This window comes from Ureibacillus sp. FSL E2-3493, assembly GCF_038077515.1.
Lineage (GTDB): Bacteria > Bacillota > Bacilli > Bacillales_A > Planococcaceae > Ureibacillus > Ureibacillus halotolerans.
In genome coordinates this window covers 3,425,001-3,540,343 of sequence record NZ_JBBOPK010000001.1, presented here as the reverse complement: position 1 = coordinate 3,540,343, position 115,343 = coordinate 3,425,001, and the positions used below count along the sequence as shown (strand labels likewise).

The following is a 115,343-nucleotide window of genomic DNA, read 5'->3' as shown; positions in this document are numbered from 1 at the left end:
GTTTTGATTTATTTTTTGAACATGATGATCAAAAAGGGTTTATTGAAGTTAAGGGAGTTACTTTAGAAAAGGATGGAATGGCGATGTTTCCTGATGCTCCTACAACAAGGGGAACTAAGCACGTGTTAGAGTTGATAAAGGCAGTGTGTGAAGGATATAGTTGTACCATTTTATTTATTGTCCAATTAAAAGGATGCCATGGGTTCACCCCTAATAGAAAAACAGACCCAGCCTTTGCAGATGCTTTATTACAAGCATACGAACAAGGGGTACAGATTTTAGCTTATGATTCGATTGTTAAAAAAGACGGATTAGTATTAAACGAATCACTTCCAGTCTATTTAGCATAAGAAGTTGACGAGAAGAAAATCTATTTATACGGATAAAGGAGGGAGCCCGATTTAAAAGCCCCTCCTTTCATCATTATTTGAAAAAAGATACTTTTTTTAGTACAGCACAAACGGGAATTGCAACAACGATTCCGACTACATTTTGTACAATGTTTCCTGGAATAGAGGCTACTGGGACAATCCAGTTATGAAAAAGAATCCCCTCACAAATATAATAGCCTGCTAACATAACCGGAACGGAAAGGATAGCTGCAATTAGATTTAAAGTAACGCTACCTCCATTACGTCCTTTCGACCAAGCAATTTTCCCAACAACATATCCTTGTAAGCCGCGGGCAACTAAAGTAAAAGGTGCCCATAATGTCCAGCCTGAGATTAGATCAAATAATCCCATACCAACAGCGCCAGCAATCGCTCCTTTTTTAGGACCGAAAAGAATGGAGGCGATAAAGAGCATCGCTGTTCCAAGGTGGACTAAACCACCATTTGCCGTAATGGGTAGTTTAATATTTAAAAAAACCGTCGCAACAAAGACGAGGGCTATGAGCATTGCGGATACAACCATATCGAATGTTTGGGAACGTGTATTGGACTGGTTTTGTATTTTTTGCATAATGGTTACCTACCTTATTTAATGTTACAGATAACATAGCAAAGGACTGGTATTTATAAAAGTATCAATTTTTTTAAAAATACAGTGGTCAGTTTTAATCTAGAAAAATATCACTTGTAAATAATAAATGAAATTAATTTCAAATTTCTCAATAAGTTTTCGTAATGATTCGGTAAATCTACAACCTGAAGTCGTTATAAATATGTCGAAAATAGGAAAAACGAGAAGGAACTTTTAAGGAAATTTCTCCTTATTTTATACTTTTTAAAGTAATGAATAGTAATCAAAAATTAGTTGAATAGTCCTTGTTTTTGAAATGAGATAAAATAGTAGACTTGTAAATTATTATAAAAATGAAGGGAATTTAATACTTTTCTCCCTTATCTACTAGTAGTTTATAGAGCGCTAAATTATGCTGATAGAATTGATGATAGGTAGAACGATTTATTTTTATTACATTGTAAACTTGTATCCTATTCTATTTGTTGAATTATTCATATAATTGGTAACTTCTAACTATTGTCCTTTTACCACTTAATACTTATAAGTATTTTAATAAATGGTACCAATTATTCAAATTACCAAAATATTGAAAGTTACTTACAAAATTAGACAGAAATTAGCTTTTCAATCGAATATAGTTATTGTTAACAACTAGAGATTATGATGACACCTTTGTTTTCTGTTTGCCTGGATTATCGTTTAGGAAGGAGGGACAAGGTGTTTTTTTAGTTGAACGTCAGGTGAACGGGTCGTTGTTAAAAATCGGAAGGAGGAGAATATGTGAAAAAGAAGAAACGTTCAACCAAAGCGTTTAATATTACAGCATCTTTACTCGTAGCGTTTTCCCTTATCGCACCTAGTGTTGCTAGTGCGGAATCGACAAATAAACTTCATGAATCTTTACGAGAATCAAGTGTAAGTAATGTTCTTGCAAAGGATAAAATTAGTGACCGTTTGCTAACTAATTTTAAAGATGAAGAGAAAGTAACTTTCCTTGTAAAATTTAAGGATAAAGCAGAGGCTCAAGAAGTAGCGAAAGAAGCAAGAAAAACTGCAAAGGAAAAGAAGTTATCCGCTCAAAATGCGAAATTAGTACAACGTTCAGCTGTTGTCTCCGAATTAAAATCAACTTCCATCGAATCACAACGATCAGTCATCGATTTTCTTGAACAAGAAGCGAAAAAGGGAAATGTAGATGATTTTGATTCTTACTACATTGTTAATGGGATGGCAGTAACTGCAACTAAAGAGATTGCAGAAAAGATTGCTACTTTTGCAGAAGTTGAAAAAGTACTTCCAAATGAAACTCGACAATTAGAAGCAACAGTCGTAGAAGATGCTCCAGCACCAGCATCAGAAGTTGCCAATGTCGAATGGAATGTCTCACGTGTAAAAGCTCCTGAAACTTGGGAGATGGGTATCGATGGTTCCGGTACTGTAGTGGCAAGTATTGATACCGGTGTTCAATGGGATCATCCAGCATTGAAGGAAAAGTATCGTGGTTACAATGCTGCTACTGGTGAGGTCGATCATGATTATAACTGGTTCGATGCAACTGCCGGCCAAGACGAACCTTATGATGATCAAGGCCATGGTACCCATGTAACGGGAACAATGGTTGGTAGCGAACCAGATGGAACAAATCAAATAGGTGTTGCTCCAGGTGCTAAATTTATTGCTGTTAAGGCATTTACTGCAGCTGGAGGTACAGATGCAGACCTTTTAGAAGCGGCAGAATGGATTTTAGCTCCAACGGATTCTGAAGGCAATGCCCGTGTCGACCTAGCTCCAGATGTTGTAAACAATTCTTGGGGTGGTGGACCTGGTTTAGATGAATGGTATCGAGATGTCGTGATTAACTGGCGCGCAGCTGAAATTTTCCCAGAATTCTCAGCTGGAAATACAACGTTATCAAATCCAGGTGGTCCAGGATCTGTTGCAGCTCCTGCCAACTACCCTGAATCCTTTGCAACAGGTGCAACGGATATTAACAATAAAGTAGCGAGTTTCTCCCTGCGTGGACCTTCTCCATATGATGAAATTAAACCTGATATTTCAGCCCCTGGTGTAAACATTCGTTCATCTGTACCTGGTGGAGCCTATGAAGGTGGATGGAATGGTACTTCCATGTCAGGTCCTGCAGTGTCTGGTGTAGCTGCACTCCTTCGTCAAGTAAATGCGAATATAACTGTCGATGAAATGGAAGAAATTCTATTAAACACGGCAACCCCATTAACAGATGAAGAGTATCCGGAATCTCCAAACCACGGTTACGGTTATGGTTTAGTAGATGCTTATGCAGCTGTATCTTCCATTATTTCTGGTTTAGGAACAATTGAAGGACAAGTGACGAAACAAGGTGAAGATACAGAAGCACCGACTTTCGAGCATGTTGCACCTGAAGAAACTTTTGAAGGAATGGATCTATCTTTATCTCTATCTATCTCAGATAATATTAGTATTTCATCTGTAGAGTTAAATTATACAGATGAAAATGGTGATGTCCAATCAATCGAAGCAGGTCGTCTTTCTGGAGATTATAAATCTGGAGAGTTTGGCGTTGTTGTACCAGGTAGCTTAATTACGGGCTCATCTTTCACGTATTTCTGGACAATTAATGACTTTGGAAATAATGAAGTGACAAGTGATGAGTATACGATTGAAGTAAAACCGGGTATTACGACAGGTTACTTTACCGATTTTGAAAGCCAACCGACTGGCTGGTATTCGTTCGGTAATGCAGATAGCTGGGAGTGGGGTGTACCGACATCAGGCCCTGGTAACGCTGCATCAGGTGAAAAAGTATATGCAACAAATCTAGAAGGAACCTATGATAACAACATGAATGCAACGCTAGTGATGCCTCCAGTTGATTTACCAGAGGGCAACGCTTATTTACAATTCAAACATTGGCATAATTTTGAGAAGTCTTCTACAGGAAGAGCTTGGGATTACGGTCATGTTGTCATTTCAACAGATTTAGAAAATTGGACGCAATTACTTCAAGTAAACGGTGTCTCTGATGGCTGGTTAAGTGCAGAAGTTGATTTATCGGAATACGCTGGTCAACGAGTATATATTGGGTTTAATTCATACTCAGACGGTAGTGTGTTACGCGACGGCTGGTATATTGATGATGTAGCGTTATCTGATTCGTCACTGTCTAAGAAACAGTTAGGCATCATTAAGGAGGTAAAAACAGAAAAAGTACCAAAACTAACTAAAAAAGAAAAAGCTGTTGAAGCAGAAAAAGAAAAAACAGATAAGCCTATCGATCCAAAAACAATTAAACCGGTATTACCTGAAAAGGCACCGGGCCCTATTGTAGAAGAAGTGGCGAATCCAACCCTACTTCCATTAGGAGCACAAGTAAGTGTTCTTGAATCAGGACGTTCTGTTTATACAAATCCAGCAGATGGTTCCTACTCTTTAACTCATAGCGCCGGTGATTTCACAGTCAAAGCGGAAGCTTACGGATTTGCATCGGAGCAACAAACAATTGAGTTAGAGGCAGATAGTTCAGTTTCTGCAAACTTTACGTTGGAAGAATTACCACAAAATACAGTGACAGGTTCCATTACTGATCAACAAACGGGAGAACCAATTGAAGGAGCAACGATACTTCTTGTAGAAGATGCGAATATTGCACCAGCTGTAACAGATACAAATGGTGGCTATTCGATTACTGCATATGAAGGTGACTATACGTTGAAAGTTGTTGCAGACGGTTACCATAGTCAAGAAGTAGCGGTTTCCATCGATGGCGATGGTGCAACGATGGATATTAGTCTGGAGCCATTCTACACGTATCCTGGTGGAGAAATTGGCTATGATGACGGTACTGCTGAAAATGCCCGTGCGTTTTATGATGCAGGAAATGGCTGGGCAGTGAAAATGTCTCTCCCTGAAGGCGAAGAAAGTGGGATTGTAACGGATGGGGTGTTCCGTTTCTGGGATACGTCATTCCCAACACCTGGAGGTACTGAATTTAAAGTAGAAGTTTGGGATGCAACAGGAGCAGATGGTGCACCAGGTAAAAAAATCGCTGGACCAATCGATGCAACGGCATTGCGTAATGGTGAATGGACTGTTGTAGATTTACGTGAACATAATATTATTGTAAACGGGGATTTCTACATGGTTTACATTCAAACTAAGCCAAATCCTAATACACCTGCTTTAGCAACTGATGAAGACGGTGAAAATGCGGCGAGAAGTTATCAATTTGTTTCCGGTGCTTGGACTCCATCTCCAGCAGAGGAAGGAAACTATATGATTCGTGCCCGTGTTAGCTATGAGGTAGATGCACCAGTAATTACTGGGCCAACTGATAGCTTTATTACAAATGAAAAAAGTTTAACCGTAACAGGTACTGCTTCTCCGACAACAACAATTGAATTAAAGCATAATGGTGAGACTGCAGGATCGGTTGTTGTAGAACAGAATGGACAATTTGAAATTCCAGTAACGCTTGCTGAAGGTCAAAACGAGTTACAAGCAGTTTCAACTTTAGACGGCCGTACAACTGGAGAGTCTGCGCCAATTTCCGTTACGTTAGATACAGTGAAACCAGCTGTTGCGATTACTGAACCAACAGATGGCAGCAAAATTAATCGTGAGACGGTAACGGTAAAAGGTACAATAGAAGATGCTAATTTAGAATATGTTAAAGTAAATGGACAAGCAGCATCTGTTAAGGATGGTCAATTCTCAAAACGTATTATTTTAGAGAACGGATCAAATGAAATTAAAGTAGTTGCTCAAGATTTAGCAGGAAATCGCATAACAAAGAAAATGACAGTAAGTGTAGACTATGATGCACCAGTTATTGAAAATGTGAAGCCTGCGGAAGATCTTTACATTCAAACAGGTAAAAGTGTCATGATTGAATTTGATAGTGAACCAGGACTACGAGCTACGTTTATGGTGCATATGCCGTTAACAAATACAAAAGCTCAGGCTCAAAATGCAACAGAGCTTCCTTTAATGGAAATGAGTCCTGGTCATTACGTTGGCTATTATACAGTACCATCAGGAGCTGTCGCTGACGGTGCCCAAATTGAGGTAAAGGCTGTTGATAGCTTTAACAATGAAACACGCCAGAAAGCAGCAGGTAAACTTTATATCAACGTAGAGCAGCCAGCTAAAACTACTGATGTAAAAAAAGATACATCAGATAAAAAAGAAGAGTAATTAAAAATAGTAAGTACCATCAAAGAATCATTCTTTGGTGGTATTTTTTATTAAAAACGTTTTTTCCTTAAAAGGAGTCATACTTTCAAAATAAAAACTTTTGAATTGGACAAAATACAATTTGAAGAGTTTGAATGAGGATTTTAAAAATGCTCATTTTTACTTTTCACGACATATCAATGAGGAGGATAGCTATGCCAAATGTAGAAGTAAGCTGTGCTGTATCGAACTGTATTTTCCATAAAAAGGGTAATCTTTGTGGAGCAGAAAAAATCCAAATCGATATGGATTACCATTCCAAAAATAGAAATACAGAGTTTGCTTCGGATCTTGATTTCGATAAGATTACAGAAGAAGCAAATCATTCCCAAGACACATGCTGTAAAACGTTTGAACCAAAAAACGAACGTGAAAAATAAATTGAATTTATTTAATTCAATTTGTTACGACATGAAGGCAAGGCTGTTCGAACATTGAGGTTGTTGTAGGGACTAAAGGGATTTTTCCTTTAGTCCTTTCTTATATGGTTATGTATGATGATATGAGAACCCATTTAAACGAAAACAAAAAGAGAGAGCTGTCACGATGAAAGAAGTTATTTTAAAAAAATTGATGGAATTAGAAGAGAAATATTCTATAAAAATTTTGTATGCCGTCGAGTCGGGAAGCCGGGCTTGGGGATTTGCAGCAGAAAATAGTGATTATGATGTTCGCTTTATTTATGTTCATCATCCAAACTGGTATCTTTCCATTGATCCACAAGGAGTAGGTTCGAAGAAAGACAGCATGGAATTCCCAATAAATGATTATTTAGACATTAATGGCTGGGAGATAACGAAAGCGTTACGTCTTTTTAGAAAAAGTAACCCGACCATTTTAGAATGGTTGAAAAGTGAAATAATTTATTATCAAAATGATTTTTTTGTTGAACAGTTGCGTTTAATGCAATCAGATGTGTTTTCATCGACTGCTAGCCTACATCACTATTTGAATGTAGCGAATAATAACTACAAAACATATCTTCAACGTTCTACAGTGAAAGTTAAAATCTATCTTTATGCCATTAAGTCTTTACTGGCCTGTAGATGGATTGAAAAGTTCCAAACAGTTCCCCCTATCGCCATTTTAGAATTGCTGCCTATGATGGACAATAAAAAAGCGAAATGGGAAGTGGAACAACTGTTGAATCGAAGGAATTCAGAGGTAGGAATCGAATTAATAGAACCCATTCCCGTTTTGAATCATTATATAAAAGATGAATGTATGCGTATAAAAAGTTATATTCAGACGGTAACGGAAGAACAGAAGAATTCTACGGAGAAGTTAGATCACTTATTCAGACAAACTTTAAAAAAGGTATGGACTTTAAATGAATCTTGAGTGAGTGTTTCTGAGTATGAAAAGAATCGCCCCACTAGATACTATAATCCAGTGGGATGATTCTTTATTGAACGAGGTACTCCTCTTTAAGTTCTGAAATGGCTACTTCAGAACGTTCTTCGAGGGAACGTCGTAAATAACAGTAGCCGTCTTCCCATCGTCATGAAGTTTATCGATCCACACGGAAACACCATTATAGCTGACTTCATATTCCTTTGGGGAAGCATATATTTCTTGGGCACGATTGTAGTCCAATTGAATCCCTCCTATTTTTTGTTTCGAGTGTTATGTTTCGTATTTTCAACTAAATGGTGAAGTTCATCTAACTCTTGAGCAACTTCTTCTCGCATCTTACCAGGAGCAATTTTTTCTGTTTTTGGTGTTTGTGGTAAGGAAGCTTTATTTGTACCTTTGCTTTTACTATCATCTCTTCCCATAAGAAGTTCTCCTTTCGATTGGATTCCTTCTTAATATGGCTTAGGAATCGTTTTTTATCACAAAAAAATACACAACAACTAGTGTTGTGTACGCATTTTTTACTCTAACGGAATTCCTGCTTTTATTGAAAACTCATCTACTTGATATAACCATTCTCTAAGCAACCTTCTTGCTTCATCCAAACCTTGATTCGCTTCAGTCATTGTGTCCATACTTTGCTGTTCTATAGCGGAAATCATTAAAGTAAAGGAATTATATTGAATATTGGCTGCTTCAATATACTTTTCATGGAGAGCTTGAATTTCCTTGTTTTCCGGCATAATTGCTTCTAAGTCCGCAACAAATTGACGATAGCCAGGAATGACTTCATCTAAAAGGGTATAATATAAAGCTTCATCATTCGTATAATTTACACCGGTTACACTATCATATAAACCGATAATTCTTTCTTCTTCTACTGCTAGTAACATCATTTCATCTAAGTAATCTGAAAAGGCTTGAGCAAACTCTTCATCTGTACTCGGAGCAGTAGTCTCACTGTTTGAAGAAGTACCGGTCTTAGTTTCAGTTTCAATCTTAGAATCTGTTTTCGTTTCAGTAGTTGTTTCTTCATTCTTCGATTCTTTAGATTCTTCCTTTGAATCGGAAGTACTACAACCAACTAAAAAAACAAAGGTTACCATTGAAAGAAAAAGTAATAATCTTTTCATGTGACTCCTATCCTCCAACGAAATAAAAACCGCTGGATATGCTTTTTTGTAAATTGCATTCTTTATAGGATATTCAAAGTTTTGAAATGTGTTACTGATTTTTCCAATGGATCCCCTGTTTAAATTGTTAAAAACATTAAAAAAGCTGGATGAGGCAAATTTTTTTATGCCTGATTCCAGCTAAAAATATTTCATATTTGATGATTTCCCTTTAATAATTCATAGTTTATTCTTTTCGAATGGCAAAGTTGGAATTTAATAAAGCCCAATTTTGTGGATAATCATAGCCTAATGCCCAATAACTAATTCCTCTTAAGTTATACTGTTTAACCATGTCAAATTTTGCTTGGGCGCTACGTGCATCTTCAAACCATACTTCATGCCCTTGTCCTTGTTCATCAACATAGCGGAAAAATGGAGATTGGGCGGTATTATCGTATTGAATCGTTGCATTATATTGGGTAGCACGTCTAATGGCTTCTTGAGGACTAAAGGTTTCAGCCGTTGCACCTTCAACATGAGGGATTTTCCAATCCCTTGCATAAATTTGAAAGCCTAAATAAATTTTATTAGCTGGCATAACAGAAAGGGCGTATTCCACAACCCTTCGCATCTGGTTGGCTGGAGATATCGCTTGTGGGGAAGCCCCTCTCCACCCCCATTCATAGGTCATAAGAATAACGAAATCCACTATTCTTCCATGGGCTTCATAATCATGGGCAGTATATAATAAGCCTTCCTGTTCTCCACTTGTTTTAGGTGCGACAGCGGTAGAAACAAAATAACCCCTAGGATGCAATCGATCAACAGCCAATTGAAGAAATTGGTTATAGTTTTCCCGATCCTCCGGTAAAACATATTCAAAGTCGATATTTAACCCTTTATAGCCCTTTTCATCCATCAATTGAAGTACATTTGAAATCAGTTTTTCACGCAGTTCAGGATTGGATAAAATAGTATTAGCTAAGTTTGTGCCAGTAGATGTTGTGGATAAATTCGTAATAGCTAACATAGGGGTTACATTCTGGGAGTTAGCAGCGTCTATCATCAATTCATCTTCAAAGGGCTCTAATGTACCATCTTCTTTAATCAAATAGGCAAATGGGCTTAAGTAGGTGAGCAAATAACCTATTTCATTGACGGTTTGAGCTGCTTCTTCATCCTTTTGATAAGTATATGCATTGACTTCAATTAAAGGTTTTCTTCTTGGAATAATTAATGGTGTCCCGATGTAAATGAGGTTTTGATTTTGTAATGAATTAGCGTTAAGGATGGATTGGATCGTTGTACCATATTGATTGGCTATTTGATATAGTGTTTGACCTGGTTGGACATAGTGGATGGTTGGTGGAATGTATATAGTAACGCCTGGGTACAAAAAATTGGGGTTCGTTATTTGATTAATAGTTAAAATGGATTGAATTGGAATACCGTAACGTTGGGCTATGGACCATAATGTTTCCCCTGCTTGAATGGTGTGCGTTTCTACAGCTGTTGGGATGACTAAAGCCTGACCTATTAATAATTTGTTTAGATCCGGTAATTGATTTATTTGTTGAATTGCATTTATCGAGACATTATATTGATTCGCAATTTCCCAAAGCGACTCGCCAGAACGGACAACATGAATGAGCAATACATAGCCCCCTTAGAAATGCTAGAGTAAAATAATATATGTTTTCTATAGGATCATTCATGAATAATAACTATAAAACGACATTTTTCAATAAGAAAACTACTTCGTTTACTTTAACGAAGTAGTTCAGCCAAGAAATGATCATTAGTTTCCTTTTTTCATAATAAAACTTAAATGTCTTCCTGATTTTTTATTTTCTCGATAGGAAAAGCCATCTGGATGATGGAAAGTACATGTTAAATCCACTTTAACGTTTTTCGATGGAATTCCAACTAGTTCACATTGTTTTTTTACAGTTTGTTGGTTATCGATATGGTATTTGTTTGTTTCATCTTTAAAATAAATAAACTCATCGGCGTAACCTAAATCCTTGAACTTTTTGTAAACATCTTCATCAACTTCAAATCGATCTTGACTTATAGCAGGTCCAAGTATGACCTTTATATCATTCGGGTCATTTTGTTCGTTATTAATTAAGTGGTCGAATACTTTTAATGTAATTTCTTTAATAGTCCCCTGCCATCCAGAATGTATAACTCCAATAAGTCCGGTTGTTTCATTATAAAAAATAACTGGTACGCAATCTGCTGTAAAGGTACAGAGCAGTGTATTCGGTTCATACGTATAAAGGGCATCCGTGTTAGAAATCGCATCATCTACACTTCTTGCCCCCCTACCCTTATCTTCCACAGTGACATGATGGACATTGGCACTATGGGTTTGATTAGCACAAACGAAGTCTTCCACATCACAATTTAAAAAAGATGCTAATTTTAATCGATTGTTCAGTACATTATCGACCTTTTCACATACATGTAAAGCCATGTTATTTTGTTCAGGTTCTTCTTGATCTTTTAATGTAGTCCCCATTATGAATTGAGGGTTATTTAAATATATTCTCGTTTTCATTCCATCACCCCATCCCCATCATATTATATAAACAGTCGTTTCATCAAAAAATGAATCTAGAGAAAGATTCATAGATTCCTATTTATGTTCAAGTTATGGATAGGATTAACTTTTTAAAATGACAATTTGAAAAGAATATACCTATCTAGCTTACTTTTATCATAGACATAATTTCTAAAAACTATTCATTTTTTGCCAATTAAATTTTTAATTGGTTGCCAATTTCCAACTGAAAAATTTTCCTATTACAAAATGGTATCAAATTTAACGGAAAAGAATATTGGAAAAATAAGAATTTATATAGAGTGATAGGTCAAAATACTTTCTTTGAAACAGTTTCGTAATAATCTATCCATAATTTTATTAATGATTTTCTCTATTAATCTCTTGTACTATAAAAATACATAAAACAGGAGGTATATATCGATGTTTAAAAACTTGAAAAAAGGCGTTATCGCTACTGTTCTTGGAGCATCTCTATTAATACCAGCAACCGCTTTAGCGGCTAATTCATATACAGTAGTGTCAGGAGATTCCCTATGGAAGATTGCAGTGAAAACTAAAACTGGAGTGCAAGAATTAATCGATGCGAATCCACAGTTAGCGAATCCTAACTTAATTTACCCAGGTCAAAAAATTAACGTACCTGAACAAGAAGGACAAGCAGTAGAACAAGAAGTTGTACGACTTGTAAATGTAGAACGTGCCAATGCAGGTCTACCTGCTTTAAAAAGTGATTGGGAGCTTGCTAGAGTAGCGGAACATAAATCACAAGATATGGCAGACAAAAACTATTTCAGCCATACTAGTCCGACTTATGGATCACCATTTACAATGATGAAAAACTACGGTATTACATATAAATCTGCTGGTGAAAATATTGCTCAAGGGCAAAGAACAGCTTCAGAAGTAGTAAAAGCATGGATGAATTCCGAAGGCCATCGAGCAAATATTTTAAATAGAAATTTCACCCACATTGGTGTAGGTTATGTTGCAGATGGTAACTACTGGACACAAATGTTTATTCAAAAATAATATAAGAATTGAAGTCGGGAACGATAGGTTCTCGGCTTTTCTATTTATTAAAAAAGGTGACCCATAAAGGGACACCTTCTTACTTCGTATTAATCTTCTCGAATTTCGTTACGTTTTTTCTTTAACATTTTAGAAAGCGTTTCGTAAACAATTGGAACGATGACTAAAGTTAATAGTGTTGAACTTAATAAACCGCCGATAACAGTGATTGCAAGGTCTGCAGACATAAGACCTCCGCCACCACCAATACCAATTGCCATTGGTAACATAGCACCGATTGTTGCGATTGCCGTCATTAAGATTGGACGTAAACGAGTTGCACCCGCTTCAAGAATAGCTTCACGCATGGATAAACCATCACGTTCCATATGAATAATACGGTCTACAAGTACGATTGCGTTTGTTACAACGATACCGATTAACATTAATAGACCCATCATTACTTGGACAGAAATCGTATGTCCTGTAATAAATAATCCAAGGAACGCACCAATTACAGTAAATGGTAATGAGAATAGAATTGCAAATGGTGCTAAGCCTTCACCGAATGTTACAACTAAGATGAAGTAAACAATACCGATTGCTGCAATCATGGCTATTCCTAGTTGAGTGAATGTTTCAGCCATATCAGCTGCCACACCTGCTACACCAGTCGTTACACCTTTTGGTAAGTCAAGGTTTTCGATTTTTTCATCTGCTTCAGATGTTGCAACCGAAATATCATCACCAATAATCGTACCTGAAACTGTTGTATAATATTCACCAGCTGAACGACTTAATGTATTTAAAGTTGTTCCTTCTTCTACAGTTACTAATTCAGATAATGGGATTGCAGTTCCTGTAGCTGTTGGAATTTCCGTTTCTAATAGTTGTTCTAAAGATTCTGGAGCCGTTTTTGCTTCGCGTTGAACAATAACTTCAATTTCATCTCCATCATTTTCAACCGTTGTTAACACTTCTTTTGTGCCAGAATTATTTAAAGCCATTACGATTTGAGCAGTAGTTAAACCATATTGCAATACGTGCTCTTGATCTACTTTAAACACATTTTCAACATATGGATCTTCCGCATCGCTCGTTACATCTTCTAAGTTATCCACTTCTTTTAAAGCATCTTCTACTTGGTTAACAGCCGTCATTAAATCATTTAAATCTTCGCTGTATAACGTGTAGCTTACTTCATTTGAAGACATAGCTGATGTACTAAAGTTTTGTGATTTCCATTCTCCGGATTGACCGATGTTAAACACATAGTCTTCAATTTCTTCTCTTACTTCTGGGAAGTTTTCCATTTCGTCATCAAAGATTAGGTACATTAATGCACCGCCTCCGCCACCCATCATCATAGCCGATGGATCAGCACTTTCTGAATCTGTAATGGATAATTGAAGAATATCAATGTCATCACGTTTTAATAATTCTTGTTCTACTTCCTTAATGTTCGCTTCAGTTTCTTCCATTAACTCTCCAGTTTTAGGTGTATAAGTTAAATACATAACTTTCTCTTCTGCAGAGCCCATGAAACTAAATCCGATTAAAGGAGTAAGGGCAAGGGAACCAGCTAAAATAATAATCGCAATTACAGAAGTAATTACTTTATGATTTAATGTTTTTTCTAATACGCCTTTATACCATAATGCAAGTTTACCTACTTCTTTATGACTCTTTTCTGTTTTCTCACCATAAAGCTTTTTACGGAATAAGAAGTGGGATAACGCTGGTACGATTGTTATCGCAACAAGCAATGACGCACCTAATGCGAATGTCATTGTTAATGCGAATGGCATGAATAATTCTCCAACCATTCCACCTACGAAAATAAGAGGTGCAAATACAGCAACTGTTACTAATGTAGAAGAAAGAATTGGTTTGAACATTTCAATTGTCGCTTCCCGGATTAGGGCACGACCATGAAGTTTTTCATTTTTTAAGTGCATACGACGATAAATGTTTTCTACTACAACGATGGAGTCATCGATAACACGACCGATCGCTACCGTAATGGCACCTAACGTCATAATGTTTAACGTAATATCTAACCAGTTTAATAGCAATAAAGCCATAAAGATAGAAACTGGAATTGAAATGATTGAAATAATAGTAGATTTAAAGTCGCGTAAGAATAAAAGAATTATTAATACGGCGATTAAACCACCGAACACTGCTTTTTCTACCATTGAGAATACGGAATCTTCGATTGGTTCAGCTTGGTCTAACGATATATCGACCTGTAAACCATCAATTGCAGCTTCTTCTTCTTCAATTAAATCTTTTACAGCGTTTACTACAGTAACCGTGTTTGCTTCTTGGCCTTTAACAATTTGGATTGCAATGGCATCTTCGCCATTTGTACGAGATACGGATTGAACTTTACCAACCGTTTCAATTGTCGCGATATCACCAAGTTTAACAAAAGGTACTGGATTATCAGCTGTAGGTGTTACTGGAATAAGCATTTCTTTTAACTGATCGACGGTTTGAATATCGCCGTCAACTGCTACTGCTTCTTCACCTTCAACAAATTCATATAGACCTAAAGATAGGGCCATGTCACTGGATTGAACCATTTGTTTAACAGTATCTTCTGTTAACCCAAGGGAAGCCATTTTTTCTTCGTTATAAGTGAATTCAACTTCCTCAATATGCTGCCCAGTGATAGTAGCTGAAGCTACACCATCAATTTTTTCGATTTTTGGTAATAGAATATCTTCAACTGTTGAAGTTAATTCAACAATGTCTTCTTCTGTACTACTAATTGAAAGAGCAACAACTGGCATCATATTCATACTAATGGCCATAATAGAAGGCTCTTCCACTTCTTCTGGTAATGTAACATTATCAATCGCGGATTCTAACTGACGTTTTTTCTCATCCATATCAACGCCGTAATCATATTCAATTTGAATTTGGGAAACGTTGGATGATGAGTTTGAATATACAGCTTTGACATCTTCAAGACCTTCAACTGCTTTTTCCATCGGTATTGACAGTTCATCCATTACTTGTTCTGGGGTAGCACCAGGGTATACCCCCATTACAATTAAATAAGGAATGGAAATGTCAGGTATGGATTCCATCTTCATTCGCGTCCCTGAATAAATACCTGAAACTGTAATGATAATAGTAAGTAACCATACAGCAAGTTTATTTTTCAGGACAAAATTTACTAAACCTTTCACCTTTACACCTGCCCTTAATTGACTCTTGTATTACAGTTATTTATACTAATGACTAATTAGTCAGTTGTCAAACAAATGGGGTAGGAGTGTTTTAAGTGGTAAAAAAACAACTCATTATGGAGAAAGCGCTGGAATTATTTGCTGAAAACGGTTTCGAAGCGACATCGGTACAGCAAATAACTGAGCGTTGTGGTATATCGAAGGGAGCCTTTTATCTTCACTTTAAATCGAAGGATGAGCTCATTCATAGTTTAATTGATCAGTTTATGAACGGTTTTATAGCAGAAATTGAACGGGTGGTCAGTGAAAGGCCACCGGAAGATTTATTATTTCATTTCCTATATGTCACGTTCGGTGAGTTTCAACAGCAAGCAAACTTTGCAAAAGTATTTGTTAAAGAACAGGTTCTGTCCTTTAATCAAGAACTTTTAGATAGAATGCACATGTATATGACGATGTTAAATAAAATCGTTCTAACAATCGTTCAAAGGCAGTTTGCACATATAAATCATCAGATGCATCTTGATATTTTATTTACGATTAATGGACTAATGAAGGGGTATTCAGAACTATTCTTAATAGATAATTATGCAATCGATTTGAACAAATTGTGCCAAACAATTGTCGAAAAAGTGACAATTGTTGCTGAGTATTCTAAAATTCCTTTTATAACACCAGAATATTTAATCAAAACGGATGTACACCCAACAATTTCAAAGGAACAACTTAACGAATTATTAATGGAAGTACAAGGGGAGATACATGAAGATTCTGTTGTCCAAGAATCTTTAATGATGTTGCAGCAAGATTTAAATAACCCTAAATTAAGTAATACGATTGTTCAAGGGTTACTAAACAATATTCGAGGAAATAGCCATTGTATATGGGTTGCCTATTTATATCAACAATATTTAAAGGACAAAGAGAATAATTAAAAGGAGCTTCTATTGTCAAAGGACGATAGAAGCTCCTCTATTTTATTTCTCATTTAATGTACTATGTTTTCTTCCATATAAGAAGTAAAATACAAAACCGATTACAAACCATATTCCACATGCAATCCATGTATTTATTGATAGCTGAGTCATTAAAAATAAACAAGCTAAGAATGATAAAATTGGTAGCACGGGGAAGAATGGCACTTTAAAGCCACCTGATGAAAGAGCGTTTGTATTTTTCCGTAAGAAAATAATACCTAAAGAAACGATTGTAAAGGCGATTAAAGTTCCCATATTTACTAACTCTGCCAGAGTACCTAGCGGGATAAAACCGGCGCAAAAGGCTACTACTAATCCGAAAATCCATGTATTAATAACGGGTGTGTTATGTTTTGGATTTACTTTACTCATTACTTTTGGTAGTAAGCCATCTCGACCAATGGCAAAAAGTAATCGGGAACCGCCATAAATCATGACGAGGATGACGGTCATCATACCAGTAACAGCACCTAATGAAATTATACCAGCAATCCAATCTTGTCCAACAAGATCGATCGCAAAGCTAACGGGATTACTTACGTTAAGAGTCGTATAAGGAGTGATCCCCGTTAAAACTAGAGACATAGCGATATAAAGTAAGGAACAAACTAATAATGAACCAATGATTCCGATTGGTAAGTTCCGCTGTGGATTTTTTACTTCTTCTGCTGCAGAAGATACTGCATCAAAACCTAAGTAAGCAAAAAATACAAGTGCTGCACCAGAAACAACCCCTTCTACACCAAAGGGCATGAAAGGTTGCCAGTTATCCGGTTTTACATAAAACATTCCAACAACGATGAATAAAAGAATCACACCTACTTTAACAAAAACCATAATTCTATTTACTTTTGCTGATTCTTGCATGCCTAGCGTTAATAAATAGGAAATAATCAATACGATTAAAATAGCAGGAAGGTTTATAAAAGTCCCTTCTGCTAGGTTAAATGGCCCTGAAAGAACGGTAGGGATGGAAATGTTTAATCCTTCTAATAATGAAATTAAATAGGATGACCAACCAGTCGCAACGGAAGCAGCGGCTAATCCATATTCTAATACTAAAGCCCAACCGACAAACCAAGCGATAATTTCCCCAAATACTACATATCCATACGTATAAGCGCTACCTGTTACGGGGATGGCAGAAGAAAATTCAGAATAACACATCCCAGCAAGGGCACAAACAAAAGCGGCTATTAAAAAAGAAAAAACAATAGCAGGTCCAGAATGACTGGCAGCTACTGTTCCAGGGAGTATAAATATACCTGTTCCAACAATTGCACCAACGCCAAGTAAAATTAAATCAGTGGCTCCTAATGTTTTTTTCAGTTGGCCTTCGCCATGTTGATTTAATAAATCGTCTAACCTTTTTTTTCTAAATAAATTCGACAATATTAACACCTATTCTTTTTGAATTATGAAAAAAATATTACTATGAAACTGAAAGTGGGTCAAATATATATTAAAATCAAGTCGAATTTTAACGGAAACATAGTTAATTGCATTCATTTTTTGCAATAATTTTACTATTTTGATCATCTGTTAATAATAAATTTTTTTGACCGTTCATAATGGAACTTCCCATTGGTGCACATAATAATGGCACCAAAGGAGATGTTCTTTATGAAATTTGGTGATAACAATGAATGAAGAGAAGGAATTAACACTAGTTGAGCATTTAGAGGAATTAAGAAAACGATTAATCATCATTTCTATAACATTTGTTTTATCTTTATTATTAGGCTTTTGGCTAGCTCCTAAAACATTAAACTTTATAAAACAGCAGCCAACCGCCACCGTTGTAGATTGGAACATATTCGGTTATACGGATGGGCTCATGATTTATGTGAAATGTGCCCTTATTTTAGCCCTGCTCATTACATTGCCAGTGACTTTATGGCAAATTTGGCTATTTGTAAAACCAGGATTAACAGAAAAGGAAGCGAAGGGTACCCTTTTTTATATCCCAATTTCATTTTTACTATTTTTATTAGGAATTAGTTTTAGTTACTTTTTATTGTTTCCTTTAATGGTCAATTTCTTATCGAATGTGAACACGTCAATTGGTGCAATTGAAACATATGGAATAAAACAATATTTCACATTGTTATTTCATATCGTACTTCCAGTAGGACTCGTTTTTGAATTACCGGTTGTTATATTATTTTTAACCAATGTCGGAATAGTTACGCCCGATAAATTAAAGCGAATGAGGAAGGTTGCTTATTTTATTTTAATTATTATCGGAGTATCTATTTCACCTCCGGATTTTCTATCGGATTTTATCATCGTTGTCCCATTATTATTACTATTTGAGATAAGTATTGGCATATCCAGTTGGTCCTTAAAAAGAAGAGAACGGTTGAACGTCACTTATGAATAAACCATTTAAGGAGGAGTTAAAATGGCAAGTATCGGTGTTCCAGGGCTAATTATCATTTTAGTATTGGCATTAATCATCTTTGGTCCCGCTAAATTACCTCAACTAGGTAAAGCGGTTGGAGAAACTTTAAAAGAATTTAAATCATCCACGAAAGGTGTAATGGATGACGATCCTACAGAAGTAGAAGAAATTGTTGAAACAAGGTCTAAGAAAAAATAATAAAATGCAACGAAGCCCTTCCATATGGATAGGGCTTAAAATGTTTTATATTAAAATTATGTAAATTCCTTTGTTAATGCATTTTCCCTATTATAAAATCTTGCTATGATGAATGGAAAATAAGAGTGGAGATTAACATAATGAACGAGAACAGGACGACATTAAAAACTTGTATCGAAATTTTTTTAGTGTCTTTAAAATTAGGACTAACCTCCTTTGGTGGTCCTATTGCCCATCTAGGATATTTCCATGAGGAATATATTCGTCGTAGAAAGTGGTTAGATGAAAAATCCTATGCGGATTTAGTTGCTCTATGCCAGTTTTTACCTGGCCCTGCTAGTAGCCAAGTTGGTATAGGTATCGGCATCATGCGTGGTGGCTTATTAGGAGGAATTATCTCATTTCTAGGCTTTACGATGCCCTCTGTAGTTGCTCTAATTATTTTTGCTTTAATCGTTGGAGAACTAAATGTAAGTAGCATGGGATGGATTCACGGTTTAAAAATTGTTGCAGTAGCAGTGGTAGCCCATGCCATTTTAGGGATGGCAAAGAATTTAGCACCAGATTTGACTCGAAAAGCTATTGTGATTTTGGCCTTAGCGGTCGTTTTACTATGGCAAACGGTATATGCTCAAGTTGGCGTTATAATAATAGCTGGTCTAATCGGATATTTATTATATAAAGAAACAAGTGAGGATCATGCGGCTAATTTTCAAGTACCAATTAGTAAAAAACTAGGCCTTTTTTGTATTACTTTATTTTTTGGTCTTCTCATCTTATTACCAATTTTAAGGGAAGTGATTGCTTCTCCTTTCATTGCGATGTTCGATAGTTTTTATCGAGCGGGTTCTCTTGTTTTTGGAGGTGGACACGTTGTATTGCCTCTCCTTGAGCGGGAGTTTGTTCCGACAAATTTCATTAGTGAAGAGGCATTTTTAGCTGGTTATGGAGCAACCCAAGCCGTTCCTGGACCGTTATTTACTTTCGCTGCATACATTGGTGCTGTCATGGATGGGTGGTTTGGAGGCATTTTAGCTACTATTGGCATCTTTTTGCCGGCATTTTTACTTGTTCTTGGTATATTACCGTTTTGGGATATAGTACGACGGAACAGTAAAATGAAAGGAGTTTTTATGGGTATTAATGCGGCTGTCGTAGGGATTTTAATTGCCGCCTTTTATAACCCGATTTTTACTTCATCTATTGTAGAATCAATTGATTTTGTTTTTGCTGTTATTCTTTTTAGTATGCTTTCCTATTGGAAGATGTCACCGTGGGTTGTTGTTGTTACCGGTATAATTGGTGGGACATTGTTATCTATGATGTAAAAAAAGAGGCTGGGACAAAACCCACCTCTGAAATGAAAAGCCGGTGAAATTTTACGATAAGTAAAATTTCACCGGCTTTGATTATTTTAAATAAAAAATAAGGACCACTTCTGATAAAATTAAGTCACCACAACAAAATTATACAGAAAGAAGGATCCTTATGTTTAAAGATTATAACATGAATCAACTCATTTTGCCTTTAGATTTAGAAGTAAAATTACAAAATAATGATATTGCTTTCCATATCCATCATCTAGTTGAAAGTATCCCTCATGAAGCGTTCGAACCATTTCTACGAAATGAGGGGTGTCCTGCCTATCATCCACGTATGATGCTTAAAATTATCTTATGTGCCTATACACAATCTATCTTCTCAGGACGGAAAATTGAAGCCCTATTAAAAGACAGTATCCGAATGATGTGGCTAGCCCAAGGATATGAACCAAGCTACCGTACAATCAACCGATTCCGTATTCAACCAGAAGTGAAAGATTTAATTCGTCAATGTTTCGTTCAATTCCGTTGCCAATTGATTGAAGAAAAGCTTATTGATCAAGAAGCGATTTTTATCGATGGTACAAAAATTGAAGCAAATGCGAATAAATTTACGTTTGTTTGGAAGAAAACCATTGAAAAATATCACCAAAATTTAATTGAAAAGTCAAACCAGCTATACAATGAGCTACTAGAGAGTGAAATCATACCTGAAATTCAACGTGAAAGCGATAAACAGTTATCATTGGAAGAACTCGCTCAATTAGTTCAAAAAGTGGACGATGTCGTAACTGAATATGATAAACAAATTGAAACATCATCAGATGTTCTAGAACGAAAAGCCTTAAGAAATAAACGTAAATACCCGAAACAATTACGCAAGCAGTTGATTGATTTTGTCCTACGTAAACAAAAATACGAAAGAGACTTTGAAATCTTTGGTACACGCAATAGCTATTCTAAGACAGATTCAGATGCGACGTTTATGCGAATGAAAGATGATTATATGCAAAACGGACAATTAAAAGCTGGATATAATGTACAAATCGCAACGGAAGGTCAATATACGCTTGCTTATAGTATATATACAAATCCAACAGATACACGTACGTTAATTCCATTCTTAGATGAGATTGAGCAGCATTATTTTGAATTACCAAAACACATTGTCGCAGATGCAGGTTACGGTAGTGAACAAAACTTTCATGATATCCTTTCAAACAGAAAACGAGAAGCTCTTATTACTTATAGTAAGTATTTGAAAGAACAAAAGAAAAAGTATAAGCAAAACAAATTTAATCCCGACAACTGGACGTATGATGAAGAAACAGATACATATACCTGTCCAAATAAAAAACGTCTTGAATTTCAATATTATTCTGTTCGTAATGACCGTACAGGCTTCCAACGGAAGCTTAAGATTTACGAGTGTGAAAACTGTTCGGGATGCCCATTCCGTTTATCCTGTACCAAAGCAAAAGAAGGCAACAATCGAAAACTACAGGTGAATGAAAAATGGGAACAGCAAAAAGAATACGTAAGAGCAAAGCTTTCAGAAGAGAAAACAAGTGCCATTTATCGAAGACGCAAAATCGATGTGGAACCAGTTTTTGGATTCTTGAAGGCTAATTTGCGTTTCACTCGATTTTCTGTACGAGGAAAATCGAAGGTAGAAAACGAAATGGGCCTCGCATTAATGGATGTAAATTTAAGAAAATTCACGGCCATTAACTAAAGAAAAAGAAGAATTTACGCACAAAAAAAGAGAAAGGTGAATTTGAGTTTCCTCAAATTCACCTTTCTCACTATTTGAAGCTAGTTATGTCCCAGCCTCTTTTTTTTATTGACCTTGGTAAATGTGAATAAGGTCGTTATTTTGTCCCCTAGCAAAGACATCAGTTCGATTTGGTCCCCAAGAAACAGCAGCAGGAGCACTAGTTAACGTCCCACCGATGGACTCCCAACTATCCCAACGAGATCCGTTCCAGGAACGTTTATAAAGTCGATTACCAGTACCTCTGATAAAGACATCCAATCGATTAGATCTACGGGAAGAAACGGTAGGAGCGCTTGTTAAAGTACCGCCAAGGTTTTCCCAATCACTCCATCTTGTACCGTCCCACCATTTGTGGATCAATTGATTATTTTGTCCTCGAGCAAAAACATCGATGCGGTTTGGTCCCCAGGAAACAGCAGTAGGTTCAGAAGCTAAATTGCCGCCAAGATCTTCCCAATCTTCCCATCGAGTGCCGTTCCACGTTCTTTTATAAAGTCGGTTGTTAGCGCCTCTAACGAACACATCGAGTTGATTTGAACGGCGTGATGAAGCAGCAGGACCACTTGTTAAAGTACCGCCAAGACTTTCCCAATCACTCCATCGGCTGCCGTCCCACCATTTGTGGTAAAGGGCATTATCAGTACCACGAACAAACACATCAATTCGATTTGGTCCCCAAGAAACAGCAGCAGGAGGAGAAGTTAAAACACCGCCAAGGTTCTCCCAACTACTCCAACGAGTGCCATCCCACCAAATATGGTAAAGGGCATTATCAGTTCCTCTTCCAAAAACATCTAAACGATTCGGTTGCCAAGAAGCAACAGCAGGAGCTCCTTGAAGTGTCCCACCAAGGCTCTCCCAATTGGACCAACCTTGACCAGGGCCCGGGGATGGACCAGGTCCAGGTTGCGCACCTCTAAGTATATTAAGAGTAATTTCAATAACTCTTGTTAATACTTGGTCAATTGTGTTGACAGGTAAATTCATTGAGCGAATGAGTAAATTAAACCAAGGTGTTTCCCTTTGGAATAGCGAGTAGATTTGACTAGCAGATTGGTTAAGATTTGCTTGATTTCTTGTAAAGTTAACGACAAAGAAAAACATTGCTTCCACTAACTGACGGTCTACTCCAGCCTGTGTTAATTGTGTAAAAAGATTGTTATTTTGGGCGCGAATTGTTTGCATAATTTGTTGAACTGTTGGTCGTCCAGTAAGTTGAACATATTGGACTTGTGCTTGATCGTATGGAGATGGGTAAGGGTATGTGGGTACAGGACTCATTGGAACATGCTGAACATAATAATATGGATATCCATAATACATGACGTTAAAAATCCTCCGTTTTTGATTAGTGTATGCATATGCACTAAATATGGGAATAAAATTATCGGGTTAGGCAATTGAACTGACAAAACGGGGAGTTTTAATTACCTTCTTTTTTATTTGAAAACCATGAACGTAAAGGGCGTTCTAAAGGGGTAATGTTAATAATGAAGTAACAAATAATTAAAATTAAAATAATTAATGAAAAAATGAGCGTATCTATTGCATGCTCATGATCGACAATGACAAGTCTTACCATCGCTGTAATACCTATATATAAGAAATAACGAAGAGGAAAGTGATAGTCCTCCTTAAAATATTTTACAATCATCGTAATAAATTCAAAATATAAAAAGAAAACGAGAATGTTAGCGAGGAAGAGCTTGTAATCACTACCTCCATCTAGCATCAGGATTTTATAAAAATCCACCAATTTCTTAATTAGAAGAAATGCCAAAAAGAAGGTTAGGATGATAAGACAAAGATTTAAAAACCACTGTAATACTTTAGGGATGATTTTAACCGATACATTCCATTCAAACTTTTTTATTTTCAAGCCCTCCTTTTTTACATTTTTAAGCGTTTAGAAGTTGGAAATTGCTATTTTGAAAAACCAACTGTTGTCAAATAGTCTATGAAGATAGGAGCTTCAAAATGATAGGTTTTATTTTAGTTCCACTAAATAGGGAAACGGACAACCGAGTTCATTTTATATAGAGCATATTTACATTTAAAATGGAATATCTTATATAAACATGAGATGGTGTAATACATAGGTGGAATGATTGGGCATGAGATAGAGATAACAAAATTATCGAAGTTTAGTCACTAATAACTTACAGTTGGTCTATGTGGAAGGATGGATAAGAAAATATTAATTATCCGTAATATAAATAAATACAAGTCTATAAACTGAAATTCTATTTTTATATTAATAAAGTATAAATTTATATCTATTATACAAATAAAATCATAAAAATCAAAATTTACTAAAAAATCACACTAGACTAAATAAAAAGAATGTTTTACAATCAGAAAGTCAAATATATCGAAGAAGACTAGTGAAACAGCTATATTATTCAGAATATTTTGATTAACTATTGATGTTAAGAATTCTGAATATTATAATTAGTAAAAAAATAGACTATGAAACAATTTAGGGGGAGAAATAAATGGCAGAAAAGAGAAAGTTAAAGAGATTTGCATCGGTATTTCTAGCTTCATCTTTAATCGTTGGGGCGCTAGCAGCTTGTAGCTCTAATGAGCAAGGGACTTCATCAACTGGAAATTCATCGGAAGAAAATAGTGATGTAATTAAAATCGGTGCCAACTTAGAACTTTCAGGTTCAGTCGCTTCTTATGGCTCATCAATTGGACAAGGTGCTGAACTAGCTGTAGAGGAAATCAATGAAGCTGGTGGTATTGATGGAAAGAAAATAGAGCTAGTAAAAGTAGATAACAAATCTGATAACGCTGAAGCGACGAACGCTGCAGTTAAATTGGCAACACAAGAAAAAGTGGTCGCAATGATCGCTCCAGCAACTTCTGGTAACGTAATTGCAACAACTCAAATTGCCAATAAATATAAAATTCCAACGGTTACTGCATCTGGTACTGCGCCAAACGTAACAGAAAATGAAGATGGTTCGATTAACGAATTCGTATTCCGTACATGCTTTATTGACCCATTCCAAGGAATCGTTGCAGCGAATTTCGCAACGCAAGAATTAGGTGCTAAAAATGTGGCAATTTATGCGGACAACGCATCTGACTATGCAAAAGGTCTAGCTGCATCATTTAAAGAGCAAATTGAAGCGAACGGTGGAACTGTTGTAGCAGAAGAAGCTTATGTAGCCGATGATACAGACTTTAATTCTACTTTAACTCGTATAAAATCTGCCAACCCAGATTTCATCTTTATCCCTGGATATTATGAAGAAGTAGGGTTAATCGTAAAACAAGCTCGTGAGTTAGGTATCGAAGCACCACTTATGGGTGCTGACGGATGGGATTCCCCAACTCTAGTAGAACTCGCTGGTAGCGAAGCTCTAAACAACACATTCATTACAAACCACTATTCATCCCAAGATCCAGATGAAACAATTCAAGGATTCGTAAAAGCATTTGAAGGGAAAAATAATGAATCGCCAAACGCATTCCATGCCCTTGGTTATGACACAGTTTACTTCATTAAAGATGCGATCGAACGTGCAGATTCAACAGATGGCGAAGCAATTCAAAAAGCTTTAGCTGAAACAAAAGATTTAAGTTTAATTACAGGTACATTCTCAGTTGACGAAAAACACAACCCAGTTAAATCCGCAACAGTTCTAGAATATGTAGACGGTGAACAAAAGTTCAACTCTAAAGTTAATCCGTAATATTGCGTTTATAACGATAAAACAAAGGGGGGCGAACTGGCCTCCCTTTTTATCACTAAAGAAATTTAATTAAATGGCCATTTTATAAATTCGCTTTTCGTTTTTACGAACGAATAAAAGCCTTACTTAAAATGGAAAAAGGAGTGAGATCTCATGGAATGGATTCAACAGTTAGTGAATGGTATATCAGTTGGTAGTATCTATGCACTAATCGCATTAGGATATACGATGGTATACGGTATCATAAAGCTCATTAACTTTGCTCATGGTGATGTGTTCATGTTAGGGGCTTTTATCGGCTTTTTCGCCATTACAAGATGGGACGTAGGGTTCCTTCCAGCACTTATCATTTCGATGGTACTTTGTGCAATTATTGGTGTCATTATTGAACGAGTAGCGTATAAACGATTACGAAGTGCAACACGAATTGCAGCCCTTATTACTGCAATCGGTGTGTCCTTTTTAATTGAATATACAATGATTTTCTTCCGAGGAGCATCACCGGAAGCGTATCCTGAAGTATTGCCGAATACATCAATTGACATTTTTGGAGTAAGTATTAGCTCTAAATCTATTTTAATTTTAGTTGTTACGATCATTTTAATGATTTTATTGCAATTTATTGTACATAAAACCAAAATCGGAAAAGCGATGCGAGCTGTATCTTTGGATGCTGATGCTGCACGATTAATGGGAATTAACGTTGATAATACGATATCAGCAACCTTTGCCATTGGATCGGCTCTAGCTGGTGCAGCAGGGGTTATTTTCGGGGCTTATTACACGAGAATCGAACCATTAATGGGGGTTTTACCAGGATTAAAGGCCTTTATCGCAGCGGTACTTGGTGGTATCGGAAATATTCCTGGTGCAATGGTTGGCGGTTTAGTTTTAGGTGTAGTTGAAACGGTTGTTAGTGCTTTCGGTTTTTCGTTATGGCGCGATGCAGCAGCTTTCATCATTTTAATTTTAATACTCATTTTAAAACCATCGGGTCTATTCGGAAAAAATACCCGAGAGAAAGTGTAGGTGACTGGTATATGAAAAAATCAAAAGCCTTTTGGGTTTATATTATTTTTGCGCTAGTAATCTATACAATTGTACAAGTTATGATTTCAGGTGGATCGTTAGATTTATATTATCAAAATATATTAATACAAATGTGTATAAATATTATGCTAGCTGTTAGTTTGCATATTGTAATAGGAATTACAGGGCAATTCTCCATCGGACATGCTGGTTTTATGGCAGTGGGAGCTTACTTCAGTGCCATTGCGACAATGAACTTAGGGTTACCATTCACCGTAGCATTAATTATTGGTGCGGTAGCAGCAGGATTAGCCGGGTTACTAGTAGGAATTCCAACGCTACGACTTAAAGGAGACTATTTGGCAATCGCAACCCTTGGTTTTGCTGAGATTATTCGAATTGTCTTCCTAAATATTGATTACGTAGGCGGAGCGGCAGGTATGGTCGTGACGAATATGACAACGTGGACATACGCCTTCGTTGGTGTAGTTCTTACAATATTAGTTATTTCGAATTTTACAAATTCAAGACATGGTCGAGGAGCTATTTCTATTCGAGAAGATGAAATTGCAGCTGATGCTATGGGAATAAACACAACCTACTATAAAGTTGTTGCTTTTACAATCGGTGCTATATTCGCTGGGCTTGCTGGTGCGATTTATTCCCATAACTTCTTTATTATTCAACCGACAACATTTAATTTCTTAAAGTCCTTTGATATTTTAATTTACGTTGTATTAGGTGGTTTAGGAAGTCTTTCGGGGTCTGTTATCGCAGCAATCTTTTTAACGATTGTTTCGGCTTATTTATCGAACTTCCCTGAAACGCGTATGATTATTTATTCTTTAGTTTTAATTTTAGTGATGTTATATCGTCCTACGGGATTAATGGGTACAAAGGAAATTACCCACTTATTTAAATTTGGTAAAAAGGGAGGTTCTAAAGTATGACGAGTAACCTTCTTTTACAAGTAGATAATGTAGGAATTCAGTTCGGTGGCCTTAAAGCAGTACACAATGTAAATATGCATTTGAATACGGGAGAGTTAGTCGGTTTAATTGGCCCTAATGGAGCTGGGAAAACGACAACTTTTAATATGTTAACGGGAGTGTATCAGCCGACGGAAGGGGTCATTACCTTTGACGGGAAAAATTTGAAGGGGCTAAAACCTTATCAAGTAACAAAATTAGGTATTAGCCGTACATTCCAAAATATTCGTTTATTTAAAGATTTAACGGTTTTAGATAACGTGAAAGTGGCAAACCACAATTTAGCGAAGCATTCCATTCTCTCATCTATCTTTCGATTACCTAGTCATTTTAAAGGGGAAGAAAAGATGGATAAAGAATCGATTGAATTTTTAAAAATATTTGGATTAGATGTTTATAAGGATGAATTAGCAAAGAATTTACCTTATGGGATGCAACGGAGACTGGAAATTGCCCGGGCCCTTGCAGCAAAACCTCAACTCCTGTTATTAGATGAACCAGCTGCGGGGATGAATCCTCAAGAAACTCACGATTTAATGGAGCTGATTGCTTTTATCCGAAAAGAATTTGATTTGACAATTTTGTTAATCGAACATGATATGCATTTAGTAATGGGAATTTGTGAGCGTATTTACGTATTAGATCACGGTCAATTAATCGCGGATGGAACACCGGAAGAAATTCGTAACAATCCAAAGGTAATTGAAGCCTATTTGGGAGAGGAGGTCATTGAATAATGCTTAAAGTAAACAACATTGATGTATTTTATGGAAATATTCATGCATTAAAAGATGTCTCCATTGAAGTAAAAGAGAGTGAAATTGTAACGTTGATTGGTGCAAATGGTGCTGGTAAATCAACATTATTAAAAACATTATCAGGTCTATTAAAACCAAAAAGTGGGACAATTTCTTATCTTTCTCAACAAATTAATGGGAAACAAGCACAATCCATCGTAAAAAGTGGCATTTCTCATGTTCCAGAAGGACGAAGAGTCTTTTCGAATATGACGGTAGAGGAAAATCTTGAATTAGGTGCTTATTTACGCAAAGATCGTGATAGCATTAAAAAGGATATAGCCAATGTTTATGAACTATTTCCTATATTAGGAGAACGCCGTAAACAACAATCAGGGACGTTGTCTGGTGGGGAACAGCAAATGTTAGCGATGGGTCGAGCTCTAATGGCAAAACCGAAATTGTTATTACTAGATGAGCCATCCATGGGGCTAGCACCTTTAATTGTGAAACAAATTTTTGAAATTATTCAAATGGTTAATCAGCAAGGAACAACAGTATTATTAGTAGAACAAAATGCGAATATGGCATTATCAATTGCTGATCGTGCATATGTGATTGAAACAGGTAAAATCGTTTTATCGGGGACAGCGAAAGAGCTTCAAGAAAGTGAACAAGTTAAAGCTGCTTATCTCGGAGCATTATAACCGACGGTATTTGATTAATGGAAAAGGCAGAAATGTTGAAAGTAAAACATTTCTGCCTTTTGTTTTTATTAATTCTTTTAAAACCACGTGCTCTGCACGTGTGAAAATATACTTTTAGAGTGGTAATGGAGATGGAATTAAAAACTCCTCTCGATATAATGAAAATGGCCGTCAAACCAAATTCAAATCGAGAGGAGTTTTGCTCAATGTCGAGCGACAATAGTTTATCACACACAAGATGGAATTGTAAGTATCACATAGTTTTTATACCAAAATACAGAAGGAAAGTAATCTACGGTGAATTAAGAAAAGACATCGGAGCGATTTTAAGACGTCTATGTGAAATGAAAGACGTAGAACTCATAGAAGGACATGCAATGCCAGATCATATACATATGCTGGTTAAAATTCCTCCAAAATTATCCGTATCACAATTCGTAGGCTATTTAAAAGGAAAGAGTTCTTTAATGATTCACGATAGACATGCAAATTTAAAATATAAACACGGAAATCGAACGTTTTGGGCAAAAGGATATTATGTCACTACAGTAGGTCTTAACGAAAAAGCGGTAGCAAAATACATTAGGGAACAAGAAGCTGAAGATCGATTACGTGATCAAATGACGAGTAGAGAATATATAGACCCATTTAAACGAGATTAAAGAACAAATACGGTTGACGGTCAATTAAAAAAGCCCCTTTAGGGGCAGTTAGTAAGGAGCCCTTATAGGGCGTTACTAAAACCGCCTGTTTTACAGGCGGATATTTATTTTTTAGGTGTGTAGTTTAATAGTTGAAATAGCTCTACCTTTTCTTTTTCTGTTAAGTCTCTCCACTGGCCAACCTTTAAATTGCCAAGATGGATATTCATAATTCGAATTCGCTGTAATCGTTTTACGGAATAACCAAGGGCTGAACACATTCGACGAATTTGACGATTTAAACCTTGCTCCAAAATAATTTTAAATACATGGGATGATACTTTTTCAACTTTACAAGGTAATGTTTTTGTATCTAAAATCTCAACACCTGATGCCATTTGTTTTAAAAAGGATGTTGTAATTGGTTGGTCCACTTGTACAACATATTCTTTTTCGTGATGATTTTCGGCACGTAAAATTTCGTTTACGATATCACCATCATTGGTTAGCAGTAGTAACCCTTCCGATTCCTTATCTAGTCGACCAATATGGAAAATGCGTTTTGAATGTCCAACGAAGTCAACGACATTACCTTTCACATGTTTTTCTGTTGTACTAGTAATGCCAACGGGTTTATTTAATGCAATATATACTAATTCTTCTTCTTTTTTGACAGGTTTGCCATCAACGCAAACGACATCCCCGTCCTGAACTTGACTACCTATTGTAGCCAGTTCACCGTTAATCGTAATTCTACCTTCTTCAATCCATTTATCTGCACCACGACGAGAAACAACGCCTGTTTCGCTTAAAAATTTATTTATTCTCATAAAGTCTCCTATAAATGTAATAACTTAAGTATACAATAACAACGCTTTTTTGAATAAAACGAATACTACTTTTCAACTCTTATCCATATCTATTTTTGCCCGTTTCCATGTTAATAAACTTCTCTATCATACAATTAGCAACGTACTTATTAAATAAAATTCGTCGATTTAAAATTATTCTATTTATTTTATAAAAAAATCTATTTTTCTAGTTCTATTTTTAGAATAACCGTCATATAAATTAGTAATACCTTTTGATAAATGGGGGAAGTCAGCACGAAAGGGTATTGGCTTTAAAGATATCATAATGAAGGGGAGAAATTAAAAATGAGCGTACTAACATTGGCTTATGCATTTCCAAACACAGAAGGAGCAATTGTAAATTTCAAAGACAAGTATGATAACTTTATCGGAGGAGAATGGACGCCACCAGTCAAAGGTCAATACTTTGAAAATATAACGCCTGTTACGGGAAAAGTATTTACACAAGTAGCACGTTCAACAGAAGAAGATATCGAACTTGCTCTTGATGCAGCTCATGCAGCGAAGGAAGTATGGGGGAAAACATCCGTTGCAGAACGCGCAAAAATTTTAAATAAAATTGCTGACCGTATGGAAGAAAATTTAGAAATGTTAGCTGTCGCTGAAACTTGGGAAAATGGTAAAGCTGTACGAGAAACATTAAATGCAGATTTGCCGTTAGCAATTGACCATTTCCGTTACTTTGCGGGGGCAATTCGAGCGCAAGAAGGTGGCATTAGTCAAATTAATGACGATACAGTAGCTTACCATTTCCATGAACCTATTGGAGTAGTAGGTCAAATTATCCCTTGGAACTTCCCACTTTTAATGGCTTGCTGGAAACTTGCACCAGCGTTAGCAGCAGGAAACTGTGTCGTATTAAAGCCAGCTGAGCAAACTCCTGCATCCATCATGGTATTAATGGAATTAATAGAAGATTTATTACCACCTGGTGTATTAAATATTGTTAATGGCTTTGGTTTAGAGGCTGGAAAACCTTTAGCATCTAACCCACGAATCGGGAAAATTGCCTTTACTGGTGAAACGACAACTGGTCGTTTAATTATGCAATATGCATCCCAAAATATTATTCCCGTTACCCTTGAATTAGGTGGTAAATCACCAAATATTTTCTTTGAAGATGTGATGGAAGCAGATGATGAGTTTTTAGATAAAGCGATTGAAGGATTTGTATTATTTGCGTTAAACCAAGGCGAAGTATGTACTTGTCCTTCCCGCGCATTAATTCAAGAATCCATTTATGAGAAGTTTATGGAACGAGCATTAAAACGTGTAGAAGCAATTAAAACGGGTAACCCGTTAGATCCAAATACAATGATGGGTGCTCAAGCCTCTTCTGAACAAATGGAGAAAATTTTATCGTATATCGATATCGGTAAACAAGAAGGAGCAGAAGTATTAATTGGTGGAGAACGTAATCAACTAGGGGAAGACTTTACGGATGGTTATTACGTAAAACCTACTGTATTTAAAGGAGATAACAGCATGCGTATTTTCCAAGAAGAAATTTTTGGACCAGTAGTAGCTGTTACAACTTTCAAAACGAAGGAAGAGGCGTTGGAAATCGCTAATGACACACTTTACGGTTTAGGAGCAGGAGTTTGGACTCGTGACATTAACACAGCTTACCGTATTGGTCGCTCAATAGAGGCTGGTCGTGTATGGACGAACTGCTACCATGATTATCCTGCTCACGCAGCATTCGGTGGTTATAAAATGTCTGGTGTAGGTCGAGAAAATCACTTAATGATGTTGGAGCACTATCAACAAACGAAAAACTTGCTTGTTAGCTATAGCCCGAATAAGCTTGGCTTCTTCTAAACCATTTAACTTTGAAAGGGGATTTCATGTGGTTGAACGTGTAATCGCTACAGATGCTGCCCTTGAATTAATTGAAAAGTTAAAAGCGAAACATGGACCGATAATGTTCCATCAATCGGGTGGTTGCTGTGATGGTTCTTCCCCAATGTGTTACCCTGAAGGGGATTTAATCATTGGAAATGCCGATGTGTTGCTCGGTGAAATTGGTGGAGTGAAGTTTTACATGCATAAAAATCAATTCGATTATTGGAAGCATACACAACTCATTATTGATGTTGTGGACGGTCGCGGTGGTATGTTTTCATTAGAAGGAGTCGAAGGAAAACGGTTCTTAACTAAATCTAGGGCATTTAATGCTGAGGAATTAGCCCAATTAAAATAAAGGATAGACCTTTTGCTAAATGAACTGCCCCCTGTCAAGTAGACAGTGGAAATAATAAAAATAGAATTAAGTGGCTTGGGTCCTATACTCCATAGGGCTTAAGCCGTTTAATCGTTCTTGGTATCTTTTGTGATTATAAAATTACTTAATTCGTCAAACGCATCAAATTTATATAAATAATACTTCTCGCACTTTAATGTTCCCCAAAATGACTCCATTGGTCCATTATCAATACATCTCCCTACGCGTGATATACTATGTGTCATCTTCGCCTCATCAATTCTTCTCTTAAATCCATGTGATATATATTGATACCCTCGATCACTATGAATTAACGAATGTTCATTATGTAAGGTAGCGATTGCCTGATCTAACGTCGTAAATACCAAATCATTATTGTTTGAATGTCCTAATACGTAACTAATAATTGAACCATCATAATGGTCTAAAATAGCACTTAAATAGGCTTTCTTTGTACAACCGTATTTCAACTCTGTTACATCAGTCACCCATTTTTGATTAGGTTTATTTGAAGTAAATTCACGATTTAATAAATTCTCTGCAACATGTTGGGGAGTCGAACGAATATAACGTTTCCGTTTTCTACGAATAACGGATTGTAATCCAGCTACCTTCATTAAGCGATAGATTCGTTTGTGATTATAATGCTTGTTAAACCTACGGTTCAAATTTAGCTTCATACGGCGGTAACCATAAATCCCTTCAACTTGCTTGTAAAGAGCTTTCATTTCTTTGATGATTTTTTCATTTTCACGTTCTCTAGCAGTAGGTGTTCGATTTAGCCATTATAATAAGCTGAACGTGCAATTCCTGCAATTTTACAGAGGAGCGAAACAGAAAATTTCTCTTTAGTATGTAATTCTTGAATAGTCTATACTTGTCCATTGATTGAATTTGACTTAACGTCGCCTCCTTTCGACTTCCTCTAACTTTTTTAAAATGGGCTGGATGTTCCTTTCCCCGTATCTTTCATTGCTCTATGACCATTATACTTTTTAATCCATTGTCTCAAAACAGATTTACTAGATATCTCATACTTTCTTGTCACTTCTCTCAATGAATAATGATAGATAATCCTGAATAGCTGCTTCCTTTAACACTTTCGAATATGGTTTCCAGCTTTTAGCATTTTCTAGACCTTCTGCTCCTAAAGCTTCGTATTTATCTCTCCAAATCCTTATCGTCTCCTGATTAACATTAAACATAGATGCGATTTCATTTACTGAATAAATTCCATTTTCAAGTTGAGTTAATATAGCTAATTTTTATTCTCTGGAATGTTTAATTCTAGCCATAAAAAAGACTCTCCCTAGGTAAACAGATTTTATTTGTTATCTGTCTACCCGAAGGGGAGCATATCAAAGAATTTAGCAAGAGGTCTTTTCATTTTTGAAACGAATTTTCATCTCATCTCGTATAAAAGGTAAGGAGTGATTAAAAATGAGTGACGAACAATTTATAAAAGCATTTATAGATAACTATCATCGGGTTTTTAATTATACAGGGGGTCAGGACCCACAACTGACGATGTTTCTTGCAAGTACATATACATTTTCAAAAAAAGAATTTAGTGGGGTAATCTTACAAAAAATAATTGACGAAATCGAGGAAAAAACAAAATCCTCCTCGGTACGCCTTGATTTGAAAATGAAGTATAAATTGGCCATTCAATTTTCACAACAAAACAATATGGATGAAACAATTCAATCATTCATAAAGAAAGATCAATTGTTAAAAGAAGTTAAATTTAAAAATACCCCCCACCGCGCTTTAGCTGCTCTTTTTTTACAGGAAGATGATAGGGAACATGCCATTAGGGCAAAACAATTGTTTGATGAATTAAATCGTCAACAACGGATTTTAACGTCTAATGAAGATGTTCCATTTGTAGTGTATTTATCTTCAGATATGAACGAACAACCGAAAACGCAAGCAGACACCATTGTAAAATACTATAACGAATTAAGAGAAAATCATTTTACGATGGGGAATTCTCTTCAAGGGTTAGCCCAAATTTTGACTGTCTATAGTTCCGACTATAATGAAGTCTTATTGCAATATGTCGTACAATTACGGGAAGAATTATTAAAACGGGATATTAAAGTGAAAAGGATTCATTATCCATATTTAGGTGTATTAGCTCTAGCTGCTACAAATGAGTCGAAAGTAGATGCGATTGTCTCATTACATCATCAATTTATAGAGATAAAAGAGTTGAAAAGTAATAAATCATACGCCCTTATTATCGCTATAAAAAAGGTGATTCAAGATGTCCTTGAAATACAAGAATTAATTGAAATGACGCCTTTATCGGATCTTACTGGACTGTTAGATATCGCAGACATTCTTGTAGATTTGGTTGGATTTTTGCCGCCTGGCTTATCAGATGTAGTGGATTTTTTAAATTAACTACAAACTTTAGAAGAAGTGGATATTACCGAACAGTGTTACAATGGGGTTATAACGATGAGGAGAGTGGTATCTATGGAAAAAACAAAATTATGGATAAATGGTGTTTGGACAGATGCTAACGATGTTTACGCGTTAACAGCTCCTTATTCAGGGGAAACTATTGCAGAAGTGGCGAAAGCTTCTGTAGAGGATGTAGAACGAGCAATTGAAGGTGCTCATAAAGCCTTTCAATCTTTTAAAAAGACGACTGCTTATGAGAGGGCAGAAATTTTATATAAAGTGGTAGACATTATGCGCGGTCGTAAAGAGGAACTTGCAAAAATTCTAGCTTCTGAAGCTGGAAAGCCTTTAACGACGGCATTAATTGAAATTGATCGTACGATTTCAACGTATCAATTTTCAGCAGAAGCAGCAAAACAATCAATGGGTGAAACGGTTCCCCTTGATGCTGCACCAGGAACAAAGGATCGAATCGGCTATACGAAACGGGTTCCAATTGGTGTCGTTTCGGCGATTACACCCTTTAATTTCCCTTTCAACTTAGTTTCTCACAAATTAGGACCTGCCTTTGCCGTAGGGAATACAGTAGTGTTGAAGCCAGCTACTCAAACACCTTTAAGTGCATTAGTTATGGCAGAGATCTTTAAAGAAGCTGGTTTACCAGATGGGGCATTACAAATTGTTACAGGGTCAGGGGGAGAGTTAAGTGATACATTAGTAACACATCCCCTTGTGAAAAAAGTGACGTTTACTGGTAGTAGTGCTGTTGGACTTAAAATAAAAGAAAAAGTCGGATTGCGTAAGGTGACATTAGAACTAGGTTCAAATTCAGCACTTATTGTTGAACCTAGTACGCCAATTGAAAAGGTAGTTTCTCGATGTGTCGGTGGGGCCTTTGGATTTTCAGGGCAAGTTTGTATTTCGTTACAACGAGTATATGTACACGAATCGATATATGAACAATTTACGACTGCTTTTGTTGAAGAAACGAAGAAGTTGAAATTAGGAGATCCTCTAGATCCATCAACAGATGTGAGTGCAATGATTAATCCTAACGAAGTAGAACGTATCAAACAATGGATTGAAGAGGCGAAAGCTGCAGGAGCTGTTGTTGCGACAGGCGGAGAATTTACACAGCGAACATTAACGCCGACAGTTATGACGAATGTTCAACCGGATATGAAAATTGTTTGTCAAGAAACCTTTGCACCAATCGTTTCCATTGTACCTTATCAAACATTAGATGAGGCGATTGCATTAGTGAATGAATCCGATTTTGGTTTAAATGCTGGAATCTATACGAATGTTTTAACGGATGCGATGAAAGCTGCTGATGAAATAGAAGCTGGTACAGTTGTAATCAATGATATTCCAACTTTCCGAGTTGATAATATGCCTTATGGTGGTGTAAAAAGTAGTGGCTACGGTAGAGAAGGGGTTAAATTTGCGATTGATGAAATGACCGAATTGAAATTCATCACAATTAAAACAACCATTTAAATAATAGTTCTCGACTTTCGTTTTTTTAGGGTAAAATGAAATTAGGTTATCAAATATTAACATCAAGAGAGTAGTAACTATGGAGGGTTTATCATGAGCAATGCAGTGCCGATGAGTCATTCTCGTTCTTTTCAAACACACTTAGTTTTACCACCTGATACGAATCATCATCAATCTATTTTTGGTGGAAGAGTATTAGCTTATATCGATGAAATAGCAGCCATTACCTCTATGAAACATGCACGATCTGAAGTGGTGACAGCATCCTTTGATTCCGTTGATTTTATCTCTCCGGCTTATGCAGGTGATATTCTAGAACTAGAAGCAATGGTAACTTCCACAGGACGATCTTCAATGGAAGTTTACGTTCGAGTAATGTCACGAAATATTAAAACAGGGGTAGAAAAATTAACGACTGAATCCTTTGTGACCATGGTCGCCGTTAATAAGGAAGGGAAACCTATCCCGGTACCTAGTGTTTACCCAGAAACGGAAAGGGAGAAGCAACTGTTTGAAACAGGACATACTCGCAGGCAATTACGTCAAGCAAAAAAGGAAAGTACACAAAAGCGTCGACTGCTTTTAGAAAATGAATAAAAAAACAGGACCTTCTTATATAAAATGTACCCTATAAGAAAGACACTTGAAAAAAGGTCTCTCTTATAGGGTACTTTTATTTATAATGAAATAAAATAAATGGTTGATGGAGCGGAAGAACATGTCGAAAAAGTTATTTACAGATCAAGAACAGAAATTACTCAAGAAACATCCTTATGTAAAAGCAGTGAGTGAAAAAGCAATAACATATACAGATGAATTTAAAGCAAGAGCCATTAAAGAATATGAGGAAGGGAAATTTCCACTTCAAATTTTTGAAGATGCAGGATTTGATATTGATATCGTAGGTAAAAAACGTGCAAAGTCTGCTTTAGAGCGATGGCGTGCTGCTTATCAAAAGAATGGTGTAGCTGGGCTTGTGGATACACGTAAACACTCTTCAGGACGTCCACTTGAGCGAGAATTAAGTATAGAAGAAAAGTACGCAAGGTTAGAGGCGCAAAATGCATTATTACGTGCAGAAAATGAACTACTAAAAAAGATCGATTTAGCAGAAAGGTTGTTGATAAAGAAAAAGAGAAATTAACAGCGGAACAAAAATTTCAGTTGATCCAGTATGTGATAGAAAAACACCGCTTAAAAAGAATGGTAAGCTACCTTTGTAAATTAGTTGGAGTCTCTCGATCGGGCTACTATCGTTATTTTTCAGAAGAAGCACAACTTAGTAGACAAGCTAGTGATCAGGCAGATGAGACAGTCAAAGAAATCATTTTAAAAGCGTTCAATTTCCGTGGTCGTAAGAAAGGTGCACGTCAAATTAAAATGACGTTAGAAAATCAGTATCAAATTACATATAACCTAAAGCGAATTCGTCGTATCATGAAAAAGTTTCAAATCATCTGCCCCATTCGAAAAGCAAATCCATATCGAAGAATGGCCAAAGCAACGAAAGAACATAGAACTTTACCAAATCTATTAAACCGTAAATTTAAGCAAGGAATCGCTAGAAAAGTATTATTAACAGACATTACATATTTGAGTTATGGAAAAGGAAAACGTGCCTACTTATCCGCTATAAAAGATGCCGAAACCAATGAAATTTTAGCATATGAGACATCGGATAAAATTACACTAGATATTGCATTAAATACATTAAAGATGTTGAAAAAGAATGGGATAAAATTGGCCGATGGCGCATTCATTCACTCTGATCAAGGGTTCCACTATACCAGCCCCCAATTTCAAAAGATGGTAAAGAAAATGGGACTAGAGCAATCTATGTCACGTCGTGGAAACTGTTGGGATAATGCCCCACAAGAATCGTTTTTTGGTCATTTTAAAGATGAAACAGACTTTAAATCGTGTGAAACATTAGAAGAAGTAAAAAGAGAGATTAAGAGTTATATGACTTATTACAATCATTACCGAGGTCAATGGAACTTAAAAAAGATGACGCCTGCACAATACAGTCACCATCTTCTTCAAGTTGCTTAAAAGCCTTTTTTAAAAATGTCCTTTACAAAGGGTACACTTTAATAGAGAAGGTCCTTTCTATTTAATCTGTTAATTCGTGAACAACATTTAGCAATGAATCGGAAGAAGCGGATACTTGGTCTACACTTTCGGTTAATTCGTGGATTAGTCTTGAAATCTCAGTAATGTCTTTAGTTGTGTTTGTATATTGTTCTTTAATCCCTGATACAGCTTTGGCTATAGAATTAAAGGATTCCTCAAGACTACGTTGTGTTTGTACACTCTTTTGCACTTGTTCATCCACATTGCCTACTGATGAAGTCATATTTTCGATATTTTCTTCTGTTTCGCGAATTAAGTGAGAAACATTTTGAACTGCGCTCTTCGTCTCTTCGGCTAGTTTACGAACCTCTTCAGCAACAACTGCAAAGCCTTTTCCATGCTCACCAGCCCGTGCAGCTTCAATGGAAGCATTTAATGCTAATAAGTTTGTTTGATCGGCGATACCTGTTACTAAACCAACGATTTCTGTTATTTTCTGAGAAGAAGCTCGTAAGTTGATCATCGATTTTTCTAACATATTGACTCGTTCTAAAATAACATTCATTAACTCTGTTTGTGTTTCAATATGTGCTTTTCCATAATTTGATTTTTCTTCTGTATCCGCTACAAAATCTAGTCCTTGTTTTGTTGCTGTAGCAATACTTCCAGATTCCGAAGAAATGGCATGTAATGAAGCAGTCGTTTCTTGGCTGATAGCATGTAATTCTTCAGCAGTATTTTGTACTGTGTTCAATAAGGAATGTTTCATATCTTCCACAATCTGACGAATTCGTTGTTGTTCCGCATCGTAAGCTTGAATAACTAATTGTTGTTCCAAATTAATGATTTTCGAAAAGGCATTAATCGCTTTTGTCGTATCTTCTTTTGAAATATCTAATCCATTAACAAAATGGATAAATGTAGTCATTAATGATTGGAAGGAGCTTATATACCATTGGGATTCTAATCCAATACGTACATGAGTAGCGGCAATTTTTTTTCGTTCTTCTATATAGTTGCTATTAATACGACTTTCAAAAATATCGGTAATATGTTTTGTAAGGGTTACTTTTAATCGTTCAATTTTCGAATGTTTATTAATAATCCCCATTAAATGATCGCTTTGCATAATTGCTGCATAAAATTGATTCACCATTTCTGGAATAAATTGTTCAGTGAAAGGTTTTAATTGTCTTAAAATCGCTAATTCTTCTTTTGTTAATTTAATTAATTGAATTTGTTTAGTTAAGTCTGGGTACTTTGCAACATCTAGCTCGACTTCGTTTATGTATTTTTCAACTTCGAAATAGTTTGCTAACACTTTTTGTGAATTACTTCTGAAAATAGCCATCCTTTTATCCATTCCATTCCATTATGTATTTACCTATATTATCGTTCTATTTTCATAGATTGTAACAATAATATATTGAAAATATTATGAAATTTTACATAGATTGTTAGTTGGATTAAATTATGAAATAGTAACCTAACTATAGGGCTAATTTGTATTTTGTTTTTATCCCATGTAAAATACGAGTAGTTTATGATGTAACTAACGTGGAAAAGTGAAGTAAATATTTATAGAAAAGGAAGTTAAAGATGGAAAAGCACCGCTTTAAATTTGTTATCCCAACAATGGTCATTGTTGCTATAGGCTCTATTTTCATGTTAAGAAACTATTTTCAGGAAGTTTCAACCCGTGATAGTGTATTACTTGTAGTAATAGCAACTATCTTTTCTGGAATGATTGCTTATTTATTATTCCCGTATAATAATGAAGAAAAACCAGATCCAAAGCCAGAAAGTAGTAAGAAAAAAGTATCCAAATAATGAATTATGTTGATAGACCGCTAGTTTTACTGGCGGTTTTTTATTTTTAAATAAGGTTTATTCGTTTGAAAAAAAGTGAAACTATTTAGTACGAACTTCGTAAATATACTATAACTATAAAAACGAAACGAAAGGTTGATTTATAAATGGATAATAAATGGGCAAAGGTAATCATACATGCAAGTGCCTTTTTGATGCCTGTACTTATTCCAGTCCTATTCTGGCTACTAAGTTCAGAACATGAAATTAAAAGAATTTCGATCCAAGCTTTACTATTCCAAGGTGTTATGTGGATTTTAAATACTATTTCAATAATCTTTAGCTTTTTAATTATTGGAATTCCGTTTTTAATTGTCTTCGGAATTATGACGGTTGTTGTTCCGATTATTGGCATTGTGAAAGCGTTAATGGGTGAAAATTGGAATTACCCGATTGTTGGTCGTTGGGTATAAAAATAGGTTTAGTTTAAGTGAATAAAAGGAATACTAAGAAATAAATCCAAAATTAACCAGAATGGTATGTGGAGACTATTTCTTAATCCTTCGCTCAAAAAGCTAAAATGAGGGTGGTCTCAACTATTAATGAGACCGCCTTTTTTATGGATATAAATAGGATAGCTATAAAATAATTTAAACGCTATTCGAACGAAAAAATAGTATAGGCATTTGATTTGCATTTTGATTTTGATGTTAATATAATATAGTCAAATATAGTCAAAGTCAGAAATGGATGGGGTGAGGTATAAAAATGAGAAATATATCTGACATCATTGAAGGGTATTTGAAACAAGTTATCGAATTAGGTGGTCAAGGACATATTGAAATCAAACGAAGTGAATTGGCGGATAAATTTCAATGTGTACCATCGCAAATCAATTATGTTATTAATACGAGATTTACCGCCGAAAGAGGCTACTTAGTTGAAAGTAAACGTGGTGGTGGGGGATATATTCGAATTTTACGAGTAAGAGCTCATTCTAAGATTGATTTGATTGAAGATATGATAGACCAAATTGATAACGGTGCTACCCAATCGATGGCAGAGGATATTATCTATCGTTTGATCGATGAAGAAGTCATTTCTAAACGGGAAGCAAAATTAATGCTTGCTGCAATTGATCGGTCGACTCTTCGAATACAATTGCCGACGAGGGACCAATTGAGGTCATTGATTTTAAAGTCTATGTTAACAACATTAAAATACGATAAATAGGAACAATTGGTAATATAAAGGAAGTTCATTACTTATTTATTACTTTCCATACTTATTTGATAAAAGAGGTGAGGTCATGAATTGTGAACACTGTAAGGAACGTCAGGCTACAGTAACGGTTACACAAGTAATTAATGGCCAAAAAAGCGAAAAACACTATTGTGAGGTATGTGCACAAAATTTTCATCCTTTCAATTTAGATTTTCATAAAGAAGAACAAATTCCAATTCATCAACTTGTTTCCAATTTATTTGGTTTACCAGTGTGGAATAACGGGGTAGAAAAGGTCCAATCGACAAGTCAGAAAGCAACTGAATGCCCAAAATGCGGTTTTACTTTTCGTAAGTTCTTGAATGAAGGGAAGCTTGGTTGTCCACAATGTTATGAAACTTTCAGTACACAGCTTCCACAAGTATTAAATAAAATTCAAGCTGGAACAAAGCATAGCGGTAAAGCTCCGGGCAAACCAAGTCATCATAACGAGTGGATCAAAAAACAAATTGAAACAGCTCGAGAACAACTACAATTAGCGATTGCAGATGAACGTTTTGAAGATGCTGCCAAGCTGCGGGATGAAATAAGAGATATGGAACGCAAGCTTGATCGTGGAGGTGTTGATACACCATGAATTTAGAACATTTTTTGAAAAGTGAGGCGCCAGGCTGGATGGATGTTAAAGGTCTTGATGCAGATATTGTATTAAGTACACGCATTCGATTAGCAAGAAACTTAGATGGATATCGTTTCCCTTTAAGTTTTACGGATGGGGAAGCACAACAAATTGATGACGTTGTCACACAAGCTTTAATGGCGATTAATGACGAGCATAAGTTTTCCCATTTTACAATTAAAGAAATGCCTTCATTGCAACGTCAAGTGTTAGTTGAAAAACATTTAATTAGCCCTCTATTAGCTAAAAAAGAAAAGTCAGCTTCCGTTCTTATTTCAAATGACGAAACGATCAGCATTATGGTAAACGAGGAAGATCATTTACGAATCCAATGTTTAGCTCCTGGATTACAGCTTTTAGAAACATATGCAGAGGCTTCGAAATTGGATCATCAATTGGAGAAACATTTACCATATGCGTATAATGATACATTTGGTTATTTAACAAGTTGCCCAACGAATGTTGGAACAGGACTTCGTGCATCCGTTATGATGCATCTACCTGCCCTAACGATGTCTAAGCAAATTAAGGTTGTTACACAAATGCTAGCCCGCTTAGGAATGGTTGTAAGAGGGATATATGGAGAAGGTAGTGAAAACCTAGGAAACATTTATCAAATCTCCAACCAAGTAACTCTTGGAAAGTCGGAAGAGGAAATTTTAGAAGACTTACAAAATGTAGTTGTCCAAATTATTAAAAATGAACGAGGCGCACGAGAGGCATTATTCAAAAATTCTCGAATAGTATTAGAAGACCGCTTTAATCGCTCATTAGGTATTTTAAAATATGCGTGTATTATGACGAGCGAAGAAGCTGCTGCTTGTTTATCCAATGTTCGCCTTGGAGTGGATTTAGGAATCATTAAGGAAGTTCCATTACATGTTTTAAATGAGTGTATGATCCTCATACAACCCGGCTTTGTACAACAATATGCCGGTACAACTCTTCAAGCAAGTGAACGCGATATGTATAGAGCAAAACTTTTACGTGAAAAGCTTAATACGAACAATCAAAAGTTAATGGGAAAAGGAGAGGAAAGATATGATGTTTAACCGTTTTACTCAACGTGCACAAAAAGTATTGCAATTAGCACAAGAAGAAGCTATTCGTTGGAAGCACGAATCTATAGGAACAGAACATATTTTACTTGGCCTTATTCGTGAAGGCGGTGGAATTGCAGCAAAAGCATTAGAAGCAATCGATGTAAGTCCACAAATTATTGAATCAGGCATTGAGGAGTTAGTGGGGAAAGGTTCAAAAGATGTCGGTCCAATCGTTCATTATACTCCAAGAGCTAAAAAGGTAATTGAATTATCGGTAGATGAATCTAGAAAATTAGGTCATGCTTATATAGGAACAGAACATATATTACTTGCTTTAATCCGAGAAGGTGAAGGAGTAGCTGCTCGAGTTTTAGCGAATGCGGGTGTTAGCTTAAACAAAGCTCGTCAACAAGTTCTTTTATTACTTGGAAACAATGACGCAGCTCAAAACTCAACAAACCCAACTCAATCGGTAAATACACCGACTTTAGATGGATTAGCTCGTGACTTAACGGCCATTGCCCGTGAAGGTTCATTGGATCCAGTGATTGGCCGTAGCAAAGAAATTACACGAGTAATTGAAGTACTATCCCGCCGTACGAAAAACAACCCTGTATTAATTGGTGAACCCGGGGTAGGTAAAACGGCTATTGCAGAAGGTCTTGCACAACAAATCGTCAATAATGAAGTACCTGAAACCCTTCGTGATAAACGGGTGATGACATTAGATATGGGTACTGTTGTTGCGGGTACTAAATATCGCGGTGAATTTGAAGACCGCTTGAAAAAAGTAATGGATGAAATTCGCCAAGCAGGTAACGTAATTCTTTTCATTGATGAATTACACACATTAATCGGTGCTGGCGGTGCAGAAGGTGCTATTGATGCATCGAATATTTTAAAACCTTCATTAGCCCGTGGTGAACTACAATGTATTGGGGCTACAACATTAGATGAATATCGTAAATACATTGAAAAGGATGCAGCGTTAGAACGTCGTTTCCAACCAATTCAAGTAGATGAACCAACTGTAGATGAAACAATTCAAATTATTAAAGGTTTAAGAGATCGTTATGAAGCGCATCACCGTGTGAAAATTACGGATGAAGCAGTAGAAGCGGCAGCAAAATTATCTGATCGATATATTTCCGATCGTTTCTTACCAGATAAAGCGATTGATTTAATCGATGAAGCAGGTTCAAAAGTACGCTTACGTTCTTTCACAGTGCCACCAAACTTAAAAGCTTTGGAAGATAAATTAGAAAACGTTCGTAACGAAAAAAATGCGGCAGTTTCAAGCCAAGAGTTTGAAAAAGCGGCTGCCCTTCGTGATACAGAACAAAAAATTAAAGATGAATTAGAGCAAACAAAGAAAACATGGAAAGAAAAACAAGGTAAAGAAGAGTCTAAAGTGACTGTTGAAGACATTGCAATGGTTGTTTCCATGTGGACTGGAATTCCTGTTTCAAAAATTGCTCAAGAAGAATCAGCGAAATTACTAAACTTAGAAGAAGAATTGCACAAACGTGTCGTTGGTCAAGGAGAAGCGGTTGAAGCGATTTCTCGTGCTATCCGCCGTGCCCGTGCAGGGTTAAAAGATCCAAAACGACCAATCGGTTCATTCATTTTCCTAGGTCCTACTGGTGTTGGTAAAACAGAACTTGCCCGTGCTCTAGCAGAAGTAATGTTCGGCGATGAAGATGCAATGATTCGAATCGACATGTCAGAATACATGGAGAAACATTCGACTTCCCGTCTTGTAGGTTCACCTCCAGGTTACGTTGGATTCGATGAAGGCGGACAGTTAACTGAAAAAGTTCGTCGTAAACCATACTCTGTTGTATTGCTGGATGAGATTGAAAAGGCTCACCCAGATGTGTTCAACATTTTACTTCAAGTATTAGATGACGGTCGTTTAACGGATTCAAAAGGTCGTACAGTAGACTTCCGAAACACGGTTGTTATTATGACTTCTAACGTCGGCGCAGATGCCCTTAAATATCAAAAATCTTTAGGTTTCGGAATTGGTGATAATTCTGCTAACAAATATAAAGATATGAAAGGGACAATGCTTGAGGAATTGAAAAAAGCATTCCGTCCTGAATTCTTAAACCGTATCGATGAAATGATTGTGTTCCACTCTCTAGAAAAAGACGAATTAAAACAAATTATTTCATTAATGGCAAACTCTTTAACAACTCGCTTAAAAGAGCAAAATATTGAGCTTGAGTTGACAGATGCTGCATTAGAGAAAATTGCAGAAGAAGGATACGATCCACAATACGGAGCTCGTCCATTACGTCGTGCCCTTCAAAAACATGTGGAAGATCGTTTATCCGAAGAGTTGCTAAAAGGTACGATTTCAACAGGTCAAAGTGTTGTGATTGACTATGTTGATAATGAATTTATCGTCTTACCCAAAAGCGAAGTTCTTTCAAATTAATGCATAATTATAGGTGGTTGACTTAATTTCTAGTCAACCACCTTTTTAATATGGAAGGATTTTACGTGGGGAAATATAAGGAACTTTCAAAGGTTGTCATGTACAATGAACATAAGATTACTAATGAAGGAGAGACGATATGGTAAAAAAGAAAACGAAATTCTGTTGTAACTCCTGTGGCTATGAATCTCCAAAGTGGATGGGGCGTTGTCCGGGCTGTGGTGGATGGAACACGATGGTTGAGGAAGTAGAAGTAATAACGAAAGGTCCTCGAGGTGCTTTTCAACATTCAAATTCCATCTCGCAAAAAGCCACTCCTATTATCAATGTAGAAACTTCGGATGAACCGCGTGTTGAAACCGAAATGGAAGAGTTAAATCGGGTGCTAGGTGGAGGGATTGTTCCGGGATCCCTCGTATTGATTGGCGGAGACCCTGGGATAGGGAAATCAACTTTACTGCTTCAAGTATCAGCCCTTTTATCCAATAAAGGTCATCGTTTATTGTACATATCCGGAGAAGAATCAATGCGTCAAACAAAGTTGCGGGCGGCAAGAATTGGTGTGAAATCTCCTGAGCTATATATCCTTTCCGAAACGAATTTGGAATTAATTAACCAATCAATCGAAGAAGTACAACCTAAATTTGTTATTGTCGATTCCATTCAAACAATTCATCATCCAGAAGTTACAAGTGCTGCTGGTAGTGTCTCTCAAGTTCGTGAATGTACTTCGGAATTAATGCGCATTGCTAAAACAAAAGGAATCGCCATTTTCCTAGTAGGCCACGTAACAAAGGAAGGGCAAATTGCAGGTCCAAGATTACTAGAACATATGGTAGATACAGTTTTATATTTCGAAGGGGAACGGCATCATACGTATCGAATATTGCGCAGCGTAAAAAATCGTTTTGGTTCGACGAACGAAATTGCAATATTTGAAATGGTTCATGCAGGTTTAAAAGAAGTTTCTAACCCTTCAGAGCTGTTTTTAGAGGAGCGTTCCCACGATGTAGCAGGTTCGACCATTGTTGCTTCTATGGAAGGTACAAGGCCGATTTTAGTCGAGATTCAATCACTCGTCACACCGACTAGTTTTAATTATCCTAAACGGATGGCTACGGGAGTAGAACAAAATCGGGTTCAATTACTTATGGCGGTTTTAGAAAAACGAATGGGGATGCTTTTACAAGCCCAAGATGCCTATATAAAAGTAGCGGGTGGAGTTAAACTAGATGAACCAGCGATTGACTTAGCTGTTTTAACTTCCATCGTTTCCAGTTTTAAAGATCAACCAGTTAAAGGTACAGATTGTTTTGTTGGCGAAGTAGGGCTAACTGGTGAGGTTCGACGGGTTTCAAGAATTGAACAACGAGTTCAAGAAGCAGCGAGACTAGGTTTTAAACGGGCATTTATTCCAGCTTCCAATTTAGGGGGATGGGATTATCCGAACGGTATTCAAGTCATTGGAGTAGAAACAATCAATGAAGCATTAAGAGCGTGTTTCCAAGACTTGTAGCCATTCTTTTTAGTAAAAAAATAATAAATGGAGTATGCCTATACAATCATTTTTAGTGTATAGGCATTTTTCCGTTTGATTTTGGTTAGAAATAGACATAACTTAACATATAAGTAAAACAGTAGCTAATTTTTCCAAATGAAAAATTAGCTGATGTATTTATAGGGCAAACTATACTGGAACTATGTATAATTGTTATTAAAGAAAAGGAGGTGGAAGTATGTTAAAAAGAGTAATACAAATTGCTTTCTTATTAATTGGAGGGGCGTTAGGCTTTGTTTTTTTACCGCCATTATACGAATTCATTAATTTATCATCTAATCCTTGGCTTAACAATCCATATGTATCCATATTACTAGGAGCAATCTTGTTATTCCTTTTATCATTCTCGTTATCAGACTACTTTGTTAAGTTGATTGAGTGGATGGAAAACGTGTTATTTAAAATCCCAGCAGCTGATCTATTGTTTGGGACATTTGGACTTATTGTAGGGTTAATTGTTGCGTTTTTAGTTGGGTTTGCCATTGAACGTATTCAGATTCCTATTATTACGGAGATTATACCGATCTTATTATCAATTATCCTTGGTTATTTAGGTTTCCGTGTAGGGTTTACAAAGCGGGATGAACTATCGCAAATGTTTACGAAATCAAGTTCCCTTCCTAGGAAAAAACAACTGGATGTATCAACGCTCCAAGTAAATGAAGTGAAGACAAATTATAAATTGCTTGATACAAGCGTCATTATCGATGGGAGAATTGCTGATATTTCATCAACAGGATTTATTGAAGGTGTGCTAATTGTACCTCAATTCGTTTTAACGGAACTTCAGCATATTGCCGATTCGTCCGATACGTTAAAGCGTACCCGCGGTCGAAGGGGTCTTGATATATTGAAAAAACTTCAAGATGAACGGGCAACAACCGTGCAAATTTCAGAAGAAGACTTTGAAGATGTCCAGGAAGTTGATTTAAAACTAGTACGTCTAGCGAAAAAGATGGGAGCACAAATTTTAACGAATGATTTTAATCTAAATAAAGTTTGTGAGCTACATCATGTGGAAGTACTAAATATAAATGATTTAGCAAACGCCGTAAAGCCGGTTGTAATACCTGGAGAGGAAATGCAAGTGGTTGTGATTAAAGACGGGAAAGAGCACAATCAAGGCGTCGCCTACTTAGATGATGGTACGATGATTGTCGTAGAAGGTGGACGTAGCTATATTGGCCAATCGATTACGGTAACAGTAACAAGTGTCCTGCAAACATCTGCAGGGCGTATGATATTTGCAAAACCTAAGGATGAACAAGTAGCGTAAGCAACTTAGGTTTTTTGAGATTAGGAAGTGGATATGTGAATTACGAAGTAGTACTCCCTGCAGCTGGCAGTGGTAAACGGATGGGCGCGGGGCAAAATAAATTATTTTTATCCCTTGGGGGTAAACCAATTTTAATTCGTACTTTAGAAGTTTTTCAAAATGATGATAATTGTACAGGTATTTGGTTAGCGGTAAAGGCTGAAGAACGGGATTATATTCAACATTTGTTGGAAGAGTATGGCATAACAAAGGTAAAGGGATTGCCAAATGGAGGCGAAGAGCGACAACACTCTGTATATGCTTGCATTAAAGAAATGGAACAAGTTGATATTGTGCTTGTTCATGATGCTGCTAGACCATTTATTACAAAGCCTATTATATCCCGTCTCGTAACGGAAGCCTATGAAAAAGGGGCAGTAATTGCTGGAGTTAAGGCAAAAGATACGATGAAGAAAGTAAACAATGGTGTCATTGTTGAAACAGTTGATCGGGAAAGTTTATGGATGATTCAAACGCCTCAAGCCTTTCGTTTTGAATTGTTAAAGCGGGCAGAAGAAGAGGCTGAGGCAATCGGCTTTTTAGGAACCGATGAGGCAATGCTAGTTGAGCGTTTAAATCATCAGGTTTATATTGTAGAAAGCACCTATGAAAATGTAAAAATAACAACAAAGGAAGATTTAGTTTTCGGGGAAGCGATATTAAGGCACCGTAACGAGCTAGGAGGATAATGATGTTTAGAGTAGGACAAGGATTTGACGTTCATGCGTTTGCAGAAGGACGTCCATTAATTTTAGGTGGGATTACAATTCCCCATGATCGCGGATTGTTAGGGCATTCTGATGCAGATGTCCTATTACATACTGTGACAGATGCGGCTCTAGGCGCTATTGGGGAAGGAGATATCGGACATCATTTTCCAGATACAGACCCGGCGTTCAAAGACGCGGATAGCGCGAAATTGCTAGAGTACATTTGGAAAATTGTTGAAGATAAAGGGTATGTTTTAGGGAATGTGGATTGTACAGTTATGGCTCAGCGTCCAAAGCTTGCGCCATATATTGAGCAAATGCGGAATCGAATCGCCGAACTATTAAATGCCGAACCTACCCAAGTAAATGTAAAAGCAACTACAACAGAAAAGTTAGGATTTACTGGACGTGAAGAAGGAATAGCTGCAATGGCGACCATTTTATTAATCAAAAAATAAAAGTTTCACGGACTAGTTGGAAAAAGTTCTATCGGAATACTGGATATAACTTCAACTACCTTTCTTTTCATTCTGATTTTAGAGTGGTAAAATGTACAAGATTAATCAAGGACGTTCAGTTTTTAAAAAGTTATCGTATTTTTAAAAAATGGTTATAACTGAACCAATTTAGGAGGCACTTATTTTATGACGAAGGAAGTTCGCGTTCGTTATGCGCCAAGTCCAACAGGTTTTTTACACATTGGTGGGGCACGTACAGCGCTATTTAACTATTTATATGCAAAACACCATAACGGTAAATTTATCGTACGTATTGAAGATACAGATATTGAACGAAATGTAGAAGGCGGAGAAGCGTCCCAACTAGATAATTTGCGTTGGTTAGGGATTATTCCTGATGAGTCGATTGATATTGGTGGACCGTATGCCCCTTACCGTCAAATGGAACGATTAGATATTTATAAAAAACATGCCGAAGAATTGTTAGAGCGCGGAATTGCTTATAAATGTTTTTGTACTTCAGAAGAGTTAGAAGCTTCCCGTGAAGCGCAACGAGCAAAAGGTGTTGCTGCACCTACTTATGACGGAAAATGCCGTCACTTAACAAAAGAAGAGGTAGCTGCGAAAGAAGCGGAAGGAATTCCTTATACGATTCGTATGCGTGTTCCTGAAAACACAACTTATCGCTTTAATGACTTAGTACGTGGTGAAGTAACGTTTGAGTCAAAGGATATTGGTGATTGGGTAATTGTGAAAGCAAACGGTATCCCGACTTATAACTATGCTGTTGTATTAGATGACCACTTCATGGATATTACCCATGTATTCCGTGGGGAAGAACATTTATCGAATACACCAAAACAGATGATGATTTTTGATGCTTTTGGTTGGGAATACCCACAATACGGCCATATGACATTAATTGTTAATGAAGATCATAAAAAATTATCTAAGCGCGATGAATCGATTATTCAATTCGTTACCCAATATAAAGAACTTGGTTATTTACCAGAAGCGATGTTTAACTTCTTTGCCCTTTTAGGTTGGTCACCAGAAGGAGAAGAAGAAATCTTTACAAAAGACCAATTCATCGAAATTTTTGATGAAAAACGTCTTTCAAAATCACCATCTATGTTCGATAAAAATAAACTAACATGGATGAACAACCAATATATTAAAAAGCTTTCCCTTGAGGAAGTAGTAGAATTATCATTACCACATCTTCAAAAGGCTGGTTTACTTCCAGAACAATTAACGGAAGAACAACAAGCGTGGGCTACAGCATTAATCTCTCTATATCATAACCAAATGAGTTATGGTGCTGAGATCGTTGAATTATCTAGCCTATTCTTTACAGAAGAAATTGAATATGATGAAGCTGCGAAAGAAGTTTTAGCAGGGGAACAAGTACCTGAAGTAATGGCTGCATTCAAAGCGCAACTTGAAGCACTTGAAAGTTTTGACGCGCCATCGATTAAAGCAGCAATTAAAGCTGTTCAAAAAGAAACAGGCCATAAAGGGAAAAATTTATTTATGCCAATTCGTGTTGTAACGACTGGTCAAACTCATGGTCCAGAACTTCCGGATTCCATTGCTTTAATTGGAAAGGAAAAAGCGATTGCACGCATTGAGAAATTCGTAAAATAACGAACTTGCATTTTAGTTGACTTTTCAATTACCTATTGTAAAATGTATTTAACTTTGCAAGAAGAAACTATACGTGAAAAGATATAAATCATTTTAAAGCGTTGATAAGGAGAAGTACGTAAAAAATGTTTTAAAGAGAGGGTCATCACCGGCTGAAAGTGACCTAGACCGCTATTTTACGGAAATGCACCTTTGAGTACTTAGCTGAAATGTAGTAGGCTAGTCGGTTCGTCACCGTTAATGGACTTTTGAGTGGAAAGTAGGGACTTCTAGTATGGGTATCTTGCTTTCAATCAGAGTGGAACCGCGCAGTAGCGTCTCTGTCTTTCTTATGGAAAGATAGGGACGTTTTTATTTTGGGGGAAATATCAAAACTATAAAATGAGAATGGTAAGGGGTGTTCATCGTGTTTAAAAGAATTAAAGAAGATATTGATAACGTATTTGAAAACGATCCAGCAGCTCGCAGTGTGTTAGAGGTTGTATTAACTTATTCGGGTCTCCATGCGACTTGGGCTCACCGCATTGCCCATTGGTTTTATAAAAGAAGATTTTTCTTCATTGCACGTGCTATCTCACAGATTAGCAAATTTTTCACTGGGATTGAAATTCATCCTGGTGCCAAAATTGGCCGCCGCTTCTTTATAGACCATGGAACTGGTGTTGTCATTGGTGAAACTTGCGAAATAGGTGATAATGTTATTTTATATCAAGGTGTAACATTAGGTGGTACAGGGAAAGAGAAAGGAAAGCGTCACCCAACGTTAAAAGATAATGTATTAGTTGCTTCAGGAGCAAAAGTATTGGGATCAATTACGATTGGTGAAAATAGTAAGGTAGGAGCAGGTTCTGTTGTGTTAAAGGATGTTCCACCTAACGCGACTGTTGTAGGTATTCCAGGGAAAGTAGTTATTCAAGATGGTGTAAAAACAACAACGAATAAGAAGCTTGACCATCAAAATATCCCTGACCCAATAAATGATCGTTTTGTGAAGCTTGAAAAGGAAATAAAAGAATTAAAACAACAGCTAGTGGAATCTCAAAAGGAGAGATAGAATTGACTATTCAAATATTTAACTCTTTAACGAGACAAAAGGAACCCTTTGTCCCGCTTGAAGAAGGAAAAGTGAAAATGTACGTATGTGGTCCGACAGTATATAACTTTATTCATATTGGGAATGCTCGTCCTGTTATTGTTTATGATACTGTTCGCCGTTATTTCCAATATAAAGGCTATGATGTGAAATATGTTTCCAACTTTACAGATGTGGACGATAAAATCATTAAAGCAGCAAATGAATTAGGCGAAGATGTTTTTGAATTAACGAATCGCTTTATTAATGCTTACTTTGAAGATATTACAGCTCTTGGTTGCCACAAGGCTGATGTTCATCCCCGCGTAACGAATCATATGGATGATATTATTTCTTTCATCGGTGTTTTAATTGAAAAAGGCTACGCTTATGAATCTCAAGGGGATGTTTATTACCGTACACGTAAATTTGACGGCTATGGTAAACTGTCCCATCAATCGATTGATGATTTAAAAGTTGGTGCCCGTATTGAAGCAGGAGAGAAAAAGGAAGATCCTCTTGATTTTGCATTATGGAAAGCAGCAAAACCTGGTGAAATTAAATGGGAAAGTCCGTGGGGTGAAGGGCGACCAGGTTGGCATATTGAATGTTCTGTTATGGCTCGTGAACATTTGGGTGACACAATTGATATTCATGCTGGCGGTCAAGATTTAACATTCCCGCACCATGAAAATGAAATAGCCCAATCGGAAGCTTATACGGGGAAAACATTTGCTCGTTATTGGATGCATAATGGGTACATTAATATCGACAACGAAAAAATGTCAAAATCACTTGGTAACTTTGTATTAGTGAATGATATTCGTCAACAAATTGACCCACAAGTTTTACGATTCTTTATGTTATCGGTACATTATCGTCATCCCATTAATTTTGCACAAGATTTAGTAGAGTCAGCACGTTCTGGATTAGAACGTCTTCGTACTGCCTATTCCAATGTACAATATAGACTGGCATCTTCAGCAAACCTTTCTGATAATGGTGACGAGTATATCGAGAAAATCAATGAAGTGAAAAAGCAATTTGAACTGGCTATGGACGATGATTTTAATACGGCCAATGGGATTTCTGCTTTATTTGAACTTGCTCGTATTGCGAATACTTACTTAAACGAAAGTAATACAGAGGAACGTATTTTAAAAACATTGATTGAAACCTTTGATACACTAGGTGACGTCCTAGGTATTAAATTCTCAACAGAAAATGAACTTTTAGATGAAGAAATCGAAGCATTAATTGAAGAGCGAAATATGGCGCGTAAAAACCGTGACTTTGCTCGTTCCGATGAAATCCGAGACCAACTATTGAGTATGAATATTATTTTAGAAGATACTCGTCAAGGTACACGTTGGAAACGAGGTTTATAGTATGACGCAACTTCGGATAGCAGATGTAAAGCAATTAAATGCATTAGCATTAGCATATATGGGAGATGCTGTTCTTGAACAACGAGTTCGAGAACATCTTCTCTTAAATGGGAGAGCAAAACCGAATCGATTGCATAAGGAAGCAACGAATTATGTTTCTGCTAAAGCCCAATCTATGGTTGTTCATCGTTTAATCGAAGAGCATTATTTAACTGAAGAGGAACTCGCTGTATTTAAGCGAGGACGTAATGCAAAATCAGGTTCTGTTCCAAAAAATACGGACGTTCAAACTTATCGAAATAGTTCGGGTTTTGAAGCGGTACTAGGAAGCCTTTATTTAACGAAGCAAATTGAGAGAGTAAATGAAATTATTGACTATGCCATTACAATCGTTGAGCAATCGAAGGGAGCATCTTAACATGAGTGAACACAACGGCGAAATGATTGCTGGAAAAAATCCAGTTCTTGAAGCGCTTCGGTCTGGACGTGAAATTAATAAATTATGGATAGCAGAGGGAGTCAAAAAAACTGGAGTCAATGAATTGTTAGACTTAGCACGTGAGCGCGGTGTATTAGTTCAATTTGTTCCTAAGAAAAAAGTTGATCAATTGTCGGATGCGAACCATCAAGGAATAGTAGCTTCTGTGGCAGCTTATCATTATGCAGAAATTGAAGATTTATTTAATGCGGCTAAAGAAAAAAATGAAGATCCGTTTTTCCTCATTCTTGATGAATTGGAAGATCCCCATAATTTAGGTTCGATTATGCGTACTGCAGATGCAATAGGGGTTCACGGTATTATAATTCCTAAAAGACGGGCAGTTGGTTTAACAGCAGTTGTTGCAAAAGCTTCGACTGGTGCAATCGAACATGTACCAGTTGTTCGTGTAACGAATTTAGCTCAAACAGTTGATGAATTGAAAGACCGTGGTGTTTGGATTGCGGGGACGGATGCAAAAGGATCTGTAGATTATCGCAAAATGGATGCGACGCTTCCGCTAGCTGTCATTATAGGCAGCGAGGGTAGAGGGATGAGTCGATTACTAAAAGAAAAATGTGATTTCTTATACCATTTGCCGATGGTAGGTCATGTAAATTCATTAAATGCTTCAGTTGCTGCTGCCTTATTAATGTATGAAGTATACCGTAAACGACAAGAAAAGAATGGATAAGAATTATGCAAACGATTTTGATTGTTGATGGTTACAATATGATCGGCGCATGGAAAGAATTGCGGCCTCTTCGGGAAACAAACTTTGAAGAAGCCCGCAATCACTTGCTTGATCTAATGGCGGAATACAGAGCTGCCCTTGGCTGTCGAGTAATTGTTGTGTTTGATGCCCACCTAGTTCCAGGTGCTCAACAAAATTATGTGAAAAATGCAGTTGAAATAATTTATACTAGAAAAAATGAAACTGCCGATGAATGTATTGAAAAGTTAACAAATGAACTAAAGGGTAGAAAAGTCCAAATTTATGTTGCCACTTCCGATTTAACAGAACAAAACGTTATTTTCGGAAATGGCGCTCTACGGAAATCGGCTCGTGAATTAGAAATTGAAATGGCAATTATCAAATCGAATATTTCTCAAGAAGTAAAAAAAATGACGAATGAAGAAAAACCGAAATCTAGAATTCAATTATCAGAAGAAGTAGAGTTAGCTTTTGAAAAATGGCGACGGGGTTTGAAATAACTGATTGACCTATATTTTCCAATTCCGTTATACTGTTCCTATGACAATACAGAACGTTCTGGGGTGAGGCCAATGCTAAAAAGTAATCAGACACAAGTGTTGCAACGATTTGAAGACCTTTCAGATGAACAACTGATTGAAGAAGTGCATCAAGGTAATACAGAAGCGTTAGATTATTTAATTACGAAATATCGTATGTTTGTTAAAGCGAAGGCACGCTCTTATTTTTTAATTGGAGCAGATAAGGAAGATATCATTCAAGAAGGAATGATAGGTTTATATAAAGCGATAAGAGATTTTAAAGGGGATAAGCTGTCGTCTTTTAGAGCGTTTGCGGAACTTTGTATTACTCGTCAAATTATTACAGCTATTAAAACAGCTACGAGACAAAAACATATTCCGCTAAATTCCTATGTATCTCTTGATAAACCAATCTATGACGAAGAATCAGATCGTACCTTGATGGATATCATCACTAGCTCTGAATCGGATGATCCAGAACATTTAATGATTAATCGTGAGGAATATTCCCATCTTGAAGAAAAAATTGGCGAAATATTAAGTGAATTAGAACAACAAGTGTTATCCTTATATTTAGATGGACAATCCTACTTTGAAATATCAGAAGAGTTAAATCGGCATGTAAAATCGATCGACAATGCTCTTCAACGGGTAAAACGTAAATTGGAGCGTCATCTAGAAATAGGTGAGATAAGCTAGCGGTACAGCACCACTTGTTGACAGCAAAACTTTTAGGTGGTAGTCTTTAAAAGACAAAATGCCGAAATAGGTGAATTTTCAAGATGGCAAAGAAAATTGTTTTATGTTGTGAAAAATGTAGCTCTCGAAACTATTCGGTTCCTGAAAGAGTTGGCTCAACTGAACGACTAGAATTGAAAAAGTTTTGCTCACATTGTAACGAACACACTGTACACAAACAAACACGATAATTATGTAGTAAAGTCAATTGAAACATAGAATAGATGATTTGTTCGGAGGTTAAGCTAGAATGGGCAAGATTAAACAGTTTTTTCAAAATGTAACGTCTGAAATGAGAAAGACAAGCTGGCCAAAAGGTAAAGAGCTTACAAAATATACGATTGTCGTAGTTTCAACAGTGATTTTTATGGCAATATTTTTTGTGTTAGTTGACTTAGGCGTTTCAGAACTATTCCGTTGGTATATAGATTTATAATAATACGATGTTAATATTTCGAAAATAGCCCGTCTTTCAATGTTAACGGGTTTTTTTCATTTGTTTTGTTAATTGTATTATTTATGGTAAACAATTTATAAGACTTCGTCAGTGTATATGTGATAAGTGAAGGAGGGACGGACGACTAGTCCGAAAACGTTATGGAGAAAAGATGGTATGTAGTTCATACTTATTCAGGATATGAAAATCGTGTAAAGGCAAACCTTGAAAAACGTGTAGAAACGATGGGGATGCAAGATAACATTTTCCGTGTTATCGTACCTGAACATGAAGAAACGGATTTAAAAGATGGTAAAAAAAGAACGGTAATGCGTAAAGTTTTCCCAGGTTATGTATTAGTTGAAATGATTTTAACGGATGAATCATGGTATGTAGTACGTAATACACCGGGTGTAACAGGCTTTATTGGTTCTTCTGGTGGTGGTGCAAAACCAACACCTTTATTACCTGAAGAAGTAGATCGTCTATTACGTCAAATGGGAATTACGAAGAAAACAGTTGGCGAGTTAGACGTTACAGTTGGTGAAGTAGTCGAAGTTTTAGACGGACCATTTGCTCATTTCCAAGGTAAAGTAGAAGAGATTGATGCTGATAAAGGCAAAATTAAAGTAACAATTGATATGTTCGGTCGTGAAACGAAAATGGAATTAGACTTCGAACAAATTCAAAAAATTTAGGTTTATAAATGAATGTTAGGAACTTACTTATATCTATAGAAAATCGCCATAATAAGCGCGATGATAAACTATCGAAAAGTTATGTTGCCGAAATTGCTTTATAATTTCACTTGCTTATATAAATTAAAAGTGGTATCATTTCATAGGTCAGACCGTCTAAATGATAGTTTGTCAAATTAAAGTTAATCTTTTAATGTTATCGGCAATTAGCTGACAGACAGATATTTGAGTGGGAGGGGCAACCCAATTACCACATCACGGACTTAAGGAGGTGTGTCTCGTGGCTAAAAAAGTTATTAAAATTGTAAAACTTCAAATCCCTGCTGGTAAAGCTAACCCAGCTCCACCGGTTGGTCCTGCATTAGGTCAAGCAGGTGTAAATATCATGGGATTCTGTAAGGAGTTCAACGCTCGTACTGCTGATCAAGCTGGTTTAATTATTCCAGTAGAAATCACAGTTTTCGAAGACCGTTCTTTCACTTTCATTACAAAAACTCCACCTGCAGCAGTATTACTTAAAGTTGCAGCAGGTATCCAATCTGGATCAGGTGAACCAAACCGTAAAAAAGTTGCAACGGTTAAACGTGATAAAGTTCGCGAAATCGCTGAACAAAAAATGCCAGACCTAAACGCTGCATCAGTTGAAGCAGCTATGGCGATGGTTGAAGGTACAGCACGAAGCATGGGTATTGTTATCGAAGACTAATCGTTAACAAGTCCTGGTTACTTGATGATGAAGGCTTTTGTTTTGGAGGTTGCGGTAAGTTCTTTTTTGAACTCGCAACCTCTATTCGTGGGAGGAATATCCGCTAAAACCACAATCAAGGAGGAAAATATAATGGTAAAAAAAGGTAAAAGACTGCAAGAAGCAGCTAAATTAGTTGACCGTTCAAAATTATATAATGCTGAAGAAGCTATCGCTTTAGCAAAACAAACAAGCACAGTAAACTTCGACGCAACTGTTGAAGTGGCTTTCAAACTTGGTATCGATACTCGTAAAAACGACCAACAAATCCGTGGTGCAGTAGTACTACCAAACGGAACTGGTAAAACTCAACGTGTATTAGTATTCGCTAAAGGTGAAAAACTTAAAGAAGCTGAAGCTGCAGGTGCAGACTATGTAGGCGATGCAGAATACATCAACAAAATCCAACAAGGTTGGTTCGATTTCGATGTAATCGTTGCAACTCCAGATATGATGGGTGAAGTTGGTAAACTTGGTCGTGTATTAGGACCTAAAGGTTTAATGCCAAACCCTAAAACTGGTACTGTTACTTTCGATGTAACAAAAGCGATTCAAGAAATCAAAGCTGGTAAAGTAGAATACCGTGCTGACAAAGCTGGTATTATCCACGCTCCAATCGGTAAAGTTTCTTTCGATACAGAAAAATTAGTAGAAAACTTCTTAGCTGTATTTGATGTTATTCAAAAAGCTAAACCAGCTGCAGCTAAAGGTACTTACATGAAGTCTGTTAATGTAACAACTACAATGGGACCATCTGTAAAAGTTGATACTACTAGCGTAACTGTACGATAATATAGATCGTTTGAAATAAAATATATATGTTGACAACGCTCCTCTTTCTTGGTAAGATGGATGACGTTGTGAATATCCATTTGTACCGTAGACAGTAGGGGTGCTTGCACTTAATTATCCTACCGAGGACATCGAAATCGGATTCTTTTTTAGATGATGAATTTTCCGCCTCTAGTCTACTCTATTGACTAGAGGCTTTTCTTTTGTCGGTATAAATGACCCATTCTAATAGGAGGTGTCAATCATGGGCAATGCAATTGAAACAAAAAAAGTTCAAGTACAAGAAATCGCTGAAAAATTCCAAGCTGCTTCTTCTGTAGTAGTAGTGGATTACCGTGGTTTAACTGTTGCTCAAGTTACAGAACTTCGTAAACAACTTCGCGAATCAGGTGTTGAGTTCAAAGTTTACAAAAACACTTTAACTCGTCGTGCAGCTGAAATCGCTGGTGTTGCTGGAATTAACGAATTCTTAACTGGTCCAAACGCTGTTGCGTTCTCTAACGAAGACGTAGTAGCTCCAGCGAAAATCATTAATGAATTCGCTAAAAAGAACGAAGCGCTTGAAATCAAAGCTGGTATTATCGAAGGTAACGTTTCTTCTGCTGATGACGTTAAAGCACTTGCAGAACTTCCATCACGCGAAGGTTTACTTTCAATGCTTTTATCAGTTCTTCAAGCTCCAGTGCGCAACTTCGCACTTGCAACAAAAGCTGTTGCAGAACAAAAAGAAGAGCAAGGCGCTTAATCGCAGCCTAAACTTCAAACAAATTAATTTCGGGCAAGTAGCCTAATAAAATAACCATATCCATATAGGAGGAAAATAAAATGAACAAAGATCAAATCTTAGAAGCTATCAAAGCTATGACAGTTCTTGAGTTAAACGATTTAGTAAAAGCAATCGAAGAAGAATTCGGTGTAACAGCTGCTGCTCCTGTAGCAGTAGTAGGTGGCGCTGGTGCAGCTGCTGCTGAAGAAAAAACTGAATTTGATGTAGTACTAGCTAACGCTGGTGACCAAAAAATCAAAGTTATCAAAGTGGTTCGTGAAATCACTGGTCTTGGCTTAAAAGAAGCTAAAGAAGTTGTAGATAACGCTCCAAAACCATTAAAAGAAGGCGTATCTAAAGAAGAAGCTGAAGAAATTAAAGCTAAACTTGAAGAAGTTGGCGCTTCAATCGAAGTTAAATAATTTCTCCATTTACCTATTTTCAATAAATAAAGAAAGCTCGTCTATTTTGACGGGCTTTCTTCATTTTCTTTGAGGAGGGCACGGTTCGATGTCTGAACATTATTATTCAAAAAAGCCTCAAACTGAAAGTAAACCACGCCAATGGAAATTTACATTACTCGGACATACTTTCTTATTTGAAACAGATTCGGGTGTTTTTAGTAAAAGCGAAGTAGATTTTGGATCCCGTGTTTTAATTGAAACTTTTCAACTTCCTGAAATAGAAGGTGCTATTTTGGATGTAGGCTGTGGATATGGCCCAATTGGGTTATCGATTGCTAAACAAAATCCAGATCGTACAATTTATATGATGGATATTAATGAAAGGGCAGTTGCGCTAGCGAATAAAAATGCGCAAATAAACGGAGTTCAAAATGTACGTATTTTTGAAAGTGATGGTCTTGCTGCTGTTGGAGAAGAATTGCCGATTGCCGCAATTTTAACTAACCCACCGATTCGAGCTGGGAAAGATACGGTCTTTAAATTTTATGACGGTGCTTTCGAGAAATTAACGGTTGGGGGAGAGCTGTGGGTCGTCATTCAAAAGAAACAAGGTGCTCCATCTACAGTAAATCATTTAGAAGAAAAGTTTGCAGAAGTAGAAATAGTCGAGAAGAAAAAAGGCTATTGGATTATACGAGCAAAAAAATAATTAACCATTCATTGTAAGAATGGAAATAAATGAGTATAAGATATAAAATATTGACTTGACAAAATGGCTATGATAACATAATAAAATGCAAAATTATTATTTTGTGGGAGTTTGCCCTTTTGTATGCAATATATTTTATGTGGGTATACTTACCATGAATAAGTTTAGTTTAACCGAAAATGAGATCTAAGAAAAGACTCGTTTTCTTTTTGTCTTTCGAAATCATACACTATTTAGTTGATTTTGCAAAGACCTATTATCGCTTTAATGAGGGGTGAATGAGTTGACAGGTCAACTAGTTCAGTACGGACAACACCGCCAGCGTAGAAGCTTTGCGCGTATTAAAGAGGTGCTGGAGCTTCCGAATTTAATTGAGATTCAAACAGCATCTTACGAGTGGTTCCTTGAAGAAGGGTTGCGTGAGATGTTCCGCGACATTTCTCCAATCGAAGATTTTACAGGCAATCTTTCACTTGAATTCATCGATTATAGTTTAGGTGAGCCTAAATATGATGTTGATGAATGTAAAGAACGCGACGTAACTTATGCTGCACCATTGCGCGTAAAAGTACGTCTCCACAACAAAGAAACAGACGAAGTAAAAGAGCAAGATGTCTTCATGGGTGACTTCCCATTGATGACAGAAACAGGCACATTTGTAATCAATGGTGCCGAACGTGTTATTGTTTCACAATTAGTTCGTTCTCCAAGCGTTTACTTCCACGATAAAACTGATAAAAACGGTAAAAAAGGCTTTGGTGCAACTGTAATTCCAAACCGCGGTGCTTGGTTAGAGTACGAAACTGATGCAAAGGACGTAGTGTATGTACGTATTGACCGTACACGTAAACTTCCAGTAACAGTATTATTACGTGCTTTAGGGTTCGGTTCAGATCAAGAAATCATTGATATTCTTGGTGATAACGAGTATTTACGAAACACGCTTGAAAAAGATAACACTGATAGCACTGAAAAAGCGTTATTAGAAATCTATGAGCGTCTTCGTCCAGGTGAACCACCTACAGTTGAAAGTGCAAAAAGCTTATTATATTCTCGTTTCTTCGATGCTAAACGTTATGATTTAGCAAACGTTGGACGTTATAAAATGAACAAAAAGCTTCACATTAAAAATCGTTTATTCAATCAAACGGTTGCAGAAACTCTTGTCGATCCAGAAACAGGAGAAATTTTAGTTGAAAAAGGTACTACACTTGATCGTCGTACTTTAGACCGTATTATTCCTTATTTAGAAAATGGAATCGGCTTCCGTACATTATCCCAAGTTGGTGGGGTATTAGAAGAAGACGTAACGATTCAATCAATTAAAATCTTTGCACCAAATGATGAAGCGCAAAAAGAAATCAATGTTATTTCAAACGCTTATGTAGATGAAGAAGTGAAAAATATCACACCAGCTGATGTGATTGCATCGATGTCTTACTTCTTTAACTTATTACATGGTGTAGGAAATACAGATGATATCGACCACTTAGGTAACCGTCGCTTACGTTCAGTAGGTGAATTGTTACAAAACCAATTCCGTATCGGTTTATCCCGTATGGAACGTGTTGTACGTGAACGTATGTCTATTAATGACACTGCGTCTATCGTACCTCAACAATTAATTAATATTCGTCCAGTTATTGCATCGATAAAAGAGTTCTTTGGTAGCTCTCAATTATCGCAATTCATGGACCAAACAAACCCGTTAGCTGAGTTAACTCACAAACGTCGTCTTTCTGCTTTAGGACCTGGTGGTTTAACTCGTGAGCGTGCAGGTATGGAAGTACGTGACGTTCACTACTCTCACTACGGTCGTATGTGTCCGATTGAGACTCCAGAGGGTCCAAACATCGGGTTAATCAACTCACTTTCTTCTTATGCAAAAGTAAATAAATTTGGTTTCATTGAAACACCATATCGTCGTGTTGATCCTGAAACAGGTCAAGTGACAGATCAAATTGATTACTTAACTGCTGACGAAGAAGATAATTATATTGTTGCGCAAGCGAACTCCAAGTTAAATCCGGATGGAACTTTCGCAAATGATGAAGTTTTAGGTCGTTTCCGTGGGGATAACACAGTATTCAAAAAAGACCGTGTTGACTATATGGACGTTTCGCCTAAACAAGTAGTATCTGCTGCCACAGCGTGTATTCCATTCTTAGAAAACGATGACTCTAACCGTGCGCTTATGGGTGCGAACATGCAACGTCAAGCTGTTCCTTTGTTAAACCCAGAGGCACCATTTGTTGGTACTGGTATGGAACACGTTAACGCTCGTGACTCAGGGGCTGCTGTAGTAAACAAATACCACGGTATTGTAGAACACGTTGAAGCACGTTCTATTCATGTACGTCGTATTGAAGAAATTGATGGGAAAGAAGTAAAAGGTGAATTAACGAAATACAAACTTCAAAAATTCACTCGTTCGAACCATGGTACTTCAATTAACCAACGCCCAATCGTAAAAGTTGGCGATCGTGTTAAACCGAAGGACATTTTAGCCGATGGTCCATCAATGGAAAAAGGTGAACTTGCCCTTGGACGTAACGTTTTAGTTGCCTTCATGACATGGGAAGGGTTCAACTATGAAGATGCCGTTATTATGAACGAACGTCTAGTAAAAGACGATGTTTACACTTCTGTTCATATTGAAGAATATGAATCAGAATCTCGTGATACAAAATTAGGACCTGAAGAAATCACTCGTGATATTCCAAATGTCGGGGAAGATGCACTTCGCAACTTAGACGACCGTGGAATTATCCGTATTGGTGCTGAGGTTCGTGATGGCGATATTCTAGTAGGTAAAGTTACACCTAAAGGGGTAACGGAGTTAACTGCTGAAGAGCGTTTATTACATGCTATCTTCGGTGAGAAAGCTCGTGAAGTACGTGATACTTCATTACGTGTACCTCATGGTGCTGGCGGTATCGTTCTAGATGTTAAAGTCTTCAACCGTGAAGATGGCGATGAGTTACCACCAGGCGTTAACCAATTAGTTCGTGTTTATATTGTTCAAAAACGTAAAATCCGCGTTGGGGATAAAATGGCCGGACGTCACGGTAACAAAGGGGTAATTTCACGTATTTTACCTGAAGAAGATATGCCGTTTATGCCAGACGGAACTCCTGTTGACATCATGTTAAACCCACTTGGTGTACCATCTCGTATGAACATCGGACAAGTTTTAGAGCTTCATTTAGGTATGGCTGCTCGTTACTTAGGTCTTCATATGGCAACGCCAGTATTTGATGGAGCCAACGAAGAAGATGTTTGGGAAACAATGGAAGAAGCAGGTATGAACCGCGACGGTAAAACAATTCTTTATGATGGTCGTTCGGGTGAACCATTCGACAACCGAGTTTCAGTTGGTATCATGTACATGATCAAATTAGCTCACATGGTTGACGATAAACTTCACGCTCGTTCAACTGGACCTTATTCACTAGTTACGCAACAACCACTTGGTGGTAAAGCGCAATTTGGTGGTCAACGTTTCGGTGAGATGGAGGTTTGGGCACTTGAAGCTTACGGTGCTGCATACACTCTTCAAGAGATCTTAACGATTAAATCCGATGACGTTGTTGGTCGTGTGAAAACTTATGAAGCAATTGTTAAAGGTGAAAGTGTTCCAGAACCAGGTGTTCCAGAGTCTTTCAAAGTATTAATTAAAGAGCTTCAATCATTAGGTTTAGATGTGAAAATGTTAACAGTTAATGATGAAGAAGTTGAACTTCGCGATTTAGACGATGAAGATGAACTTCAACCAACAGATGCATTAAACATCTTACCAGCTAGTGAAAAAGAAGATGCTGTAGAATCAATGGAATAATTATAATAATTGGGCAGGAGAAAGATTTTCTGCCTGCCCATTATTAAAATACATTATTAATTTTTAAAATTAATGTTGAGCTTCGGAAAGTCTCAGAGGACTTATACTAAAGGGAGGTAGGCTCCTTGATAGATGTTAATGAATTTGAATATATGAAAATCGGTTTAGCTTCACCGGATAAGATTCGTTCATGGTCATATGGAGAAGTAAAAAAACCTGAAACTATTAACTATCGTACTTTAAAACCAGAAAAAGACGGTCTGTTCTGTGAACGTATTTTCGGACCTACAAAAGACTGGGAATGTCACTGTGGTAAATACAAACGTGTGCGCTATAAAGGCGTAGTTTGTGACCGTTGTGGTGTAGAAGTTACTCGTGCAAAAGTTCGCCGCGAACGTATGGGTCATATTGAACTAGCAGCACCTGTATCTCATATTTGGTATTTCAAAGGTATTCCAAGCCGTATGGGACTTATTCTTGATATGTCACCACGTGCATTGGAAGAAGTTATTTATTTTGCATCATACGTTGTAATCGAACCAGGTGATTCTAGCTTAGATAAAAAACAACTTTTATCTGAAAAAGAATACCGTGCATACCGTGAAAAATTCGGTAACAGCTTCGAAGCGGCAATGGGTGCAGAAGCAATTAAAAAACTTCTAGAACAAATTGATCTAGAAGAAGAAACAATTTCATTAAAAGAAGAGTTGAAAACTGCTCAAGGCCAACGTCGCACACGTGCAATTAAACGTCTTGAAGTAATCGAATCATTCCGAAACTCTGGTAATAAACCAGAATGGATGATCTTAGATGTACTACCTGTCATTCCACCTGAGCTTCGTCCAATGGTGCAATTAGACGGTGGTCGTTTTGCTACTTCTGACTTGAACGATCTATATCGTCGAGTAATTAACCGTAACAACCGTTTAAAACGTCTACTTGACCTTGGTGCACCAAGCATCATTGTTCAAAACGAAAAACGTATGTTACAAGAAGCGGTTGACGCATTAATTGATAATGGTCGTCGTGGTCGTCCTGTTACAGGACCTGGTAACCGTCCTTTAAAATCCCTATCACATATGTTAAAAGGGAAACAAGGTCGTTTCCGTCAAAACTTACTTGGTAAACGTGTAGACTATTCTGGTCGTTCCGTTATCGTAGTAGGTCCAAACTTAAAAATGTACCAATGTGGTCTTCCAAAAGAAATGGCAATCGAGTTATTCAAGCCTTTCGTTATGAAAGAACTTGTTGAACGAGGCCTAGCTCATAACATTAAAAGTGCAAAACGTAAAATTGAGCGTATGCACAACGAAGTATGGGACGTTTTAGAAGATGTAATCCGTGAACATCCAGTGTTACTTAACCGTGCACCGACTCTTCACAGACTTGGTATTCAAGCATTCGAGCCAACATTAGTAGAAGGCCGTGCGATTCGTCTACACCCATTAGTATGTACAGCTTACAACGCTGACTTCGATGGTGACCAAATGGCGGTTCACGTTCCATTATCAGCAGAAGCACAAGCGGAAGCTCGCTTACTTATGTTAGCTGCTCAAAACATCTTAAATCCAAAAGATGGTAAACCAGTTGTAACTCCATCTCAAGATATGGTATTAGGTAACTATTACTTAACGCTTGAGCGTGCAGGAGCTCGTGGTGAAGGTTCTGTATTCTACGGTACTGACGAAGTATTAATTGCTTACCAAACTGGTAATGTACATTTACACACTCGCATTGCTGTAAAAGCAAGTTCATTAAATAACCCTACGTTTACAGAAGAACAAAATAAACAGTTCTTATTAACAACAGTAGGTAAGGTGATTTTCAACGAAATTCTTCCTGAATCATTCCCTTATATTAATGAACCAACAGCTGTGAATTTAGAACAAAAAACACCTGAGAAATACTTCACAACGTTAACAATTGATGAAGAAACGTTAAAAGAGCTAGAAGCTACTGAAGGTTACAATGAACTTTCAGAAAATGAAAAAGTAGAAGCACAACGCCAAGCTGTGTTACAAAAACACTTTGCTTCAGTTAAAACAATTAGCCCATTCCGTAAAAAATTCTTAGGAAATATCATTGCGGAAGTATTTAAACGATTCCATATTACAGAAACGTCTAAAATGCTTGACCGTATGAAAGACCTAGGATTTAAATATTCAACTAAAGCTGGTATTACAGTTGCTATTTCAGATATCGTTGTATTACCTGAAAAAGTTGAAATTTTAGAAGAAGCACAGAAAAAAGTAGATAAAGTAATGGTTCAATTCCGTCGTGGTTTAATTACGGAAGAAGAACGTTATGATCGTGTCATCTCAAGCTGGTCTGCGGCGAAAGATGAAATTCAGTCTAAACTGATGGACTCTTTACCAGATACGAACCCAATCTTCATGATGAGTGACTCTGGTGCCCGTGGTAACGCATCTAACTTTACACAACTTGCTGGTATGCGTGGATTAATGGCCAACCCAGCTGGACGTATTATCGAACTTCCAATCAAATCTTCATTCCGTGAAGGTTTAACAGTATTGGAATACTTCATCTCTACTCACGGTGCTCGTAAAGGTCTAGCCGATACAGCATTAAAAACTGCGGACTCAGGTTACTTAACTCGTCGATTAGTAGACGTTGCCCAAGATGTCATCGTACGTGAAGACGATTGTGGTACTGACCGCGGCTTAACAATCGGTGCTTTAATGGAAGGCACTGAAGTAATTGAAACTTTAGAAGAGCGTATTATTGGTCGTCATACGAAGAAAACAATTCGTCACCCTGAAACAGGTGCGGTTATTTTAGAGCGTGATCAATTAATCACTCAAGATATAGCTCGTGAAATCGAAGATGCTGGTATTAAAGAAGTGACAATTCGTTCTGCATTCACATGTAATACAAAACATGGTGTATGTAAAAAATGTTACGGTATCAACTTAGCAACTGGTGAAGAGGTTGAAGTAGGTGAAGCGGTAGGTATTATCGCTGCTCAATCAATCGGTGAACCAGGTACACAATTAACAATGCGTACATTCCATACTGGTGGGGTTGCTGGTAACGATATTACACAAGGTCTTCCACGTATTCAGGAGATTTTCGAAGCTCGTAATCCTAAAGGGCAATCGGTTATCTCTGAAATCTCAGGTACTGTTTCTGAGATCGAAGAAATTCGTGAAGGCTTAAAAGAAATTACAATCCAGGGTGAAATCGAAACACGTAAGTACCAAGCGCCATACAATGCTCGCTTAAAAGTACAACTTGGTGATGTGATTAAACCTGGTCAAGTTTTAACTGAAGGTTCTATTGATCCAAAACAATTATTAAAAGTTAAGGACGTAGCAACTGTTCAAGAATATTTATTAAAAGAAGTGCAAAAAGTATACCGTATGCAAGGGGTAGAAATTGGAGATAAACATATTGAAGTAATGGTACGCCAAATGCTTCGTAAAGTTCGTGTAATTGAAGCAGGTGATACAGAGTTATTACCAGGTTCATTACTTGATATCCACCAATTCACTGAAGCAAATAAAGATGCAATTATTAACGGTAAAGTTCCTGCAACTTGTCGTCCTGTTATCCTAGGTATTACAAAAGCATCTCTTGAAACAGAATCATTCTTATCTGCTGCATCATTCCAAGAAACAACTCGTGTGTTAACGGATGCTGCTATTAAAGGTAAACGTGATGAACTTCTTGGTCTGAAAGAAAATGTTATTATCGGTAAACTAGTTCCGGCTGGTACTGGTATGCAACGTTATCGTCAGATTCGTATCGAAGAAACTGAAGCAGTTGAAGAACTGACATCTGCAGAATAAATATACAATTCAAATGTATATTTCATATAAAAATCTTCCGGGAGAAGGGTAATTCTTCCGGAAGGATTTTTATAAAAATATTTGACAGTTTAAATTGATAGTGTTAATATACTTAAGGTTGATAGTTAACTGTCTGTACTTTGGAGGATATGAAAATGTCTTATGAAAGAGTAGAACAGGCCAGTAAAACAATCATAGGTACAAAGCAAGCAGTGAAAGCAATCCGCGCTGGTCAAGTTATAGAGCTTTTTGTAGCACTTGATGCAGACAGTTGGGTAACCGATCCAGTAATTGTTCTTGCAAAAGAAGTCGGCGTACCAGTGAGTCTCGTCGAGTCTAAAAAAGAACTTGGCAAAGCTTGTGGTATTCATGTTGGAGCTGCGGTTGTTGCAATTACTGCAAGATAGTTTTTGTGTAAAAACACAAAGACTTTGTTTTTACCCTAAAAATGAACCACCTGGATGTGTGGTATTAAGGAATAAATGAAGGGAGGAAAAACCGATGCCTACAATTAACCAATTGGTACGTAAGCCTCGTAAATCCAAAGTAACGAAATCAAATTCACCAGCGTTAAACAAGGGATATAACAGCTTTAAAAAATCTTTAACAGATGTTAATTCTCCTCAAAAACGTGGGGTTTGTACTCGTGTTGGTACTATGACACCTAAAAAACCAAACTCAGCGTTACGTAAATATGCTCGTGTACGCTTAACTAACCAAATCGAAGTTACAGCTTACATTCCTGGTGAAGGTCACAACTTACAAGAACACAGCGTAGTATTAATCCGCGGTGGACGTGTAAAAGACTTACCAGGGGTACGTTACCATATCGTACGTGGTGCTCTTGATACTGCTGGTGTAAACGGCCGTATGCAATCTCGTTCTCTATATGGTACAAAACGTCCAAAAGAGAAAAAATAATTTAATTATTTGAAATGATGTATGCCTTTTTAATCGTGACGGTTTTTGAATTATTTAACGTGCGCACGGTTCAAAATCTAAACGACTATATTGCGCCTAATTAACGCAATACATAAAAGGCGACTTGATACTATAAAATAGATATTTGTTGAAAGGAGGAAAACACATGCCTCGTAAAGGTCCTGTTTCCAAACGTGACGTGTTACCAGATCCAATTTATAATTCAAAACTAGTAACTCGTTTAATCAATAAAATGATGATTGATGGTAAAAGAGGTACTTCTCAAAAGATCTTATACGGTGCGTTCGAATTAGTAAAAGAACGTTCTGGTAAAGATCCAATCGAAGTATTTGAAGCTGCATTAAATAACGTAATGCCAGTTCTTGAAGTACGTGCTCGCCGTGTTGGTGGTTCTAACTACCAAGTACCGGTTGAAGTTCGTCCAGAACGTCGTATTACATTAGGTCTTCGTTACTTAGTTAACTATTCTCGTCTTCGTGGTGAAAAAACTATGGAAGAACGTTTAGCTAACGAAATTCTAGATGCATCTAACAACACTGGTGCTTCAGTGAAAAAACGCGAAGATATGCATAAAATGGCAGAAGCAAACAAAGCATTCGCACACTATCGTTGGTAATTTAGACTACGTGCTAGCTGTTAGCTAGTACGTAGGTTTAAATATATATTCAACAATTAGCGAAACCCAATATGGAAGGAGAAAATTTCCTATGAAACGCGAATTCTCACTAGAGAATACACGTAATATTGGGATCATGGCTCATATTGATGCTGGTAAAACAACAACAACTGAGCGTATCCTTTATTACACTGGTAAGATTCACAAAATCGGTGAAACTCACGAAGGTGCTTCTCAAATGGACTGGATGGAGCAAGAGCAAGAACGTGGTATTACAATCACTTCTGCTGCGACAACAGCTCAATGGAAAGGTAACCGTGTAAACATCATCGACACACCAGGACACGTAGACTTCACTGTAGAAGTTGAACGTTCATTACGTGTACTTGATGGTGCAGTAACAGTACTTGATGCTCAATCAGGTGTTGAGCCACAAACTGAAACTGTATGGCGTCAAGCTACAACTTATGGTGTTCCACGTATCGTATTTGTTAACAAAATGGATAAAATCGGTGCGGATTTCTTGTACTCAGTGAATACTCTTCACGATCGTTTACAAGCAAACGCTCACCCAATTCAATTACCAATCGGTGCTGAAGATGAATTCGAAGCAATTATCGATTTAGTTGAAATGAAAGCTACATTCTACGGAAACGACCTAGGTACTGATATCCAGGAACGTGAAATTCCAGAAGAATATAAAGCACAAGCTGAAGAATACCGTGAAAAACTTATTGAAGCGGTAGCTGAACTTGATGAAGAACTTATGGAGAAATACTTCGCTGGTGAAGAAATCACTAACGAAGAGCTTAAAGCTGGTATCCGTAAAGCTACTTTATCTGTAGAGTTCTACCCTGTACTTTGTGGTACTGCATTCAAAAACAAAGGTGTTCAATTAATGCTTGATGCTGTAATTGATTACTTACCAGCTCCAACTGATGTTGAAGCTATTAAAGGTGTAGATCCTGATACAGGTGAAGAAATCGTTCGTCATTCAAGTGATGAAGAGCCATTCTCTGCACTAGCATTCAAAGTTATGACTGACCCTTATGTTGGTAAATTAACTTTCTTCCGTGTTTACTCTGGTATTTTAGAATCAGGTTCATACGTTCAAAACTCTACTAAGGGTAAACGTGAACGTGTAGGTCGTATTCTACAAATGCACGCGAACTCTCGTGAAGAGATTTCAAAAGTTTACGCAGGGGATATCGCAGCTGCTGTAGGTCTTAAAGATACTACAACTGGTGACACTCTTTGTGACGAGAAAAACCTTGTTATCTTAGAGTCTATGGAATTCCCAGAACCAGTTATTGATTTATCATTAGAACCGAAATCAAAAGCAGACCAAGATAAAATGAGCCAAGCTTTACAAAAGCTTCAAGAAGAAGATCCAACATTCCGTGCTTATACAAACCAAGAAACTGGTCAAACAATTATTTCTGGTATGGGTGAACTTCACCTTGATATCATTGTTGACCGTATGAAACGTGAATTCAAAGTTGAAGCTAACGTAGGTGCTCCACAAGTTTCTTACCGTGAAACATTCCGTGGTTCAGCACAAGTTGAAGGTAAATTCGTTCGCCAATCTGGTGGTCGTGGTCAATTCGGTCACGTTTGGATTGAATTCTCTCCAAACGAAGAAGGTAAAGGCTTCGAATTCGAAAACGCTATCGTTGGTGGGGTTGTTCCTCGTGAATATATCCCTGCTGTTGAAGCTGGTTTAAGAGATGCACTAGAAAATGGTGTACTTGCTGGTTTCCCAGTAATTGATATTAAAGCGAAATTATTCGATGGATCATACCATGACGTTGACTCCAACGAAATGGCATTCAAAATCGCTGCTTCTATGGCACTTAAAAACGCAGTTTCTAAATGTAACCCAGTTCTTTTAGAGCCTGTGATGAAAGTAGAAGTAGTAATTCCTGAAGAATACCTTGGGGATATTATGGGTAACATCACTTCTCGTCGTGGACGTGTAGAAGGTATGGAAGCTCGTGGTAACGCTCAAGTTGTTCGTGCAATGGTTCCACTTTCTGAAATGTTCGGATATGCGACTACATTACGTTCTGCAACTCAAGGTCGTGGTGTATTCTCAATGGTATTCGATCACTATGAAGAAGTGCCAAAATCAATTGCTGAAGATATCATCAAAAAAAATAAAGGTGAATAATTGAAATTTCATCTTGTATCAAGTATAAATAATTTGTAAGCTATGATTGACTGGCTGAGAAGGGCCCTTATCAGCCAGCAGTTGTAACATAAAAAAATAATAAAAACACATATTAGGAGGCTAACTCTAATGGCTAAAGAAAAATTTGACCGTTCGAAAACGCATGCTAACATTGGTACAATCGGACACGTTGACCATGGTAAAACTACATTAACTGCTGCAATCGCTACAGTTCTTTCAAAACGTCTTGGTGGGGAAGCAAAATCTTACGACCAAATCGATAACGCTCCAGAAGAAAAAGAGCGTGGAATTACAATCAACACTTCTCACGTTGAATATGAAACAGCTACTCGTCACTATGCACACGTTGACTGCCCAGGACACGCTGACTATGTTAAAAACATGATCACTGGTGCTGCTCAAATGGACGGCGGTATCTTAGTAGTATCTGCTGCTGACGGCCCAATGCCACAAACTCGTGAGCACATCTTATTATCACGTCAAGTAGGTGTACCTTACTTAGTAGTATTCTTAAACAAATGTGATATGGTTGATGACGAAGAATTATTAGAATTAGTAGAAATGGAAGTACGTGACTTACTTTCTGAATATGACTTCCCAGGTGACGATGTTCCTGTAATTAAAGGTTCTGCTCTTAAAGCTCTTGAAGGTGAAGCAGAATGGGAAGAAAAAATCGTTGAGTTAATGGACGCTGTTGACAGCTACATCCCAACTCCAGAACGTGACACTGATAAACCATTCATGATGCCAGTTGAGGACGTATTCTCAATCACTGGTCGTGGTACAGTTGCAACTGGCCGTGTTGAACGTGGTCAAGTTAAAGTTGGTGACGTTGTAGAAATCATCGGTTTAGTTGAAGAACCAAAATCAACTACTGTAACTGGTGTTGAAATGTTCCGTAAATTATTAGACTATGCTGAAGCTGGTGACAACATCGGTGCTTTACTTCGTGGGGTTTCTCGTGAAGAAGTACAACGTGGACAAGTATTAGCTAAACCAGGCTCAATCACTCCACACACTACTTTCAAAGCAGAAGTTTATGTATTATCAAAAGAAGAAGGTGGACGTCACACTCCATTCTTCTCTAACTACCGTCCTCAGTTCTACTTCCGTACAACTGACGTAACTGGTGTTATTAACTTACCAGAAGGCGTTGAAATGGTAATGCCTGGTGACAACATCGAAATGAACGTTGAATTAATCTCTCCAATCGCTCTTGAAGAAGGTACTAAATTCTCTATCCGTGAGGGTGGACGTACTGTTGGAGCTGGAGTAGTAGCTTCAATCCAAAAATAATTTTAGCCTAGCTAAAACCTTTGACCAATTCGTGGGGACGCCTACGAATTGGTTTTTTTATTCTTTTATAAATGAAAAGGGGGCGGCAGGTTCAAACATAAGAAAACAAATGCTACAATGATGGAAAAGGAGGGTGATTATGGAATTAAAAGTGTTATTAATAGAAGATGATCCATCAATTTTTGAAATGATACAAGAGCGATTTGAAGGGTGGCAAATGCAAGTTGTTGGCCCTTCCGACTTTCAAAAGGTGATGGATTATTTTATCGAAGAGAGACCACATTTAGTGATTATCGATATTCAATTACCTGCTTTTGATGGTTTTCACTGGTGTAGGGAAATTCGTGAAGTTTCCAAAGTTCCCATCGTATTTTTATCCTCCCGAGACCATCCTATGGATATGGTCATGGCGATGCAAATGGGCGCAGATGATTTTGTACAAAAACCATTTAATATGGATGTGTTATTAGCAAAAGTACAAGCTATATTACGACGTACGTATGACTATGTAGAGGAACAATCTGAACTTACTCGATGGAATGGGGCAACAGTTGACTATGCAAAAGGGGTAGTTCGTTTTAAGGAAAAGGAATGTAGTTTAACTAAGAACGAATTGTTTATTTTAAGAGGACTTTTAAAACATGTTGATAAAGTCGTTTCAAGAGATGAGTTAATGCGAATGCTTTGGGATGATGAACGTTTTGTAAATGACAATACGCTTTCCGTAAATGTCAACAGACTTCGATTGAAACTTGAAGATATTGGGTTAGAAGATGTAATTATTACAAAAAAAGGGCTTGGCTATATGGCCGTTACAAAGTGAGGTCGTTTATGTTTTTATTATTTTTACGGGAACGTATGGCATGGATTATGTTCTTAGTACTGCTTATTATTTGTATGGACATCCTCTTCTATTTAGACTTCGGGTTTTCTGGGGTTAGCGTCACCTATTTTAATATAGTTATCATTTCTTTCATTACCATTTTTCTAATATGGCGCTACATAAAAGAAACTCGGGAGATTAAGAATTTCCTGGGAAATTTGTCGAATGCATCGGACTTGTTATCTTTAGAAGATGTACATCTATCTCCTTTTCAAAAACGTTCAATGAAACAAATTTTAGAAGTATATGAAGAAAAGGATTCATTTATAAACAAGTCAAAGATTCAACTGCAAGAACATGTAGATGACTTATTAGCATGGGTTCATGAAGTGAAAACACCATTAACTGCAATGAAACTGATGATAGAGCAAACAAATGATGAGAAATTACGTAAGAGACTTGAAAGTGAGTGGGTACGGATTCATCTATTATTAGATCAACAGCTTCATCATACAAGACTTGCTACAATCGAGAAGGATAATCGTTTAGAAAAAGTAATACTACGTGATGTTGTTTATAAAGAAATACGAGAGTTCCGTTCATGGTGTTTAGAAAAGGGAATTGGTTTTCAAGTTGAAGAATTGGAACAAGAAATTACAACTGATAAGAAATGGCTTGCCTTTATTGTTCGCCAAATTTTATCGAATGCCATTAAATATAGCCATGAAAATGAAGAAGTCCATATTTATACCGAAATCAACGAAACCGGTCATTTATTACTTCATATTAAAGACTTTGGTATAGGGATCAACGAGGAAGATCTTCCGCGTATTTTTCAAAAATCTTATACAGGTACGGTTGGAAGAGAGTCTGTTCAATCGACGGGTATGGGTCTTTATTTAGCAAAGAATGCAGCACAGAAATTAGGCATTCTTATTTCTGTGAAATCGCAAGTAAATAATGGTTCAACCTTTACATTACAATTTCCACAACAAAATGAGTATCAAAAAACGTGGTAGATGACGAAATTGTCACCTACCCTTTTATTTTGTCATCTAGAACGAAGGCAGAGAAACGGTTATGTAAGTAAAATGAAAATAGATAAAGAAAGGGGAGTAAAAAATGACAGTTTTAGTTGGTAGAAAAATTAAAAAAACATATGGGAAAAAATCTACAGCACAAGAAGTGTTAAAAGGAATAGATATAGAAGTAAGTAAAGGTGAATTTGTAGGAATCATGGGGCCATCTGGTTCGGGAAAAACAACATTACTAAATGTGTTATGTTCCATTGATCATCCGACTGAAGGTGTAGTAGAAATCAACGGAAAAAATTTACGAAATATGAAGGAAAAACAATTGGCCAACTTTAGACGGGAGCAGCTTGGCTTTGTATTTCAAGATTACAATTTGCTTGATACATTAACGGTAAAGGAAAATATTTTGCTTCCTTTATCAATCAGTAAGCTTCCAAGAGCTGTGGCGGAAAGTCGTTTAAAGGAACTAGTTAAATTATTAGGGATATCGGAAATTTTGAATAAGTATCCAAATGAAATTTCAGGAGGACAAAAACAACGGACTTCTGCTGCACGTGCTTTAATTTCAGGGCCAACATTAGTTTTTGCTGATGAACCTACAGGTGCCCTTGACTCAAAATCTGCTACGGCATTACTTACGAACTTAGAAAATATTAATAAGCAAAAATCCGTTACAATCATGATGGTGACCCATGATTCGGTAGCAGCAAGTTTTTGTTCACGAGTGTTATTTTTAAAAGATGGTTCAATTTATACGGAGTTATATCGTGGAGATAAAACGAGACAACAATTTTTCCAACAAATATTAAATACGCAAAGCATTCTAGGCGGTGATGGATATGACGCTTAGTAGACTCGTATTTCGAAGTATGAGGAAAAACGTAAAACATTATTATTTATATTTCTTTGCCTTAATATTTAGTGTTACTTTATGCTTCTCTTTTACGACTCTACACCATAATCCAACAGTTGTAGAAGCTTTAAAAGAAAGCGGTACGGCGTCTGCTGGATTCCAGTCGGCAACTTATGTGTTGTACTTTATCGTTACATTTTTTGTTCTCTATGCGAATCACTTATTTATGAAACGACGAAGTAAAGAAATGGGCCTTTATCAGTTGATAGGGATGACGAAAGGGTTAATTGTAAGATTAATTGCCCTTGAAAATATTATTTTATTTATTTTAGCAGTAGCCGTAGGTATGGTGATTGGCTTCTTTAGTTCAAGGCTCTTTGCCATGATCTTAATTAAGCTGTTAAAACTAGACTTAGTCATTGATTTAGTATTTTCTTCTGAAGCGTTTATACAATCAGTAATTATATTTTCAATCTTACTACTAGTTATTTTATTTCAAATGACATGGATGGTGTATCGTGTTACATTATTATCTTTATTCCATGCATCAAAAAAAGCGGATGAGCGTATAAAACGTTTTAATTTTTTCCAAATGGCGTTTGGTTTAATAGGCTTGTTTCTTATCGTTTACGGCTACTATCAATCTTCCGTATTATTTGATATGGAAAAAAGTCATTTTAAAGATTTATTTTTACACATGATTGTTATTCTAGCATCCACGATTTTTGGAACATTTTTATTCTTTAGATATTCAGTATCATTTATTATGAATATTTTCAGAGCAAGTAAAAAGGGACATTTAAAAATTCGAGACGTTATGGCAGTTACTCCGATTATGCATAGAATGAAAGGAAATGCCAAGTCATTAACGTTAATTACCGTGTTAACTGGATTAGCGGTTGGGATTATGAGTTTATCGTATATTTCTTATTTCTCATCTGCAACAAGAGCTCATCAATATTCACCATATGATTATATTTTACTAAACGATAAAGGAATTAGTTTTTTAGATCGGTTACATCAAGAAGGAATTGAATTTGAAAAGGATACGTATCGTGTAGCGGAAGTAAAGTTTGACTTCCAGGATTTAATTGGTGATTTCGCTAATCAAAATTTAACCTTTGCTAGCGAATCCTCTATGTATGTAGTTCCATTAAGCGACTTTAAACAAGTAAGCCCTGATGCGCAACTGAATGATGGAGAGGCTATTGTTACGAGTTACCAAAATATGTTTTCAGAAATTATGCCTCTTGAAAAAGGGGGAGATCTTTCCGTTCGTTTTAATAATGAAGAGGAGAAGGTTATAATAAAGGAAATACAAGAAGAATTTATGCTTTCAGGTACAGTAACAATGGCAAGTCCATTACTAGTCGTTACAGATACTACATTTGAAAATATATCTGTAAATCAAAGCCCAGAGAGTTTCTTCAATTATCAAGTCGGTGTAAACTTAGTGGATAATGAAGATAGTCCAAAAGCGGAAGAGATCTATAACGAACTGCAAGAGGAAAGAAAATTAGTAGTTAACGGGCAAGAATATTTACCACTATCTTACGAAGAAGAGCATCATAGTTACTTATCAATATATGGTACAACAATTTTTATTACTGCATTTCTTGGACTAGCATTTTTATTAACAACAGGTAGTATTCTTTACTTTAAACAAATGTCAGAAGCTGAAATGGAGAAAGAATCCTATACTATATTAAGAAAGATTGGATTTTCAACTTCTGACTTAATGAAAGGAATTTATGCAAAACAAGCTTTTAACTTTGGTGTACCGCTCGTAATAGGGTTGTTGCATAGTTATTTTGCGGTAAAATCTGGTTGGTTCTTATTCGGAACAGAAATGTTTACCCCTCTTGTCGTGACGATGGTGTTATACGTTATCATGTATGCGGTCTTCGCCGTCATTTCAACACAGTATTATAAACGAATAATCAAAGCATCATTATAATAGAAGAAAGCCGTTATATTTTCCGAAAATTTCAGGAATATATAGGGGCTTTTTCTTATATTGACTTTTCCTTTAGAAGGAGTTAGACTTTAATACGTTACTAGTTTAATAATTTAGCAGACGAAAGTAAGAGGGATATAAAATGAATGCAGTTGTAGTAGCGGTCGTTGTAATGCTCCTATTGAGTGTTCTTCGGATTAACGTTGTATTTTCATTAGTAATAGGGGCAGTTGCTGGAGGAATTACAGCAGGAATGTCCCTTGATGATACATTAATTGCCTTTGTAGAAGGTTTAGGCGGAGGAGCGGAAGTTGCTCTAAGCTATGGGATGCTCGGTGGGTTAGCCATTGCCATTTCAAAAACAGGAATTTCAGAATTGCTTGTTGTAACGATATTAAAGTTAGTTCAACGTAAAGGTGATTCCCAAAAAAGAGGATTAGTAAAAGCGTTACTATTTTTCGTTATTTTATTAATGTCCATTTTCTCACAAAATTTAATTCCAATTCACATTGCGTTTATACCATTATTAATTCCGCCGATTATTAAGATATTAAACATGTTAGAAATTGATCGTCGTTTAATTGCGTGTATTTTAGCATTCGGCTTAATTACACCATATATGAGTTTACCATTCGGTTTTGGGTTAGTATATCAAGGAATCGTAGCGGATAATATTTCAGCAGCCGGTCTTGAAATTACAAAATCCGATGTGTATGGTCCAATGTTAATTCCAGCTCTTGGAATGGTTGTAGGGTTAGTTGTAGCGTTCTTTATTTTCCGTAAACCAAGAAAGTACGAAGACCGACAAGTGGAAACAGAAATTAACGTTACGATTAAAAAGAAAAATGTCGTTTATACGGTTATTGCACTAATAGCTGCTGTAATCGTTCAAATACCTAGTATCGTTCCGTTAACTTCGGGTTCTATGTTTTTCGGTGCTCTTGTAGGAGTTTTAATTTTATACATTACAGGTGCATTAAAGTGGAGTGAAGCAGATCAAGTGCTAACAGACGGTATGCGTTTAATGGCATTTATCGGATTAGTAATGATTGCCTCAAGTGGTTTTGCTTCTGTTGTTACTGCAACAGGCCATGTCGAACAGTTAGTAGATGCTGCTAATAATATATTAGGGGACAACAAAGGGTTAGCGGTATTAATTATGTTATTAATTGGGTTATTGATTGATATGGGAATTGGTTCATCCTTTGCAACGATACCGATTATTGCTGCCATTTTTGTACCGATTGGTTTAGAATTTGGTTTAAGCACTGCAGCTATTATTACATTAATAGGTACGGCAGGCGCTTTAGGGGATGCAGGGTCGCCAGCATCGGATTCTACATTAGGACCTACTGCCGGGTTAAATGTAGATGGACAACATGATCATATTCGCGATACATGTATACCAACTTTCTTCATATTTAATATTCCGCTTATTATTTTTGGGTGGGCGGCAGTAATGTTCTTTTCATAATATAGTGACAGGGTGTCCAGATGAGTGGGCACCCTTTTTATATAGAAGAAACAAAAACATATGGAACCATATATAACCATAGATAATTGATTGATATTGATGCATAGATTCATTATACTTAAAAAGGCTTTGAAACAAATGTTGAAAAGCAATGCATAAAAGAATTACAATTTCAAAGAATTTAGCAGAAAATACTTGCTTATTCTTAGTAAATTGTATATACTGTTGAATGTTGGTCTTTGACTGCGATGAAGCGGGAGGTTGCCGACACACCCGGCCGCTTTGCCATGGCGCGTGTGTGGGAAATTTCCGTGGAGAATGTCTAGTAAATAGGCGAAAAAGGAGGGAAAATAATGGCAAAACAAAAGATTCGTATCCGTTTAAAAGCGTATGATCACCGTGTTCTAGATCAATCCGCTGAGAAAATTGTGGAAACTGCTAAACGTTCAGGTGCTAGTGTATCAGGTCCGATTCCGTTACCAACTGAGAAGTCTGTGTACACAATTCTTCGTGCGGTTCACAAGTACAAAGATTCTCGTGAACAATTCGAAATGCGTACGCATAAACGTTTAATCGACATCATTAACCCAACACCACAAACTGTTGATGCGTTAATGAAACTTGATTTACCATCTGGCGTTGATATTGAAATCAAACTTTAATGGTAAAAACAAATAGAACTTTTTTAATAATCACAGGAGGTGTGACAAAATGGCTAAAGGAATCTTAGGTAGAAAAGTTGGTATGACACAAGTTTTCGCTGAAAATGGTGATTTAATCCCTGTAACAGTTATCGAAGCTGCTCCAAACGTAGTTCTTCAAAAGAAAACTGTAGAAACAGATGGTTACGAAGCAATCCAAGTTGGTTTCGAAGATAAGCGCGTGAAGCTTTCAAACAAACCAGAACAAGGTCACGTAGCTAAAGCGAATACTGCTCCTAAGCGCTTCATTCGTGAATTCCGCAACGTTAACGTGGAAGAGTACGAGGTTGGTCAAGAAGTCAAAGTAGAAATTTTCGCAGAAGGCGATGTAGTAGACGTAACAGGTGTTACGAAAGGTAAAGGTTTCCAAGGTGTTATTAAACGTCACGGACAATCTCGTGGTCCTATGGCCCACGGTTCTCGTTACCACCGTCGTCCTGGTTCAATGGGTCCAGTTGCTCCGAACCGCGTATTTAAACAAAAGAAATTACCAGGTCAAACTGGTGGTGTTGTAGTTACGATCCAAAACTTAGAAATCGTTAAAGTTGATGCTGAACGTAACTTATTACTAGTTAAAGGTAATGTTCCTGGTTCTAAAAAAGCATTAGTTACAGTAAAAACAGCTGTAAAATCTAAATAATTTCCCGAAGAAAGGAGGAAACAGGAATGACAAAGGTATCTGTACTTAGTCAAACAGGCGCTTCTGTTGGTGAAATTGAGTTAAACGATGCAGTTTTTGCAATTGAGCCTAACGAAGCAGTATTATTCGACGCAGTAATCGCTCAACGCGCTTCTCTACGTCAAGGTAATCATAAAGTAAAAAACCGCTCTGAAGTCGCTGGTGGTGGTCGTAAACCATGGCGTCAAAAGGGAACTGGTCGTGCTCGTCAAGGTTCTATCCGTTCTCCACAATGGCGTGGCGGTGGTACTGTATTCGGTCCTACACCACGTAGCTACAGCTATAAATTACCGAAGAAAGTTCGTCGCTTAGCTCTTAAATCAGCTTTATCAGCTAAAGTTGGAGAACAAAACTTCGTAGTTCTTGATGCATTACAATTAGATGCACCAAAAACTAAAGATTTCAAAGCAATTTTAGGTAACCTAAACATTGATACGAAAGCATTATTCGTTACAGCTGAATTAGATGAAAACGTAGCATTATCTGCTCGTAACATCCCTGGTGTAACTGTTTTAACAGCTGCTGGAATCAACGTTCTTGATCTTGTAGGTCATGACAAAGTTGTATTCACGAAAGCTGCAGTAGAAAAAGTTGAGGAGGTGCTTGGATAATGGAAGCACGTGATATTCTAAAACGTCCGGTCATTACTGAGCGTTCTTCTGAGCTTATGGCTGAGAAAAAATACACTTTTGAAGTTGATGTTCGCGCAAACAAAACTCAAGTTAAAGATGCAGTAGAAGCAATCTTTGATGTAAAAGTTGAAAAAGTAAACATCATGAACTACAAAGGTAAATTTAAACGTGTTGGTAAATTCGGCGGATACACAAACAAACGTCGTAAAGCAATCGTTAAATTAGCTGCTGATAGCAAAGAAATCGAAATTTTTGATATCTAATTCCGATAAGGAAAGAATCGAAGAATAAAGAAGGAGGGAAAACAAATGGCGATTAAAAAGTATAAACCAACCTCAAATGGTCGTCGTAACATGACGTCATCTGACTTTGCGGAAATTACAACTAATAAGCCTGAAAAGTCTTTATTAGAACCAATTAAACGCAAAGCTGGTCGTAACAACCAAGGTAAAATTACTGTTCGTCATCATGGTGGTGGTCATAAGAAGCAATACCGCGTAATCGACTTCAAACGTCTTAAAGACGGAATTCCAGGACGCGTTGCTACTATCGAATATGATCCAAACCGCTCTGCGAATATCGCATTAATCAATTACGCTGACGGTGAGAAACGTTACATCTTAGCTCCAAAAGGATTAGAAGTTGGTCAAACAATCGTATCTGGTCCTGACGCAGACATTAAAGTAGGTAACTCTCTACCATTAGCAAACATTCCAATGGGTACAACAATCCATAACATCGAGTTAAAACCTGGTAAAGGTGGACAATTGGTACGTTCTGCTGGTACTTCTGCTCAAGTACTTGGTCGTGAAGGTAAATACGTAATCGTTCGTCTACAATCTGGTGAAGTTCGTTTAGTACTTGCAACTTGCCGTGCTACAATCGGTCAAGTAGGTAACGAACAACATGAACTTATCCACATTGGTAAAGCAGGTCGTTCTCGTTGGTTAGGTAAACGCCCAACTGTTCGTGGTTCTGTAATGAACCCTAACGATCACCCACACGGTGGTGGTGAAGGACGTTCTCCAATTGGACGTAAATCTCCAATGACACCATGGGGCAAACCAGCTCTTGGTTACAAAACTCGTAAGAAGAAAAACAAAACTAATAAGTTAATCATTCGTTCTCGTAAAAAATAAAGTGATTGTACTGCGGTTCGCTAGTCGTACCGTGGTGGAGTCACGGAGGGAGGTTCCTAAATGGGTCGCAGCTTGAAGAAAGGACCTTTTGTGGATGATCACTTAATGAAAAAAGTTGAAGCACAAGAAGGTTCTGAGAAAAAACAAGTTATTAAAACTTGGTCTCGCCGTTCTACTATCTTCCCGAACTTCATCGGTTTAACAATCGCTGTATATGATGGACGTAAACATGTTCCTGTATACGTGACAGAAGATATGGTAGGTCACAAATTAGGCGAATTCGCACCGACACGTACTTACAAAGGTCACGGTGCAGATGACAAGAAAACAAGACGCTAATTTTGAGAGGAGGTAAATCCTAATGACACAAGCTAAAGCTATCGCTCGCACAGTGCGCATCGCTCCTCGTAAAGTACGTCTAGTAGTAGACTTAATCCGAGGCAAGCAAGTTGGTGAAGCAGTTGCAATTTTACGTCATACTCCAAAAGCGGCGTCTCCAGTCGTTGAGAAAGTATTAAAATCTGCAGTTGCTAATGCTGAGCACAACTATGAATTAGATGTAAACAACTTAGTTGTTTCTGAAGTTTTTGTTGACGAAGGTCCAACATTAAAACGTTTCCGTCCACGTGCACAAGGACGTGCAAGCGCAATTAACAAACGCACAAGCCACATTACAATCGTGGTATCTGAGAAGAAGGAGGGTTAATCCGTGGGTCAAAAAGTACATCCAATAGGACTACGAGTTGGTATTATTCGTGACTGGGAGTCAAAATGGTACGCTGAGAAAGACTATGCTACTCTTTTACACGAAGATATTAAAATTCGTAAATATATCGAATCTGCTTTAAAAGACGCTTCAGTTTCTAAAGTAGAAATCGAACGCGCTGCAAACCGCGTAAACATTACAATTCACACTGCGAAACCAGGTATGGTAATCGGTAAAGGCGGTACGGAAGTTGAAAACTTACGTAAATACCTTAACGATTTAACTGGTAAACGTGTACACATTAATATCGTAGAAATCAAAAAAGCTGATCTTGATGCTCGTTTAGTAGCAGAAAACATCGCTCGTCAACTTGAGAACCGCGTATCATTCCGCCGTGCTCAAAAACAAGCAATCCAACGCACAATCCGCGCTGGTGCAAAAGGGATTAAAACACAAGTATCTGGTCGTTTAGGTGGCGCTGACATCGCGCGTGCTGAACATTATAGCGAAGGAACTGTTCCACTTCATACTCTTCGTGCTGACATCGACTATGCTCATGCAGAAGCTGACACTACTTATGGTAAATTAGGTGTTAAAGTATGGATTTACCGTGGTGAAGTCCTTCCTACGAAGAAGAACTCTGTGGAAGGAGGCAAATAATAATGTTATTACCAAAACGCGTTAAATACCGTCGTGAACACCGTGGTAACATGCGTGGTGAAGCGAAAGGCGGTAAAGAAGTAGCATTTGGTGAATGGGGCTTACAAGCAACAACTGCAAGCTGGATCACAAACCGTCAAATCGAATCTGCACGTATCGCTATGACACGTTACATGAAACGTGGCGGTAAAGTTTGGATTAAAATTTTCCCACATAAACCTTACACGAAAAAGCCTCTAGAGGTACGTATGGGTTCCGGTAAAGGTTCTCCAGAAGGTTGGGTAGCAGTAGTAAAACCAGGAAAAGTTATGTTTGAAGTTGCAGGTGTATCTGAAGAGGTTGCACGTGAAGCACTTCGTTTAGCATCACACAAACTTCCTGTTAAATGTAAGATTGTTAAACGTCAAGAAACTGGTGGTGAATCTAATGAAAGCTAATGAAATCCGTGACCTTGCCACTTCTGAAATTGAATTAAAAGTGAAATCACTGAAAGAAGAGCTTTTCAACCTTCGCTTCCAATTGGCGACTGGTCAATTAGAAAACACAGCTCGTATTCGCGAAGTTCGTAAAGCGATTGCGCGCATGAAAACTGTGATTCGTGAAAGAGAAATCAGTGCAAATAACTGATAAGGAGGTTCCAAAGTATGTCTGAGCGTAATCAACGCAAAGTTTACACAGGCCGTGTTGTTTCAGATAAAATGGACAAAACAGTAACTGTTCTTGTTGAAACTTATAAGAAACATAAATTATATGGTAAACGTGTAAAGTACTCTAAAAAGTTTAAAGCTCATGATGAGTTGAACGAAGCGAAAATCGGTGATATCGTACGTATCATGGAAACTCGCCCGCTATCTGCTACAAAACGTTTCCGTTTAGTGGAAGTTGTAGAAAAAGCGGTTATTATTTAATACATTTCGGAAACATTCCTATTCCGAAGGGAGGTAACCTAAGTGATCCAACAAGAAAGTCGTATGAAAGTTGCTGACAACTCAGGTGCACGTGAAGTTTTAACAATTAAAGTGCTTGGTGGTTCTGGCCGTAAAACTGCTAACATCGGTGATATCGTTGTATGTACAGTTAAGAAAGCAACACCAGGAGGCGTTGTCAAGAAAGGTGACGTTGTTAAGGCTGTTGTCGTTCGCACAAAATCTGGTGTACGCCGTAAAGATGGTACTTATATTAAATTTGACGAAAATGCTTGCGTAATCATCAAAGACGATAAGTCACCACGCGGAACTCGTATTTTCGGACCTGTTGCACGTGAATTACGTGATAGCAACTTCATGAAAATCGTTTCATTAGCTCCAGAAGTTCTTTAATTTCATGATAGTACCAATCAAGGAGGTGCGACACTAATGCATGTTAAAAAGGGCGACAAAGTAAAAGTTATTACTGGTAAAGACAAAGGTAAAGAAGGCGTTGTTTTAGCCGCTTTCCCAAAACAAGACCGTGTTCTTGTTGAAGGTGTTAATATCGTGAAAAAACATATTAAACCTAACCAGTTAAACCCACAAGGTGGAATTGTGAGCCAAGAAGCAGCAATCCACGTATCGAACGTAATGCTAATCGATCCTAAATCTGGCGAGCCGACTCGTGTAGGTTATAAAATCGAAGATGGCAAAAAAGTTCGTGTTGCAAAAAAATCAGGTGCAGTAATCGACTAATAAGTAAATTGAGAAGGGAGGTACGAACATGAGCCGCCTAAAAGAAAAATATTTAAATGAAGTTTCTCCTGCTCTTATGAGCAAGTTTGAATATAAATCAGTAATGCAAGTTCCAAAAGTAGAAAAAATCGTTATCAACATGGGTGTTGGTGATGCAGTACAAAACTCTAAAGCACTAGATGCTGCTGTTGAAGAGTTATCAATCATCACTGGTCAAAAACCAGTTGTAACTCGTGCGAAAAAATCGATCGCAGGTTTCCGTCTACGTGAAGGAATGCCTATCGGTGCAAAAGTTACATTACGTGGTGAACGTATGTATGAATTCTTGGATAAATTAATTTCTATCGCACTTCCACGTGTACGCGACTTCCGCGGTGTTTCTAAAAAAGCATTCGATGGTCGTGGAAACTACACTTTAGGTGTTAAAGAACAATTAATTTTCCCTGAAATCGATTACGATAAAGTTTCAAAAGTACGCGGTATGGACATCGTGATCGTAACAACTGCGAATTCTGATGAAGAAGCTCGCGAGTTATTGACACAATTCGGTATGCCGTTCCAAAAGTAATAAAATAAGGAGGGCGAAAACGTGGCTAAAAAATCAATGGTCGTTAAACAACAACGTAAGCAAAAGTTTAAAGTTCAAGAATATACACGTTGTGAACGCTGTGGTCGTCCACATTCTGTATATCGTAAATTTAAACTTTGCCGTATTTGTTTCCGTGAACTTGCATATAAGGGACAAATTCCTGGCGTTAAAAAAGCTAGCTGGTAATCCCCTAAATTGGGAAGGAGGTAAAATTTATGACAATGACAGATCCGATTGCAGATATGCTAACACGCATTCGTAATGCTAACATGGTTCGTCACGAAAAGTTAGAAGTACCAGCTTCCAACTTAAAGAAAGAAATCGCTGAGATCTTAAAGCGTGAAGGTTTCGTTCGTGATGTTGAGTATGTTGAAGATAATAAGCAAGGTATCATCCGTATCTTCTTAAAATATGGAAAAGATAACGAACGCGTTATCACTGGTTTAAAACGTATTTCAAAACCTGGCTTACGCGTATATGCTAAAACTAACGAAGTACCAAAAGTACTTAACGGTTTAGGTATCGCTTTAGTATCAACTTCTCAAGGTGTATTAACTGATAAAGAAGCACGTGCTAAAAAAGTTGGCGGAGAAATCTTAGCTTACATTTGGTAATAAGTAATAAAAGAATGGAGGTGCAACCTAAATGTCTCGTGTAGGTAAAAAACCAATCGAGGTTCCAGCTAACGTTACTGTGACTGTTGCTGATGACAACACAGTTACTGTTAAAGGACCTAAAGGCGAATTAACTCGTCAATTCAACAAAGATATGAAAATTGAGCAAGAAGGAAACATCATCACTGTTGTTCGCCCTTCTGAATCAAAAGAACACCGTACTGTTCATGGTACGACTCGTGCGCTTCTAGCGAACATGGTAACTGGTGTTTCTGAAGGATTCTCTCGTTCACTAGAACTTATCGGTGTAGGTTACCGTGCGCAATTACAAGGTAAAAAACTTGTTCTTAACGTTGGTTACTCTCATCCAGTAGAGTTCACACCAGAGGAAGGTCTAGAAATCGAAGTTCCTTCAAACACAAAAGTGATCGTTAAAGGTATTAGTAAAGAACGTGTTGGTGCATTTGCATCTAACATCCGTGACGTACGTCCACCAGAACCTTATAAAGGTAAAGGTATCCGTTATGAAGGCGAATACGTTCGTCGTAAAGAAGGTAAAACAGGTAAATAATGCTTAATGAGCGTTAGAAAGGAGTGACCTCTGTGATTACGAAACAAGATAAAAATCAAGTTCGTAAAAAACGTCATGCGCGTGTTCGTTCTAAAATCTCGGGTACTGCTGAACGTCCACGTTTAAATGTATTCCGTTCAAACAAACACATCTACGCGCAACTTATTGACGATGTAGCAGGCGTAACACTTGTTAGTGCATCTACTCAAGAAAATGGTTTTGAGGGTGCAGGTAGCAATGTAGAAGCTGCGACAAAAATTGGTGAAACAATCGCTAAACGCGCTGCGGAAAAGAATATTACTGCTGTTGTATTTGACCGCGGTGGTTACTTATATCATGGACGTGTAAAGGCTTTAGCTGAAGCTGCACGTGAAAACGGCTTAGAATTTTAATAAGAAGGAGGGACATACTTCATGAGTCGCATTGACGCAAACAAACTTGAACTTGAAGAACGCGTAGTTACGATTAACCGCGTTGCTAAAGTTGTTAAAGGTGGACGTCGCTTCCGCTTCACAGCATTAGTTGTTGTAGGTGATAAAAACGGCCATGTTGGTTTCGGTACTGGTAAAGCTCAAGAGGTTCCAGATGCGATCCGCAAAGCTGTTGAAGACGCGAAGAAAAACTTAATCGAAGTACCACGTGTTGGTGGAACAACTCCACACGATGTAGTTGGTCACTTTGGAGCAGGTAAAATTTTAGTAAAACCTGCTGCTCCAGGTACTGGAGTTATCGCTGGTGGTCCTGTACGTGCCGTACTTGAACTTGCTGGTATTACTGATATTCTTTCAAAATCTCTTGGTTCAAACACACCAATTAACATGGTGCGTGCAACTATTGCAGGTTTAACTGAACTAAAACGCGCAGAGGACGTTGCAAAACTTCGCGGTAAATCAGTGGAAGAACTATTAGGATAAGGGGGGAATTATAATGGCTAATAAATTAGAAATCACCCTTACTAAATCTTTAATTGGTACTAAACCTCAACAACGCAAAGTTATTGAAGCTTTAGGCTTACGTAAAGTTAACCAAACTGTAGAACAAGCTGACAACGCAGCTATTCGCGGTATGTTAGATAAAGTAGCTCACTTAGTTACTGTAAAAGAAAATTAATTTTCAATCATTGAACAAGGAGGTGCCACCTATATGAAACTTCATGAGTTAAAACCAGCTGAAGGATCTCGTAAAGAGCGTAACCGTGTTGGTCGTGGTATCGGTTCTGGTAACGGTAAAACTGCAGGTAAAGGTCATAAAGGTCAAAACGCTCGTTCTGGCGGCGGCGTTCGTCCTGGATTTGAGGGGGGTCAAAACCCACTATTCCGTCGTTTACCAAAACGCGGCTTTACGAACATCAACCGTAAAGAATTCGCTATCGTTAACCTTGATGCATTAAACCGTTTTGAAGATGGTGCAGAAGTAACACCTGCATTATTGTTAGAAACAGGTGTTGTGAGCAACGAAAAAGCTGGAATTAAGATTCTAGGTAATGGAACTCTTAACAAAAAGCTTTCTGTTAAAGCTCACAAGTTCTCAGCTTCAGCTAAAGAAGCGATTGAGAACGCTGGCGGAACAACTGAGGTGATTTAATGTTTCAGACAATCTCAAACTTTATGCGCGTTCGAGATATACGAAATAAAATCATTTTCACCCTATTAATGTTGATTGTTTTCCGTATTGGAACATTTATTCCAGTACCTAACGTCGACGCTAATGTATTAAAGGTAGCCGATCAATTTAATTTAATTGGTTTCCTTAATACATTTGGCGGTGGTGCATTGTCTAACTTCTCAATCTTTGCATTGGGAATTATGCCTTACATTACTGCTTCAATTATTGTTCAATTGTTACAAATGGATGTTGTTCCGAAGTTTGCTGAATGGGCAAAACAAGGTGATGTCGGTCGACGTAAGTTGGCTCAATTCACTCGTTACTTAACGGTTGTTTTAGCTTTCATACAAGCAATTGCTATGTCATTTGGTTTTAACCAAATGTATGGTGGATCGTTAATCACGGATACAAGCGTGTTATCATATATCACAATTGCACTCGTATTAACTGCAGGTACCTCTTTCCTATTGTGGTTAGGAGAACAAATTACGGCTTACGGAGTTGGTAATGGTATTTCAATCATTATCTTCGCAGGTATCGTTGCTGCCATTCCAACAACAGTAAACCAAATCTATGCACAACAAATCGAGGGTGCTGGTGATCAGCTATTTATTAAAATTGCTATCTTAGTATTACTTGTATTAGTTATGCTGGCAGTTGTAGTTGGAGTTATTTACATTCAACAAGCGTTGCGTAAAATTCCAATTCAATATGCAAAACGAGTTGCGGGTCGTACTGGTCATGGTGCACAACAAACTCATTTACCGTTAAAAGTAAATGCTGCAGGGGTTATTCCAGTAATCTTTGCCATTGCGTTCGTTGTTACACCTCAAACATTAGCTACGTTCTTCGGCCAAAATAGTGTTACTTCGTTTATTCAAAATACTTTTGATTATACGAAGCCTATAGGGATGATCATCTATATTGCATTGATTATTGCTTTCACATATTTCTATGCATTTATTCAAGTGAATCCTGAAAACTTGGCTGACAACTTGAAAAAACAAGGTGCATACATTCCGGGTATTCGTCCTGGTAATGATACACAAAGTTACTTAACAAAAGTTTTATACCGTTTAACATTTGTCGGTGCTATATTCTTAGTAGTTATTTCTGTAATGCCAATACTATTTATTAACTTTATGAACCTACCTGCTTCGGCACAAATCGGTGGTACTAGTGTAATAATTGTTGTTGGTGTTGCTTTAGAAACAATGAAACAATTAGAATCTCAACTGGTTAAACGTCACTATAAAGGCTTTATGAAATAATATGCAGGTTTTAGGAAACTTAATTGTTTCCTAAGCCAGCTAGCTTTAAGGGGGAGTCATTACGTATGAATATCGTTTTAATGGGTTTGCCTGGTGCTGGTAAAGGTACTCAAGCAGACAAAATTGTTGAGAAGTACGCAATCCCTCATATTTCTACAGGCGATATGTTCCGTGCAGCTATTAGTGCTGGTACAGAATTAGGTTTAGAAGCTAAATCGTATATGGATAAAGGTGCACTTGTGCCGGATGAAGTTACGATTGGTATCGTTCGTGAACGACTTGCACAAAAAGATTGTGAAAAAGGTTTCTTATTAGACGGGTTCCCACGTACAGTTCCACAAGCAGAGGCTTTAGATAGCATCTTAGAAGAACTTGGGAAGAAAATTGATCATACAATCAATATCCAAGTTGAAAAAGATGAACTAATTGCACGTCTTAGTGGTCGTCGTATTTGTAAAACTTGTGGTGCATCATATCATGTTATATTTAACCCACCAAAAGTGGAAGGTAAGTGTGATAAAGATGGCGGCGAATTATATACACGTGCGGACGATAATCCGGAAACGGTAGCCAACCGTCTGGAAGTAAATATGAATCAAGCTCAACCTTTACTTGATTTCTACCAAGCTAAAGGTGTTTTAACGAATATCGATGGACAGCAAGATATTGAAAAAGTTTTTGCTGATCTTGACGCTCTATTACTACAGGGCAGCCGCAGCTGATACCCGGCATTAGGCGAAAGTCAAACTGCTTTTCGCGGTAGATTGCGGGTGCAACAAAAAACTTTATGAGAGTTGCAAAAGCATATTGTGCCCGGTATACACTAGAAGCAAAAGGGATAAAATCTATTTTGTGGAAAAGTGTAATGGGTTTCGTGGAAGCATCTGTGTAACGGGTATGAATCTCTCATCCAAAGACATTCCGGCTATCGTGAATAACATAAGGAAGACTTTCCTAACCGGAAGTTGTCATTCCCTGGATTGTGTGAAGCGAAACCAGACGAGCGTCTTTCGAACATCTCTCATACAATCCAAGCATATGTTGATGGAGTTGCTTCTAAGTTGGAAGAAAACAGTTGCACAGATTCTCTTAATCATGTATGTTAGAGAATCGGAAAACGCATATAGAAGGGAGACAGGGTTGATGGCGAAAGACGATGTAATTGAAGTCGAAGGAACAGTTGTTGAGACTTTGCCAAACGCGATGTTTAAGGTAGAATTAGAAAATGGACACACGGTGCTTGCACACGTATCTGGAAAGATTCGTATGCACTTTATCCGAATTTTACCTGGAGACAAGGTTACTATCGAGTTATCTCCATATGATTTAACTCGCGGTCGTATCACATACCGTTTTAAATAATCTTTTGCACTCCGGAATATTAAGGAGGTTGGGTTAGATGAAAGTGAGACCATCTGTGAAACCGATCTGCGAAAAATGTAAAGTAATTCGCCGACGCGGTAAAGTAATGGTAATCTGTGAAAATCCTAAACATAAACAAAAACAAGGATAATTATAAAGGAGGTGCTCTAGCGAATGGCACGTATTGCTGGTGTTGATATTCCTCGCGACAAACGCGTGGTAATTTCATTAACTTACATTTACGGAATTGGTAAAACTACATCTCAAAAAGTATTAGCTGCTGCTGGTGTTAACGAAGATACTCGTGTGCGCGATCTTACTGAAGATGAATTAAACAAAATCCGTGAACAATTAGATAAATACAAAGTTGAAGGTGACTTACGTCGTGAAGTTTCACTTAACATTAAACGCTTGATGGAAATCGGTTCTTTCCGTGGTATCCGTCACCGTCGTGGTTTACCTGTTCGTGGTCAAAATACGAAAAACAATGCGCGTACGCGTAAAGGTCCTCGTAAAACTGTAGCGAACAAGAAAAAATAATAAGTAAAGGGGGTTCCTTCTTAACATGGCTCGTAAACAACAAACTCGTAAACGTCGTGTGAAAAAAAATATCGAATCTGGTATTGCACACATCCGTTCTACATTTAACAATACAATCGTAACGATTACAGATATGCAAGGTAACGCAGTATCTTGGTCTAGTGCTGGTGCGCTTGGATTCAAAGGCTCACGTAAATCTACACCTTATGCTGCTCAAATGGCTGCTGAGGCTGCTGCAAAAGCATCCCTTGAACATGGTCTGAAGACGTTGGAAGTAACTGTTAAAGGTCCTGGTGCTGGTCGTGAAGCTGCTATTCGTGCACTTCAAGCTGCTGGTTTAGAAGTAACTGCAATTAAAGATGTTACTCCAGTTCCACATAACGGTTGCCGTCCGCCAAAACGTCGTCGTGTGTAATGGGTGCATCTCAAAGTACTTTTGAGTTCATCATTGCTTGTACAAAACAAATTCTTGTGCAAATCTTATAAAGTCAATCGATTTTGACTATTATGATGTTATGAACCTATACATTCGATGTTTTGAAGGAGGGTAAATTGAATGATCGAAATTGAAAAACCAAAGATTGAAACTGTTGAGATCAGCGAAGATTCCAAATATGGCAAGTTTGTTGTAGAACCGCTTGAACGCGGATATGGAAACACTTTGGGTAATTCTTTACGTCGTATCCTTCTGTCTTCTTTACCAGGAGCTGCTGTTACATCTATTCAAATTGATGGCGTATTACACGAATTCTCAACTGTAGAAGGCGTAGTAGAAGATGTTGCTTCAATTATCTTGAATATTAAAAAGCTTGCACTAAAAATCTACTCTGACGAAGAAAAAGTTATTGAGATTGACGTGAAAGGTGATGCAACGGTTACAGCTGCTGATATCACGCATGACAGTGACGTGGAGATTTTAAATCCGGACCTATATATTGCAACAATTGCTAAAAATGGTCATCTTCGTATGCGTATGTATGCTCGCCGTGGCCGTGGATATACTCCTGCTGATCAAAACAAACGTGAGGATCTTCCTATCGGCGTGATCCCGATCGACTCTATTTACACTCCAGTTTCACGCGTTAATTTTCAAGTGGAGAACACTCGTGTTGGACAGAATTCTGATTTCGACAAGTTATCACTTGATGTGTGGACAGATGGTAGCATCGGTCCAAAAGAGGCGATTTCGCTCGGAGCAAAAATTTTAACTGAGCACCTTAATATCTTTGTAGGCTTAACGAATGAAGCACAAACTGCTGAAATCATGGTCGAAAAAGAAGAGGATCAAAAAGAAAAAGTTTTAGAGATGACGATTGAAGAACTAGATCTTTCTGTTCGTTCTTATAACTGCTTAAAACGCGCTGGTATTAATACAGTACTGGAACTTGCGAATAAATCAGAAGACGATATGATGAAAGTGCGCAATCTTGGTCGTAAGTCACTAGAAGAAGTAAAAGCTAAATTAGAAGAGCTTGGTTTAGGATTACGTAAAGAAGACTAAGCGAAGACATCTATTTTATGCAGATCAGATATAAAGGAGGGAACATCCATGGGTTACAGAAAACTTGGTCGTACAAGTTCTCAACGTAAAGCTTTATTACGTGATTTAGCTACTGACTTAATCGTTAACGAACGTATTGAAACAACTGAAGCACGTGCGAAAGAATTACGTTCTGTAGTTGAAAAAATGATTACTTTAGGTAAGCGTGGAGATTTACATGCTCGTCGTCAAGCGGCTGCATTTATCCGTCGTGAAGTAGTAACAACTACTGATGAAGAAGGTAACGAATCAACTTCATTTGCACTTCAAAAGCTATTTAATGATGTTGCACCACGTTACGCTGATCGTCAAGGTGGTTACACTCGTATCCTTAAAGTAGGACCTCGCCGTGGTGACGGTGCACCTGTAGTTGTAATCGAATTAGTTTAATATTCTAATTCTATAACGAAAGGTAAGAGGGTGTCCGGTTCACCGGTTGAACCCGGACCCCTCTATTTTTATAATGTGTTTTTCACATTGATGTATACACGAATAGTGTCTATACAAATTGATTTATACGACAATAAAATGGCTTGAGCGTTATAATGAGCGGGCACTTCATGTGTGGCGTCTCGTCTAGCTCTCCGCACCTCATTCAAAAGAACACGGAAATGAGCAGCCGTGTTCTTATTATAAATGTAGAAGTAAAGCGCATTTCTCTTGAATGGGGTGCGCGCTTTTTTATTCTCTTAATAATGGCAAAGGATACCAATTTGCTAGTTTTTTTATTTATACATATACGAAAATAAAGTACGTTTTTAATCAAAGTGGAATTTCATCGTGATTTGAAAACGTACCTTATTTTTATATATGTCACCTATTTCTAAGGGTAGCATTACAGCACAAAACAGTGTAATTTAGTTAGTAGAGCGCCAAAGAGAGGAGCTAAGATTAGTGACCGAGATTTTATCGTTTCAAAACGTTAGTTTTTCATATACACCAGATCAACCAGATAAACGAAAGGCAGTACAAAATGTTTCCTTCTCAGTCAATGAAGGAGAATGGATTGCAATCGTTGGTCATAACGGTTCTGGTAAATCAACAATGGTCAAGCTAGTAAGCGGATTACTTTTCCCTCAGGAAGGTGAAGTCCGTGTTATGAGAAATGTATTAACAGAAGAAAATTTATGGGAAACCCGTTCAAATATAGGGATGGTTTTTCAAAATCCTGATAATCAGTTTGTCGGTGCTACTGTTCAAGATGATGTAGCATTCGCCTTAGAAAATAGCGGTGTTCCTTATGAAGAGATGGTTGAGCGTGTACACACATCCCTATCTCAAGTGAAAATGGACAAGTTTTTAAATCATGAACCTCATCATCTTTCGGGAGGACAAAAGCAACGGGTTGCCATTGCAGGCGCCATTGCCATGAAACCGAAGCTACTTATTTTAGATGAAGCAACCTCCATGTTAGATCCACAAGGTCGAGATGAAGTATTAAAAACGGTTCGTGAATTACGTAAAGAAATTGGTTTAACGGTACTTTCCATCACCCATGATGTGGAAGAAGCCCTTTTTGCAGATCGTATTTTATTTATGAATGATGGGAAAAAATACGCGGAAGGGACACCGTCTGAAATATTTGCCCTTGGCGATAAGCTGATTGAGTTCGGTTTAGAACTGCCTTTTGCCATGAGGATGACAAAGCTGTTCCAATCAAAGGGTGTACAATTAGCAGGACAACATATGACAGAAGAAGAGTTGGTGAATGATCTATGGACATCAAACTTCAACAAGTAAGCTATGCCTATTCAATGGGGACACCTTTTGAAAAGTATGCTTTATTTGATGTAGATTTAACAATCCCCCATGGTACGTATCAAGCGATTATTGGTCATACAGGTTCGGGTAAATCCACTATCCTACAACACTTTAACGGTCTTTTAAAGCCGTCTAAAGGCCAAGTACATATTGGGGACCGATTAATTGTTGCAGGTAAAAAAGCAAAAGAGTTAAAACCCATTCGCCAAAAGGTTGGGATTGTCTTTCAATTTCCAGAGCACCAACTGTTTGAAGAAACGGTATTAAAAGATATTATGTTTGGACCGATGAATTTCGGTGTATCTGAGGAAGTAGCAGAGAAAAGAGCGAGGGATTTAATCAAGCTTGTAGGCTTACCAGAGGAAACTTTAGAAAAATCGCCCTTTGACCTATCTGGCGGTCAAATGCGTCGTGTAGCGATTGCTGGGGTCCTTGCGATGGAACCTGAAGTCATTGTACTTGATGAACCAACTGCAGGATTAGATCCACGGGGCCAAAGGGAAATTATGGACATGTTCTACTCCCTTCATAAAGAACGTCATTTAACAACGATTCTCGTAACTCATAGTATGGAAGATGCTGCTCGTTATGCAGATAGCATTGCTATTATGCACGAAGGGAAATGTGTTTTAAGTGGTACACCACGGGAAATCTTTGCAGATAGCAAGACTCTTGAACAGTATCGTCTTGAACCGCCTCATATCGTTCGATTTCAGGCGAAAATTGAGCAGTTGATGAATCAACCATTATCTCGAATTTGTTTAACAGAGGAAGAACTGGCAGATGAAGTGGCACGTGCCTTACGAGAGGGGCGTGACAACCAATGATGGAAAAAATGATCTTTGGCCGATACATTCCAGGAGATTCTTTTGTTCATAAACTGGATCCTCGTTCCAAACTAGTTTTTGTTTTTGCCTTTATTATTGTTGTCTTTTTTGCTAATAACGTAATGACGTATGCTTTCCTAATCGCATTTACATTACTTGTTATATTCATGTCACGGATCCGTCTATACTTTTTATTAAACGGATTAAAACCGATTATCTTTTTATTAGTGTTTACGTTTTTAATTCATATATTTTTTACGAGGGAAGGCGATATTCTTTTCGAACTCGGTTTCTTTAAAATATATGAAGAAGGGTTAAGACAAGGTGTTTTCATTTCAATTCGCTTCTTAGTATTGGTCTTAATGACTTCCATTTTAACGTTAACGACTTCCCCAATCTCGATTACAGACGGGATTGAAGTGTTGTTAAATCCTTTGAAAAAGTTAAAACTACCTGTTCATGAATTAGCATTAATGATGTCGATTGCCTTACGTTTTATTCCAACGTTAATGGACGAGACAGATAAAATTATGAAAGCTCAAATGGCCCGTGGTTCCGATTTAAGTGCAGGTCCAATGAAAGAAAGAATCAAAGCGGTTGTACCTCTTCTTGTTCCTTTATTCGTTAGTGCGTTTAAAAGAGCAGAGGATTTAGCGACAGCGATGGAAGTGCGCGGTTATCGTGGAGGAGAAGGACGTACCCGTTACCGACAGCTAGAATGGCATTGGCAAGATACAATTAGTCTAATAGTGCTAGCGGCAATGACCGTATTATTAGTCTTGTATCGTAGCTAATAGCGAGGTGAAGTAATTGAGACGTTTAAAAGTAACAATAAGTTATGATGGGACACTTTTTGCCGGTTATCAAGTACAACCAGGAGAACGGACAGTCCAACTGGAGCTAGAGAATGTACTAACAAAAATGCATAAAGGGGAAAAGGTTAAAGTGACAGCAAGTGGTCGCACCGATGCCCGTGTCCATGCTACTGGACAAGTTATTCATTTTGATACGTCTCTAGCGATTCCGGTTGAGCGTTATAAAAAGGCATTAAATGTCCAGTTACCTCGTGATATTCGCGTATTAGCTGTGGAAGAAGTAAATATCGACTTCCATGCAAGATATAGTGTATCAGGAAAACGTTATCGTTATATTTGGAGCTGTGAAGAGGAGCAAAGTCCTTTTCGTAGACATTACACTGTTGAAACAAATGGGTTGAAACCAGATGTCGCGAAAATGGAAGAAGCAGCCCAATATATTATCGGAACCCATGATTTCACATGTTTTTGCGCGGCTAATACAAGTGTCGTTGATAAAGTACGTACCGTTCATTCTTTAAGCTTTTCGTGGCATGGTGAAGAACTACATATGGTGATAGAAGGCAATGGCTTTTTATATAACATGGTTCGAATTATTGCTGGAACACTTTGGGAAGTCGGTATTGGTAAACGACAAGCGAAGGAATTGGAGGAAATCATTGCTTCTATGGATCGTGGGAAGGCAGGTAAAACCGCGCCAGCACACGGTTTGTATTTGGAAAAAGTGTTTTATTAACTGAGGAAATCAATCGTTTAAAGGAAAAAACAACTTTCCCAGGTGTGCAACTTTTTTGCTTGACTTCCTTGCGAAAATATTATATTATGACATATGGTATTTTCATTACCAACCACAAATAAGCCCCGAAACTTATTAAGTGTATACTAATGAAAAATAACGGTAATCGAATCGATTAGGAGGATATATAAATGCGTACAACATTCTTGGCTAAAGGTCATGAAGTAGAGCGTAAATGGTTAGTAGTGGACGCAGAAGGCCAAACTCTTGGACGTTTAGCTTCTGAAGTAGCTTCAATCTTACGCGGTAAACATAAACCAACATTCACACCAAACGTTGACACTGGTGACTACGTTATCGTAATCAACGCAGACAAAATCGAATTAACAGGTAATAAATTAGAAGGTAAAATTTACTACCGTCACACTCAATTCGCAGGTGGTTTAAAACAACGCACTGCAGGCGAAATGAAAGAAAAATACCCAACACAAATGATCGAATTAGCAGTAAAAGGTATGCTTCCTAAAAACTCTTTAGGTCGCAAAATGTTCGGTAAACTACATGTTTACGCTGGAGCAGAACACCCACATGCTGCACAAAAACCGGAAAGCTATCAGCTACGCGGATAATTAATTAGAGGAGGATATACCCTTGGCACAAGTTCAATATATCGGCACAGGTCGCCGTAAAAGCTCAGTAGCTCGCGTACGTTTAGTACCAGGCGAAGGTAAAATTGTTATTAACAATCGCAACATCGAAGACTACTTACCATTTGAAACTTTACACTTAATCATCAACCAACCATTAGAAGCAACTCAAACTAAAGGTAGCTATGATGTATTTGTAAACGTAAACGGTGGTGGATTCACTGGTCAAGCTGGTGCAATCCGTCACGGTATCGCTCGTGCGTTACTACAAGTTGACCCAGATTTCCGTCCAGCACTTAAATCTGCAGGTTTACTAACTCGTGACCCACGTATGAAAGAACGTAAAAAATACGGTCTTAAAGGTGCTCGTCGTGCGCCTCAGTTCTCAAAACGTTAATTATTATATCAACGTTTCAAAACCCTTCTCGGTTTACCGAGAAGGGTTTTTTTGTGCCTTCAAAACTCCTCACGAAAAAACCCATGATTAGACTTTCAAATAATAGTGCAATCCTTCTTATGGTACTTGTGATTTTTTTAAATACTTAACTCACTTATCTTCCGACATTGGCAATATTTTTTTCTAGAATTCGCCTATATATTTTTTAATATTTTAAATTATCTTTAAATTTAGTCTATTAAATGTTAGTATATTAGAAAAATAAAGATAGAAATGAAAGTGAAGTGATTTAATTATGTCCCAAATGTTGGCTTTAGTTATTCTTGTGTTTATTTTATTTATCGGGGACTTCGTAGCAGTTCGTACAAAAGCTTGGGTTCCCTCCATCTTTGTTTGTGCTGTTTTATTTCTTGCAGGATATTGGACATTCTTCCCGAAAGAAATTGTTTCTTTAGCGGGAGTTCCGCCAGTTGTTGCAACTATGATGATGTATTTATTGATTACAAATATGGGGACATTGCTATCACTTCAAGAATTGAAAAAACAATGGAAGACGGTTGTAATTGCTCTTTCAGGAATTTTAGGGATTATTGTCGTGTTATTTGCAGTAGGAACATTTCTTTTCGGATTCGAGACGATCGTTGTTGCGATACCACCATTAGTCGGTGGAGTAGTTTCTTCGTTGATTATGTCTGAGGCTGCACAGGAAGCGGGGTTGACGAGTCTATCCGTTTTCGCCATTGTCATTTATGTGATGCAAGGTTTTGCTGGATATCCAATCACCTCGATTGTTCTTAAAAAAGAAGGGAAAAAGCTTCTTACCGAATATCGGAATGGCCGTCTAGCGGCAAAAGAATCGATAGGGGAAGCAGCGGTTACGAAGGAGGAACCTAAATCTCAATTTAAGCTAATTAACAGCATACCGGAAAAATACAATACAGAGTTCTTTAAATTATTTAGACTTGCCCTTGTTGCCTATCTCGCTTATTTAGTTTCAACGGTTCTTGCCCCAATTGTAGAGATTAGTCCATTTGTTTTATGTTTATTGTTCGGTGTTATTGCAAGTAGCATCGGTCTTTTGGAGAAACAAGTGCTGCAAAAGGCAAATAGCTTTGGAATAGCGATCTTAGTTTTGATTTTATTTGTTTTAGATGGTTTAAAAAATGCCTCTCCAACTATGATGCTCGAAATCATTTATCCACTTGTTGGAACAATTATTTTAGGCGTTATCGGAATGTATATCTTCTCCTTTATTGCGGGGAAAATGCTTAAAGTTTCGAAAAATATGGCTTTTGCGGTATCACTAACGGCCCTTTATGGATTCCCCGCTGACTATATTATTACGAATGAAGTGATTAAGTCATTAACGGATGATAAGGAAGAACAAGACATGCTGACAAGTTATATGCTATCTCCTATGCTTGTTGGTGGATTTATTACCGTGACCATTGTTTCGGTCATTTTAGCGGGCATCTTTGTCGGATTTTTATAAATGATTAAAGGAGGCAATCACTTACAAAGTGGCTTGCCTCTTAACAATTTTTAGCAAGGAGAGAATGGAATGAAAACGATTCAGGAGCGGATTGAAGAGCATATCCATACGATTAGTGAATTTACCGCCACACCAGGTAACGGAACGACTCGATTAACATACAGTCAGGAAGATTTGAAAACTCGAAACTACATTAAAGAAAAAATGAAGGAACTAGGCTTGGAGGTTCGTGAAGATGGTCTCGGTAACATTTTTGGAAAACTGGAAGGAACGCTAAAGGATGGGCCTAGTGTATTAATCGGATCCCATTTTGACTCAGTGCCTAATGGTGGTGCTTATGATGGCCCAGCTGGAGTAGTAACTGCTTTGGAAGTAGCTAGCCTTTTTGTTGAAAATCAATTGAAGCCGAAGTACCCTCTCGAAGTCGTGGCTTTAATTGAAGAGGAAGGGGCAAGGTTTGCAGGAGGTTTGATGGGATCAAGGGGAATGGTCGGAGCACTCAGTGAGGAAGAATTTTATCGATTAAAAGATAAAGAAGGAATCTCTACTGTAGATGCTATGAAGGCGATTGGGCTGGATCCTACTCGCCCAAAAACAAGGTATCCAAAAACAATGAAAGCTTTTTTAGAATTACATATTGAACAAGGGCCATTCTTAGAAGAGCGGGATATCCCAGTTGGTATTGTGGATGCAATTGTAGGTCTTGCCCAATTAGAAGTAACGGTAGAAGGAAAAGCAGGTCATGCGGGGACAACTCCGATGGATCGACGTGCGGATGCTTTAGTTAAAGCAGCTGAACTGATTGCGCAGTTACCAAAGTTAGCAGTTGAGGAAGGGGAAGGAACGGTCATTACGACAGGTCGTTTGAATGTCTTTCCAAACGGTGCCAATGTTATTCCTGATCGAGTGGTCTTTTCTATAGACATCCGTTCAGGTAAAGAGGAGCATGTTCAAAACGTTATTAAGAAGGTAAAGGATTTACTAGATTGTAATCGTAAAAATGGAATTGAAATATCAGTCGAACAAAGCTTGTATATAGAACCTAAACTGTTAGATGAAGGTATAAAGGAAATGATCAAAGAAACTTGTAATGCTTTGAACTTAGAGTATCTTTCTATGAACAGCGGAGCAGGACACGATGCAATGGTATTATCTGATGTTACAAATGTCGGTTTAATTTTTATACCTAGTAAGGACGGTCTTAGTCATTGTCCAGAAGAATGGTCGGATGTGCGGCATATTGCAAATGGTGTGCAAATTTATTTCGAAGTAGCAAAACGATTAACGGAGGCAGAGTAACATGATAAATGAAACAATTAAAAAAGCGATTCAAACGAATAGTGAAGAATTGACGGACATACGTAGAAAACTTCATAGTGAGCCAGAGCTGTCATGGGAAGAAACAGAAACAACTGCATTTGTTTGCAAATACTTAGATAGCCTTTCTATTTCTTATTACAAAACACAACCAACAGGGGTTATTGCAACGATTGAGGGAGGAAAACCGGGTAAGACAGTTGCCTTAAGAGCAGATATGGATGCCTTGTCTGTTGAGGAACTAAACAAAGAGTTGCCATATACCTCTAAATTCGAAGGTAAAATGCATGCATGTGGCCATGATGCCCATACAGCAATGTTACTAATTGCAGCAAAAGCATTGAACGAAGTGAAAGATGATATTCCTGGCAACGTTCGATTAATCTTTCAACCGGCGGAAGAAGTTGCACAAGGAGCGAAAGAGATGGTGAAACAAGGGGCAATGAAGGGCGTTGACCATGTATTCGGTATCCATATTTGGTCGCAAATGCCGACACATAAAGTATCTTGTCAGCCAGGGCCATCCTTTGCATCAGCGGATCTTTTCAAAGTGACATTTAAAGGAAGGGGAGGCCATGGCGCAATACCGCATGCTTGTATTGATGCTGCGATTGTTGCTTCTTCTTTTGTGATGAATGTCCAGTCTGTTGTTTCTAGAACGATTGATCCCCAAAGTCCAGCAGTACTGACAGTAGGGAAGATGGTAGTTGGTACAAGATTCAACGTCATTGCGGAAAATGCAGTTATTGAAGGGACAGTCCGTTGCTTTGACCAAAGTACACGGGATCATGTGGAAACCCAATTTAAGCATTATGCGGAACAAGTAGCAAGTATTTACGGTGCAACAGCACAGGTGGAATATATTCGCGGTACACAGGCAGTTAATAATGATGAAGAAAGTGCGAAATTGGTGCAAAAAGTAGCAACAGCAGCATTTGGGGAAGATGTGTTATATCCTGAAAAACCAACAATGGGCGGCGAGGACTTTAGTGAGTATATGAATGAAGCGCCAGGCAGCTTCGCATTAGTAGGTAGCGGCAATCCTGAAAAAGATACGGAATGGGCCCACCACCATGGTAAATTCAACATTGATGAAGAGGCATTAGCTACAGGTGCTGAACTTTACGCACAATTTGCTTGGGCTTATTTAAATCAATAGGGAGATCTATAGTGGGGATTCATACACTGAGAACTTTCACTCAATTACAGGAAGAGCCCAATTTCTCAAGGAAATTGGGCTTTTGAATCCGTATATACTTCCAGATGGGAAAATTAAATACGGGCTGCATTCATAATTTCATGAATTTTTTCCACTAAATTAAGTAGGATGAAACCATTACCTTCAGAAGTTTTAAGATTACCTAACGGTAGAGTGCGTTTAACAAGCTGGGCATATATTTCAGTTTCACTGAAAGGTCGACCAAACTCTTCTTCGCTTAAATTAATAAGCAGAGCTATAGCCCCAGCGATATGAGGAGTAGCCATTGAAGTACCGGAAAGAGAGGCGTATTTCTGTCCTAAGTAAGTAGAAATCACTTCTACTCCAGGAGCAACTAAATCGATTTCTTCATTGTTATTTGTAAATGGAGCAAGTGCTAAGTTATTATCTACAGCTCCAACTTGAATGACTTCATTGTATTTTCCAGGATAGGAATACTCGAATGTGTCTTCGCGATTATCGCCTTCGTTTCCTGCTGCAACAACAACAGAGACATTTTGACTAACGGCGTTTTTAACCGCTTCATGTAATTCTGGAACATCTTCAGGCCCACCGAGTGACATTGAGATAACACGGACGCGCTCATCTTGAGGTCCACGCCACTCAACTGCATAATTAATGGCATTAATAATCCACTCATATTTGCCAGAGCCATCTCCAGTTAATGCTTTTAAACTTAAAATTTTTGCCTTAGGGGCAACACCAACAACGCCATCATCATTCAAACTAGCGGCAATTGTTCCAGATACATGGGTTCCGTGTCCATTGTTATCTTCGAATATAGTAGGCTCTCCATCATAATCAGAAGTGAAATTTCGCCCATCGATAATTTGATCTTTGAGGTCTGGATGATCGGTTTCAATACCAGTATCAATCACTGCAACTACAATACCTTCCCCATGCTTACTAGCTTCCCAAATCGTAGATGCTTGAATTAAATCGATCCCTTTTGGCGTTTCGTTTGTCGTTTCTACTATCGACTCAATAGTGTAGGGAATTAATCTGACTTGTAACGGTTTTTGAATCATATTCATCCTCCTTCAAATTAAAATCGGAAGTTACTAATAAGTAATTTCTTCCTTCTTTTATAAATTCCACAAAAAAGTTTGTATTCCTTCTTCTTCTAAAAGTTATGAGGAAAAAATTTGAATTGTTTATTTGGAAATGTGAACTGTGCGGGATAAAAACTTTTGCGAATTAACTAGGGAGGGAAGGAAATATTTTACTGTTATAGAAGTTTTAATGGTGAACAGTACGAATTTAATATGAAGTGAAAAATAAATGAAAAGCTTTTATATAGCGCCAATTTGGGGTGTTTAGTATGGATTTGTGCTATTATGTTCTTTGTCTTTTTTGGAGAGTACGTTCTCTTTAGTCCGGGAACAAATGGTTTTTTAATTAGCACAATTTTATTACTTATTGGTACAGGGGCTTTATTATGGGAGTCACATACGTATACTCTAAATTTGATTGATCAGAGAATTCCCCATTACGATTTGGAATTATGGGTACCGTGATTGGACTAATTCTCGACTCTTTTTCCTTAGCAGACTATCATTCTATTTTTTCGAAATTAGATGATTCGCAAGTCATTGCCTTCACCGTTTGGATATCTTTTGCCTATGCCTTATATTTAATCATTCCCGCTTTTATCAATTTTTCGCAGAAATCAAAGCAAATGAAAAATGAATAAAGATGAACTCTGTTACTCCCTTTTCCAGAATCGACCTGGAAGAGGTTTTCATTAAATCAATAAATGTATGATTTTGTAAAAATAGGACGAAATTATCTTGTTTATTTGTATACGGAAAAACTAATATTGGGATACATGTTAAAATACTCCCAATTATTTTTTTAAATTAGAAATATTTTATATGCAAATTCAGTTGTTTCTTTAAGAGCGGGAAATATAAAAGAAGTTAAATAACATATTTAAATTTGTTCTTCTAAAAATTTTTGTATTTTGAAAGGAGGTGATGGTTTGTTGCGTAGAAGACTTATGCTCATTGTTTCTATATGTCTAATACTTCTGATGACAGCTTGTAAGGCTGATGAATCTGAAAAATCAAGCCAAACAAAAGGAGAAAAGGATGCTATTCAGGAAGAGAAGATAGAACAAAAAACAAATCCTGCAACTGTCGAAATAGATAATGAGTAATGTGTAAAATTTTGAGATAATTATCGGTTTATTTTCTAAAATTTAAGTGTTTTATAAGAATTTTATATTAAGATTCGATAGAGTAGTGAGAAAATTCATATAGGAATGAATGGAAGGGGGAATCGGTCGCTCTAAACTATTGTTATTACTTATCTTCAATATTTATACCAGTCACCTTTGCAGTTACACTAACTGGTTACGTGGCAGTCAACCTGTATTTTACTGAGAAAGATCAGAATGAAAAAATACAAGAGTTAACAATTGAAAGGGGAGAATTTTTAATTGATTTTATATTACAAGCGGGATTTGATACTGATAATGAAATAGCACCTAAAGGTAAGTACTTTAGGTGCTATTTTTAGAATATAAGGTTTTTAATGAGATTTTACATATAAAAGTTGGACTAATAGGTAAACGATTTTATATCATTTAATATATGTAAATAAAAAGGAATCTTTTTTTACGTAAGGAGAAAAATATGAAGGAAAATAAAAAGAAACTCAAAATAATAAAAAATATAATTCTTTTGATGTTTCTATTTATTGGAATTTTATTAGTATTCCGAGGTCCGATTGAAAATTGGCTTGTTTCAATAGGAATCGACTCATTGGGAATCGATGATTTAAGTGCAAGTGATTTGAAAAAAAAATAACAATAAAAATACCACTTTCGACTTTGGAGAGGCATCAGAATTAGATTTACAAACGGTGTTAGAAGCGAATTTCAATAGAGATGAAATAACGGTCATTGGCGCAATAAGTATTCCAAGTGTGAAAATGAATTTGCCAATAGGAAAAGGGACTTCCCGTTATACTTTAGCTTTAACTGCGGGGACGATGAAAGAGGATCAAGTAATGGGCGAAGACAACTATGCTTTAGCTGGACACCATATGACACGGAAAGATTTGCTTTTTAGTCCGCTATATGAAGTGGAAATGGGAGCAGCCGTTTATTTAACCGATTTGAAATACGTTTATGAATATCAAATAGACGAGCAAAGAACAATTGAAGCAACAGAGGTAGATGTCATTAACGATATAGAGGGAGAGACCATTTTAACCCTCATTACTTGTGATAAAGATGGTGAAGCTAGATTGTTAACTAGAGGCCATTTTGTTAAGAAAATACCGGTAGAAGAAGCATCAAAAACAATTGTAGATGCGTTTAATTTAAAATTAACAAATACATCTAAATAATACAGAAACGAAAACTCTCAACGTTGAATGATTGAGGGTTTTTCTTTTTTCATAAACCTAACAACATGTTTAACCAATTTCGGGACAAGATAAAAACAAAGGAGGGAATGAAATGGCACGAAGGAATCGTAATAAAATATTAGTCCCAGAAGCCCGTCAAGGACTTGACCAACTTAAAGCGAAAGTTGCTGGAACGAGTGATCCAGAACGAGCGAAGTTTGAAATTGCTGAAGAAGTGGGTGTACCTTTAAAAGAAGGGTATAACGGAAAGTTAGCCTCGGAAGAAGCAGGGAAAGTTGGCGGTAGATTAGGCGGTAATATGGTTAAAGAATTGGTGAAAATGGCTCAAGAAAATTTAAGTGAAAAGCAACAATAATGAAAAGAAGAGGCACTTTCCACATAAGGAAAAGAGCCTTTTCTGTTATTTCAATTCAATTGTTTAAAGGGGTTTTTCCACTCCATTAATACACCATAATGAAGGGATTCTTCATCTTCTAAATAGTTTTCCACGACCGCGATTGGGAGACGTCCGCACCGTAATAAAAAGGAAATAACCGGGTCATGGATTTCTCCATTTACAACGCGCTCTACATATTCATTGGCAGAGTATAGATCTGCATATTTATAGTAATTAGGCATACGACCACCACCTAAAAGACGTTCGAATCCTTTTTCCACTACTACTTGATACATCGCTTGCATCATTATTTTCCCTAATCCGAGAGAGCGAAATGAAGGACGAACACTGATATCTACTATATAAAGGGTATTTCCCTTTTGGTCATGATTTCTAATATACCCGTCGTCGGTCGCTTCTGCCCATGTGTGGGATGGATGTGAAGGGTCGAAGTTGATGCAGACACCGGTCATCGAGCTAACAACTTTTCCATTCATTTCAATACATAATGCCCCATCTGGAAATAATGAAACATGATTCGTTAATTGTTCCTTATTCCACCATAATGCCGATGGAAAAGGGGGTGGAAAACATTCAGCTTGAATATCAATTAATTCATCAAAATCTTCTTTTGTATAATTTCGAACAATTATTTTAACAGGTTTCCCATTATCGAAAAGCCATTGTTCATTTCGATACATTCACCATTCCCCCCTGGAACGATTTTATTTTTCCCAATCAGGATATAAGTCTACTCGTCGGTCACGCCAAGTTGTTACAGATCCCTTTTCCCGAACTTGATAAAGAAGGTCTAAATCTAAATCCGCGGTTACTAACATATCATGATTAATTTCTCCCTCTGCTAACAGTCCTTTTGGAGGGAAAGGAACATCATTTGGTGTAATAATAGCTGCTTGGCCGAAATTTGCCCTCATAAAATCAACAGTAGGCAATGCACCGACAGTACCTGTTAAGATGACATACACTTGGTTTTCAATAGCGCGGGCATGGCTTGTATAACGAACACGGTGGAATCCATGACGGTCATCTGTGCAGGATGGGCAGAAAATGACATCTGCTCCCTTTGCCTTTGCCATTCGCACAATTTCAGGAAACTCAATATCGTAACAAGTTAAAATTGCAATCGTACCCTTTTCCGTTTCAAATACTTCCAGACCTTCTCCAGGTGACATGTTCCATTCATCAACTTCAGTAGGCGTAATATGAAGTTTAGCTTGGGTTTTGATTTTCCCATCTGGATAAAACAGATGGGCTGTATTACGCAACTTACCATCGACATTGATCACATGTGTACCTGCGATAATATGGACATTATATTTTTTCGCTAGCTGAGAGAATAACGATTCGTATTGTTCGGTAAAGGAAGGCAGGTCATTAATCGTTAACGCTCTCCCATTTTCTCCTTTAATAGAAAGAAGTTGGGTTGTAAAAAATTCCGGGAATAAAATAAATTCTGTTTCAAATTCTAATGCTGCTTTAATATAGTGTTCGCTTTGGTGTGCGAAGTCTTCAAAGGACTCAATTGTATGTAGATGATATTGAACAGCAGATACTCGCAACTTCATATAATACCTCCGTTTTTTCTTTTATATCTATAGTAGCATATGACTAAAAAGACGTGAAAAAGTTAGACTGTTTTCTTCGGCTTTTTATTGCGCCCTCTTCAATTTAGAAGTAGTATGACAAATAGAATGTAATGGAAAGAAGGCGCATACGTAGATGCAGTCAGTGTTTAAGCTAACAAAATACATAAAGCCTTATTTATTATTTGCCATTATTGCGCCAATCATGATGGTAATTGAGGTATCGATGGATTTAATCCAACCAACGATTATGCAACATATTATTGATAATGGTATTGCAGATAATGATAAACCGTATGTCATTAAAATGTTTATATTCATGGTTTTATGCGCGGTCGTAGGTTTATTAGGTGGAGTCGGTTGCGGCATTTATGCGTCAAAGACGGCGATTAATTTTGCTACGGATATTCGACAAGATCTATATGAAACAATTACTTACTTTTCTAATAGTAATAAGGACCGTTTTACATTGGGGAAATTAATCACGAATATTACAAGCGATGTAGAAATGCTGCAAAGGGCTTTATTAATGCTATTGAAAGTTTTTGTTCGTGGACCGTTAACCTTTATCGGTGCAATTGTCATTGTTTTTATCACTGCACGAGAGCTTTTTCCAATATTATTATTCGTCGTGCCAATTTTAGCTCTAGCCATTTTCTTTTTCACTAAATTATCCGGAAAATTGTTTTTAAAAGTCCAAGAAGCAGTTGATGGGGTGAACACAAAGGTACAGGAAAACTTGGCGGGAATTCGTGTAATCAAAGCATATAATCGTAAAAAACATCAAATCGACCAATTTACGACTGTAAATGGGACATTGATGAAACGGAATATCCATGCCGACCAAATCATCGGAATTTTAATGCCTTTAACGGCTTTTGTCGTGAACATAGGAATTATTCTTGCTTTATGGTTAGGTGCCATTAAAGTGGAAAACGACACGATTGAAGTAGGGATGATTTTAGCATTCATTAACTATTTAATGATGATTATGGGTGGGCTTATGAGTTCATCCAATGTGTTAATGCAAATTGCCCGGGCAATTCCAAGTGCCAATCGTATAGTAGAAGTGTTAGAGGAAAAGCCTGAAATTCATAATATATCAAACCCAATCATTTCTTCTATTAAAGGGGAAGTGACGTTTGAAAATGTTAGTTTCGCCTATAACAAAAACAATGAACCAGTGTTAAAAAATATATCGTTCCGGGCAAAACCAGGTGACACAATCGGGATTATTGGGATGACTGGTAGTGGAAAATCTACAATTGTTCAGCTAATACCGAGATTATTTGATGCGGATCAAGGTGTTGTAAGGATTGATGGTAAACCAATTGCCGAATATGATTTGTCAACGTTACGTAAAGCGATTGGATTTGCTCCCCAAAAGGCTACATTATTTTCAAAAACAATTGAAGAGAATGTGAAATATGGGCGAGATGAAGCAACTTTAGAAGAACTAATAGAAGCTTTAGAATCATCTTGTGCATTGGAATTTGTTGAAAAGTTCGATGATAAGGAGCAACATTTTATCACACAAGGAGCGACGAACTTATCGGGTGGACAAAAGCAGCGTTTAGCAATGGCAAGGGCATTTATTCGAAAGCCTGCAATTTTAATTCTTGATGATACGACTTCTGCTGTAGATAGTATTTCAGAAAAGAGAATTCAACAGGCCATTGCCAATCATTTTAAAGAGAGTACAAAGTTTATTGTCTCTTCAAAAATTTCCTCTATACGTCATGCCGATACAATTTTAGTATTGGATGATGGTTGTATCGTTGGGAAAGGGACGCATGAACAATTGATTGCAACAAATGAAGCTTATCAAGAAATTGTGTCGACTCAAGTTGTAAGAGGAGGGACGCTAAATGAATAAATCATCTGGAAGACAAGCCGGACCACCTCCAATTGGAAGACACCCAGGACCGAGATTTAATGGACCCGCTGAAAAACCAAAGGATCAAAAAGGAACGATTAAACGGATATGGTCCTATTTAAAATATCAACGAATCGGAATGATAAGCGCGGTTATTTTCGTTATTTTTTCTACTTTATTAGGGTTGTTAGGACCGCTTTTGATTGGGATCATTATTGATGAATATATTTTAAAAGAAGATTTAAGTGGCACGATTCGAATGATATTGTTACTTACCGGGATTTATATCGTTGGTGCCCTATTTACTTGGCTACAAACCTTTGTCATGATTCGAGTTTCCCAACAAACGATTCGACAACTTCGTCAACATTTGTTTGAGAAATTCCAGTCCCTTCCTTTATCCTTTTTTGACAAACGTCAGCAAGGAGATTTAATGAGTCGAATGACCAATGATATAGAGAATTTAAATGCGGCTCTATCCCAAAGTGTCATTCAAATTATTTCTACCATTTTAAATGTAGCCGGAACAGCTATTGCGATGTTTTATTTAAACTGGGTATTGGCCCTTGTAACGTTAATGGTTATTCCGTTTATTTTATGGTCGACGAAACAAATTATTAAGCGTAGTAGTAAAAACTACAAGGAACGACAAAGAGATTTAGGAAAATTAAATGGGTTTATCGAAGAGACGATTTCCAATTCCAATATTACAACGATTTTTGGAAAGGAAGAGCAAACGATTGCTCAATTTAAAGAAGCGAATGAAAAACTACGCAGTTCAGCGTTAAAAGCAGAGATCATATCTGGGTTGCTAGGACCGACGAACAACTTTATTAATAACCTAGGAATCGGTTTAGTAATCGGGGTTGGTGCGATTTTGGCATTAAGTAATAGTCTCGTTTCCATCGGTATCATTGCGTCATTTGTAACATATACAAGACAATTTTTCCGTCCTATAAATCAACTATCGAACTTGTTTAATACATTCCAATCTGCCATTGCCGGAGCAGAGCGGGTATTTGAAATTTTAGAACAACAAGATGAAGTGGCAGATAGTCCAAATGCGATTGCTAAAAGCAAATTTGTAGGGGATGTGGAGTTCCGTCAAGTTCAATTTTATTATCAAAAGGACAAACCTGTAATTCATCAAATTTCATTCCATGCAAAGGCAGGAGAAACGATCGCATTAGTTGGTCCTACAGGTTCAGGAAAAACAACAATTATCCAGTTGTTGAATCGTTTTTATGAAGTAAATAGCGGAGAAATTTTAATAGACGGTCAAAACATCCAACAATATAAAATGGAAAACTTACGTGACCATATCGGGGTCGTATTACAAGATACGTATTTATTTTCAGGTACCGTTCGAGAAAACATTCGCTATGGAAAGCTTAGCGCTACCGATGAAGAAGTAGAGCAAGCTGCCAAAATTGCTTACGCCCATAATTTTATAAAATATTTACCGATGGGTTATGAGACGATGCTAGTTTCCGGTGGTATGAACTTAAGTCAAGGACAGCGCCAATTAATTGCCATTGCTCGTGCCATTTTAGAAGATCCAGATATATTAATTTTGGATGAAGCAACTTCTAGTGTCGATACAATGACGGAAGTTCAAATTCAAAAGGGGTTAAACAATTTAATGCAAGGTCGTACAAGCTTTGTCATTGCCCACCGTTTAAAAACAATTGAAAATGCAGATCAAATTTTAGTCATTAAAGATGGTTCAATTATCGAACACGGGAATCATGATTCTTTAATGGAGAAAAAAGGATTTTATGCTACTTTGCAACATCAATTGCAAGTGCAAGCATAAAGAACTATCGGACTGTCCAACTTTTTTAGAAGTTGGTCAGTTTTTTATATTTCGGAAAAGGTTCATTTTTATAGTGAAGTCTCTTACTTTTCAAAAGCTATTTGAAAGTTTGAGCATACAAGTCCAAATTTCAGCGTATAGTAGTGCAAAAGGATGCAAAAGGCGGTGTCAAAGTTTGAAACGATGGATTGCACTAGGTGTTATTTTATTAGGTTGTTTAGGTCTGGTCGTGTATGAGACAAGCGCTTCAGACCGCAGTTTCTTTTTACCAGAACCATTAGGTGGGGTGAAGATTGTTCTCGATGCTGGACATGGTGGGATTGATGGAGGTGCATCATCAGGGGAAGTAGTTGAAAAGGATGTAACTCTTGCCATAACTCAAAAAGTGGCAAAGCAACTAAAGCGTTTAGGAGCCGAAGTTGTTCTAACTCGTTCGACAGATGGCGATGCTTTGGAGGAACATGCACCAAGTGAAGAGTTTTCAACATTACGAGAAAGAAAGAAGCAAGACATTTTTTTACGGTCTAATTTAGTAAAGTCCAACAAACCTGATATTTTTGTAACAATTCATGCCAATGCGATTCCTGAGGAGAAGTGGCGAGGAGCTCAAGTTTTTTATCATAAAGATGGACATCCTAATAGTGAGCTGTTAGCTAAATCGATTCAAACAACAATTAAAGATTCACTACAAAATACTGAACGTGAAGCGTTGGCGATAAAACAAATTTACCTTTTGAAAAAAGCGGAAGTGCCAGCAGTATTAGTAGAAACTGGTTTCTTAAGCAATAGTGAAGAACGGGAGCTTTTATCGAGCGAAGACTATCAAGAAAAAATGGCGAAAGCAATTGTAGATGGAATAGAAAGTTACGTTAATCTAGAATTCGAATGATTTGGAAATTCCAATTACTATAAATAAACAAGCTGTATGATATACTAACATTGGAAGCAAATATAGGGGAGTGTTTCAAGTGATAAATGAACAACAAGTCCGTGAAATATTAGGACAATTACAAGATCCTTTTTTACATAGAACGTTTGCAGAAACAAATGGTATTACAAACGTATCCATTAAAGAAGAGAAAAATCATGTAAGTGTTAAAGTAGCCATTGCTAAAACAAATACACCAGAACAAATGCAATTACAAATGAAAATTGTAGAGCTTTTAAAAGAGGCTGGCGCAAGTTCTGTAGGGATTCGTTTTGAAGAATTATCACCGGAAGTTTTAGATAGCTTCCGTGGTCAAGCTACAGAAGCGGAAGTCCACGATATATTGTCACCGCTATCAACAGTTCAGTTTATTGCCATTGCATCTGGTAAAGGTGGGGTTGGGAAATCTACAGTATCTGTAAACTTAGCTGTAGCGTTAGCTCGACTTGGCAAAAAAGTTGGTTTGATCGATGCGGATATTTATGGTTTCAGTGTACCTGATATGATGGGAATTCAAGATATGCCTGTAGTAAAAGAAGACCGTATTTACCCTGTAGAACGTAAAGGGGTAAAAGTGATTTCAATGGGATTCTTCGTTGAAAATAATGCACCAATTGTATGGCGTGGACCGATGCTTGGAAAAGTATTAGACCAATTCTTCCGTGATGTAGAATGGGGAGACATTGATTACTTATTATTAGATTTACCTCCTGGAACTGGTGATGTGGCATTAGATATTCACCAAATGTTACCGTCATCAAAAGAAATTATTGTAACAACACCACACCCAACAGCTGCCTTCGTAGCAGCACGTGCGGGAGCTATGGCGTTACAAACAAACCATGATATTTTAGGGGTTATCGAAAACATGGCATGGTTTGAATCGAAAACAACTGGAGAACGAGAATACGTATTCGGAAAAGGTGGAGGTCCTAAACTTGCTGATGAATTAAGAACAGATTTATTAGGACAAATTCCCCTTGGACAACCAGATTGGTCAAACGAAGATTTCGCACCTTCAGTTTATGAAGAAGACCATCCAACAGGTAAGATCTATTTAGAAGCTGCGCAAAAAATTGTCGATAAACTTTCCAAATAAAAGATTTAAAAAAGCGGATTGCATGAAAGCAATCCGCTTTATCTATATTAAGAACCACCGCTACCGGATTCACCGCCACTTCCACTTGCACCTTCTTTTTCTCCACCACCGCCGCCGGATTCACCACCACCAGCTCCACCGCCGGATTCACCACCAGCTCCTGCTGCTTCACCGCTTTTCTTAATTAATTCCTGCCATTTAGTTTGTAACATCGGATTTTCAATTGTTTCCATCACGACTTCTTCCATTTGTTTTCGAAGCGCGGCACTTTTTAAAACAGTTTCAAGTTCCTTTTGCATTTCAGCTTGTCCAAAGAAAGAAATTAAATCTTCTTGATAAGCTGAATCCTTTATTAGCTGCTTCATGATTTCTGTTTGTTGTTCCTTCATGCTATTAGCAAGGTTTTCTTTAAAAGAAGGATCTTCAAATATTTTTTTCCAGAAATCCTGCGCCTCAGGAGATAATAGCGTATCATTTATAGCTGTTTGAACTTCCTCGTGTTCCAATACAACAAGGTCCCGGAAACTTGGGTCCTCTAAAAGTTGGCGTATTGCCTTTTTTCCATCTTCCGTTTGAATCGAGTCCATCATAA

Annotated in this window: 121 protein-coding genes, 2 pseudogenes and 2 other annotated features (2 of these 125 cut by a window edge); of the genes and pseudogenes, 106 read left to right on the top strand and 17 right to left on the bottom strand. The window is 37.3% G+C overall.

Going from position 1 to position 115,343, the window contains the following annotated elements; translation table 11 throughout:
• Positions 1-350, top strand: the 3' portion of a protein-coding gene (gene sfsA, locus MHH69_RS18215) for a DNA/RNA nuclease SfsA (protein WP_341362881.1). The gene continues 340 nt to the left of window position 1, outside the view; the window shows 350 of its 690 coding nt (coding positions 341-690); the start codon falls outside the window, past its left edge; the stop codon is at positions 348-350.
• 73 nt (positions 351-423) lie between these two features.
• Here the strand turns inward: sfsA and MHH69_RS18210 are convergent, their stop codons facing one another.
• Entirely contained in the window at positions 424-963 is a 540-nt protein-coding gene (locus MHH69_RS18210; RefSeq protein ID WP_122973093.1) for an ECF transporter S component, read from the bottom strand.
• 783 nt (positions 964-1,746) lie between these two features.
• Between MHH69_RS18210 and MHH69_RS18205 the strand changes: the two genes are divergently transcribed.
• From MHH69_RS18205 to MHH69_RS18195, 3 genes are all read left to right on the top strand, one after another.
• Positions 1,747-6,159, top strand: coding sequence for a S8 family peptidase (locus tag MHH69_RS18205; protein ID WP_122973091.1), 4,413 nt, complete (start codon positions 1,747-1,749; stop codon positions 6,157-6,159).
• A 194-nt stretch (positions 6,160-6,353) separates the two neighbouring features.
• Positions 6,354-6,578, top strand: a complete 225-nt coding sequence (locus MHH69_RS18200) for a DUF1540 domain-containing protein (protein WP_122973089.1) — start codon at positions 6,354-6,356, stop codon at positions 6,576-6,578.
• Between the two features lie 166 nt (positions 6,579-6,744).
• On the top strand, positions 6,745-7,539 hold the full coding sequence (locus tag MHH69_RS18195) for a nucleotidyltransferase domain-containing protein (protein WP_122973087.1): 795 nt from the start codon (positions 6,745-6,747) through the stop codon (positions 7,537-7,539).
• 64 nt (positions 7,540-7,603) lie between these two features.
• On the opposite strand, the pseudogene MHH69_RS18190 reads toward MHH69_RS18195, so the two are convergent.
• The 5 genes and pseudogenes from MHH69_RS18190 to pgeF form a co-directional block, all read right to left on the bottom strand.
• Positions 7,604-7,794, bottom strand: a pseudogene (locus tag MHH69_RS18190) (small, acid-soluble spore protein, H family).
• A gap of 11 nt (positions 7,795-7,805) precedes the next feature.
• Entirely contained in the window at positions 7,806-7,976 is a 171-nt protein-coding gene (locus MHH69_RS18185; RefSeq protein WP_341362880.1) for a YfhD family protein, read from the bottom strand.
• Positions 7,977-8,075: 99 nt separating this feature from the next.
• Positions 8,076-8,687 (bottom strand): hypothetical protein, encoded by a 612-nt coding sequence (locus MHH69_RS18180; RefSeq protein ID WP_341362879.1) that lies wholly within the window; start codon positions 8,685-8,687, stop codon positions 8,076-8,078.
• 226 nt (positions 8,688-8,913) lie between these two features.
• On the bottom strand, positions 8,914-10,323 hold the full coding sequence (locus MHH69_RS18175; protein WP_341362878.1) for a LysM peptidoglycan-binding domain-containing protein: 1,410 nt from the start codon (positions 10,321-10,323) through the stop codon (positions 8,914-8,916).
• Positions 10,324-10,467: 144 nt separating this feature from the next.
• Positions 10,468-11,232 (bottom strand): peptidoglycan editing factor PgeF, encoded by a 765-nt coding sequence (gene pgeF, locus MHH69_RS18170; protein WP_122973081.1) that lies wholly within the window; start codon positions 11,230-11,232, stop codon positions 10,468-10,470.
• 426 nt (positions 11,233-11,658) lie between these two features.
• Between pgeF and safA the strand changes: the two genes are divergently transcribed.
• Positions 11,659-12,267 (top strand): SafA/ExsA family spore coat assembly protein, encoded by a 609-nt coding sequence (safA, locus tag MHH69_RS18165; RefSeq protein ID WP_122973079.1) that lies wholly within the window; start codon positions 11,659-11,661, stop codon positions 12,265-12,267.
• An 89-nt stretch (positions 12,268-12,356) separates the two neighbouring features.
• Here the strand turns inward: safA and MHH69_RS18160 are convergent, their stop codons facing one another.
• Complete coding sequence (locus MHH69_RS18160; RefSeq protein WP_341362877.1) at positions 12,357-15,446, bottom strand: efflux RND transporter permease subunit; 3,090 nt, start codon at positions 15,444-15,446, stop codon at positions 12,357-12,359.
• A gap of 95 nt (positions 15,447-15,541) precedes the next feature.
• On the opposite strand from MHH69_RS18160, the gene MHH69_RS18155 reads away from it, so the two are divergent.
• Positions 15,542-16,381, top strand: a complete 840-nt coding sequence (locus MHH69_RS18155) for a TetR/AcrR family transcriptional regulator (RefSeq protein WP_341362876.1) — start codon at positions 15,542-15,544, stop codon at positions 16,379-16,381.
• A gap of 42 nt (positions 16,382-16,423) precedes the next feature.
• On the opposite strand, the gene MHH69_RS18150 is transcribed toward MHH69_RS18155, so the two are convergent.
• Entirely contained in the window at positions 16,424-17,815 is a 1,392-nt protein-coding gene (locus MHH69_RS18150; protein ID WP_122973075.1) for an amino acid permease, read from the bottom strand.
• A gap of 250 nt (positions 17,816-18,065) precedes the next feature.
• Here MHH69_RS18150 and tatC point away from each other — a divergent pair, with 250 nt between their 5' ends.
• The 4 genes from tatC (at position 18,066) to MHH69_RS18130 (ending at position 22,082) form a co-directional block, all read left to right on the top strand.
• Complete coding sequence (gene tatC, locus MHH69_RS18145; RefSeq protein ID WP_122973073.1) at positions 18,066-18,806, top strand: twin-arginine translocase subunit TatC; 741 nt, start codon at positions 18,066-18,068, stop codon at positions 18,804-18,806.
• Between the two features lie 21 nt (positions 18,807-18,827).
• Positions 18,828-19,025, top strand: a complete 198-nt coding sequence (gene tatA, locus MHH69_RS18140; RefSeq protein ID WP_122973071.1) for a twin-arginine translocase TatA/TatE family subunit — start codon at positions 18,828-18,830, stop codon at positions 19,023-19,025.
• A gap of 140 nt (positions 19,026-19,165) precedes the next feature.
• Entirely contained in the window at positions 19,166-20,353 is a 1,188-nt protein-coding gene (locus MHH69_RS18135; RefSeq protein ID WP_122973070.1) for a chromate transporter, read from the top strand.
• 160 nt (positions 20,354-20,513) lie between these two features.
• The gene (locus MHH69_RS18130; RefSeq protein ID WP_341362875.1) at positions 20,514-22,082 is read left to right on the top strand and encodes an IS1182 family transposase; all 1,569 of its coding nucleotides are present in this window, start codon (positions 20,514-20,516) and stop codon (positions 22,080-22,082) included.
• Between the two features lie 105 nt (positions 22,083-22,187).
• Here the strand turns inward: MHH69_RS18130 and MHH69_RS18125 are convergent, their stop codons facing one another.
• Positions 22,188-23,447 (bottom strand): sialidase, encoded by a 1,260-nt coding sequence (locus MHH69_RS18125; protein WP_122973431.1) that lies wholly within the window; start codon positions 23,445-23,447, stop codon positions 22,188-22,190.
• 100 nt (positions 23,448-23,547) lie between these two features.
• A complete protein-coding gene (psiE, locus tag MHH69_RS18120; RefSeq protein ID WP_241559383.1) occupies positions 23,548-24,003 on the bottom strand; it encodes a phosphate-starvation-inducible protein PsiE in 456 nt (151 codons plus the stop codon).
• A 616-nt stretch (positions 24,004-24,619) separates the two neighbouring features.
• Here psiE and MHH69_RS18115 point away from each other — a divergent pair.
• The 6 genes from MHH69_RS18115 (at position 24,620) to tnpA (ending at position 29,952) form a co-directional block, all read left to right on the top strand.
• On the top strand, positions 24,620-25,828 hold the full coding sequence (locus MHH69_RS18115; protein WP_341362874.1) for an ABC transporter substrate-binding protein: 1,209 nt from the start codon (positions 24,620-24,622) through the stop codon (positions 25,826-25,828).
• A gap of 153 nt (positions 25,829-25,981) precedes the next feature.
• Complete coding sequence (locus MHH69_RS18110) at positions 25,982-26,857, top strand: branched-chain amino acid ABC transporter permease (protein WP_122973433.1); 876 nt, start codon at positions 25,982-25,984, stop codon at positions 26,855-26,857.
• Between the two features lie 11 nt (positions 26,858-26,868).
• A complete protein-coding gene (locus tag MHH69_RS18105; protein ID WP_122973434.1) occupies positions 26,869-27,807 on the top strand; it encodes a branched-chain amino acid ABC transporter permease in 939 nt (312 codons plus the stop codon).
• Entirely contained in the window at positions 27,804-28,583 is a 780-nt protein-coding gene (locus MHH69_RS18100) for an ABC transporter ATP-binding protein (protein WP_122973435.1), read from the top strand. The genes MHH69_RS18105 and MHH69_RS18100 overlap by 4 nt, the downstream gene beginning before the upstream one ends.
• The gene (locus MHH69_RS18095) at positions 28,583-29,290 is read left to right on the top strand and encodes an ABC transporter ATP-binding protein (RefSeq protein WP_122973436.1); all 708 of its coding nucleotides are present in this window, start codon (positions 28,583-28,585) and stop codon (positions 29,288-29,290) included. Before MHH69_RS18100 ends, MHH69_RS18095 begins: the two co-directional genes overlap by 1 nt.
• Before the next feature lie 206 nt (positions 29,291-29,496).
• On the top strand, positions 29,497-29,952 hold the full coding sequence (gene tnpA, locus MHH69_RS18090; RefSeq protein ID WP_341362949.1) for an IS200/IS605 family transposase: 456 nt from the start codon (positions 29,497-29,499) through the stop codon (positions 29,950-29,952).
• Between the two features lie 104 nt (positions 29,953-30,056).
• Here the strand turns inward: tnpA and rluF are convergent, their stop codons facing one another.
• Positions 30,057-30,761: a 23S rRNA pseudouridine(2604) synthase RluF gene (gene rluF / locus MHH69_RS18085; RefSeq protein ID WP_122973437.1), complete on the bottom strand. Its 705-nt coding sequence runs from the start codon at positions 30,759-30,761 to the stop codon at positions 30,057-30,059.
• Positions 30,762-31,103: 342 nt separating this feature from the next.
• Between rluF and adh the strand changes: the two genes are divergently transcribed.
• Complete coding sequence (adh, locus tag MHH69_RS18080) at positions 31,104-32,624, top strand: aldehyde dehydrogenase (protein WP_341362996.1); 1,521 nt, start codon at positions 31,104-31,106, stop codon at positions 32,622-32,624.
• A 28-nt stretch (positions 32,625-32,652) separates the two neighbouring features.
• The gene (locus tag MHH69_RS18075) at positions 32,653-33,006 is read left to right on the top strand and encodes a DUF779 domain-containing protein (RefSeq protein ID WP_122973438.1); all 354 of its coding nucleotides are present in this window, start codon (positions 32,653-32,655) and stop codon (positions 33,004-33,006) included.
• A gap of 66 nt (positions 33,007-33,072) precedes the next feature.
• Here MHH69_RS18075 and MHH69_RS18070 read toward each other — a convergent pair.
• Positions 33,073-34,283: pseudogene (locus MHH69_RS18070) on the bottom strand (IS3 family transposase).
• A 184-nt stretch (positions 34,284-34,467) separates the two neighbouring features.
• Between MHH69_RS18070 and MHH69_RS18065 the strand changes: the two are divergent.
• The 4 genes from MHH69_RS18065 to MHH69_RS18050 all read left to right on the top strand — a co-directional run bounded on the left by MHH69_RS18065 (position 34,468) and on the right by MHH69_RS18050 (position 38,991).
• Positions 34,468-35,436, top strand: coding sequence for a DUF4003 family protein (locus MHH69_RS18065; RefSeq protein WP_341362873.1), 969 nt, complete (start codon positions 34,468-34,470; stop codon positions 35,434-35,436).
• Between the two features lie 75 nt (positions 35,437-35,511).
• Positions 35,512-36,939, top strand: coding sequence for an aldehyde dehydrogenase family protein (locus MHH69_RS18060; protein ID WP_122973440.1), 1,428 nt, complete (start codon positions 35,512-35,514; stop codon positions 36,937-36,939).
• A gap of 93 nt (positions 36,940-37,032) precedes the next feature.
• Positions 37,033-37,536 (top strand): acyl-CoA thioesterase, encoded by a 504-nt coding sequence (locus tag MHH69_RS18055; protein ID WP_122973441.1) that lies wholly within the window; start codon positions 37,033-37,035, stop codon positions 37,534-37,536.
• Positions 37,537-37,657: 121 nt separating this feature from the next.
• Positions 37,658-38,991, top strand: a protein-coding gene (locus tag MHH69_RS18050) for an IS3 family transposase (RefSeq protein WP_341361629.1) whose coding sequence is annotated in 2 segments (ribosomal slippage) — positions 37,658-38,045 and positions 38,045-38,991 — 1,335 coding nt in all. Because the reading frame shifts where the segments join, the coding sequence is not laid out codon by codon here.
• A 61-nt stretch (positions 38,992-39,052) separates the two neighbouring features.
• Here MHH69_RS18050 and MHH69_RS18045 read toward each other — a convergent pair.
• Positions 39,053-40,375: a globin-coupled sensor protein gene (locus MHH69_RS18045; protein ID WP_122971236.1), complete on the bottom strand. Its 1,323-nt coding sequence runs from the start codon at positions 40,373-40,375 to the stop codon at positions 39,053-39,055.
• 236 nt (positions 40,376-40,611) lie between these two features.
• Here MHH69_RS18045 and MHH69_RS18040 point away from each other — a divergent pair, with 236 nt between their 5' ends.
• The 75 genes from MHH69_RS18040 to MHH69_RS17670 all read left to right on the top strand — a co-directional run bounded on the left by MHH69_RS18040 (position 40,612) and on the right by MHH69_RS17670 (position 103,617).
• On the top strand, positions 40,612-40,842 hold the full coding sequence (locus tag MHH69_RS18040; protein WP_122971237.1) for an accessory gene regulator B family protein: 231 nt from the start codon (positions 40,612-40,614) through the stop codon (positions 40,840-40,842).
• Positions 40,843-40,988: 146 nt separating this feature from the next.
• Complete coding sequence (locus tag MHH69_RS18035; protein ID WP_122971238.1) at positions 40,989-41,294, top strand: DUF4870 domain-containing protein; 306 nt, start codon at positions 40,989-40,991, stop codon at positions 41,292-41,294.
• Between the two features lie 295 nt (positions 41,295-41,589).
• Positions 41,590-42,054, top strand: a complete 465-nt coding sequence (locus MHH69_RS18030; protein WP_122971239.1) for a CtsR family transcriptional regulator — start codon at positions 41,590-41,592, stop codon at positions 42,052-42,054.
• Between the two features lie 76 nt (positions 42,055-42,130).
• Entirely contained in the window at positions 42,131-42,682 is a 552-nt protein-coding gene (locus MHH69_RS18025; RefSeq protein ID WP_122971240.1) for a UvrB/UvrC motif-containing protein, read from the top strand.
• Complete coding sequence (locus MHH69_RS18020; RefSeq protein ID WP_122971241.1) at positions 42,679-43,776, top strand: protein arginine kinase; 1,098 nt, start codon at positions 42,679-42,681, stop codon at positions 43,774-43,776. The genes MHH69_RS18025 and MHH69_RS18020 overlap by 4 nt, the downstream gene beginning before the upstream one ends.
• Positions 43,766-46,210 (top strand): ATP-dependent Clp protease ATP-binding subunit, encoded by a 2,445-nt coding sequence (locus tag MHH69_RS18015; protein ID WP_122971242.1) that lies wholly within the window; start codon positions 43,766-43,768, stop codon positions 46,208-46,210. Before MHH69_RS18020 ends, MHH69_RS18015 begins: the two co-directional genes overlap by 11 nt.
• A gap of 139 nt (positions 46,211-46,349) precedes the next feature.
• Positions 46,350-47,726, top strand: coding sequence for a DNA repair protein RadA (radA, locus tag MHH69_RS18010; RefSeq protein WP_122971243.1), 1,377 nt, complete (start codon positions 46,350-46,352; stop codon positions 47,724-47,726).
• Positions 47,727-47,946: 220 nt separating this feature from the next.
• The gene (locus MHH69_RS18005; protein ID WP_122971244.1) at positions 47,947-49,044 is read left to right on the top strand and encodes a PIN/TRAM domain-containing protein; all 1,098 of its coding nucleotides are present in this window, start codon (positions 47,947-47,949) and stop codon (positions 49,042-49,044) included.
• Between the two features lie 35 nt (positions 49,045-49,079).
• Positions 49,080-49,772, top strand: coding sequence for a 2-C-methyl-D-erythritol 4-phosphate cytidylyltransferase (gene ispD, locus MHH69_RS18000; RefSeq protein ID WP_122971245.1), 693 nt, complete (start codon positions 49,080-49,082; stop codon positions 49,770-49,772).
• A 2-nt stretch (positions 49,773-49,774) separates the two neighbouring features.
• Complete coding sequence (gene ispF, locus MHH69_RS17995) at positions 49,775-50,251, top strand: 2-C-methyl-D-erythritol 2,4-cyclodiphosphate synthase (RefSeq protein WP_122971246.1); 477 nt, start codon at positions 49,775-49,777, stop codon at positions 50,249-50,251.
• Positions 50,252-50,437: 186 nt separating this feature from the next.
• Entirely contained in the window at positions 50,438-51,898 is a 1,461-nt protein-coding gene (gene gltX, locus MHH69_RS17990; protein ID WP_122971247.1) for a glutamate--tRNA ligase, read from the top strand.
• A 92-nt stretch (positions 51,899-51,990) separates the two neighbouring features.
• Positions 51,991-52,223: a binding site (T-box leader), on the top strand.
• An 81-nt stretch (positions 52,224-52,304) separates the two neighbouring features.
• A complete protein-coding gene (gene cysE / locus MHH69_RS17985; protein ID WP_122971248.1) occupies positions 52,305-52,952 on the top strand; it encodes a serine O-acetyltransferase in 648 nt (215 codons plus the stop codon).
• Between the two features lie 2 nt (positions 52,953-52,954).
• Positions 52,955-54,358 carry a cysteine--tRNA ligase gene (gene cysS, locus MHH69_RS17980; RefSeq protein ID WP_341362872.1) on the top strand — a complete coding sequence of 468 codons (1,404 nt, stop codon included), beginning with the start codon at positions 52,955-52,957 and terminating at the stop codon, positions 54,356-54,358.
• Position 54,359: 1 nt separating this feature from the next.
• Positions 54,360-54,776, top strand: a complete 417-nt coding sequence (locus MHH69_RS17975; RefSeq protein WP_122971250.1) for a Mini-ribonuclease 3 — start codon at positions 54,360-54,362, stop codon at positions 54,774-54,776.
• 1 nt (position 54,777) lies between these two features.
• Positions 54,778-55,530 carry a 23S rRNA (guanosine(2251)-2'-O)-methyltransferase RlmB gene (gene rlmB, locus MHH69_RS17970; RefSeq protein ID WP_122971251.1) on the top strand — a complete coding sequence of 251 codons (753 nt, stop codon included), beginning with the start codon at positions 54,778-54,780 and terminating at the stop codon, positions 55,528-55,530.
• A gap of 5 nt (positions 55,531-55,535) precedes the next feature.
• A complete protein-coding gene (locus tag MHH69_RS17965) occupies positions 55,536-56,051 on the top strand; it encodes an NYN domain-containing protein (protein ID WP_122971252.1) in 516 nt (171 codons plus the stop codon).
• Between the two features lie 72 nt (positions 56,052-56,123).
• On the top strand, positions 56,124-56,771 hold the full coding sequence (gene sigH / locus MHH69_RS17960; protein WP_122971253.1) for an RNA polymerase sporulation sigma factor SigH: 648 nt from the start codon (positions 56,124-56,126) through the stop codon (positions 56,769-56,771).
• 83 nt (positions 56,772-56,854) lie between these two features.
• A complete protein-coding gene (rpmG, locus tag MHH69_RS17955; protein ID WP_122971254.1) occupies positions 56,855-57,001 on the top strand; it encodes a 50S ribosomal protein L33 in 147 nt (48 codons plus the stop codon).
• Positions 57,002-57,060: 59 nt separating this feature from the next.
• On the top strand, positions 57,061-57,246 hold the full coding sequence (gene secE, locus MHH69_RS17950) for a preprotein translocase subunit SecE (protein ID WP_122971255.1): 186 nt from the start codon (positions 57,061-57,063) through the stop codon (positions 57,244-57,246).
• 161 nt (positions 57,247-57,407) lie between these two features.
• Positions 57,408-57,944 carry a transcription termination/antitermination protein NusG gene (nusG, locus tag MHH69_RS17945; RefSeq protein ID WP_122971256.1) on the top strand — a complete coding sequence of 179 codons (537 nt, stop codon included), beginning with the start codon at positions 57,408-57,410 and terminating at the stop codon, positions 57,942-57,944.
• Between the two features lie 280 nt (positions 57,945-58,224).
• Positions 58,225-58,650, top strand: a complete 426-nt coding sequence (rplK, locus tag MHH69_RS17940; RefSeq protein ID WP_141396955.1) for a 50S ribosomal protein L11 — start codon at positions 58,225-58,227, stop codon at positions 58,648-58,650.
• Positions 58,651-58,782: 132 nt separating this feature from the next.
• Positions 58,783-59,481 (top strand): 50S ribosomal protein L1, encoded by a 699-nt coding sequence (gene rplA / locus MHH69_RS17935; protein ID WP_122971257.1) that lies wholly within the window; start codon positions 58,783-58,785, stop codon positions 59,479-59,481.
• Positions 59,482-59,548: 67 nt separating this feature from the next.
• Positions 59,549-59,692: a sequence feature (ribosomal protein L10 leader region), on the top strand.
• A gap of 33 nt (positions 59,693-59,725) precedes the next feature.
• Positions 59,726-60,226 carry a 50S ribosomal protein L10 gene (rplJ, locus tag MHH69_RS17930; RefSeq protein WP_122971258.1) on the top strand — a complete coding sequence of 167 codons (501 nt, stop codon included), beginning with the start codon at positions 59,726-59,728 and terminating at the stop codon, positions 60,224-60,226.
• Positions 60,227-60,306: 80 nt separating this feature from the next.
• Positions 60,307-60,669 (top strand): 50S ribosomal protein L7/L12, encoded by a 363-nt coding sequence (gene rplL / locus MHH69_RS17925; RefSeq protein ID WP_122971259.1) that lies wholly within the window; start codon positions 60,307-60,309, stop codon positions 60,667-60,669.
• Between the two features lie 88 nt (positions 60,670-60,757).
• Positions 60,758-61,360, top strand: coding sequence for a class I SAM-dependent methyltransferase (locus MHH69_RS17920; RefSeq protein WP_122971260.1), 603 nt, complete (start codon positions 60,758-60,760; stop codon positions 61,358-61,360).
• Positions 61,361-61,634: 274 nt separating this feature from the next.
• Positions 61,635-65,198: a DNA-directed RNA polymerase subunit beta gene (rpoB, locus tag MHH69_RS17915; protein ID WP_174232654.1), complete on the top strand. Its 3,564-nt coding sequence runs from the start codon at positions 61,635-61,637 to the stop codon at positions 65,196-65,198.
• Positions 65,199-65,323: 125 nt separating this feature from the next.
• Entirely contained in the window at positions 65,324-69,007 is a 3,684-nt protein-coding gene (gene rpoC / locus MHH69_RS17910; protein WP_122971262.1) for a DNA-directed RNA polymerase subunit beta', read from the top strand.
• 155 nt (positions 69,008-69,162) lie between these two features.
• Positions 69,163-69,414 (top strand): ribosomal L7Ae/L30e/S12e/Gadd45 family protein, encoded by a 252-nt coding sequence (locus MHH69_RS17905; protein WP_122971263.1) that lies wholly within the window; start codon positions 69,163-69,165, stop codon positions 69,412-69,414.
• Positions 69,415-69,508: 94 nt separating this feature from the next.
• Complete coding sequence (rpsL, locus tag MHH69_RS17900; RefSeq protein ID WP_122971264.1) at positions 69,509-69,928, top strand: 30S ribosomal protein S12; 420 nt, start codon at positions 69,509-69,511, stop codon at positions 69,926-69,928.
• A 166-nt stretch (positions 69,929-70,094) separates the two neighbouring features.
• Positions 70,095-70,565 (top strand): 30S ribosomal protein S7, encoded by a 471-nt coding sequence (rpsG, locus tag MHH69_RS17895; protein ID WP_122971265.1) that lies wholly within the window; start codon positions 70,095-70,097, stop codon positions 70,563-70,565.
• A gap of 91 nt (positions 70,566-70,656) precedes the next feature.
• Entirely contained in the window at positions 70,657-72,735 is a 2,079-nt protein-coding gene (gene fusA / locus MHH69_RS17890) for an elongation factor G (protein ID WP_341362871.1), read from the top strand.
• A 129-nt stretch (positions 72,736-72,864) separates the two neighbouring features.
• A complete protein-coding gene (tuf, locus tag MHH69_RS17885; protein ID WP_122971267.1) occupies positions 72,865-74,052 on the top strand; it encodes an elongation factor Tu in 1,188 nt (395 codons plus the stop codon).
• A 139-nt stretch (positions 74,053-74,191) separates the two neighbouring features.
• The gene (locus MHH69_RS17880) at positions 74,192-74,875 is read left to right on the top strand and encodes a response regulator transcription factor (protein ID WP_122971268.1); all 684 of its coding nucleotides are present in this window, start codon (positions 74,192-74,194) and stop codon (positions 74,873-74,875) included.
• Positions 74,876-75,093: 218 nt separating this feature from the next.
• Positions 75,094-75,894 (top strand): sensor histidine kinase, encoded by an 801-nt coding sequence (locus tag MHH69_RS17875; protein WP_341362870.1) that lies wholly within the window; start codon positions 75,094-75,096, stop codon positions 75,892-75,894.
• Positions 75,895-75,997: 103 nt separating this feature from the next.
• Entirely contained in the window at positions 75,998-76,759 is a 762-nt protein-coding gene (locus tag MHH69_RS17870; RefSeq protein WP_122971270.1) for an ABC transporter ATP-binding protein, read from the top strand.
• Positions 76,749-78,719 carry an ABC transporter permease gene (locus MHH69_RS17865; protein WP_341362869.1) on the top strand — a complete coding sequence of 657 codons (1,971 nt, stop codon included), beginning with the start codon at positions 76,749-76,751 and terminating at the stop codon, positions 78,717-78,719. The genes MHH69_RS17870 and MHH69_RS17865 overlap by 11 nt, the downstream gene beginning before the upstream one ends.
• 142 nt (positions 78,720-78,861) lie before the next feature.
• Positions 78,862-80,193 (top strand): Na+/H+ antiporter family protein, encoded by a 1,332-nt coding sequence (locus tag MHH69_RS17860; protein ID WP_122971272.1) that lies wholly within the window; start codon positions 78,862-78,864, stop codon positions 80,191-80,193.
• A 353-nt stretch (positions 80,194-80,546) separates the two neighbouring features.
• Positions 80,547-80,855, top strand: coding sequence for a 30S ribosomal protein S10 (rpsJ, locus tag MHH69_RS17855; RefSeq protein ID WP_036172433.1), 309 nt, complete (start codon positions 80,547-80,549; stop codon positions 80,853-80,855).
• 49 nt (positions 80,856-80,904) lie between these two features.
• The gene (gene rplC / locus MHH69_RS17850) at positions 80,905-81,534 is read left to right on the top strand and encodes a 50S ribosomal protein L3 (RefSeq protein ID WP_122971273.1); all 630 of its coding nucleotides are present in this window, start codon (positions 80,905-80,907) and stop codon (positions 81,532-81,534) included.
• A 26-nt stretch (positions 81,535-81,560) separates the two neighbouring features.
• Positions 81,561-82,184, top strand: a complete 624-nt coding sequence (rplD, locus tag MHH69_RS17845; RefSeq protein WP_122971274.1) for a 50S ribosomal protein L4 — start codon at positions 81,561-81,563, stop codon at positions 82,182-82,184.
• Complete coding sequence (gene rplW, locus MHH69_RS17840; protein ID WP_122971275.1) at positions 82,184-82,468, top strand: 50S ribosomal protein L23; 285 nt, start codon at positions 82,184-82,186, stop codon at positions 82,466-82,468. Before rplD ends, rplW begins: the two co-directional genes overlap by 1 nt.
• Before the next feature lie 45 nt (positions 82,469-82,513).
• A complete protein-coding gene (rplB, locus tag MHH69_RS17835; RefSeq protein WP_122971276.1) occupies positions 82,514-83,344 on the top strand; it encodes a 50S ribosomal protein L2 in 831 nt (276 codons plus the stop codon).
• 60 nt (positions 83,345-83,404) lie between these two features.
• Complete coding sequence (gene rpsS / locus MHH69_RS17830) at positions 83,405-83,683, top strand: 30S ribosomal protein S19 (RefSeq protein ID WP_036183148.1); 279 nt, start codon at positions 83,405-83,407, stop codon at positions 83,681-83,683.
• Positions 83,684-83,705: 22 nt separating this feature from the next.
• Entirely contained in the window at positions 83,706-84,050 is a 345-nt protein-coding gene (gene rplV / locus MHH69_RS17825; RefSeq protein WP_122971277.1) for a 50S ribosomal protein L22, read from the top strand.
• Positions 84,051-84,053: 3 nt separating this feature from the next.
• Complete coding sequence (gene rpsC, locus MHH69_RS17820; protein WP_122971278.1) at positions 84,054-84,710, top strand: 30S ribosomal protein S3; 657 nt, start codon at positions 84,054-84,056, stop codon at positions 84,708-84,710.
• 2 nt (positions 84,711-84,712) lie between these two features.
• Positions 84,713-85,147, top strand: coding sequence for a 50S ribosomal protein L16 (gene rplP, locus MHH69_RS17815; RefSeq protein ID WP_122971279.1), 435 nt, complete (start codon positions 84,713-84,715; stop codon positions 85,145-85,147).
• Positions 85,137-85,337 (top strand): 50S ribosomal protein L29, encoded by a 201-nt coding sequence (gene rpmC / locus MHH69_RS17810; RefSeq protein WP_004233646.1) that lies wholly within the window; start codon positions 85,137-85,139, stop codon positions 85,335-85,337. The genes rplP and rpmC overlap by 11 nt, the downstream gene beginning before the upstream one ends.
• Positions 85,338-85,354: 17 nt before the next feature.
• The gene (gene rpsQ, locus MHH69_RS17805) at positions 85,355-85,618 is read left to right on the top strand and encodes a 30S ribosomal protein S17 (protein WP_122971280.1); all 264 of its coding nucleotides are present in this window, start codon (positions 85,355-85,357) and stop codon (positions 85,616-85,618) included.
• A 42-nt stretch (positions 85,619-85,660) separates the two neighbouring features.
• On the top strand, positions 85,661-86,029 hold the full coding sequence (rplN, locus tag MHH69_RS17800; RefSeq protein WP_097149259.1) for a 50S ribosomal protein L14: 369 nt from the start codon (positions 85,661-85,663) through the stop codon (positions 86,027-86,029).
• 36 nt (positions 86,030-86,065) lie between these two features.
• Entirely contained in the window at positions 86,066-86,374 is a 309-nt protein-coding gene (gene rplX / locus MHH69_RS17795; RefSeq protein WP_122971281.1) for a 50S ribosomal protein L24, read from the top strand.
• A gap of 28 nt (positions 86,375-86,402) precedes the next feature.
• Entirely contained in the window at positions 86,403-86,942 is a 540-nt protein-coding gene (rplE, locus tag MHH69_RS17790) for a 50S ribosomal protein L5 (RefSeq protein WP_122971282.1), read from the top strand.
• A 21-nt stretch (positions 86,943-86,963) separates the two neighbouring features.
• Positions 86,964-87,149, top strand: coding sequence for a type Z 30S ribosomal protein S14 (locus MHH69_RS17785; protein ID WP_118876548.1), 186 nt, complete (start codon positions 86,964-86,966; stop codon positions 87,147-87,149).
• A 29-nt stretch (positions 87,150-87,178) separates the two neighbouring features.
• On the top strand, positions 87,179-87,577 hold the full coding sequence (rpsH, locus tag MHH69_RS17780; protein WP_122971283.1) for a 30S ribosomal protein S8: 399 nt from the start codon (positions 87,179-87,181) through the stop codon (positions 87,575-87,577).
• Positions 87,578-87,608: 31 nt separating this feature from the next.
• The gene (gene rplF / locus MHH69_RS17775) at positions 87,609-88,148 is read left to right on the top strand and encodes a 50S ribosomal protein L6 (RefSeq protein WP_122971284.1); all 540 of its coding nucleotides are present in this window, start codon (positions 87,609-87,611) and stop codon (positions 88,146-88,148) included.
• Between the two features lie 32 nt (positions 88,149-88,180).
• Complete coding sequence (gene rplR / locus MHH69_RS17770) at positions 88,181-88,540, top strand: 50S ribosomal protein L18 (protein ID WP_122971285.1); 360 nt, start codon at positions 88,181-88,183, stop codon at positions 88,538-88,540.
• A gap of 21 nt (positions 88,541-88,561) precedes the next feature.
• Positions 88,562-89,062 (top strand): 30S ribosomal protein S5, encoded by a 501-nt coding sequence (gene rpsE / locus MHH69_RS17765; RefSeq protein ID WP_122971286.1) that lies wholly within the window; start codon positions 88,562-88,564, stop codon positions 89,060-89,062.
• Between the two features lie 13 nt (positions 89,063-89,075).
• Entirely contained in the window at positions 89,076-89,258 is a 183-nt protein-coding gene (gene rpmD / locus MHH69_RS17760; protein ID WP_122971287.1) for a 50S ribosomal protein L30, read from the top strand.
• Positions 89,259-89,291: 33 nt separating this feature from the next.
• Complete coding sequence (gene rplO, locus MHH69_RS17755; protein ID WP_122971288.1) at positions 89,292-89,732, top strand: 50S ribosomal protein L15; 441 nt, start codon at positions 89,292-89,294, stop codon at positions 89,730-89,732.
• Positions 89,732-91,024: a preprotein translocase subunit SecY gene (secY, locus tag MHH69_RS17750; protein WP_122971289.1), complete on the top strand. Its 1,293-nt coding sequence runs from the start codon at positions 89,732-89,734 to the stop codon at positions 91,022-91,024. The genes rplO and secY overlap by 1 nt, the downstream gene beginning before the upstream one ends.
• A 65-nt stretch (positions 91,025-91,089) precedes the next feature.
• On the top strand, positions 91,090-91,746 hold the full coding sequence (locus tag MHH69_RS17745; protein ID WP_122971290.1) for an adenylate kinase: 657 nt from the start codon (positions 91,090-91,092) through the stop codon (positions 91,744-91,746).
• Between the two features lie 421 nt (positions 91,747-92,167).
• Complete coding sequence (gene infA, locus MHH69_RS17740; protein WP_016839390.1) at positions 92,168-92,386, top strand: translation initiation factor IF-1; 219 nt, start codon at positions 92,168-92,170, stop codon at positions 92,384-92,386.
• A 37-nt stretch (positions 92,387-92,423) separates the two neighbouring features.
• A complete protein-coding gene (gene rpmJ, locus MHH69_RS17735) occupies positions 92,424-92,537 on the top strand; it encodes a 50S ribosomal protein L36 (protein WP_000868344.1) in 114 nt (37 codons plus the stop codon).
• A gap of 23 nt (positions 92,538-92,560) precedes the next feature.
• A complete protein-coding gene (rpsM, locus tag MHH69_RS17730) occupies positions 92,561-92,926 on the top strand; it encodes a 30S ribosomal protein S13 (protein ID WP_122971291.1) in 366 nt (121 codons plus the stop codon).
• Positions 92,927-92,951: 25 nt separating this feature from the next.
• Positions 92,952-93,341 carry a 30S ribosomal protein S11 gene (gene rpsK / locus MHH69_RS17725; RefSeq protein WP_036172483.1) on the top strand — a complete coding sequence of 130 codons (390 nt, stop codon included), beginning with the start codon at positions 92,952-92,954 and terminating at the stop codon, positions 93,339-93,341.
• A gap of 141 nt (positions 93,342-93,482) precedes the next feature.
• Positions 93,483-94,427 carry a DNA-directed RNA polymerase subunit alpha gene (locus MHH69_RS17720; protein WP_122971292.1) on the top strand — a complete coding sequence of 315 codons (945 nt, stop codon included), beginning with the start codon at positions 93,483-93,485 and terminating at the stop codon, positions 94,425-94,427.
• A gap of 48 nt (positions 94,428-94,475) precedes the next feature.
• Positions 94,476-94,856 carry a 50S ribosomal protein L17 gene (gene rplQ / locus MHH69_RS17715; protein ID WP_122971293.1) on the top strand — a complete coding sequence of 127 codons (381 nt, stop codon included), beginning with the start codon at positions 94,476-94,478 and terminating at the stop codon, positions 94,854-94,856.
• Between the two features lie 504 nt (positions 94,857-95,360).
• On the top strand, positions 95,361-96,206 hold the full coding sequence (locus MHH69_RS17710; protein WP_122971294.1) for an energy-coupling factor ABC transporter ATP-binding protein: 846 nt from the start codon (positions 95,361-95,363) through the stop codon (positions 96,204-96,206).
• Positions 96,182-97,054, top strand: coding sequence for an energy-coupling factor ABC transporter ATP-binding protein (locus tag MHH69_RS17705; RefSeq protein WP_122971295.1), 873 nt, complete (start codon positions 96,182-96,184; stop codon positions 97,052-97,054). The genes MHH69_RS17710 and MHH69_RS17705 overlap by 25 nt, the downstream gene beginning before the upstream one ends.
• Positions 97,051-97,848 (top strand): energy-coupling factor transporter transmembrane component T family protein, encoded by a 798-nt coding sequence (locus MHH69_RS17700; protein WP_122971296.1) that lies wholly within the window; start codon positions 97,051-97,053, stop codon positions 97,846-97,848. The genes MHH69_RS17705 and MHH69_RS17700 overlap by 4 nt, the downstream gene beginning before the upstream one ends.
• Positions 97,849-97,864: 16 nt before the next feature.
• Positions 97,865-98,605, top strand: coding sequence for a tRNA pseudouridine(38-40) synthase TruA (gene truA, locus MHH69_RS17695; protein WP_122971297.1), 741 nt, complete (start codon positions 97,865-97,867; stop codon positions 98,603-98,605).
• A 191-nt stretch (positions 98,606-98,796) separates the two neighbouring features.
• On the top strand, positions 98,797-99,234 hold the full coding sequence (gene rplM, locus MHH69_RS17690; RefSeq protein ID WP_122971298.1) for a 50S ribosomal protein L13: 438 nt from the start codon (positions 98,797-98,799) through the stop codon (positions 99,232-99,234).
• A 22-nt stretch (positions 99,235-99,256) separates the two neighbouring features.
• Positions 99,257-99,649: a 30S ribosomal protein S9 gene (gene rpsI / locus MHH69_RS17685; RefSeq protein WP_106781794.1), complete on the top strand. Its 393-nt coding sequence runs from the start codon at positions 99,257-99,259 to the stop codon at positions 99,647-99,649.
• Positions 99,650-99,944: 295 nt separating this feature from the next.
• On the top strand, positions 99,945-101,141 hold the full coding sequence (locus MHH69_RS17680; protein WP_122972830.1) for a hypothetical protein: 1,197 nt from the start codon (positions 99,945-99,947) through the stop codon (positions 101,139-101,141).
• A 69-nt stretch (positions 101,142-101,210) separates the two neighbouring features.
• On the top strand, positions 101,211-102,440 hold the full coding sequence (locus tag MHH69_RS17675; protein ID WP_341362868.1) for a Zn-dependent hydrolase: 1,230 nt from the start codon (positions 101,211-101,213) through the stop codon (positions 102,438-102,440).
• 1 nt (position 102,441) lies between these two features.
• Positions 102,442-103,617 carry an amidohydrolase gene (locus tag MHH69_RS17670; protein ID WP_341362867.1) on the top strand — a complete coding sequence of 392 codons (1,176 nt, stop codon included), beginning with the start codon at positions 102,442-102,444 and terminating at the stop codon, positions 103,615-103,617.
• Between the two features lie 113 nt (positions 103,618-103,730).
• Here MHH69_RS17670 and MHH69_RS17665 read toward each other — a convergent pair whose 3' ends face one another.
• The gene (locus MHH69_RS17665) at positions 103,731-104,705 is read right to left on the bottom strand and encodes a S8 family peptidase (RefSeq protein WP_341362866.1); all 975 of its coding nucleotides are present in this window, start codon (positions 104,703-104,705) and stop codon (positions 103,731-103,733) included.
• 476 nt (positions 104,706-105,181) lie between these two features.
• Between MHH69_RS17665 and MHH69_RS17660 the strand changes: the two genes are divergently transcribed.
• The 5 genes from MHH69_RS17660 to MHH69_RS17640 all read left to right on the top strand — a co-directional run bounded on the left by MHH69_RS17660 (position 105,182) and on the right by MHH69_RS17640 (position 107,407).
• Entirely contained in the window at positions 105,182-105,370 is a 189-nt protein-coding gene (locus MHH69_RS17660) for a hypothetical protein (protein WP_341362865.1), read from the top strand.
• Between the two features lie 288 nt (positions 105,371-105,658).
• Positions 105,659-105,835 carry a hypothetical protein gene (locus MHH69_RS17655; protein WP_341362864.1) on the top strand — a complete coding sequence of 59 codons (177 nt, stop codon included), beginning with the start codon at positions 105,659-105,661 and terminating at the stop codon, positions 105,833-105,835.
• A gap of 478 nt (positions 105,836-106,313) precedes the next feature.
• Positions 106,314-106,487 (top strand): hypothetical protein, encoded by a 174-nt coding sequence (locus tag MHH69_RS17650; protein WP_341362863.1) that lies wholly within the window; start codon positions 106,314-106,316, stop codon positions 106,485-106,487.
• Positions 106,488-106,542: 55 nt separating this feature from the next.
• Positions 106,543-107,031, top strand: coding sequence for a class A sortase (locus MHH69_RS17645; RefSeq protein WP_341362862.1), 489 nt, complete (start codon positions 106,543-106,545; stop codon positions 107,029-107,031).
• 112 nt (positions 107,032-107,143) lie between these two features.
• Positions 107,144-107,407 carry an alpha/beta-type small acid-soluble spore protein gene (locus MHH69_RS17640; RefSeq protein ID WP_341362861.1) on the top strand — a complete coding sequence of 88 codons (264 nt, stop codon included), beginning with the start codon at positions 107,144-107,146 and terminating at the stop codon, positions 107,405-107,407.
• A 50-nt stretch (positions 107,408-107,457) separates the two neighbouring features.
• Here the strand turns inward: MHH69_RS17640 and MHH69_RS17635 are convergent, their stop codons facing one another.
• Together MHH69_RS17635 and MHH69_RS17630 are read right to left on the bottom strand one after the other, a co-directional pair.
• A complete protein-coding gene (locus MHH69_RS17635) occupies positions 107,458-108,129 on the bottom strand; it encodes a GNAT family N-acetyltransferase (RefSeq protein ID WP_122972824.1) in 672 nt (223 codons plus the stop codon).
• 24 nt (positions 108,130-108,153) lie between these two features.
• Positions 108,154-109,014 (bottom strand): carbon-nitrogen hydrolase family protein, encoded by an 861-nt coding sequence (locus tag MHH69_RS17630; RefSeq protein ID WP_341362860.1) that lies wholly within the window; start codon positions 109,012-109,014, stop codon positions 108,154-108,156.
• Between the two features lie 154 nt (positions 109,015-109,168).
• On the opposite strand from MHH69_RS17630, the gene MHH69_RS17625 reads away from it, so the two are divergent.
• The 4 genes from MHH69_RS17625 (at position 109,169) to MHH69_RS17610 (ending at position 114,751) form a co-directional block, all read left to right on the top strand.
• Positions 109,169-110,908 (top strand): ABC transporter ATP-binding protein, encoded by a 1,740-nt coding sequence (locus MHH69_RS17625; protein ID WP_122972822.1) that lies wholly within the window; start codon positions 109,169-109,171, stop codon positions 110,906-110,908.
• Positions 110,901-112,724 carry an ABC transporter ATP-binding protein gene (locus tag MHH69_RS17620; RefSeq protein ID WP_341362859.1) on the top strand — a complete coding sequence of 608 codons (1,824 nt, stop codon included), beginning with the start codon at positions 110,901-110,903 and terminating at the stop codon, positions 112,722-112,724. Before MHH69_RS17625 ends, MHH69_RS17620 begins: the two co-directional genes overlap by 8 nt.
• Positions 112,725-112,899: 175 nt before the next feature.
• Complete coding sequence (locus tag MHH69_RS17615) at positions 112,900-113,613, top strand: N-acetylmuramoyl-L-alanine amidase (RefSeq protein WP_122972820.1); 714 nt, start codon at positions 112,900-112,902, stop codon at positions 113,611-113,613.
• A gap of 79 nt (positions 113,614-113,692) precedes the next feature.
• Positions 113,693-114,751 carry an Mrp/NBP35 family ATP-binding protein gene (locus MHH69_RS17610; RefSeq protein WP_122972819.1) on the top strand — a complete coding sequence of 353 codons (1,059 nt, stop codon included), beginning with the start codon at positions 113,693-113,695 and terminating at the stop codon, positions 114,749-114,751.
• A gap of 47 nt (positions 114,752-114,798) precedes the next feature.
• Here MHH69_RS17610 and gerD read toward each other — a convergent pair whose 3' ends face one another.
• Positions 114,799-115,343: the 3' portion of a spore germination lipoprotein GerD gene (gerD, locus tag MHH69_RS17605; RefSeq protein ID WP_158599715.1), read on the bottom strand. 139 nt of this gene lie beyond the right edge of the window; the window shows 545 of its 684 coding nt (coding positions 140-684); its start codon lies beyond the right edge, outside the window; it ends in the stop codon at positions 114,799-114,801.

Excerpts from the sequence above, each read along its gene's own strand:
- MHH69_RS17660 (WP_341362865.1), top strand. The coding sequence starts at position 105,182 with ATGGGTACCGTGATTGGACTAATTCTCGACTCTTTTTCCTTAGCAGAC.
- MHH69_RS17880 (WP_122971268.1), top strand. The coding sequence starts at position 74,192 with ATGGAATTAAAAGTGTTATTAATAGAAGATGATCCATCAATTTTTGAA.
- MHH69_RS17620 (WP_341362859.1), top strand. The coding sequence starts at position 110,901 with ATGAATAAATCATCTGGAAGACAAGCCGGACCACCTCCAATTGGAAGA.
- rpsJ (WP_036172433.1), top strand. The coding sequence starts at position 80,547 with ATGGCAAAACAAAAGATTCGTATCCGTTTAAAAGCGTATGATCACCGT.
- rplL (WP_122971259.1), top strand. The coding sequence starts at position 60,307 with ATGAACAAAGATCAAATCTTAGAAGCTATCAAAGCTATGACAGTTCTT.
- MHH69_RS18135 (WP_122973070.1), top strand. The coding sequence starts at position 19,166 with ATGAACGAGAACAGGACGACATTAAAAACTTGTATCGAAATTTTTTTA.
- tuf (WP_122971267.1), top strand. The coding sequence starts at position 72,865 with ATGGCTAAAGAAAAATTTGACCGTTCGAAAACGCATGCTAACATTGGT.
- MHH69_RS18060 (WP_122973440.1), top strand. The coding sequence starts at position 35,512 with ATGGAAAAAACAAAATTATGGATAAATGGTGTTTGGACAGATGCTAAC.
- rpsK (WP_036172483.1), top strand. The coding sequence starts at position 92,952 with ATGGCTCGTAAACAACAAACTCGTAAACGTCGTGTGAAAAAAAATATC.
- rpmD (WP_122971287.1), top strand. The coding sequence starts at position 89,076 with ATGGCTAATAAATTAGAAATCACCCTTACTAAATCTTTAATTGGTACT.
- rplW (WP_122971275.1), top strand. The coding sequence starts at position 82,184 with ATGGAAGCACGTGATATTCTAAAACGTCCGGTCATTACTGAGCGTTCT.
- MHH69_RS18125 (WP_122973431.1), bottom strand. The coding sequence starts at position 23,447 with ATGTATTATGGATATCCATATTATTATGTTCAGCATGTTCCAATGAGT.
- rpsL (WP_122971264.1), top strand. The coding sequence starts at position 69,509 with ATGCCTACAATTAACCAATTGGTACGTAAGCCTCGTAAATCCAAAGTA.
- MHH69_RS18055 (WP_122973441.1), top strand. The coding sequence starts at position 37,033 with ATGAGCAATGCAGTGCCGATGAGTCATTCTCGTTCTTTTCAAACACAC.
- MHH69_RS17870 (WP_122971270.1), top strand. The coding sequence starts at position 75,998 with ATGACAGTTTTAGTTGGTAGAAAAATTAAAAAAACATATGGGAAAAAA.
- MHH69_RS18035 (WP_122971238.1), top strand. The coding sequence starts at position 40,989 with ATGGATAATAAATGGGCAAAGGTAATCATACATGCAAGTGCCTTTTTG.
- MHH69_RS17720 (WP_122971292.1), top strand. The coding sequence starts at position 93,483 with ATGATCGAAATTGAAAAACCAAAGATTGAAACTGTTGAGATCAGCGAA.
- radA (WP_122971243.1), top strand. The coding sequence starts at position 46,350 with ATGGTAAAAAAGAAAACGAAATTCTGTTGTAACTCCTGTGGCTATGAA.
- fusA (WP_341362871.1), top strand. The coding sequence starts at position 70,657 with ATGAAACGCGAATTCTCACTAGAGAATACACGTAATATTGGGATCATG.
- MHH69_RS17635 (WP_122972824.1), bottom strand. The coding sequence starts at position 108,129 with ATGTATCGAAATGAACAATGGCTTTTCGATAATGGGAAACCTGTTAAA.
- rlmB (WP_122971251.1), top strand. The coding sequence starts at position 54,778 with ATGAGTGAACACAACGGCGAAATGATTGCTGGAAAAAATCCAGTTCTT.
- MHH69_RS17670 (WP_341362867.1), top strand. The coding sequence starts at position 102,442 with ATGATAAATGAAACAATTAAAAAAGCGATTCAAACGAATAGTGAAGAA.
- MHH69_RS18195 (WP_122973087.1), top strand. The coding sequence starts at position 6,745 with ATGAAAGAAGTTATTTTAAAAAAATTGATGGAATTAGAAGAGAAATAT.
- rpmG (WP_122971254.1), top strand. The coding sequence starts at position 56,855 with ATGGCAAAGAAAATTGTTTTATGTTGTGAAAAATGTAGCTCTCGAAAC.
- MHH69_RS17860 (WP_122971272.1), top strand. The coding sequence starts at position 78,862 with ATGAATGCAGTTGTAGTAGCGGTCGTTGTAATGCTCCTATTGAGTGTT.
- MHH69_RS18045 (WP_122971236.1), bottom strand. The coding sequence starts at position 40,375 with ATGGATAAAAGGATGGCTATTTTCAGAAGTAATTCACAAAAAGTGTTA.
- tatA (WP_122973071.1), top strand. The coding sequence starts at position 18,828 with ATGGCAAGTATCGGTGTTCCAGGGCTAATTATCATTTTAGTATTGGCA.
- rplQ (WP_122971293.1), top strand. The coding sequence starts at position 94,476 with ATGGGTTACAGAAAACTTGGTCGTACAAGTTCTCAACGTAAAGCTTTA.
- MHH69_RS17745 (WP_122971290.1), top strand. The coding sequence starts at position 91,090 with ATGAATATCGTTTTAATGGGTTTGCCTGGTGCTGGTAAAGGTACTCAA.
- MHH69_RS18040 (WP_122971237.1), top strand. The coding sequence starts at position 40,612 with ATGGAAAAGCACCGCTTTAAATTTGTTATCCCAACAATGGTCATTGTT.
- sigH (WP_122971253.1), top strand. The coding sequence starts at position 56,124 with ATGCTAAAAAGTAATCAGACACAAGTGTTGCAACGATTTGAAGACCTT.
- gltX (WP_122971247.1), top strand. The coding sequence starts at position 50,438 with ATGACGAAGGAAGTTCGCGTTCGTTATGCGCCAAGTCCAACAGGTTTT.
- MHH69_RS17965 (WP_122971252.1), top strand. The coding sequence starts at position 55,536 with ATGCAAACGATTTTGATTGTTGATGGTTACAATATGATCGGCGCATGG.
- MHH69_RS18180 (WP_341362879.1), bottom strand. The coding sequence starts at position 8,687 with ATGAAAAGATTATTACTTTTTCTTTCAATGGTAACCTTTGTTTTTTTA.
- rpsH (WP_122971283.1), top strand. The coding sequence starts at position 87,179 with ATGACAATGACAGATCCGATTGCAGATATGCTAACACGCATTCGTAAT.
- rpsM (WP_122971291.1), top strand. The coding sequence starts at position 92,561 with ATGGCACGTATTGCTGGTGTTGATATTCCTCGCGACAAACGCGTGGTA.
- secY (WP_122971289.1), top strand. The coding sequence starts at position 89,732 with ATGTTTCAGACAATCTCAAACTTTATGCGCGTTCGAGATATACGAAAT.
- MHH69_RS18065 (WP_341362873.1), top strand. The coding sequence starts at position 34,468 with ATGAGTGACGAACAATTTATAAAAGCATTTATAGATAACTATCATCGG.
- rplX (WP_122971281.1), top strand. The coding sequence starts at position 86,066 with ATGCATGTTAAAAAGGGCGACAAAGTAAAAGTTATTACTGGTAAAGAC.
- MHH69_RS18095 (WP_122973436.1), top strand. The coding sequence starts at position 28,583 with ATGCTTAAAGTAAACAACATTGATGTATTTTATGGAAATATTCATGCA.
- rplP (WP_122971279.1), top strand. The coding sequence starts at position 84,713 with ATGTTATTACCAAAACGCGTTAAATACCGTCGTGAACACCGTGGTAAC.
- MHH69_RS17975 (WP_122971250.1), top strand. The coding sequence starts at position 54,360 with ATGACGCAACTTCGGATAGCAGATGTAAAGCAATTAAATGCATTAGCA.
- MHH69_RS17630 (WP_341362860.1), bottom strand. The coding sequence starts at position 109,014 with ATGAAGTTGCGAGTATCTGCTGTTCAATATCATCTACATACAATTGAG.
- nusG (WP_122971256.1), top strand. The coding sequence starts at position 57,408 with ATGGAGAAAAGATGGTATGTAGTTCATACTTATTCAGGATATGAAAAT.
- MHH69_RS18030 (WP_122971239.1), top strand. The coding sequence starts at position 41,590 with ATGAGAAATATATCTGACATCATTGAAGGGTATTTGAAACAAGTTATC.
- MHH69_RS18110 (WP_122973433.1), top strand. The coding sequence starts at position 25,982 with ATGGAATGGATTCAACAGTTAGTGAATGGTATATCAGTTGGTAGTATC.
- rpmJ (WP_000868344.1), top strand. The coding sequence starts at position 92,424 with ATGAAAGTGAGACCATCTGTGAAACCGATCTGCGAAAAATGTAAAGTA.
- rplC (WP_122971273.1), top strand. The coding sequence starts at position 80,905 with ATGGCTAAAGGAATCTTAGGTAGAAAAGTTGGTATGACACAAGTTTTC.
- MHH69_RS17905 (WP_122971263.1), top strand. The coding sequence starts at position 69,163 with ATGTCTTATGAAAGAGTAGAACAGGCCAGTAAAACAATCATAGGTACA.
- rpsE (WP_122971286.1), top strand. The coding sequence starts at position 88,562 with ATGAGTCGCATTGACGCAAACAAACTTGAACTTGAAGAACGCGTAGTT.
- rplA (WP_122971257.1), top strand. The coding sequence starts at position 58,783 with ATGGTAAAAAAAGGTAAAAGACTGCAAGAAGCAGCTAAATTAGTTGAC.
- MHH69_RS17700 (WP_122971296.1), top strand. The coding sequence starts at position 97,051 with ATGATGGAAAAAATGATCTTTGGCCGATACATTCCAGGAGATTCTTTT.
- rplM (WP_122971298.1), top strand. The coding sequence starts at position 98,797 with ATGCGTACAACATTCTTGGCTAAAGGTCATGAAGTAGAGCGTAAATGG.
- MHH69_RS18200 (WP_122973089.1), top strand. The coding sequence starts at position 6,354 with ATGCCAAATGTAGAAGTAAGCTGTGCTGTATCGAACTGTATTTTCCAT.
- tnpA (WP_341362949.1), top strand. The coding sequence starts at position 29,497 with ATGTCGAGCGACAATAGTTTATCACACACAAGATGGAATTGTAAGTAT.
- rplE (WP_122971282.1), top strand. The coding sequence starts at position 86,403 with ATGAGCCGCCTAAAAGAAAAATATTTAAATGAAGTTTCTCCTGCTCTT.
- rpsS (WP_036183148.1), top strand. The coding sequence starts at position 83,405 with ATGGGTCGCAGCTTGAAGAAAGGACCTTTTGTGGATGATCACTTAATG.
- MHH69_RS18025 (WP_122971240.1), top strand. The coding sequence starts at position 42,131 with ATGAATTGTGAACACTGTAAGGAACGTCAGGCTACAGTAACGGTTACA.
- MHH69_RS17675 (WP_341362868.1), top strand. The coding sequence starts at position 101,211 with ATGAAAACGATTCAGGAGCGGATTGAAGAGCATATCCATACGATTAGT.
- rpsG (WP_122971265.1), top strand. The coding sequence starts at position 70,095 with ATGCCTCGTAAAGGTCCTGTTTCCAAACGTGACGTGTTACCAGATCCA.
- rluF (WP_122973437.1), bottom strand. The coding sequence starts at position 30,761 with ATGAGAATAAATAAATTTTTAAGCGAAACAGGCGTTGTTTCTCGTCGT.
- MHH69_RS17650 (WP_341362863.1), top strand. The coding sequence starts at position 106,314 with ATGAAGGAAAATAAAAAGAAACTCAAAATAATAAAAAATATAATTCTT.
- rplO (WP_122971288.1), top strand. The coding sequence starts at position 89,292 with ATGAAACTTCATGAGTTAAAACCAGCTGAAGGATCTCGTAAAGAGCGT.
- infA (WP_016839390.1), top strand. The coding sequence starts at position 92,168 with ATGGCGAAAGACGATGTAATTGAAGTCGAAGGAACAGTTGTTGAGACT.
- MHH69_RS17705 (WP_122971295.1), top strand. The coding sequence starts at position 96,182 with ATGGACATCAAACTTCAACAAGTAAGCTATGCCTATTCAATGGGGACA.
- rplJ (WP_122971258.1), top strand. The coding sequence starts at position 59,726 with ATGGGCAATGCAATTGAAACAAAAAAAGTTCAAGTACAAGAAATCGCT.
- MHH69_RS17680 (WP_122972830.1), top strand. The coding sequence starts at position 99,945 with ATGTCCCAAATGTTGGCTTTAGTTATTCTTGTGTTTATTTTATTTATC.
- ispF (WP_122971246.1), top strand. The coding sequence starts at position 49,775 with ATGTTTAGAGTAGGACAAGGATTTGACGTTCATGCGTTTGCAGAAGGA.
- rplD (WP_122971274.1), top strand. The coding sequence starts at position 81,561 with ATGACAAAGGTATCTGTACTTAGTCAAACAGGCGCTTCTGTTGGTGAA.
- MHH69_RS18210 (WP_122973093.1), bottom strand. The coding sequence starts at position 963 with ATGCAAAAAATACAAAACCAGTCCAATACACGTTCCCAAACATTCGAT.
- secE (WP_122971255.1), top strand. The coding sequence starts at position 57,061 with ATGGGCAAGATTAAACAGTTTTTTCAAAATGTAACGTCTGAAATGAGA.
- rplB (WP_122971276.1), top strand. The coding sequence starts at position 82,514 with ATGGCGATTAAAAAGTATAAACCAACCTCAAATGGTCGTCGTAACATG.
- MHH69_RS18105 (WP_122973434.1), top strand. The coding sequence starts at position 26,869 with ATGAAAAAATCAAAAGCCTTTTGGGTTTATATTATTTTTGCGCTAGTA.
- rplV (WP_122971277.1), top strand. The coding sequence starts at position 83,706 with ATGACACAAGCTAAAGCTATCGCTCGCACAGTGCGCATCGCTCCTCGT.
- MHH69_RS18185 (WP_341362880.1), bottom strand. The coding sequence starts at position 7,976 with ATGGGAAGAGATGATAGTAAAAGCAAAGGTACAAATAAAGCTTCCTTA.
- rplF (WP_122971284.1), top strand. The coding sequence starts at position 87,609 with ATGTCTCGTGTAGGTAAAAAACCAATCGAGGTTCCAGCTAACGTTACT.
- MHH69_RS18015 (WP_122971242.1), top strand. The coding sequence starts at position 43,766 with ATGATGTTTAACCGTTTTACTCAACGTGCACAAAAAGTATTGCAATTA.
- rpsQ (WP_122971280.1), top strand. The coding sequence starts at position 85,355 with ATGTCTGAGCGTAATCAACGCAAAGTTTACACAGGCCGTGTTGTTTCA.
- MHH69_RS18005 (WP_122971244.1), top strand. The coding sequence starts at position 47,947 with ATGTTAAAAAGAGTAATACAAATTGCTTTCTTATTAATTGGAGGGGCG.
- MHH69_RS18100 (WP_122973435.1), top strand. The coding sequence starts at position 27,804 with ATGACGAGTAACCTTCTTTTACAAGTAGATAATGTAGGAATTCAGTTC.
- safA (WP_122973079.1), top strand. The coding sequence starts at position 11,659 with ATGTTTAAAAACTTGAAAAAAGGCGTTATCGCTACTGTTCTTGGAGCA.
- MHH69_RS17665 (WP_341362866.1), bottom strand. The coding sequence starts at position 104,705 with ATGATTCAAAAACCGTTACAAGTCAGATTAATTCCCTACACTATTGAG.
- MHH69_RS17625 (WP_122972822.1), top strand. The coding sequence starts at position 109,169 with ATGCAGTCAGTGTTTAAGCTAACAAAATACATAAAGCCTTATTTATTA.
- MHH69_RS17865 (WP_341362869.1), top strand. The coding sequence starts at position 76,749 with ATGACGCTTAGTAGACTCGTATTTCGAAGTATGAGGAAAAACGTAAAA.
- MHH69_RS18020 (WP_122971241.1), top strand. The coding sequence starts at position 42,679 with ATGAATTTAGAACATTTTTTGAAAAGTGAGGCGCCAGGCTGGATGGAT.
- MHH69_RS18130 (WP_341362875.1), top strand. The coding sequence starts at position 20,514 with ATGTTTAAAGATTATAACATGAATCAACTCATTTTGCCTTTAGATTTA.
- rpmC (WP_004233646.1), top strand. The coding sequence starts at position 85,137 with ATGAAAGCTAATGAAATCCGTGACCTTGCCACTTCTGAAATTGAATTA.
- pgeF (WP_122973081.1), bottom strand. The coding sequence starts at position 11,232 with ATGAAAACGAGAATATATTTAAATAACCCTCAATTCATAATGGGGACT.
- MHH69_RS18115 (WP_341362874.1), top strand. The coding sequence starts at position 24,620 with ATGGCAGAAAAGAGAAAGTTAAAGAGATTTGCATCGGTATTTCTAGCT.
- MHH69_RS17640 (WP_341362861.1), top strand. The coding sequence starts at position 107,144 with ATGGCACGAAGGAATCGTAATAAAATATTAGTCCCAGAAGCCCGTCAA.
- tatC (WP_122973073.1), top strand. The coding sequence starts at position 18,066 with ATGAATGAAGAGAAGGAATTAACACTAGTTGAGCATTTAGAGGAATTA.
- MHH69_RS17920 (WP_122971260.1), top strand. The coding sequence starts at position 60,758 with ATGTCTGAACATTATTATTCAAAAAAGCCTCAAACTGAAAGTAAACCA.